This window comes from Desulfacinum hydrothermale DSM 13146 (assembly GCF_900176285.1).
Lineage (GTDB): Bacteria > Desulfobacterota > Syntrophobacteria > Syntrophobacterales > DSM-9756 > Desulfacinum > Desulfacinum hydrothermale.
This window is the reverse complement of the sequence record NZ_FWXF01000003.1, coordinates 2,501-116,457: the sequence shown is the minus strand read 5'-3', so window position 1 is coordinate 116,457 and position 113,957 is coordinate 2,501. Positions and strand designations below refer to the sequence as shown.

Annotated in this window: 99 protein-coding genes and 4 tRNA genes (1 of these 103 cut by a window edge); 41 read left to right on the top strand and 62 right to left on the bottom strand. The window is 60.8% G+C overall.

What is annotated here, in order from left to right; translation table 11 throughout:
• Together B9A12_RS04300 and hutH are read left to right on the top strand one after the other, a co-directional pair.
• Positions 1-551 carry the 3' portion of a bile acid:sodium symporter gene (locus tag B9A12_RS04300; protein ID WP_170920333.1) on the top strand. It extends 424 nt beyond the left edge of the window, so only the last 551 of its 975 coding nucleotides appear in the window; its start codon lies beyond the left edge, outside the window; the stop codon is at positions 549-551.
• An 8-nt stretch (positions 552-559) separates the two neighbouring features.
• Positions 560-2,092, top strand: a complete 1,533-nt coding sequence (hutH, locus tag B9A12_RS04295; RefSeq protein ID WP_084056639.1) for a histidine ammonia-lyase — start codon at positions 560-562, stop codon at positions 2,090-2,092.
• 306 nt (positions 2,093-2,398) lie between these two features.
• On the opposite strand, the gene B9A12_RS04290 is transcribed toward hutH, so the two are convergent.
• Entirely contained in the window at positions 2,399-3,298 is a 900-nt protein-coding gene (locus B9A12_RS04290; RefSeq protein ID WP_084056637.1) for a TIGR01777 family oxidoreductase, read from the bottom strand.
• A gap of 338 nt (positions 3,299-3,636) precedes the next feature.
• Between B9A12_RS04290 and B9A12_RS04285 the strand changes: the two genes are divergently transcribed.
• From B9A12_RS04285 to B9A12_RS04270, 4 genes are all read left to right on the top strand, one after another.
• Positions 3,637-5,295 (top strand): ABC transporter substrate-binding protein, encoded by a 1,659-nt coding sequence (locus tag B9A12_RS04285; RefSeq protein ID WP_170920332.1) that lies wholly within the window; start codon positions 3,637-3,639, stop codon positions 5,293-5,295.
• Entirely contained in the window at positions 5,295-6,593 is a 1,299-nt protein-coding gene (locus B9A12_RS04280) for an ABC transporter permease (RefSeq protein WP_084056632.1), read from the top strand. The genes B9A12_RS04285 and B9A12_RS04280 overlap by 1 nt, the downstream gene beginning before the upstream one ends.
• Positions 6,594-6,612: 19 nt before the next feature.
• The gene (locus B9A12_RS04275) at positions 6,613-7,551 is read left to right on the top strand and encodes an ABC transporter permease (protein WP_084056630.1); all 939 of its coding nucleotides are present in this window, start codon (positions 6,613-6,615) and stop codon (positions 7,549-7,551) included.
• A gap of 444 nt (positions 7,552-7,995) precedes the next feature.
• Positions 7,996-10,104 carry a dipeptide ABC transporter ATP-binding protein gene (locus B9A12_RS04270; RefSeq protein WP_084056628.1) on the top strand — a complete coding sequence of 703 codons (2,109 nt, stop codon included), beginning with the start codon at positions 7,996-7,998 and terminating at the stop codon, positions 10,102-10,104.
• Between the two features lie 300 nt (positions 10,105-10,404).
• On the opposite strand, the gene B9A12_RS04265 is transcribed toward B9A12_RS04270, so the two are convergent.
• The 4 genes from B9A12_RS04265 to B9A12_RS04250 all read right to left on the bottom strand — a co-directional run bounded on the left by B9A12_RS04265 (position 10,405) and on the right by B9A12_RS04250 (position 14,665).
• Positions 10,405-10,593: a hypothetical protein gene (locus B9A12_RS04265; RefSeq protein ID WP_139796486.1), complete on the bottom strand. Its 189-nt coding sequence runs from the start codon at positions 10,591-10,593 to the stop codon at positions 10,405-10,407.
• Between the two features lie 250 nt (positions 10,594-10,843).
• A complete protein-coding gene (locus B9A12_RS04260; protein WP_084056624.1) occupies positions 10,844-11,350 on the bottom strand; it encodes an aminoacyl-tRNA deacylase in 507 nt (168 codons plus the stop codon).
• Positions 11,340-12,791, bottom strand: coding sequence for a trimethylamine methyltransferase family protein (locus B9A12_RS04255; protein ID WP_170920331.1), 1,452 nt, complete (start codon positions 12,789-12,791; stop codon positions 11,340-11,342). Before B9A12_RS04255 ends, B9A12_RS04260 begins: the two co-directional genes overlap by 11 nt.
• Positions 12,788-14,665 (bottom strand): aldehyde ferredoxin oxidoreductase family protein, encoded by a 1,878-nt coding sequence (locus tag B9A12_RS04250; RefSeq protein ID WP_084056620.1) that lies wholly within the window; start codon positions 14,663-14,665, stop codon positions 12,788-12,790. Before B9A12_RS04250 ends, B9A12_RS04255 begins: the two co-directional genes overlap by 4 nt.
• A 563-nt stretch (positions 14,666-15,228) precedes the next feature.
• Here B9A12_RS04250 and B9A12_RS04240 point away from each other — a divergent pair.
• From B9A12_RS04240 to B9A12_RS04220, 5 genes are all read left to right on the top strand, one after another.
• The gene (locus tag B9A12_RS04240; protein ID WP_084056616.1) at positions 15,229-15,867 is read left to right on the top strand and encodes a TetR/AcrR family transcriptional regulator; all 639 of its coding nucleotides are present in this window, start codon (positions 15,229-15,231) and stop codon (positions 15,865-15,867) included.
• A gap of 123 nt (positions 15,868-15,990) precedes the next feature.
• Positions 15,991-17,337, top strand: a complete 1,347-nt coding sequence (locus B9A12_RS04235; protein WP_084056614.1) for a TolC family protein — start codon at positions 15,991-15,993, stop codon at positions 17,335-17,337.
• A gap of 239 nt (positions 17,338-17,576) precedes the next feature.
• Positions 17,577-18,713, top strand: coding sequence for an efflux RND transporter periplasmic adaptor subunit (locus B9A12_RS04230; RefSeq protein ID WP_084056612.1), 1,137 nt, complete (start codon positions 17,577-17,579; stop codon positions 18,711-18,713).
• Between the two features lie 4 nt (positions 18,714-18,717).
• Positions 18,718-21,831 (top strand): efflux RND transporter permease subunit, encoded by a 3,114-nt coding sequence (locus B9A12_RS04225; RefSeq protein ID WP_084056610.1) that lies wholly within the window; start codon positions 18,718-18,720, stop codon positions 21,829-21,831.
• A gap of 249 nt (positions 21,832-22,080) precedes the next feature.
• Positions 22,081-22,371, top strand: coding sequence for a PG0541 family transporter-associated protein (locus B9A12_RS04220; RefSeq protein ID WP_084056608.1), 291 nt, complete (start codon positions 22,081-22,083; stop codon positions 22,369-22,371).
• Between the two features lie 629 nt (positions 22,372-23,000).
• On the opposite strand, the gene B9A12_RS04215 is transcribed toward B9A12_RS04220, so the two are convergent.
• Positions 23,001-23,651, bottom strand: coding sequence for a hypothetical protein (locus B9A12_RS04215; RefSeq protein ID WP_084056606.1), 651 nt, complete (start codon positions 23,649-23,651; stop codon positions 23,001-23,003).
• Positions 23,652-23,892: 241 nt separating this feature from the next.
• On the opposite strand from B9A12_RS04215, the gene B9A12_RS04210 reads away from it, so the two are divergent.
• The 9 genes from B9A12_RS04210 to B9A12_RS04170 all read left to right on the top strand — a co-directional run bounded on the left by B9A12_RS04210 (position 23,893) and on the right by B9A12_RS04170 (position 34,262).
• Positions 23,893-24,483, top strand: coding sequence for a hypothetical protein (locus B9A12_RS04210; protein ID WP_084056604.1), 591 nt, complete (start codon positions 23,893-23,895; stop codon positions 24,481-24,483).
• A gap of 224 nt (positions 24,484-24,707) precedes the next feature.
• Positions 24,708-25,562, top strand: a complete 855-nt coding sequence (locus B9A12_RS04205) for a helix-turn-helix transcriptional regulator (protein ID WP_170920329.1) — start codon at positions 24,708-24,710, stop codon at positions 25,560-25,562.
• A gap of 21 nt (positions 25,563-25,583) precedes the next feature.
• The gene (locus B9A12_RS04200; RefSeq protein ID WP_084056600.1) at positions 25,584-26,021 is read left to right on the top strand and encodes a pyridoxamine 5'-phosphate oxidase family protein; all 438 of its coding nucleotides are present in this window, start codon (positions 25,584-25,586) and stop codon (positions 26,019-26,021) included.
• Between the two features lie 119 nt (positions 26,022-26,140).
• The gene (locus B9A12_RS04195) at positions 26,141-27,187 is read left to right on the top strand and encodes a class I SAM-dependent methyltransferase (protein WP_084056598.1); all 1,047 of its coding nucleotides are present in this window, start codon (positions 26,141-26,143) and stop codon (positions 27,185-27,187) included.
• Positions 27,188-27,273: 86 nt separating this feature from the next.
• Positions 27,274-27,966, top strand: coding sequence for an ABC transporter ATP-binding protein (locus tag B9A12_RS04190; RefSeq protein ID WP_084056759.1), 693 nt, complete (start codon positions 27,274-27,276; stop codon positions 27,964-27,966).
• Positions 27,967-28,099: 133 nt separating this feature from the next.
• Entirely contained in the window at positions 28,100-30,697 is a 2,598-nt protein-coding gene (locus B9A12_RS04185; protein ID WP_084056596.1) for an FtsX-like permease family protein, read from the top strand.
• A 58-nt stretch (positions 30,698-30,755) separates the two neighbouring features.
• The gene (locus B9A12_RS04180) at positions 30,756-31,931 is read left to right on the top strand and encodes a lipocalin-like domain-containing protein (RefSeq protein ID WP_084056758.1); all 1,176 of its coding nucleotides are present in this window, start codon (positions 30,756-30,758) and stop codon (positions 31,929-31,931) included.
• Between the two features lie 247 nt (positions 31,932-32,178).
• A complete protein-coding gene (locus B9A12_RS04175) occupies positions 32,179-33,273 on the top strand; it encodes an NAD(P)-dependent alcohol dehydrogenase (protein WP_084056594.1) in 1,095 nt (364 codons plus the stop codon).
• Between the two features lie 338 nt (positions 33,274-33,611).
• The gene (locus B9A12_RS04170; protein WP_084056592.1) at positions 33,612-34,262 is read left to right on the top strand and encodes a hypothetical protein; all 651 of its coding nucleotides are present in this window, start codon (positions 33,612-33,614) and stop codon (positions 34,260-34,262) included.
• A 57-nt stretch (positions 34,263-34,319) separates the two neighbouring features.
• On the opposite strand, the gene B9A12_RS04165 is transcribed toward B9A12_RS04170, so the two are convergent.
• The 20 genes from B9A12_RS04165 to B9A12_RS04070 all read right to left on the bottom strand — a co-directional run bounded on the left by B9A12_RS04165 (position 34,320) and on the right by B9A12_RS04070 (position 53,146).
• A tRNA-Cys gene (locus B9A12_RS04165) sits at positions 34,320-34,394 on the bottom strand.
• 39 nt (positions 34,395-34,433) lie between these two features.
• Positions 34,434-35,042 carry a CDP-diacylglycerol--glycerol-3-phosphate 3-phosphatidyltransferase gene (gene pgsA, locus B9A12_RS04160; protein ID WP_084056590.1) on the bottom strand — a complete coding sequence of 203 codons (609 nt, stop codon included), beginning with the start codon at positions 35,040-35,042 and terminating at the stop codon, positions 34,434-34,436.
• Positions 35,039-35,650 (bottom strand): lytic transglycosylase domain-containing protein, encoded by a 612-nt coding sequence (locus tag B9A12_RS04155; RefSeq protein WP_084056757.1) that lies wholly within the window; start codon positions 35,648-35,650, stop codon positions 35,039-35,041. Before B9A12_RS04155 ends, pgsA begins: the two co-directional genes overlap by 4 nt.
• Positions 35,651-35,686: 36 nt before the next feature.
• Entirely contained in the window at positions 35,687-36,346 is a 660-nt protein-coding gene (gene fsa, locus B9A12_RS04150; protein WP_084056588.1) for a fructose-6-phosphate aldolase, read from the bottom strand.
• A gap of 35 nt (positions 36,347-36,381) precedes the next feature.
• Entirely contained in the window at positions 36,382-36,654 is a 273-nt protein-coding gene (locus B9A12_RS04145; RefSeq protein ID WP_084056586.1) for a hypothetical protein, read from the bottom strand.
• Positions 36,651-37,154: a 2-amino-4-hydroxy-6-hydroxymethyldihydropteridine diphosphokinase gene (gene folK / locus B9A12_RS04140; RefSeq protein WP_084056584.1), complete on the bottom strand. Its 504-nt coding sequence runs from the start codon at positions 37,152-37,154 to the stop codon at positions 36,651-36,653. Before folK ends, B9A12_RS04145 begins: the two co-directional genes overlap by 4 nt.
• A 462-nt stretch (positions 37,155-37,616) precedes the next feature.
• Positions 37,617-38,783: an LL-diaminopimelate aminotransferase gene (locus B9A12_RS04135; protein ID WP_084056582.1), complete on the bottom strand. Its 1,167-nt coding sequence runs from the start codon at positions 38,781-38,783 to the stop codon at positions 37,617-37,619.
• Positions 38,784-38,803: 20 nt separating this feature from the next.
• Complete coding sequence (gene dapB / locus B9A12_RS04130) at positions 38,804-39,607, bottom strand: 4-hydroxy-tetrahydrodipicolinate reductase (RefSeq protein ID WP_084056580.1); 804 nt, start codon at positions 39,605-39,607, stop codon at positions 38,804-38,806.
• Positions 39,608-39,812: 205 nt separating this feature from the next.
• Complete coding sequence (gene dapA, locus B9A12_RS04125) at positions 39,813-40,688, bottom strand: 4-hydroxy-tetrahydrodipicolinate synthase (protein ID WP_084056578.1); 876 nt, start codon at positions 40,686-40,688, stop codon at positions 39,813-39,815.
• A 242-nt stretch (positions 40,689-40,930) separates the two neighbouring features.
• Positions 40,931-41,773: a diaminopimelate epimerase gene (gene dapF / locus B9A12_RS04120; protein WP_084056576.1), complete on the bottom strand. Its 843-nt coding sequence runs from the start codon at positions 41,771-41,773 to the stop codon at positions 40,931-40,933.
• Positions 41,774-41,789: 16 nt separating this feature from the next.
• Positions 41,790-43,046, bottom strand: a complete 1,257-nt coding sequence (lysA, locus tag B9A12_RS04115; RefSeq protein WP_084056574.1) for a diaminopimelate decarboxylase — start codon at positions 43,044-43,046, stop codon at positions 41,790-41,792.
• Positions 43,047-43,071: 25 nt separating this feature from the next.
• Positions 43,072-44,148 carry a fibronectin type III domain-containing protein gene (locus B9A12_RS04110; RefSeq protein ID WP_084056572.1) on the bottom strand — a complete coding sequence of 359 codons (1,077 nt, stop codon included), beginning with the start codon at positions 44,146-44,148 and terminating at the stop codon, positions 43,072-43,074.
• Between the two features lie 130 nt (positions 44,149-44,278).
• Positions 44,279-45,697 carry an argininosuccinate lyase gene (gene argH, locus B9A12_RS04105; RefSeq protein ID WP_084056570.1) on the bottom strand — a complete coding sequence of 473 codons (1,419 nt, stop codon included), beginning with the start codon at positions 45,695-45,697 and terminating at the stop codon, positions 44,279-44,281.
• 80 nt (positions 45,698-45,777) lie between these two features.
• Positions 45,778-46,989, bottom strand: coding sequence for an argininosuccinate synthase (locus tag B9A12_RS04100; RefSeq protein ID WP_084056568.1), 1,212 nt, complete (start codon positions 46,987-46,989; stop codon positions 45,778-45,780).
• A gap of 192 nt (positions 46,990-47,181) precedes the next feature.
• A complete protein-coding gene (gene argF, locus B9A12_RS04095) occupies positions 47,182-48,105 on the bottom strand; it encodes an ornithine carbamoyltransferase (RefSeq protein ID WP_084056566.1) in 924 nt (307 codons plus the stop codon).
• Positions 48,102-49,298, bottom strand: coding sequence for an aspartate aminotransferase family protein (locus B9A12_RS04090; protein WP_139796485.1), 1,197 nt, complete (start codon positions 49,296-49,298; stop codon positions 48,102-48,104). Before B9A12_RS04090 ends, argF begins: the two co-directional genes overlap by 4 nt.
• Positions 49,295-50,209 carry an acetylglutamate kinase gene (argB, locus tag B9A12_RS04085; protein ID WP_245802341.1) on the bottom strand — a complete coding sequence of 305 codons (915 nt, stop codon included), beginning with the start codon at positions 50,207-50,209 and terminating at the stop codon, positions 49,295-49,297. The genes B9A12_RS04090 and argB overlap by 4 nt, the downstream gene beginning before the upstream one ends.
• Before the next feature lie 27 nt (positions 50,210-50,236).
• A complete protein-coding gene (gene hslU, locus B9A12_RS04080) occupies positions 50,237-51,613 on the bottom strand; it encodes an ATP-dependent protease ATPase subunit HslU (RefSeq protein ID WP_084056564.1) in 1,377 nt (458 codons plus the stop codon).
• Positions 51,614-51,617: 4 nt separating this feature from the next.
• Positions 51,618-52,175, bottom strand: a complete 558-nt coding sequence (gene hslV, locus B9A12_RS04075; RefSeq protein WP_084056562.1) for an ATP-dependent protease subunit HslV — start codon at positions 52,173-52,175, stop codon at positions 51,618-51,620.
• A gap of 35 nt (positions 52,176-52,210) precedes the next feature.
• On the bottom strand, positions 52,211-53,146 hold the full coding sequence (locus tag B9A12_RS04070) for a tyrosine recombinase (protein WP_084056560.1): 936 nt from the start codon (positions 53,144-53,146) through the stop codon (positions 52,211-52,213).
• A gap of 114 nt (positions 53,147-53,260) precedes the next feature.
• Here B9A12_RS04070 and B9A12_RS04065 point away from each other — a divergent pair, with 114 nt between their 5' ends.
• Together B9A12_RS04065 and B9A12_RS04060 are read left to right on the top strand one after the other, a co-directional pair.
• A complete protein-coding gene (locus B9A12_RS04065; RefSeq protein ID WP_139796484.1) occupies positions 53,261-53,635 on the top strand; it encodes an STAS domain-containing protein in 375 nt (124 codons plus the stop codon).
• Positions 53,635-54,090 (top strand): ATP-binding protein, encoded by a 456-nt coding sequence (locus B9A12_RS04060; RefSeq protein WP_084056556.1) that lies wholly within the window; start codon positions 53,635-53,637, stop codon positions 54,088-54,090. The genes B9A12_RS04065 and B9A12_RS04060 overlap by 1 nt, the downstream gene beginning before the upstream one ends.
• On the opposite strand, the gene B9A12_RS04055 is transcribed toward B9A12_RS04060, so the two are convergent.
• Complete coding sequence (locus tag B9A12_RS04055) at positions 54,075-55,427, bottom strand: PP2C family protein-serine/threonine phosphatase (RefSeq protein ID WP_084056554.1); 1,353 nt, start codon at positions 55,425-55,427, stop codon at positions 54,075-54,077. The two genes, B9A12_RS04060 and B9A12_RS04055, sit on opposite strands and share 16 nt — an antisense overlap.
• Positions 55,428-55,979: 552 nt before the next feature.
• On the opposite strand from B9A12_RS04055, the gene B9A12_RS04045 reads away from it, so the two are divergent.
• The 4 genes from B9A12_RS04045 to pelG are packed head-to-tail and all read left to right on the top strand — an operon-like array spanning position 55,980 to position 60,984.
• Positions 55,980-57,173, top strand: coding sequence for a hypothetical protein (locus B9A12_RS04045; RefSeq protein WP_170920327.1), 1,194 nt, complete (start codon positions 55,980-55,982; stop codon positions 57,171-57,173).
• Position 57,174: 1 nt separating this feature from the next.
• Positions 57,175-58,179, top strand: a complete 1,005-nt coding sequence (locus tag B9A12_RS04040) for a hypothetical protein (RefSeq protein WP_084056548.1) — start codon at positions 57,175-57,177, stop codon at positions 58,177-58,179.
• Positions 58,146-59,612, top strand: a complete 1,467-nt coding sequence (gene pelF / locus B9A12_RS04035; protein ID WP_084056546.1) for a GT4 family glycosyltransferase PelF — start codon at positions 58,146-58,148, stop codon at positions 59,610-59,612. The genes B9A12_RS04040 and pelF overlap by 34 nt, the downstream gene beginning before the upstream one ends.
• Positions 59,602-60,984, top strand: coding sequence for an exopolysaccharide Pel transporter PelG (gene pelG, locus B9A12_RS04030; protein ID WP_084056544.1), 1,383 nt, complete (start codon positions 59,602-59,604; stop codon positions 60,982-60,984). Before pelF ends, pelG begins: the two co-directional genes overlap by 11 nt.
• A gap of 35 nt (positions 60,985-61,019) precedes the next feature.
• Here pelG and B9A12_RS04025 read toward each other — a convergent pair whose 3' ends face one another.
• Genes B9A12_RS04025 through B9A12_RS04005 form a run of 5 tightly spaced genes read right to left on the bottom strand, consistent with a single transcriptional unit; the run spans position 61,020 to position 68,714 of the window.
• Positions 61,020-62,516: a tetratricopeptide repeat protein gene (locus B9A12_RS04025; protein ID WP_084056542.1), complete on the bottom strand. Its 1,497-nt coding sequence runs from the start codon at positions 62,514-62,516 to the stop codon at positions 61,020-61,022.
• A complete protein-coding gene (locus B9A12_RS04020) occupies positions 62,513-65,131 on the bottom strand; it encodes a tetratricopeptide repeat protein (protein WP_084056540.1) in 2,619 nt (872 codons plus the stop codon). Before B9A12_RS04020 ends, B9A12_RS04025 begins: the two co-directional genes overlap by 4 nt.
• Positions 65,122-67,224 (bottom strand): polysaccharide deacetylase family protein, encoded by a 2,103-nt coding sequence (locus B9A12_RS04015; RefSeq protein WP_139796483.1) that lies wholly within the window; start codon positions 67,222-67,224, stop codon positions 65,122-65,124. The genes B9A12_RS04020 and B9A12_RS04015 overlap by 10 nt, the downstream gene beginning before the upstream one ends.
• Complete coding sequence (locus B9A12_RS04010) at positions 67,175-68,113, bottom strand: glycoside hydrolase family 191 protein (RefSeq protein WP_084056536.1); 939 nt, start codon at positions 68,111-68,113, stop codon at positions 67,175-67,177. Before B9A12_RS04010 ends, B9A12_RS04015 begins: the two co-directional genes overlap by 50 nt.
• 40 nt (positions 68,114-68,153) lie before the next feature.
• Positions 68,154-68,714 carry a GNA1162 family protein gene (locus B9A12_RS04005; RefSeq protein WP_139796482.1) on the bottom strand — a complete coding sequence of 187 codons (561 nt, stop codon included), beginning with the start codon at positions 68,712-68,714 and terminating at the stop codon, positions 68,154-68,156.
• Positions 68,715-69,581: 867 nt separating this feature from the next.
• Between B9A12_RS04005 and fusA the strand changes: the two genes are divergently transcribed.
• The 3 genes from fusA (at position 69,582) to B9A12_RS03990 (ending at position 72,823) form a co-directional block, all read left to right on the top strand.
• Complete coding sequence (fusA, locus tag B9A12_RS04000) at positions 69,582-71,660, top strand: elongation factor G (RefSeq protein WP_084056532.1); 2,079 nt, start codon at positions 69,582-69,584, stop codon at positions 71,658-71,660.
• A 151-nt stretch (positions 71,661-71,811) separates the two neighbouring features.
• Complete coding sequence (locus B9A12_RS03995; RefSeq protein ID WP_084056530.1) at positions 71,812-72,258, top strand: hypothetical protein; 447 nt, start codon at positions 71,812-71,814, stop codon at positions 72,256-72,258.
• Between the two features lie 64 nt (positions 72,259-72,322).
• Entirely contained in the window at positions 72,323-72,823 is a 501-nt protein-coding gene (locus B9A12_RS03990; RefSeq protein ID WP_084056528.1) for a MogA/MoaB family molybdenum cofactor biosynthesis protein, read from the top strand.
• Between the two features lie 150 nt (positions 72,824-72,973).
• On the opposite strand, the gene B9A12_RS03985 is transcribed toward B9A12_RS03990, so the two are convergent.
• The 4 genes from B9A12_RS03985 to B9A12_RS03970 are packed head-to-tail and all read right to left on the bottom strand — an operon-like array spanning position 72,974 to position 76,396.
• The gene (locus B9A12_RS03985; protein WP_084056526.1) at positions 72,974-73,381 is read right to left on the bottom strand and encodes a hypothetical protein; all 408 of its coding nucleotides are present in this window, start codon (positions 73,379-73,381) and stop codon (positions 72,974-72,976) included.
• Entirely contained in the window at positions 73,381-73,881 is a 501-nt protein-coding gene (locus B9A12_RS03980; RefSeq protein WP_281247897.1) for a Mut7-C RNAse domain-containing protein, read from the bottom strand. Before B9A12_RS03980 ends, B9A12_RS03985 begins: the two co-directional genes overlap by 1 nt.
• Positions 73,882-73,886: 5 nt before the next feature.
• Positions 73,887-74,699, bottom strand: coding sequence for a LolA-like protein (locus B9A12_RS03975; RefSeq protein ID WP_084056522.1), 813 nt, complete (start codon positions 74,697-74,699; stop codon positions 73,887-73,889).
• The gene (locus B9A12_RS03970) at positions 74,696-76,396 is read right to left on the bottom strand and encodes a tetratricopeptide repeat protein (protein ID WP_084056520.1); all 1,701 of its coding nucleotides are present in this window, start codon (positions 76,394-76,396) and stop codon (positions 74,696-74,698) included. The genes B9A12_RS03975 and B9A12_RS03970 overlap by 4 nt, the downstream gene beginning before the upstream one ends.
• Positions 76,397-76,500: 104 nt before the next feature.
• Here B9A12_RS03970 and amrB point away from each other — a divergent pair, with 104 nt between their 5' ends.
• A complete protein-coding gene (gene amrB / locus B9A12_RS03965; protein WP_170920325.1) occupies positions 76,501-77,730 on the top strand; it encodes an AmmeMemoRadiSam system protein B in 1,230 nt (409 codons plus the stop codon).
• 90 nt (positions 77,731-77,820) lie between these two features.
• Here amrB and epmA read toward each other — a convergent pair whose 3' ends face one another.
• Together epmA and efp are read right to left on the bottom strand one after the other, a co-directional pair.
• Positions 77,821-78,735 carry an EF-P lysine aminoacylase EpmA gene (gene epmA / locus B9A12_RS03960; RefSeq protein WP_212636823.1) on the bottom strand — a complete coding sequence of 305 codons (915 nt, stop codon included), beginning with the start codon at positions 78,733-78,735 and terminating at the stop codon, positions 77,821-77,823.
• 8 nt (positions 78,736-78,743) lie between these two features.
• Entirely contained in the window at positions 78,744-79,325 is a 582-nt protein-coding gene (gene efp, locus B9A12_RS03955; protein WP_084056514.1) for an elongation factor P, read from the bottom strand.
• 254 nt (positions 79,326-79,579) lie between these two features.
• On the opposite strand from efp, the gene B9A12_RS03950 reads away from it, so the two are divergent.
• A complete protein-coding gene (locus B9A12_RS03950; RefSeq protein WP_084056512.1) occupies positions 79,580-80,362 on the top strand; it encodes an MBL fold metallo-hydrolase in 783 nt (260 codons plus the stop codon).
• A 188-nt stretch (positions 80,363-80,550) separates the two neighbouring features.
• On the opposite strand, the gene cobO is transcribed toward B9A12_RS03950, so the two are convergent.
• The 5 genes from cobO to clpS all read right to left on the bottom strand — a co-directional run bounded on the left by cobO (position 80,551) and on the right by clpS (position 86,020).
• Positions 80,551-81,075 carry a cob(I)yrinic acid a,c-diamide adenosyltransferase gene (gene cobO, locus B9A12_RS03945; RefSeq protein WP_084056509.1) on the bottom strand — a complete coding sequence of 175 codons (525 nt, stop codon included), beginning with the start codon at positions 81,073-81,075 and terminating at the stop codon, positions 80,551-80,553.
• A 20-nt stretch (positions 81,076-81,095) separates the two neighbouring features.
• Positions 81,096-82,349, bottom strand: coding sequence for an aspartate kinase (locus tag B9A12_RS03940; protein WP_084056507.1), 1,254 nt, complete (start codon positions 82,347-82,349; stop codon positions 81,096-81,098).
• A gap of 347 nt (positions 82,350-82,696) precedes the next feature.
• Complete coding sequence (aat, locus tag B9A12_RS03935) at positions 82,697-83,371, bottom strand: leucyl/phenylalanyl-tRNA--protein transferase (RefSeq protein ID WP_084056505.1); 675 nt, start codon at positions 83,369-83,371, stop codon at positions 82,697-82,699.
• A 15-nt stretch (positions 83,372-83,386) separates the two neighbouring features.
• Entirely contained in the window at positions 83,387-85,684 is a 2,298-nt protein-coding gene (gene clpA, locus B9A12_RS03930; RefSeq protein ID WP_084056503.1) for an ATP-dependent Clp protease ATP-binding subunit ClpA, read from the bottom strand.
• Between the two features lie 21 nt (positions 85,685-85,705).
• Positions 85,706-86,020, bottom strand: a complete 315-nt coding sequence (clpS, locus tag B9A12_RS03925; protein ID WP_084056501.1) for an ATP-dependent Clp protease adapter ClpS — start codon at positions 86,018-86,020, stop codon at positions 85,706-85,708.
• Between the two features lie 233 nt (positions 86,021-86,253).
• Between clpS and aroC the strand changes: the two genes are divergently transcribed.
• Positions 86,254-87,312 carry a chorismate synthase gene (gene aroC / locus B9A12_RS03920; RefSeq protein WP_084056499.1) on the top strand — a complete coding sequence of 353 codons (1,059 nt, stop codon included), beginning with the start codon at positions 86,254-86,256 and terminating at the stop codon, positions 87,310-87,312.
• Here the strand turns inward: aroC and B9A12_RS03915 are convergent.
• Entirely contained in the window at positions 87,275-87,688 is a 414-nt protein-coding gene (locus tag B9A12_RS03915) for a DUF6508 domain-containing protein (protein ID WP_084056497.1), read from the bottom strand. The two genes, aroC and B9A12_RS03915, sit on opposite strands and share 38 nt — an antisense overlap.
• 364 nt (positions 87,689-88,052) lie before the next feature.
• Between B9A12_RS03915 and B9A12_RS03910 the strand changes: the two genes are divergently transcribed.
• Positions 88,053-88,841 carry a DUF169 domain-containing protein gene (locus B9A12_RS03910; protein WP_084056495.1) on the top strand — a complete coding sequence of 263 codons (789 nt, stop codon included), beginning with the start codon at positions 88,053-88,055 and terminating at the stop codon, positions 88,839-88,841.
• Between the two features lie 9 nt (positions 88,842-88,850).
• Here B9A12_RS03910 and B9A12_RS03905 read toward each other — a convergent pair whose 3' ends face one another.
• Entirely contained in the window at positions 88,851-90,458 is a 1,608-nt protein-coding gene (locus B9A12_RS03905; protein WP_084056493.1) for an ASKHA domain-containing protein, read from the bottom strand.
• A gap of 353 nt (positions 90,459-90,811) precedes the next feature.
• Between B9A12_RS03905 and B9A12_RS03900 the strand changes: the two genes are divergently transcribed.
• A complete protein-coding gene (locus B9A12_RS03900; RefSeq protein WP_084056491.1) occupies positions 90,812-91,612 on the top strand; it encodes a methyltetrahydrofolate cobalamin methyltransferase in 801 nt (266 codons plus the stop codon).
• Between the two features lie 417 nt (positions 91,613-92,029).
• Complete coding sequence (locus B9A12_RS03895) at positions 92,030-93,358, top strand: acetyl ornithine aminotransferase family protein (protein ID WP_084056489.1); 1,329 nt, start codon at positions 92,030-92,032, stop codon at positions 93,356-93,358.
• A gap of 183 nt (positions 93,359-93,541) precedes the next feature.
• Here B9A12_RS03895 and B9A12_RS03890 read toward each other — a convergent pair whose 3' ends face one another.
• Positions 93,542-93,862: a heavy metal-binding domain-containing protein gene (locus B9A12_RS03890; protein ID WP_139796492.1), complete on the bottom strand. Its 321-nt coding sequence runs from the start codon at positions 93,860-93,862 to the stop codon at positions 93,542-93,544.
• Between the two features lie 340 nt (positions 93,863-94,202).
• Between B9A12_RS03890 and B9A12_RS03885 the strand changes: the two genes are divergently transcribed.
• Positions 94,203-95,249 (top strand): hypothetical protein, encoded by a 1,047-nt coding sequence (locus B9A12_RS03885; RefSeq protein WP_084056485.1) that lies wholly within the window; start codon positions 94,203-94,205, stop codon positions 95,247-95,249.
• A 186-nt stretch (positions 95,250-95,435) separates the two neighbouring features.
• On the opposite strand, the gene B9A12_RS03880 is transcribed toward B9A12_RS03885, so the two are convergent.
• The 7 genes from B9A12_RS03880 to B9A12_RS03850 form a co-directional block, all read right to left on the bottom strand.
• Positions 95,436-95,512: transfer RNA gene (locus B9A12_RS03880), tRNA-Asp, on the bottom strand.
• An 11-nt stretch (positions 95,513-95,523) separates the two neighbouring features.
• A tRNA-Val gene (locus tag B9A12_RS03875) sits at positions 95,524-95,599 on the bottom strand.
• Between the two features lie 93 nt (positions 95,600-95,692).
• Complete coding sequence (gene lon / locus B9A12_RS03870) at positions 95,693-98,146, bottom strand: endopeptidase La (protein WP_084056483.1); 2,454 nt, start codon at positions 98,144-98,146, stop codon at positions 95,693-95,695.
• Positions 98,147-98,186: 40 nt separating this feature from the next.
• Complete coding sequence (gene clpX / locus B9A12_RS03865) at positions 98,187-99,443, bottom strand: ATP-dependent Clp protease ATP-binding subunit ClpX (RefSeq protein WP_084056481.1); 1,257 nt, start codon at positions 99,441-99,443, stop codon at positions 98,187-98,189.
• Between the two features lie 335 nt (positions 99,444-99,778).
• Positions 99,779-100,387, bottom strand: coding sequence for an ATP-dependent Clp endopeptidase proteolytic subunit ClpP (gene clpP / locus B9A12_RS03860; RefSeq protein WP_084056479.1), 609 nt, complete (start codon positions 100,385-100,387; stop codon positions 99,779-99,781).
• Positions 100,388-100,389: 2 nt separating this feature from the next.
• Entirely contained in the window at positions 100,390-101,706 is a 1,317-nt protein-coding gene (tig, locus tag B9A12_RS03855; protein ID WP_084056477.1) for a trigger factor, read from the bottom strand.
• Between the two features lie 192 nt (positions 101,707-101,898).
• Positions 101,899-101,980, bottom strand: a tRNA-Leu gene (locus B9A12_RS03850).
• 223 nt (positions 101,981-102,203) lie between these two features.
• Between B9A12_RS03850 and B9A12_RS03845 the strand changes: the two genes are divergently transcribed.
• Together B9A12_RS03845 and B9A12_RS03840 are read left to right on the top strand one after the other, a co-directional pair.
• Complete coding sequence (locus B9A12_RS03845) at positions 102,204-102,395, top strand: hypothetical protein (protein ID WP_084056475.1); 192 nt, start codon at positions 102,204-102,206, stop codon at positions 102,393-102,395.
• Positions 102,396-102,858: 463 nt separating this feature from the next.
• Positions 102,859-103,404, top strand: a complete 546-nt coding sequence (locus B9A12_RS03840) for a hypothetical protein (protein WP_084056474.1) — start codon at positions 102,859-102,861, stop codon at positions 103,402-103,404.
• A 173-nt stretch (positions 103,405-103,577) separates the two neighbouring features.
• Here the strand turns inward: B9A12_RS03840 and B9A12_RS03835 are convergent, their stop codons facing one another.
• Complete coding sequence (locus B9A12_RS03835) at positions 103,578-104,663, bottom strand: sensor domain-containing diguanylate cyclase (protein ID WP_170920324.1); 1,086 nt, start codon at positions 104,661-104,663, stop codon at positions 103,578-103,580.
• Positions 104,664-104,831: 168 nt separating this feature from the next.
• On the opposite strand from B9A12_RS03835, the gene B9A12_RS03830 reads away from it, so the two are divergent.
• Positions 104,832-105,470 (top strand): hypothetical protein, encoded by a 639-nt coding sequence (locus B9A12_RS03830; protein ID WP_170920323.1) that lies wholly within the window; start codon positions 104,832-104,834, stop codon positions 105,468-105,470.
• 94 nt (positions 105,471-105,564) lie between these two features.
• Positions 105,565-106,824, top strand: coding sequence for a putative hydroxymethylpyrimidine transporter CytX (gene cytX, locus B9A12_RS03825; protein ID WP_212636822.1), 1,260 nt, complete (start codon positions 105,565-105,567; stop codon positions 106,822-106,824).
• A gap of 119 nt (positions 106,825-106,943) precedes the next feature.
• Here cytX and B9A12_RS03820 read toward each other — a convergent pair whose 3' ends face one another.
• Positions 106,944-108,119, bottom strand: a complete 1,176-nt coding sequence (locus B9A12_RS03820) for a 6-phosphofructokinase (protein WP_084056468.1) — start codon at positions 108,117-108,119, stop codon at positions 106,944-106,946.
• Between the two features lie 252 nt (positions 108,120-108,371).
• Here B9A12_RS03820 and B9A12_RS03815 point away from each other — a divergent pair, with 252 nt between their 5' ends.
• Complete coding sequence (locus B9A12_RS03815; protein ID WP_084056466.1) at positions 108,372-108,794, top strand: iron-sulfur cluster assembly scaffold protein; 423 nt, start codon at positions 108,372-108,374, stop codon at positions 108,792-108,794.
• Here B9A12_RS03815 and B9A12_RS03810 read toward each other — a convergent pair.
• The 7 genes from B9A12_RS03810 to resB all read right to left on the bottom strand — a co-directional run bounded on the left by B9A12_RS03810 (position 108,782) and on the right by resB (position 113,800).
• Entirely contained in the window at positions 108,782-109,342 is a 561-nt protein-coding gene (locus B9A12_RS03810; RefSeq protein WP_139796478.1) for a cobalamin B12-binding domain-containing protein, read from the bottom strand. The genes B9A12_RS03815 and B9A12_RS03810 overlap by 13 nt on opposite strands.
• A 94-nt stretch (positions 109,343-109,436) precedes the next feature.
• Complete coding sequence (locus B9A12_RS03805; protein WP_084056462.1) at positions 109,437-110,102, bottom strand: XTP/dITP diphosphatase; 666 nt, start codon at positions 110,100-110,102, stop codon at positions 109,437-109,439.
• Positions 110,103-110,134: 32 nt separating this feature from the next.
• Positions 110,135-110,914 (bottom strand): twin-arginine translocase subunit TatC, encoded by a 780-nt coding sequence (tatC, locus tag B9A12_RS03800; RefSeq protein ID WP_084056460.1) that lies wholly within the window; start codon positions 110,912-110,914, stop codon positions 110,135-110,137.
• 8 nt (positions 110,915-110,922) lie between these two features.
• Entirely contained in the window at positions 110,923-111,294 is a 372-nt protein-coding gene (gene tatB, locus B9A12_RS03795) for a Sec-independent protein translocase protein TatB (protein ID WP_084056458.1), read from the bottom strand.
• Between the two features lie 2 nt (positions 111,295-111,296).
• The gene (locus tag B9A12_RS03790) at positions 111,297-111,521 is read right to left on the bottom strand and encodes a twin-arginine translocase TatA/TatE family subunit (RefSeq protein ID WP_084056456.1); all 225 of its coding nucleotides are present in this window, start codon (positions 111,519-111,521) and stop codon (positions 111,297-111,299) included.
• A gap of 44 nt (positions 111,522-111,565) precedes the next feature.
• The gene (gene ccsB, locus B9A12_RS03785) at positions 111,566-112,414 is read right to left on the bottom strand and encodes a c-type cytochrome biogenesis protein CcsB (RefSeq protein WP_084056453.1); all 849 of its coding nucleotides are present in this window, start codon (positions 112,412-112,414) and stop codon (positions 111,566-111,568) included.
• Between the two features lie 6 nt (positions 112,415-112,420).
• Positions 112,421-113,800 carry a cytochrome c biogenesis protein ResB gene (resB, locus tag B9A12_RS03780; protein ID WP_084056451.1) on the bottom strand — a complete coding sequence of 460 codons (1,380 nt, stop codon included), beginning with the start codon at positions 113,798-113,800 and terminating at the stop codon, positions 112,421-112,423.
• Positions 113,801-113,957 lie beyond the last annotated feature (157 nt).

Here is a 113,957-nt window from a genome sequence, read left to right as displayed (position 1 = left end):
TCTTCACGGTGCCCGTGGTCCTTACCTTGCTCGTGGGCGACGGCGCGGGAACCGCTGGAGTTCTCATCGACAAACAGGCCCTCATGATGAAGATGGCCATGCTGGTGGCCTTGCCCCTGGCGTTGGGAATCGGAGTGCGCCCCACGTTCCAGGACTTCTACAAACGGTGGGGTATCCAACCCAACGTGGTCAATGGGTGTTTCATTCTGGTGATTGTGTGGATCGCCGTCTCCAAATCCCGGCCTACCATTGTGGGTGGGTTGCAGCTGCTTCCGTGGGTGGTGGCTCTGGTGGTTGGATTTCATGCGGGCTTGCTGAGCGCGTCCGCAGGTTTGGGGCGCCTGCTGGGGCTCGGGCGTGGGCGGATGGAATCGCTCCTTTTCATGGGCAGTCAAAAAACCCTACCCCTGTCCGTCCTCATTCAGACGGCGCTCTTTCCCCAGTACGGAGAAGCCCTGGTTTTTTGCGTGTGCCACCATGTGATCCACCTCATCATGGATGGCTATCTGGTGGGACGACTTCAGAGCGGACGAACAGACGAGAAGGAGTAGAAACAAACATGTGTCACGTGGTGTTGGGTCGAGACGGCATGCGTCTGGAGGATCTGGTGGCGGTGGCCCGGGAAGGCGCCCGGGTGCGTCTCGATGACGAATCCTGGGAGAGGCTGGAAAAGGCCCGGGCTCTCATCGATCGTTGGGTGCAGGAAGAGAGGATCATCTACGGGGTCACCACGGGATTTGGAGCTCTGAGCGATGTGATCATCTCCAAAGAGCAGGCGCGGGAACTCCAGCGAAACATCCTCATGAGCCACTCGGCGGGGGTGGGGCCCGAACTGTCGGCCGACGCGGTGCGGGCCCTGATGGTACTGCGACTCAAGGATCTGGCCCGGGGACACTCCGGAATCCGACCCGAGACGGCCCGCCGTCTGATGGAGGTGCTCAACGCGGGGATCCTCCCCGTGATTCCGGAGAAGGGTTCCGTGGGAGCCAGCGGCGATCTGGCCCCCTTGGCCCACATGGGCCTGGTGCTCATCGGCCTGGGGGAAGCGGACTATGACGGGAAACGAATGTCGGGGGCGGAGGCGCTGGCTCGGGCGGGCCTGGAGCCTCTGGAACTGGAAGCCTGCGAAGGATTGGCCCTCGCCAACGGCACGCAGCTCATGACGGCCATCGGCGCCCTGGCCCTCCATGACGCGCTCCTTCTTTCCAAGGCCGCCGATATCGCCGCCTCCATGAGCCTGGAAGTGCTCATGGGCAGCCGCACGGAATTCGATCCCAGGATCCACCAGGTGCGCCCCCATCCCGGCCAAGCCAAGGCGGCGGAAAACATGCGCCGGATCACCCAAAACAGCGACATCATCTCGTCCCACAAGGACTGTTCCCGCGTCCAGGACGCCTACACCCTCCGGTGTTCCCCCCAGGTGCACGGGGCCACCAAGGACGCCTTGAACTACTGCCGGACCGTGGTGGAAACGGAGATGAATGCCTCCACCAACAACCCTCTGATCTTTGCCGACGATGAACAATTTCTTCTGGGCGGTAACTTCCACGGCCAGCCCCTGGCCCTGGCCCTGGACTTTATGGGCATGGCCGTGGCGGAACTGGCCAATATCTCCGAGCGGCGGGTAGAGCGGCTGGTGAACCCCCAACTGAGCGGCCTGCCGGCCTTTCTGGTGGATCAGGGAGGGCTCCATTCCGGGTTCATGATTGCCCAATACACGGCGGCGGCCCTGGTTTCAGAAAACAAAGCCCTGGCGCATCCGGCCTGCGTGGATTCCATTCCCACCTCGGCCAACAAGGAAGACCATGTGTCCATGGGGACCATCTCCGCTCGGAAAGTCCGCGATATTGTGTGCAACACGGAGCATGTGATTGCCATCGAGCTTCTGTGCGCGGCCCAGGCCCTGGACCTGTTCACCAATATGAAGCCGGGGGAGGGAACCTGTGCGGCCTACCAATGCATCCGGCGCGTGATTTCCCACCTGGACAGGGACCGGGTTATCTCGAAGGATATCCAGGCCATGACGGGCCTCCTTCGGGACGGATCCTTGATTGAGGCGGTGGAAAGCGCCGTCGGCCCGCTCCATCCGTAGCCAGGGCGGCGGGCCGTGCCTGGGAGGCTGTCCCAGAACGCCCAGGTTGCTCCCTTCTTGAGCGGACGGACGCTTGGGCCTACCAGACGGGCCCATGCTAGCGGCCTGGCCTTGTGGAGGCGGGTTTGGAGCCCGCCCCCGCAAGGCTCCAAAAGAGCCACAGGGCGCAGTGGAATTTCAACCAGTTGGTATCTCCCAAAAGGCTGAAAGGCCATGGTCGGACAGGCTCCTCGTGGGCCGTGAACGGCTGCACGCCCGCCGCTCAAAGGGAGGAAAGGGCGAGGGGCGGATCACGATCGGCGCTCTTCATGCCAGGACTTCCGCCAGGGCCGCTTCAATATCCGGATACCTGAAAGCGTAGCCGTGTCTCAGAAGGACTCCGGGAAAGACCCGCTGGCCCTCGAGAAGCACGGATCCGAATTCTCCCATCACGAGCCTAAGGACCAGACCGGGAGTGCGCAGAAAGCTGGGGCGACGCAACAGCTTTCCCAACACGTGGGCCAGGGTCTCGTTGCGAACCGGATTGGGGGAACAAAAGTTGGCGGCCCCTTGAATCTCCGTTCGCGCCAACACAAACTCGATGGCCCCCAGAAGATCCTCCATGTGAATCCACGAAAACCACTGCCTGCCGTGGCCCAGGGGGCCGCCCACAAACCGTTTGAAAGCGGGAATCATCTGTCCCAAGGCCCCTCCGGTCTTGCCCAGGATGATGCCAAAGCGCATGGCGACCACTCGAGCCCCTTTATCGGCCGCCTTGGCCGCTTCCGCTTCCCAGTCCACGCAGACCCGGGCCAGAAAATCCGAGCCGGGCGGATCCTCTTCCTGGAGAAAAGCATCCCCGTGCGGACCGTAATAGCCCACAGCCGATGCGTTCAGCAGATGGACGGCGCTCGTGGAGGGGAGGGCGTCCACCACGTTTCGCGTGGTGAGGATCCGGGAGTTGTAGATGAGTTCCTTGGTCTTGGCATTCCATCGGCGAAAGATGGAGGCGCCGGCGAGATTGATGACAGCATCGTGGCCGGCGATCGCTTCCTGCCACGATCCCGGCCGTGTGGTGTCCGCCGACACGTAACACACCTGGGTCGGTGTGCGGGGGTGGGGGTGTGGCGCATGGTCCACGACGGTCACCTGGTGTCCTGCCTTCAAAAGCCTTTGACTGAGCTGGGTTCCCACAAATCCGAGGCCGCCTGTGATCAAGACCTGCATAGCTCCTCCTTGCTTCATGGTACGCGTCTGGGACTACGGCGTACTGCGTGTCGGCCGGCGGCGATTACGTTGCGCCGCCGGTGGCCAGGGGTGGGTTCTGTTGCCTTGCCTGTCACGACGGAACCCCATTCTGGCATCTTTATCTAAAATAACCATGAAGAGAAGGCTTGGGGAGCCGAAACCTTTCCAACCATGGCGTGTGGGCCCCATTCGTTCCATAACGGTCCAAGGGATATGGGTTGAATGGCTGCGCGCGATCTGGTATGCTTGTTCGCGATGAAACAATTTCTTCTCTAAGAATGGAGTCGTATTGGCAACCCTTGGTTGAGGAGGGGACCATGAAAGACAAGGCCCATCATCCGCTCATCCCCGAGCTGAAGGCTGAGATGGACCGAGGCGGTCTGAGCCGTCGGGACTTTCTGCGTTATGCCACGCTGCTGGGACTTTCGGCCACGGCCGCCGGCCGCCTGGCAGGCCTGAGTGCTCCCCAAAAAGCGTGGGCGGGTTCCATTCAGCGGGGCGGAACCATGAAGATTTCCAGCCAGGTGCACAAAGTGACGCACCCGGCCCAGTTTTCGTGGATCGCTCCGGCCAATCAGCTTCGCAACGTGGCGGAGTACCTGACCCTGACCGACAGTGACAACATCACCCGCCCCTATCTGTTGGAAAAGTGGGAGGTCAGTGACGACCTCAAAACCTGGACCCTCCATGTGCGCAAGGGGGTTACCTTCAACAACGGCGATCCGTTCACGGCCGATGATGTCATCTTCACCATGAACCAGTGGCTCGACAAGGATGTGGGTTCGTCCATCCTGGGCTTGATGAGCGGGTACCTGGATCCCAACGGCATCGAAAAGGTGAACACGCATCAGATCCGGCTGCATCTGAAGCGCCCGGAGATCGCCGTTCCGGAGCATCTTTTCCATTATCCGGCACTGGTTCTCAACCACCGCACCTTCGAAGGGGACTTCATCAAGAAGCCCCACGGAACCGGTCCCTACACCCTGGTGGAATACCGCGAGGGTGAGCGCTGTGTGCTCAAGGTCCGCTCGGACTACTGGCAGAAGGGGGCGGACGGAAAGCCGTTGCCCTACCTGGAGGGCTTGGAATTTGTCGATATGGGCGGGGAAATGGCCCCCCATATCGCCGCTCTCAAGACGGGGGAAGTGGACGTGATCGATCCCGGGGACATGGGCGGCACCGATATCTTCCTGGCCCTGAAGGATGACCCCAACATCACCGTGCTGCCGGTGACCACGGGCCAGACCAGGGTGTTGCGCATGCGGGTGGACATCAAGCCGTGGAACGACAATCGGGTTCGCATGGCCTTGAAGCTGTGCCAAAACCGGGAAAAGATCCTGGCCCTTGCCTACCACAACCAGGGGCTGCTGGGGCAGGACTTCCACGTCTACCCCAAGCATCCCGAGTACTGCCCCAAGCCCGTTCCCAAATACGATCCGGAGCGGGCACGAAAGCTTCTGAAGGAAGCCGGTTATCCCAACGGGCTGGACGTGAACCTGGCCGTGGGAAGCGATTGGTCGGACGTGGTGCGTTATGCGGAAATCCTGAAAGAAGATGCGGCTCCCGCGGGATTTCGTGTCAACATTCAGACCATGCCGGCAAGCCAATACTGGGAGAAATGGACCGAGGTGGATCTGGGCATCACCCCCTGGACGCACCGACCCCTGGGAACCATGGTCCTGAACCTGGGCTATGTGGCCGACGACGAGGGCAAGCCGGTGCCCTGGAACGAAACGCGATGGGTGGACAAGGAATTTTGCGACCTGGTGACCAAGGCCAGCGGCATTCTGGACGTGGAAGAGCGCCGAAAGGTGTTCTGTGATCTGGAAGAGATCATGATGGAGCGGGGTCCCGTGGGCATCTCCTACTGGCGCAACCTCTGGACCAGTGCCCGCAAGTGGGTGCATAACCTGAAGGCCCACCCGACCAACTATCTTCTGATCAACGACGTCTGGATGAGTAAGCGCAAAGCATAATGCTGGTATTCATTCTTCGCAGGATCCTGCTCCTGTTTCTCACCATGCTGCTGGTGTCGGTGGCGGTTTTTCTCATCACCGAGGCCTCTCCGGGCAATGTGGCTCGGAATGTGCTCGGGAGCTTCGTCACCCCGGAACAGGAAGCCTCCTTCCTCAACCAGCTGGGGCTGGATGAACCGGCCCCCGTCCGTTATGTCCACTGGCTTTTGGGAAGCGATTGGCGGGGGCGGCACCTGGTGGGGTTGCCGCTTCAACGCCTGACCACAAAGCAGGGCTTTGTGGAATGGTGGGCGCGCCGTGCGGATGGCAATCTGGTGCGCTGGAAGCTGGACGGAGACAACCTGGTGGCGGAGGTGAGGCGCCCGGACGGGTCGGTGGAGGAGGTGGCCGACAACGGTCGCTGGAAGAAGCGCTCCGACGGTTCCTTCTATTTTTGGGGCGTGGACACCCACAACCGGGTGGTCCTCTGGGAGAAGGGCAAACAGAAAAAGGCTTGGGTCTTCGTGGTGGGAAGCGGCTGGAAGGAAGTGTCCGGGGGCGCCGTGGACTACCTCCCCCTCATTAAGGGGTTTCTGCGGGGGGATCCGGGTGTTTCCCTTCGCACCGGCCGTCCGGTGGCCAAGAGCCTCTTCGTCCGTCTTCGCAATTCCCTGGTGCTGGCGGGCATTGCCTTTACCGTGGTGATGCCCCTGGCGCTTGCCCTGGGCATTGTGGCCGGTCTTCGGGAAGGAAGCGTTCTGGATCGATCGCTTTCCGTGGGGGGGATGGTCTTTTCCGTCATCCCTGAATTTGCCATGGGGATCTTCCTGATTCTCATCTTTGCGCTCTGGCTGGGTTGGCTGCCCGGGGCCACGGTGTTTGGTGAGCAGGCTCCCTGGCAGCGGCCGGACATGCTGGTCCTGCCCGTGCTCACCCTCACCCTGATCGAGCTGGGCTACGTGCTGCGCATCACGCGAGCGAGCATGGTGGAAGTGATGCGCTCACCCTACATCCGGACGGCCTTCATCAAGGGTCTTTCCTACCGAAGGGTTGTCTTCAAGCACGCCGTTCGCAACGCCCTGATCGCCCCCATCACGGTGATCATGCTCCACGTCAACTGGCTGCTGGGCGGAATCGTGGTGGTGGAGGTGGTCTTTGGCTATCCGGGCTTGGGCAAGTATCTATTGAATTCGGCCCTCTACAAGGACATCAATGCCCTGGAAGCCGGCGCCATGATCATGGTGGTTGTGGCGGTGGGAACCCAGCTCATTGCGGACATCCTCTATACCTTTCTCAATCCGAGAATCCGCTATCGATAGGAACGGGCGGGACAAGGTCATGGCGCCGACTGCGGAACAAGCATCTCAAACACAATCGGGTTCACGTTCGGGTCTCCTTTTCTTTCGGGGGCTTCGACAAGTCTTTTCGCTCATCTTCTCTTCCCGGACAGCCACCGTGGGTTTTTTCATCGTGGCCTTCTGGGTGTTGGCAGCGCTCTTCGCTCCCCTTTGGACCCCCTATTCGCCCACCTACCAGGATTGGAAGGCGCCCAACCAGGGGCCCAGTGCGGCCCACCCGCTGGGAACGGACGAACTGGGACGGGATTTGTGGGCTCGGCTCGTCTATGGCGCCCGCATCGTCTTGGTGGTGCTGCCCGTGTCCCAGCAGGTGTGGCTTCCCGGCGGCACGGCCCTGTGGGGCGTGGCCGCCTCCTTGGTGATCGGAGCCTTTCTCGGACTGGTCAGCGGATACAAGGGCGGGTGGATGGATGAAGTGGTCATGCGGCTCTTGGACGCCATGATGGCGGTCCCTGTCATCCTGCTCTACTTGATCTTCGTGGCCGCCATGGGGGCGTCGGCCGTCAATGTGGTGCTGGCCATTGCCATCGTGGGTACGCCTGGAATCGCCCGACTGGTGCGGGGCCTCACCCTGGACATCCGTACCCGGGACTACGTGCGGGCGGCGGAAACGCGGGGGGAGAGCCCCTGGTACGTCATGTTCGTGGAAATTCTCCCCAATGCGAAGGGGCCCATCATCATCGACGCCATGCTCCGGGTGGGTTACGCCATCTTCGCCATGGGCACCCTGGGATTTCTGGGGCTGGGCCTGCCGCCTCCGTCTCCGGACTGGGGATCCATGGTGGCCAAGGGACGGGAGTTCATCCTGGCGGGATCTCCTTGGGCCGCCCTGTGGCCGTCCTTGTCCATCGCCTCGCTGGTCGTGGGGCTCAATCTTTTGGCCGACGGCCTGCGGGAGGAAACCATGAGGTACCAGTAACTGGAAGACCCGTACGGCGACCAGCCGCAACTGGCATCGCCAGCGAAGACGGCTGCGGGGCCGGGAGCCGGGGAAACGAGAGAGGGAGTCCTCTTTGGGCCTTTCCGCTTCAACTCGATGACCGGTGTCAACGCTCCGGTTCGCCGGACCGGGGAGAGGAGGCTGCCTGACCATGGCCTCGTGGCCTTTTGTGGCTTTCTGAGCAGTTGCAATTCCACCGGCCCCATGGTGCTTTTGAATTCTTAGACGGTCTTGTGGGGGCGGGTTCGGAACCCACCCCTCCGGCGGCCTGACCAGGCCGGAAGTACGGGCCCGCCTGGTGGCCCCAACCTTTCGTTCGCACAAGAAGGCAGGAATCTGGGCGTTCTCGGACACGCTCACAGGGGCCACCGACCGCCCATGAGGCGACACCCGCGTGATGGTACAGACTCGGAGCCGAATGCTATGAACAAAACAAACCTTTCGGGCGATCCCGTCCTGGAGGTTGAGCACCTTTCCATCAGCTACAAGACCCGCCGGGGATGGATTCCCGCCGTTCGGGATGTGTCTTTCCAGATCGGTGCCGGCGAAACCCTGGGACTGGTGGGGGAGTCGGGATGCGGAAAATCGACCGTGGCCTTCTCCCTCGTGAACTTTCTGGGATCCAACGGACGGATCGCGGGGGGAAGCATCCGGTTCGAAGGGAGCGAACTGGTGGGTCGTTCACGACGGGAGCTGAATCGCCTCCGGGGAAACCGCATCTCCATGGTGTATCAAAACCCCATGTCGGCCCTGAATCCCACTCTGCGGATCGGGGAGCAGCTGATGGAGGTGCTCACCTGCCATCAGACGGTGTCCAAAACGGAGGCCTGGGACCGGGCGGTGGCCATGCTCCGTCGTGTGTACATGCCCGATGCGGACCAGATCATGGCTCGCTATCCCCATCAGTTGTCCGGGGGGCAGCAGCAGCGCGTGGTCATCGCCATGGCCATGCTGAACCATCCCGCGCTGCTCATCATGGATGAGCCCACCACGGCGCTGGACGTGACCGTGGAGGCGGCGGTTTTGGATCTTGTGGAAGACCTGAAACAAGAATTCCAGACAAGCATTCTGTTCATCACGCACAACTTGGGGGTGGTGGCCCGGGTGAGCGACCGGCTGTGTGTGATGTATGCCGGGGAAATGGTGGAACAGGGGCAGGTGGATACCGTTTTCGCCCACCCGGCACATCCCTACACGCGGGGCCTTCTGCGCTGTGTCCCCCGACTGGGAAGCACCAAGAGGGCCCTTGCGCTCCATCCCATCCCGGGAAGGGTGCCCGCACCGTTGGAACGACCGGAGAATGCCTGTGTGTTTGCTCCCAGGTGCGCCCATGCGGGGGAGGCCTGCCTGCAGGAAAAGCCGGCTTGGATCCGATTGCCCTCGGGCCACGGTGCGCGCTGCGTGATGGCAGAGAACCTGGCCCAAAAGCCGTTGCGGCTCGAACGGCGCTCTGCCTCCCTCAAGGCGCCTGAAGCGGAAGAAACGGCGGAGGGATCTCCGCTTTTGCAGATGCGCGAAGTGAAGGTCTACTACGAACAGCGCAAACCCAGCCTGAAATCCCTTCTGGGGCTGGGGGACAAGGAATATGTGCGGGCCGTGGACGGCGTCAGTCTGCGGGTACCGCGCGGGCGCACCCTGGGCATTGTGGGGGAGTCCGGCTGTGGCAAGTCCAGTCTGCTCAAAGCCGTGATCGGTCTGGAAAGGTTGAGCGGGGGCCGGCTGGAATTCCTGGGCCTGGACATCGCCAAGACAGTGCGGCACCGGGATTTCGAGGTGATCCGGGAAATCCAGATGGTCTTCCAGAACCCGGACGCCACGCTCAATCCCTCCTATTCCGTGGGAAAGCAGATCGCCCGCCCCATTCGCCGATTCCGAACGGTTCCCAAGGGCCAGGTCCGTTCCGAAGTGATCCGGCTGCTCAAGGCCGTGCGGCTGGGCCCCGAGTACTACGATCGCTATCCCAGGCAATTGAGCGGCGGAGAAAAGCAACGGGTGGGGATCGCCCGCGCCCTTGCCAGCCGCCCCGACCTGGTTCTCTGCGACGAACCGGTTTCTGCGCTGGACGTCTCCGTCCAAGCGGCGGTGCTCAATCTCCTCATGGAAATACAGGAGGAGTTGGGAACCACCCTTCTTTTCATCGCCCACGATCTCAGCGTGGTTCGATACTTCACCGATGATGTGGCCGTGATGTACCTGGGGCAGATCATGGAGCGGGGGCCTGCCGAGGCCATCTATGCTCCGCCGTATCACCCCTACACGGAAGCGCTCCTATCGGCGGTTCCCATCCCCGACCCTTCGGCGCGCCAAAAACGCATTCGATTGGGAGGAAACGTTCCCAGTGCGTTGAATCCGCCTTCCGGCTGCCGCTTCCACACCCGCTGCCCGCGGTGCGACCTGTTGGGAGAAAAGAGCCACCTGTGTCGGGAAAAAATGCCTCCCTGGCGGCAGGTGGACGAAGACCACTTCATCGCCTGCCATATTCCCGTGGAGGATCTCAGGGGTCTGGACCCGGTCATCCATCAGGTTTCCTGACGCTTCACGGCTCTTTTCGGGCGCGGATGCCCTTTCCTGATCAGGGATTCCGGGAAATGACGAGGAAGATGATCAGAGGCGCGGGCAGTGCGCGTCCGCCCAGATCCAAGAAAGTTGGAACTTGGGGTGGCATGAAGGCTGGAGATGGTCCGGGGAATCTGGCGGGCAAGGGAGCCAACGGACCGGCGCCACTTTCCGCATCGCTTCGCCGGTGGCCCATGTCAAAAAAAGAGGCATGAAACGAAAAGACCCACCCGATGGGTGGGTCCGAAAATTTCCGATCCGCCGATCGACTGTGGATTACTCTTCATAGTATGCGCATTTGCCGCATGTGAAGCCGCTCCACATGGCCTTGGCGGCCTTGTCCAGGCAATCGTCGTAAAAGAGGCAGTCGAAGTTGCGAAGTCCTTTGCCTTCCTTGCATTTCACTGGGTTGGGGATGGTTTGAGGGGCGGCCGTTGCCACGGCTCTTTGGGGTTCCTCATGCATGGCGATCATTCCTCCTTCTCGGCCCGTATGATTTCCGCTCCGTCCAAATAAGTCCTGATGGCATGCTCCGCAAGGGGTGTCAAAGTCCTACTTCCTATCCACCGACCGGTTGCACAAACATCCCAGAAGCAACAGCCCGGCAGCGGCCAGCAGCCAGCACGCCAGTTCCATAAGAACCTCCATCGTTCTGTTGGCGATCTTTCCCGAGGGCGTCGGTAGATATCCCCATTCGTTCGGCGCGTCAAGAACTTTATGGAGTGGGGCGCACCAAAGAAAAGATCCCACCGTCCACGAACGGCACCAGGGCCCCGGAGGCCAATTGGCAGCTCAAGAGCGGGTGGCCGGAGCTGATGTTCAGCTCGTCCCATGCAAAAAGACTTTCATCGGCCACCAGGCACGCGGGGGCCGTCCGAAGGCCGAAGGGGGCCACCGCCCCCACGCTGTACCCCGTGGTTTCCAGAATCCTTTGCGGCCGCATGAGAGAAAGGCGCAGCCCGGTCTGTCGGCACACGGCCGGGATGTCCAGTCGCCGATCCCCGGGAACCAGGGCGACCACATAGGCCCCGTCCTTGGCCCCAAGAACCATGGTCTTGACCACCTGTGCCAGATGGATGCCGGCCTGTAGGGCCACGTCCTGAGCGGTGAGCGCCGGCCGGGTGTGTTGGATGCGCCGGTAGGAAACCCCATGAGCGTCGAGAAACCGCGTGACCGGTGTCTCGTGCGGGGCTGCGGCCGCAGGAGCTTCTCTATATTTCATGGCCTTTTTCCTGAAAGGTATCGATGATTTCCTGAATGGCCTGGCGAACCGGATCCGGCACGGGGACGGGAAGATGCTTCTCCAGGATTTCACGAACCCTTGCGCGGGATCGGTCGAGCAGCGTGGTCTTTCCCGCCGCCGTCCACTTTTCGTGGCTGCCGCGGTGGATGAGCCTGGGACGCCATTGTGTGTCGCGCAGGTGTTTCAAGGTGTGGGGGTGGGTCAAAAAGTGACCTCCGGGCCCCACCTGAGCGATGGCGTCCACGCCCAGGTGTTCGGGGTCGGTGGGGATTCCCAGGGCCATCCGCCGGATCTGGTCGATGAACTCATCCACCATGACGATCATTTCCAGAGCCCCCGTTCGGCCGAAATCCAGGTAGCCCACGTCGTGGTTGAGGTTGGCACCCAAAAAGGTGGACAGGAAGGTGAGCAGGCCGGCCTCGAAGGTGGCCTGACCGTCGGGGACCTGGGAATCGCTGGTGCCCGCATAGCCCCAGCTGGGTAGATCGTAAAAGTGGCTCATCTCGATCATGGCCCCGTAGGCCATGTAGTATTCCGGTGCGTTGTAGGAACATTGCCCCGTGGCCATGTCCAAAACAGCGGGGCCCATGCCCATGAGAAACGGGGCTCCGGGCCTCTTCAGCTGGTGGATGATCAGACCCGTGAGGCATTCGGCCAGTCCCTGGACCACATGTCCCGCAAGGGTCATGGGGGCCGTGGAGCCCGCGATGGGAGCCGGGGAATAGATGGCGGGAATTTCTTTTTCGGCGCATAGAAGGAGCTTGTTGAGGCTGGGGACCGGATGCTTCAAAGGACTGATGGGCTCGGCGTAGTGAATCAGGTAGGGCTTTTGCCGGAGCGCTTCGGCGCCGCCCCGCACCGCGCAGCCGATCTTCCACATGGCCTCCAGATCCCCACGGTCTTCCGCCGTGCAGACGATGGGCTTTCGGCACGAAAGCGCCATGGCCTCGAAGCTCTTGAGATAGGCGAAGTGTGGGGGGATCTCCGACGGATGGGCAAAGGACATGACGAAATCGATGTTTGGCAAGGCGTCGCAAAGCCGAGCCGCGCGGGTCACATCCTCCAGACGGCACGGGTGGCGTTCTTCGGATTGGGGGTCCAGGTTGTAGATGAGATCCGAGCCGGTCCCGAAATAAGCCCGGCGACCTCCCAGATCCATCACATGGGTGCCTTCCCGGTCGTACACGGCGATGTTGTTGGGTGCCGTCTCCAAAGCCTTGTCCACCAGGGAAGCGGGAATGTACAGGCGGTTTCCTTCCCCTTCCCGTGCTCCGGCTTGGATCAGGAGGGACCGGGCCTCCTCCTGAAGCACTTCCATGCCCACGGACTCCAGAACCTGCAGGGCCTCCTGATGGATCCTCTTCTTTTGCTCTTGGTCGAGAAACTGCAAGCGAGGTTGATACTCCCCGGACTTCATCATGAATTTCTCCATCCTTTCTGGCGGCGTGTCCACCGTGAGAGCCAAGGGCTTGGTTCGGGCAGGGCCATGCGGCGGGGAATGCCCTGCGGCGTCCAGCCCATGAATTGGAAAAACTCAAGGCGCATGCGTTCCAGTATGTCTTTCAGATCCGCCCGCATGCCATCGGGAGCCGGGCGGTGCCGGACCATCTCCGGCAGTGTGTCCTTCGTCGGATCCAGGCCGCGTCCGACATTGGCCAGCTGTTCCAAGTCCAGGATCCTTTTGCCGATGTCCAATAGGTCGTCGGCCTCCAGGGCCAGGCCGGTGAGATGGCGCACCAGTTCGGCTTCGCACTTCAGGTCGAAGCCTCCCGCAAGACTGAGGGCGGGCACCTTGCACAGGCCCAAAGCGTCCATGACGGCACTGACCATCATGGACCGGGCCACCAGGGCGGGCTTGCCCTCGGGCTGGAGCGGGTTTACGGCCAGCGGTGTGCCCACCTCCCGGGCCGCTTCTTCGGGGGACCACCGGTATTCGGGTGTGGCATACACACTTGTGAAATCCGCCCCCCGCGTGGAAACCAGGTATCCGAGAGCCGTGGCCATGGACCCTCCCGGATGGTAGGCGGGCATCTCCAGCCCGTGGACATGGGGAGCGTAGCGCTCCGCGCCGCGGCCGATGGACTGTGCTGCCCGATGGACCCCCTGTCCTAGAAGGGCTCCAAGGCCCCGTGCCTGGGCCATGTCCTCGATAAGACGTTCCATAACGGCCGGGTCACCCCACCGAAGATCTAGGCCGTCGGTATCTTGCGCGGTCAAGATGCCCCGTTCGAAGAGATCCATGGCAAAGGCGATGGCGGTTCCGGCGGATATGGCATCCAGACCCAGCCGGGAACACAGGTTGTGCAGCAACACCACCTGTTGGGGATCGCCCAGGCTGCACTTGGGTCCCAGAGCAATGGCCGTCTCGAATTCAGGGCGTGCCAGGGGCTCCGAGGCTCCCGGCAGGCGCAACTCCGCCTTGCAATGAACCGGACAGCGGTAGCAGGTCTTGCGGCGGGTGGTGAGACCGGACAGGTGTTGGGGATCGAAGGCCTGCGCGGCGGGGAAGGAGTTTTCCCTGAAATTGCGGGTGGCCAGCAGCCGGCGTTCGTGGCACCAGCCCACATAAGCTACACTCCCGTGGGTCGAAAACGTTGAGTATTCCGCCGATTGCCGGATACGTCGGACATAACGGGCGGCGGTTTCCTTCGCCGCGCTGGAATAGCGTGGCGGGCCCGGCGGCGGATCCACCACCACGGCTTTCAAGTTCTTGGATCCCATCACCGCCCCCAGGCCGGTGCGGCCGGCCGCATGGTCCGGGCCGCTCATGATGCAGGCCATGGGCACGGCCCGTTCCCCCGCTGGGCCGATGCACAGCACCTCCACGTCCGAACGGCCCTGAGCGGAGCGGAGCGCCCGGTAGGTTTCGACCGTGTCCCGCCCCCACAAATCGTGCGCGGGCTCCAGTCGCACCCCATTCGCTCCGATGCGAAGGACCACAGGCCGGGGGCTTTTCCCGCAAATCATCAGGGCCTGGATTCCGTGGCGGCGCAAATGAGCGCCGAAATGTCCGCCGATGCTGGAGCTTCCCAAAAGACCGGTCAGGGGAGAGGCGGCGCTCAGATGAAGCCGGGAGGAAGCGGGAGCCGCCGTGCCTGTGAGCAGTCCGCAGGAAAGGATCAGAACGTTTTCGGGATCCAGCGGCTCCGTGTCGGGCTCCGTGTGTTCCAGGAGCAGTCGGATGTTGATGCCGCGTCCGGCCAGATAAGCGGAACTCCAAACAGGGGAGTAGGCAAGGCTCATGATGGACGATTGGGTCAAGTCCACCTTCACAATCCGACCGGGCTTGTCCATCACAAGGAGCACCTCCCGTAGAATCTGGTTTCGCTCAAAGCGCGGCGCTTCGCTTTCCCGCCTCTTTCGGCAGCCCCCTTGCGACGATCTTCATGGGCTGGGAATTGGTTTCCGCGGCGCCTTGAAAACATTGGCTGCATAGGGGCGGATGGCACCTCTGAACGCCCGCTGAACCCAGTGTGGATCCCCGCTCGCGAGAAAGTGGATCGCAGACGCACTCGCAGCCGCCGGCGGCGAGGATGGGGCGTTTCGTTCCTTGCGCAAAGGCGCCACAGCGCAAGGGAAAACGATGTGGGCCGTGCGCGATGCAATAGGCCCGAAGAGCCTTTTAGTCGAGGACGGAGGACCAGGTCAAAGCAAAAGAGAGAGGCCCGGCATGGCCATCGTCGGCCATGGGTCCAAGGGGAGGTTTGCGATCGATCCCGGCCCCATTGGGCGGTTGTGGAAAAAGGGATTGACTTGCATTGAACGAATGTTCAAATTGTGAGGGTTTGTTCAGCGTGCGGGGGCGTTCTCACCGGGGCCGCACCACAGGAGTCCGGGACGAAGAAAGAAGGGAGCCGATGACGGAAAAGCCTTTGAGCCGGCGGCAGCGGGAGATGCTGCGATACCGACAGGAAGTGTTGCAAGCGGCCCTGCAGCTCTTTTCCGCCAGGGGCTACGACAGGGTGTCCATGCGCCAGATCGCGGAAAAGGCGGAGTTTTCCGTGGGCACCCTCTACAATCTTTTCAAAAACAAAGAAGACATCTACCGGGCCATCATCGTGGAGGTGGCCGATCGTTTTGAGACGGCGGCGCGAGGCGCTCTGCAAGGATCGGGAAATCCCCTGGAAAGAATTCGAGCCTTCATCGCGGCCTGCGCCCGCGTGGTGGAAGAAAACTCGCCCGCCATCCGGCTCTACCTCTCTCTTACCCGTGGGATGGCCTTCCACTTCAAAGCCGGCTTCGACGAGGAGGTTCAGGAACGGGATCGAAGGATCCTTCAACTGCTGGCGAGTGTCCTGGAGGAGGGGGGCCGAGCTGGACTCTTGCGCTACGACCTGCACCCGGACCACCTGGCCCTGGCCCTGGACGGCCTTTTGGGCGCGTTTTTGCTCAGGTGCATGGAAGAGGGTGCGGGGTGTCGGCCGGAGATCTACAGCGCCGTGGTGGAAGAGGTTTTTTTGAAAGGGGCTCTGGCGGTCGATCCTTCAAAGGCGTGAGACGTGTGCCGCCCGATAGCCAGGACTCACCAGGCAGGGCGGCTGTTTGGTTTGGTGATACGTCCGGGCGTGACGTGGACTCGTTTGCTTCGCGATGGGAGAAGCCGGAAAGGAGTATGCCGGATGAAGAGGCGTCTCGACACCACCAGAGCGCTGGGGGCGGCGCTACTGGCAACGACTCTGTGGTTGGGCCTTGGGGGGGCGATGTGCCGGGCGCAGACCGCCTCGGAGGTCTTGACATTGGCCGATGCGTTGCAAGAGGCCCTTTCCAACGATCATCTCATCAAGGAGGCCCGCCAACTGGAACGGGCGGCCGCCGAGGGGCTCCTGGGCGCCAAGGCGGCTCTGCTGCCCTCCCTTTCCGCCCACTACGAATACTTTCGCTTGGATGATAATCCCTATGCCATCTTCAAAACGGAGTTGGGCACGCAAAAAGTGGAGGTGGGCCACCACGACAATTTCACCTGGGATCTCACCCTGACCCAACCGATCTTTACGGGATTCGCCCTGGTGACCAAGAAGAAGATCGCCGCGCTGGATGTGGCCCGGGCCCAGGTGCAGAAGGAGCAGGCGGTTCTGGACGTGGCCAAAAGGGTGAAGACGGCCTATTTCCGAGTCCTTCTGGCGGGGCGGTTTCTTGACGTGGCCCGGGAAGAGGAGAATCAACTGGCGGCCCATCTTCGGGATGCGCAGAAGTTCTACAAACAGGGACTCATTGCCTATAACGATGTGCTGAAATCCCAGGTTGCCCTGGCTCAAGCGCGCCAGACCAAGGTCCGGCGCGCAAAGGATGTGGAAGTGGCCACAGCCGATCTCAATCGCCTCCTGGGCCGCCCGCTCACTGCCCCCACCCGGGTGGCCGACGTGGTGCGTTTTTCCCCTGGCTCCTATGAGTTGGAATCGCTCATGGAAGAGGCAGTGCGCAATCGCCCGGAACTTCGGGTGCTCCGGCTGGCCGTGAAACAGGCCCAGGAAGGCGTGCGCCTGGCGGCGAGCGAGTTCTACCCCAAGGTCTTTCTCGTGGGCCGTGTGGAACGAACCGGCAAAGATCCCCTCGGTGAGGAAAACGACTATCAAAACCCCGACACCACCACCGTGGGGGTGCGACTGGAGTGGCCCTTTTTTGAGTGGGGCCGGACGCAGGCGGCCGTTCGCCAACAGCGGGCCAAGGCCCGAAGTCTCCAGGAGCGCCTGGCGGACATCGAAGAGAGCGTGCGTTTGGAGGTGAAAGCGGCGCTATCCGATCTGGAGGTGGCCCAGGCCAATGTGGAGACGGCCAAAACGGCCCTGGAGCAGGCACGGGAAAATCTGCGCATTACCCGGCTTCAGTACCGGCAGCAGGTGACGACGGCCACCGAGGTCCTGGACGCCCGGGCCTACCTGACTCAGGCGGAAGCCAACTACTATGGGGCCCACTACGGCTGGCATCTGGCCCGAGCGGAATTGGATCGGGCCTTGGGACGCCGATAGAAATGCTGAACGGAGGGCGGCCTGTGCCTTCGTGGCCGAGGCCGGGAAGGCGGCGGGGTCTCAAGGCCCTTCCTGGGGCAAGGAAGGGAATGGAAATGTTCCGGGATCTTGGGCCGAAATGCCGTTTTCGGACGAGCACGCGGAGGCCTGACCCCATGTGAAAGGTCCGGACGGCCAGGGGGGGTGCCCATGGGTAAGATCGGGACGGGCGCCGGAGCCGAAAAAGGGTGGTAACGAAGATGAACGCAGATGCTTCCAGAAAAGCGAGAGGATGGGTCACCGTGGCGGTGGTGTGTGTCGCCGTGGGTTTCCTTGTGGTGGCCGGGGTCAATTTCTGGCGCCTCCAGACGCGGCAAGAGCGCCGGGAGGAGGCGGCGGTCAGGGTGCCCGTATCCGTTGTGGCGGCACGTTATGCCAAGGTGGAGCGGAGTCTTCGAACCACGGGAACCCTCAGGCCGCTTCGAGACGTGCGGCTCTATCCCACCGTAAGCGGCAAGGCGGTCTTGGAGATCGCGGCGGAACGGGGAGACCGGGTCCGAAAGGGTCAGGTGCTGGTGCGTCTGGACGATGCGGAAATCCGGGCTCGATTGAGCCAGGCGCGCGCTGCCGTGGCGGCGGCGGCCACCCGAGTGGCGCTTCTTGAAAAGGATCGGGCCCGCCTTGAGGCCCTCTACCGGGAAAAGGCGGTGGCCCGACAGCGCCTGGACCGGATCCGGAGCGAACACGAAGCCGCCGTGGCCCGCCTCAAGGAGGCTCGGTCGGCGCTGAAGGCCCTGCAGGTGCGGCACAGGGATTTTACCCTGAAGGCCCCCATGGACGGCCTGCTCGCGGATCGCTATCTGGATCCGGGGAACTTGACCGACACCGGAAAGCCGGTGGTCCGCATCACCACCGAAGACCGACTCAAGGTGGTCTTCCAGGTCTCCGAGCCGGATTTTCCCCTGATCCGCCGGGGGATGCGGGGGGAATGCCGCGTGGCGGCCTATCCGGACCGTATCTTCCAGGGCCGTGTTCAGGTGATCACCCCCGTGCTGGATCCCATGACGCGCACGGCGGTGGCGGAACTGCACATCCCCAATCCGGACCTGGCGCTCCGCTCGGGCATGTTCGCCCACGTGCGTATCGCCCTGGGGTCCAGGCGGGCCTTGGTTATCGAACGGGACGCCCTACTGCGCCTTCCTGGCACGGGAACGCCCTATGTTTTCGTGGTGCGTGCAGGCCGGGCGGTGCTTCGCAATGTGAAACTGGGCGTGGAGCAGGAGTCCCTGGTGGAAGTATTGGAAGGACTGCAGGACGGGGACCGGGTGGTGGTACGGGGTCAAAATCGCCTGTCCGAAGGCGTGGCAGTGGAGGTCGTGCAGGAGGAAGGGAGCTGAGCCCATGCGACTGCCGGAGTTCGCGGTTCGTCAACCCGTGGCCACGCTGATGTTTCTCTTGGCCGGCCTGCTTCTCGGGATGCTGTCCCTCTTTCGGATCAGTATCGACATGTTTCCCGACATCAGCCCGCCGGTGGTCTCCATTCTCACCACGTGGCCCGGCGCCAGCGCCTCCGATGTGGAAACGGAGGTGACCAAGGTGATTGAGGACCAGGTCAATACGGTGAGTAACCTGGACACGCTCACCTCCAAGTCCCTGGACAACCTGTCCGTGGTGGTGTGCCGTTTCGATTGGGGAACGGATCTTTCGGAGGCCACCAACGACATTCGGGATTGGCTGGAACGGGCCAAGAGGGATCTGCCCCCCGATGTGGAAACCCCCATGCTCTACAAGTTCAGCAGCGCCACGGCGCCCATCTTCTTTATGACCATCACGGCCGATGCCTCCTGGCCGAGACTCTATCAGTTGGTGGACAAGAAGATCTCCGATGAACTCAAACGGGTGTCGGGTGTGGGGGCGATCCAGCTCTACGGAGGGCTTCGGCGCCGAATCAACGTCTATTTCGACCTGGACAAGGTTGACGGCTACGGGCTGAGCCTGGAGCAGATCAACCGCGTCCTGGCGGCGGAAAACGTGAGTGTTCCTGCGGGGAGCATCAAAGCGGGGCGCAAGGAATACTTTGTGCGGGTGCCGGCCCGTTACGAAAACGCCGCTCAGATGGCTGACACCGTGGTGGGGTTTTTCCAGGGCAAGCCCGTCTATCTGAGAGATGTGGCCCAGGTCCAGGACGGCTTCAAGCCCATGGAATTGAACGGCTGGGGGGACGGAAAACCCGCCATCGTGCTCATTTTGCAAAAGCAGACGGGGGAAAACACGGTGGAAGTCTCCCGCCGTGTCCGCCGAAAGGTGGCCGAAATCCAAAAGTCGCTGCCAAGCGACGTAAAGATCCACATCGTGATGGACACCTCTGAAAACATCCTCACGTCCATCCGCAACCTGAGAAACACGCTTCTGTATGGCATTGTGCTGGTGGTTCTGGTCACGGCGATCTTTCTCCGGCAGGTGCGCTCGGCGCTCATCATCGCCCTGAGCATTCCCTTCTCCTTGGTGCTCTCCTTCATCTTTGTCTACTTTTTCGGCTACACCATCAACCTGGTCTCGCTCATGTCCTTGGCCATCGCCTCGGGCATGGTGGTGGACAACGGCATCGTGGTTCTGGAAAACATCGTGCGTTACTTGGAAAAGGGCGGGCGCCGGACCACCGCGGCCATGTTCGGGGCGAGCGAAATGGGGCTGGCCATTACGGCCTCCACCCTCACCACCGTGGTGGTCTTCGTGCCGCTCATGTTCCTCGGTGGGTTGGCGGGCATCATGTTCAAACAGCTGGGATTCGTGGTGGTCGTCACCCTGGTGGCCTCCCTGGTGACGGCGCTTACCCTCACGCCCATGCTGGCGTCCAAGTGGCTGCATCGGTTCCAGTTTGACCCGTCCCGCCACAAGGGACTGGTGGGGGCGGCTCACCGATGGAGCGAGCGAGCCTTTGAGGTGCTGGATAGGCGCTATCAGGCGATCCTGGAATGGTGTCTTTCGCATCGCAAGACCACCTTCTTTTTCGCTTTGGCGGTCTTTGTCAGCGGGCTCTCCCTGGTTCCGTTTCTTTCCACGTCTTTCATGCCGGAGGTGGATTCGGGGGACGTGAGCGTGGACTTTCGGCTGCCCGAAGGTACCCGCATTGAAGAAACCAATAGGGTGGTGGAGGCCATACAGGAGAACATCGAAAAGGTGGTGCGTCCCGAGGAGTTTCGCCATTCCTATGCCTTTGACGGCCAGTCGGAGGAGGGAATCGGTGTGGCCCTGGGTTTCGAGGAGGGGGCCAACGTGGGGGAGATCGGCTTCAAACTGGTGGATCGGGACAAGCGGAGTCGAAGCGCCAAGGAGATTGCGGCCCTGTTGCGCCAGGAGGTGCGGAAGATCCCGGGCATCAGTCGCATCATGGTGAGCGCCGTGGACCCCATCTCGTCCATCCTCAAAGGGCGCGGCAAGGCCATTTCTTTGGAAATCCAGGGCTCGGACATGGACGTGCTCATGGATGTGGCGCGCCGCGTGGAGGCCCTCTTTCTCAATATCCCGGGTTTGGTGGATGTGGAGATCAGCCAGAAGCCTCCACGCCCGGAACTGTGGGTGGAGGTGGACCGGGAAAAGGCGGCGTCCATGGGCCTGCGCGTGGCCCAGGTGGCGGCGGTTCTGCGAAACTACTTCTACGGCAAGGAGGCCAGTCTCTATCGGGACGCCGGAGACAGTTTCGAGATCTTCACCCGGCTGTCGGAAAAGGACAAGAACCGCTTGGAAAACCTGCTTCGGGTCCCGGTGTCGCTTCCGGACGGGAGGCAGGTGCCGCTCAAAAACCTGGTGCGGATCCGCGAAGGGCAGGGGCCCATCGAAATCGAGCGCAAAAACCGCCAGAAGATCGTCAAGGTGGAAGCGGACCTATGGCAAAGATCCTTGGGATCGGCCAGCGCGGAAATCCGAAAGCGTCTGGCGGAGATCAATCTTCCCGAGGGGGTGAGCGTGGGATTCGGCGGAGATGTGGAAGAACAGCAGAAGGCGTTCCGGGAGCTCACGACCCTCTTTGTCCTCGGCATCGTGCTGGTCTACATGGTCATGGCCTCCCTTTTCGGGAATCTGCGGGATCCCCTCATCATCATGTTTTCCGTGCCCTTTGCGGTCACAGGGGTCTTGTACGCCTTTTACCTCACCGGTACCACCCTGGGCATCGTGTCCTTCATGGGAGTGGTCATGCTGGTGGGGATCGTGGTGAACAACGCCATCGTGCTGCTGGACTACACGCACCTATTGGAAAAGAGGGGACGGGATCTCTTCCAGGCGGTGAGCGAGGCGGGAAGAAGCCGCCTGCGCCCGGTGCTCATGACCACGCTGACCACCTTTTTCGGCATGCTTCCCATGGCGGTGTCTCGCAGTGTGGGGGCGGAAACCTGGAACCCGTTGGGCATCACCATGCTGGGCGGCCTCTCGGTATCCAGTTTGGTCAGTCTCGTTCTGGTTCCCACGCTTTATTACCACCTGGAAAGCCGGCATCGCTCAAAACGCGGCCGCTAGAAGGCCTCCCGGGCCCTGTGATCCAGGAGCGCTTTCTGCCCCCAGGTGCTCAAAGATCTGGGTTTGCCAAGGATCTGCGGGTTCTCAGGTCCGCGGGCACACCTTTGGAAACCATCGGGGGCGCCGTGAACATCCGGCGAAGCCGTCTTCTGCACGTGCCCGCTTTCTGCCGATGCCGGGAACCGAACTGCGGATAAGGCGGCTCTCGACTCGTCACTGGGAAGGCCCGCAAAGGAAAGGTGCGGCACCATGCACATGTACTGGATCTTCTACGATGTGGCCTATGACGAAGACGTGATGGAGATGTTGGAACATTGCTGCATCACGGGCTTTACCAAGTGGGACCGTGTGCTGGGAAAGGGTCCTCATGCGGAGCCCAAGATGGACAATGCCGTCTGGCCCGGATTCAACTGCGCCGTGGCCGTCATCGCCGAAACACCCGTGGCGGAAGAGCTCCTTCGGGCCCTGCGGGAGCTCAAGGAGCGAATGGGCCGCCGGGGGATTGAGGTCTTTCGAACGCCTGTGGAACGAATCGACTGACCGCCCGCGGGGATATCTTGCAAAAGCGCCGGCCATGGGCGTCTTGCTGGGATCCCAGCCTTTTAGGGCTGCAAAAGAGCCCGCGGAGGTCGCATGGGCCGTCGGGTGCGGCCTGCCATCCATGGGGTTACAATGGGGCTTCGCCGCAGGGCTCAAGACCCCCGCCTGGGAGCTTATGCGAGAACGCCCAGGTTGCTCCCTTCTTGTGTGGACGGAAGGTTGGGACTTTCAAGAGGGCTTGTGCTGCCGGCCTGGCGTTTGAGCCGTAGGGGCGGGTTCCGAATCCGTCCCACCAGGGCTTTCTGAGGATTCAAAAAGCACCACGGACCCGGTGAAATTTCAACTGGACAGAAAGGCCCCAAAGGCCAAGGGGCCCTTGGCAGACCACCTCCTACGAAGCGAACGGAATTTTGCGCATTTCCTGGGCGTAAGAACCATTCTCGGACAAGCTCCGAAAAGGAATGGGGGCGCATGCCCCCCATTGGCGCCACAGAGTGAGCTTCAACCCCTAGCCGCGAGAGGCGACTTGTGGGGCCGGATCCGGATGGATCCGCGCTCCGACTCCCATCCATGGAGCCAGGGGCTGTAGGATCTTTTACCCGGCCAAGGTGCCTTCCTGGGCTGCCACGTTAAGGCGAGGCTTCGTGCCGGGTTCTTTCTTGTACGCCGTCCTTGTCCACGCGAAGGAAGATCAAGGGGGGAGCCACATCCTCGGATTGAGCCGCCAGACGGACCAAAAAACCCTCCACGATCTTTTCCACGTTGTCCAGATCCTTTTCTTCCGCGGACAAGCGAGCCATGCGCATCTCGAATCCCATGTGCCGAGGGATGGCCACCGCCGGCCCCACGGGCAAGGCAGTCAAGGGTTCTCCGGGTTCGTCGCATCCCAACAAGAGCACGCGAGGCTCCATGCGTCCCGGCCTTTGCACCATTGCCGCAAAGAGAAGGTAGGTGCGGTCCAGATCTTCGTGGGACTGGAAAAAGGCCCCCAGGCGGTTTCGGATGGGGAGCCAATGGGCGGTGCAGAAAGGAAGGGCTTGGTCCAGAATCCCATCCGATTCCTGGAGGCCGCTCTTTCGGACGTGGTCGGCAAAGGCCTGCGCCAGGGCCAGTCCATGACCGGCACCGGCTGCGATGAGAACACAGTGGGAAGAGAGGCGAAGCACCTTGCGGACCACGTCTCTTTGCGGTTCGTTCGTTTGAGGATCAAAGGTGAGGGCCAGGCTGTCTGTGGCCAGCACCGCACCTTCCGGAGTGTGATACCCGAAGACCTGGGTCATGGATGTCTCCTTGTCTTAGTAATTCAAGCGTGGCATACCTTGAACCATTGTGTCATAGGAAGGACCGCCGGACAATACGCCGGGGAAGATGGACCGGTGCCGGTCCGAAACTGCATGGGGCGCGCTGCGGGCCACGATGGCCCGTCAGGCGAGGGGTTTGGTGGTGAGGCTTCACGGGCCTTTGGACCCCCGCCGGGTTAGGTGTTGCACTTGCCGGGGTTTCACACCAGGGGATTGTCGCATGGAAATCCAATTGAAAGAGGGAAATCCGCTGCCCGCCTTCTTTCCAGCGTTGCAGCAGGGCGTGGAGGTGCCAGTGCCCGGCCCCCGGTCCCTGGAGTCGCTCCTTACGAAAGAGTGGGGTCTGGACAGGGAGTTTGCGGCCACCAAGATCGGGACCGTCTTTTTGAACGGCACTCCCGTGGACGACTTGGCTTCCGTCTGGGTCGGGGAAGGCGATGTGGTGGCGCTTTCCGGCCCCATGCCTGGTCTCGCCGGAGCCATCCTGAGAAGAGGAAGCCCCTTGGCGGGGTTGCGGCGCGGAGGACGTCCCGAAAGCCGGGGGATGCCTTCCGGGGAGCCCAACGGTCCCATCCACATCCACGTCAAGCTCTTTAACAGCTTGATCGGTGATATGGGGCCTCGGCTGATCCAAAAGGGCGTGATCCTGGATGGGCAGGCGGCGCTGTCGGTCGTTTCCGCCTTGGGGCAGGCAAAGCCTTGGAGTTCCCATGGCGTGCTCGTGAATGGGCAAGCCATGGACCTGGACCGGCTGCTGCGAGCCTTGCGTGAAGGGGCCCCACGACGTGTGCGGTTCGTGTGGTCGCCCTGAGGGTCCCAGCCGTTTGGATTCATTGAGAGGTTTTCCGACCCCATTCGCCCCCTTTCCCTTCGGCCGCAGGGCTTGGCTCCCCCGTAGACCCAACAAATCCGAGCTCCGAGGTCTTCTGGGATTCCGCCGGTGTGAGGATAGATGCCACCATGGTTGACGAACGACCGCGGGACTGTTTGAATAGGTTGCAACGCCGTGGCCTGTCACCTTGTGGATGGAAGCCGGTGAATCAAGCGTCCTTTCAGCTTCCCACACCGTTTCTGGATTGCCTGTCGGCCCATGTGGCCATCCTGGATGGCACCGGAACGATCCTCTGGGTCAACCGGGCCTGGAAGGAGTATGGTCAGGCCAATGGGTACCGCGGCCCCGAAGGAGCCGTGGGGCTCAACTACCTGGAAGAATGCCGTCGGGCCGTTTCGCGGGGGGATCAGACGGCCCAATCGGTCCACGACGCCCTCCAAAGCCTTCTCAAAACGGCAAGCGGGGAGGTCCGCATCCCCTATGACTGCCATTCCCCGGATCGGAAACGGTGGTTTATGCTCCGAGCGTTTCCGTTGCAAGGCTACCCACTGACCCAGGCCGTGGTGGTGGCGCACGAGGACGTAACCGAATTGATGCTCGCCCGGGAAGAGCTCCAGGGACAGCGGGCGAAGCTGGAGCAGATGAACCTGGTGCTCAGGGAACTTTTGGATCGCCGGGAACAGGATCAGAAGGTCTTGAAAGAGGCGGTGGCCGAAAATGTGAACCGGAGACTCATTCCCCTGGCCGAGTCCCTTCGAGCTCACCTCAAAACACAACCGGCCAGAACGCTTCTGGATCGGTTGGAACAGGGACTTCGGGAAATCGCCTCACCGTTTGTCCGGCGTTTGGGGCTTTCGGCCCGGGGCTTGACCGCTCGGGAGCTGGAAGTGGCCGAGCTTATCCGCAACGGACATTCCAGTAAGGAAATCGCCCAGATGCTTCACATTTCCGAAAAGGCCGTGGCCTTTCATCGCGGCAATCTGAGGCGGAAGCTGGGACTCAAGAATCGGCGCGAAAGCTTGAGAGTGCGACTGCTTGCCCTGGAACGACCTGAATAAGCCCCCGGACGGAGGAGCCCCATGGTGGAACGCATGAAGGCCATCCTGAGAAGCCAGAACCTGTGTGTGCTGGCCACGTGCCACGACAACAAGCCCCACTGCTCCCTCATGGCCTATGTGACCGATTCCAAGGTACGAACCGTTTACATGGCCACCCGTGAGGACACCACCAAGTATCTCAACCTCATGGAAAACCGGGAGGTGAGCCTGCTGGTGGATACGCGTGCGGAGGCCGACACGCAGGACCCCTCGACGCTTCGGGCCCTGACCGTCTACGGCCACTACCAGCCCCTGACCGACCCGGAAAGGGAGCGCGTCATCGGGGAGCGGCTCGAGGAGAAACACCCCCACCTGGCCACCCTGGTGCGCCATCCCAAGTGCGTCATTGTACCCATCCGCATTGTCGCTTTCCTACTCTTGGAAGGTGTGGAAACGGCTCACTACGAAGTCTTGGATTGATACCAGATTCAGACTGGTATTCCGCTTCTGAACGATTGGTATTGCCGGGAAGGCCTCCACTGCTTTGCTTACCTGTGTACCCCGACAGGACTTTAGATCCTTGCGAAAAGGAGAAACGAATGGAAGCAGTGGAGCAGCGAATCAACAACTGGGTGTACGGTCCCGATGCCTTCACGCGAGAGGACGATTCGGACGATGCCGTCTTTTATGAGAGGGATCGATTCGTGTCGCATCTGGATCGAACCGCACTGGACACGGTGGAGAGGATCGTTGGGTCCTTGGTGGTGGAACAGGCGCCGATCATCTTGGATCTCATGGCGGGATGGGATTCGCACCTTCCCGAGGGGATTCGGCCCGGCAAGGTGGTGGGGCTGGGACTCAATGAAAATGAACTCCGGTCCAACACCGCCTTGGACGAATACGTGATCCATGATCTCAACAGGGATCCCCGGCTGCCCTTTGCCGACGGCACCTTTGATGTGGTCGTCAACACGGTTTCAGTGGACTATCTCACCCGTCCTTTTGACGTCTTTCGAGACGTGGGGCGTATCCTGAAACCTGGCGGTCTTTTCCTGGTGGTCTTTTCCAACCGCATGTTTCAGCAGAAGGCGGTGAAGGTGTGGAAGGAAGCGAGCGAAGAGGAGCGGGTCATCATCGTGGAGGATTACTTCCGCAGTGTGCCTGCCTTTGGTGAGACCCAGGTGGCCATCTCCAAGGGGCTGCCCCGTCCCCAGGACGACAAGTACGCGCACCTTGGTCTTCCCAGTGACCCCATCTACGCCGTGTGGGCGGAAAAGCGGGGGGCTCCGGCCGGACGTCGCCCTCGACCCAGGCCCCAACTCGACGCCGGCGCTCCGCTCAGCCGCGACGAGTTGGCCCGGCGCAAGCTACAGGTCGCTCGGACTCTCCAGTGTCCTTACTGCGGCCAGGGCCTCAAGAAATGGAAGGTGCCTCAGACGCCCTTCACCGAATGGGACAATGAGTTCATGTACATCTGCTTCAACGATGCCTGCCCTTACCTGGTCCGCGGATGGGACGTGATGGAGACCCAGGGAAACCGAGGCTTCTCCTATCGACTGATGTATAATCCCGACCGGGATGCCCTCATGCCGGTACCGGTGCCCAACCTGAAGGCACTGCGGGAAAGCATCGTGGAAGAGGACTAGTGTGCCGCATGGCGCGCCTGCCCTGAGAGCGGAGCATAAGGGAGACGGACCTGGTGCTCCGCTCCGTCCACATCTTGGAACAGCCCATGAGCCGAAAGCCTTCGTCGATCCCACCCATGGCCGTTGCCCGGGACCTGAGTCGCATCTACCAGGCGGGGAAGAGCCGTGTGGTGGGTCTGGCCCATGTGGATCTGACGGTGGAACCGGGCGAGATGGTCCTGCTCAAGGGCGTGAGCGGATCGGGAAAAAGCACCCTGTTGGCTCTTCTGGCTGGTCTGGATCGCCCCACGGCGGGTGTCCTTCGGGTGGCCGGGCTGGATCTCACCAAGGTGCCGTCCGTGGAGCTTACCCGGTTTCGGCGCCGGAAGGTGGGCATGGTTTTTCAATCTTTCAATCTTCTTCCCACCCTGAGTGTTTTCGAAAACGTGTGCCTGCCCGGCTTGCTGGCAGGCTTTCGCGAATCGGAGGTTCGCGCAAAGGCTCAAGCATGGCTTGAAAGGATGGGGCTGGGGGCCAGACGGGATCATCTACCCGGTGAACTTTCAGGAGGCGAGATGCAACGAACGGCCATCGCCCGGGCCCTCATCAACGACCCTCCCATCATCTTGGCCGATGAGCCCACGGGAAACTTGGACAGCGACAACGGTAAGACCGTCGTGCGGCTCCTGGCCGATCTCAACAGATCCTATGGCCGCACGGTGATCATGGCCACCCACGGGCACCTGGCGGATCCGTACGCCACCCGCATCGTTCACCTCCAAGACGGCCGGATTGTGTGAAGTGGGAAGCGCTTCCAGCCCCGAACGGGCCGGAGGCGGGCGGATCGAAGGACCATGGGACCAGGGCCGCGGCGGCCGCATGGTTCGGGCGGACTGAGTGGGGCGGTCGTGGCGCCTTGGGGGCTGAGAAGACGTGAATGCGGCCTATTTGCTCAAGCTCTTTTTCTGGTTTCATGTGCGTTATGTGCGCCGGCACCCGGGCCGAGCGGCGGCCGTGGTGCTGGGCGTGGCCCTGGGAGCAGCGGTTTTTACCAGCGTGCGAATCGCCATGCATGCCTCCTTGGATTCCTTTTCCCGGAGCATGGACCGGGTGGCGGGGGCGGCCGACCTGGTGGTCACGCGGCCGGGGGATTTTGTTCCGGAAGAGTGGGTGGCGCGCCTGCAGGCCCATGAAGCGGTTTCGGCGGCGGCTCCCTTTCTCAGCGCCTATGTGCAAGACGACGCCCAAAGGGTATCCCCGTTTCTCCTGATCGGGATCGATCCCTTTCTGGATGTACCGTTTGGAAGGGGGCTTCAGGGAAGGGGCGACGGGCCCGCCGGCCGGGACCTGGTGACCCGACCGTTGACCGTGCTCATGACGGACAGGCTGGCAAGCGCCCTGGGTCTGACCGTGGGGGGGCGGGTCCGACTCCGCCATCCGCGCGGCGCCGCCACCTTTCACCTGGCCGGGATCCTTTCCGGCGGGGGGCTGGCCCAGGTGGAGGGGGGACAGGTTGCCGTCACGGACATCGCCACCTTTCAGGAGTTCAGCGGTCTGTTCGGAGTGGTGGACCGCATCGATATCAAGCTTCGAAATCCCGGGAAAACGTCCGATATCCAAGCCCTTCAAGGCGTTCTCCCGCCTGACCTGGCGCTGGATCGGCCCGGCAGGGGAAAGGCGGCGGGCCAAGGGCTGCTTCGGGCCTACGCGGCCAATCTGTCCGTTCTCAGCTTCGTGTCCCTTTTTGTGGGCATGTTCCTTGTCTACAGCCTGGTGGCGCTCAACGCCGCCTCGCGCCGGCGGGAAACGGCTATCCTTCTTTCCTTGGGCGCCACGGGGCGCACCGTCTTTGTCCTTTTCGTCATGGAAGGGGCCTTTTTCGGACTTCTGGGCTGGTTCCTTTCCCTGCCCTTGGGGCTTCCCCTGGTTGGCTGGATGGTGGAAGGGGTGGGCCGGACGGTGTCGGTCCTGTTTGTTCGCGTGGCGCCGGAGCAACTGGCGTTGAATCCGTGGGAGTTGGCGGTGTCCTTTGCGGGAACGATCCTTGTGAGCGCCTTGGCGGCGTCCCAACCGGCGGCTGAAGCCACGAAGGTTTCGGCCAAGGAAGCCCTGAACAGGCCGGCCGCGGCGGCGCCGTCCCAAGGCACCGGTCGGGGCCCGCTGGTTCCTGCCCTGGGGCTGATCGCGTCCGTGTGGGCACTGTCTCGTCTGCCGGCCGCTGGGGGAGTGGCCTACGGAGGGTACGCGGCCACATTCGCGCTTTTCGTGGGCTTTGCCCTCCTGTCTCCCTTCGTCTTGCGCCTGCTGGGCCGGAGCCTGGCGCCCGTCTTGTCGCGGTTTTTCGGCCCCCCGGCGCATCTTGCCGCCCGCTCCGTGGGCAGGAGCGGAACGCGATTGGCCGTTTCCGTGGGATCCCTTCTCACGGCGGTGGCCCTCTTTGTGGCCCTGACCATCATGATCCACAGCTTTCGAAACACCGTGAACGCCTGGGTGCATCAGAGCGTGAGCGGTGATCTTTTCGTGACGCCCCGCCTCAATGAAGTGAACCGCCACCGAAACATCTTTTCCCAGGACCAGGTGGCCGTGCTGAAAAGCCTGGCTCGCTGGGCGGATCTCGTTCCCTTCCGGCGCTTTTATCTCCTCCACGGGGATCTGCCCTACCAGTTTGAAGTCACCCAATTCGACCGTCTGCTTCGTCACGGCGGCTATCTGTGGGTCAGGGGCGATCCGGACGAGGCCCGCCGCCGTCTCCTGGATGGCTCGGGCTGCATCGTGTCCGAAGTCTTCGCCAATAAGACGGGGCGGTCCGTGGGGGATCGATTTCGGGACCGGGTGGCGGGCCTGGAAGTGGATCTTCCCATTGTCGGGGTGGTGCGGGATTATCGCTCCCAGGGTGGGGTGGTCTTCTTTTCACTGGCGCGCTTTCGGCAGATGCGTCGCACTGCGGGCCTGCTGAGCCGCCAGGAGGAATGGAGCGGCGCACGGTTTTTCGTGCCCAAGGGGGAAGAAGCCCCCGATGCGGTGCTGGACCGGATCAAGCGCACGCTGTTCGAAAAGCTGGGGGACCGGGTCTCCTTTATCGAGGGAAGGCAGCTTCGACGGCGCATCCTCCACATCTTCGATGAGACCTTTGCCGTCACCTTCGTGTTGCTCTTCATCGCCCTGGTGGTGGCCGCCCTGGGCATCGCCACCACCCTGGCCGTGTCCATCTTGGAGCGATCCGTGGAACTCAACACCCTGCATGCCCTGGGAGGCAGTGAAGGCCAGATTCGCTCCATCCTGGGCTGGGAGGCCGCCTTGCTGGTGACGACCGGCGAGGGTTTGGGGCTGCTGTGCGGCCTGATCCTTTCGGTGCTTCTCGTGTACGGGATCAATCGGCAGAGCTTCGGCTGGACCTTCGTTTATGAAGTGAACGGCGCCACGCTCCTGTGGGCCCTGCCGCTCATCTTTGTGGCGGCCCTGGCGGCGTCTTTGCCCGTGTTGAAGCTGGTACTCCGCCCTTCTCCGGCCACCCTGCTTCGGGAACCGTAGGGCGCAAATGCAAACACCCAATCTCCTGCCTCTACGGGGGCGGGGCCTCGAGGTTGTGATGGCCATCAAGGGCCGCCTTGTTCTCACGCTGATCTTGATAGTGGTTTTCTGCGCCTTCCCGGAAGCTGGGGCGGAATCGGACGGCTCTAGCGACTACCGGGCCGTCACGGGGCCCTGCGCTTTTCAGTTTCCCCGAGACCACGGCCCTCATGCCGACTATCGGACCGAATGGTGGTATTATACGGGCAATGTGACCTCCGAGGATGGCCGGGACTATGGCTTCCAGTTCACCTTCTTCCGGAACCGGCTCATTTCCGATGCGGCCAAGCGGCGGTGGCCCGGGCCCTGGTCCCGGTGGCGAAGCGATACCCTGATTTTGCTTCACATGGCGGTGTCGGACCTGACCCAGGGGCGCTTCGTGCACCATCGGGATGCGGCGCGGGCGGTTCCCGGGATGGCCGGGGCCGGCATACGGGACGGGAGGGTGCGGATTTTTCTCAAAAAGAGCGAATTGATCCTGCAAGGAGAAGAACACCGGCTCCAGGGCTCGGGCGACGACATGGAGCTGAAGCTTGTGGCCGTTCCTCAAAAGAGCCCGGTCTTTCACGGAAAGAATGGCTACAGCAAGAAGGGAAACGCCCCGGAAAGGGCCAGTTGCTACTATTCCTTCACGCGCATGGGGGTTTCCGGAATCTTGGAAGTGGCGGGACGCCGCGTGCGGGTGACGGGTTCCGCATGGATGGATCACGAGTATTCCACGTCCCCCCTGGAAAGAGGCATTGTGGGATGGGATTGGTTCAGCTTGCAGCTCTCGGACCGCACGGAGCTCATGCTCTACCAGCTGCGCCGGGCCGACGGGTCCGTCCATCCGGTGTCCCAGGGTACCTTGGTTCGCCCCGATGGAAGCAAGAAGAATCTTCAAAAGGCGGATTTTGAGGTGCGGGTCTTGGACCATTGGACCAGCCCTCGGAGCGGGGCCACCTATCCTTCGGGATGGCGCATCCGCGTGGCGGCTCAGGATCTGGACCTGACGGTGAGTCCGCGGCTCAAGGATCAGGAAATGGCCGGGGAGGGCCTGGATGGAATCGACTATTGGGAAGGAAGCGTCTCCGTGCGGGGACGTGGGGGAGTGGACGGCCGGGAGGTTTCCGGGCTGGGATACGTGGAGCTGACCGGGTATGCCGGGCCCGTTTTTGCTCTGCAACCGGAACCGATGGACGAAAGCGGGCCCTAGATGGAGCCTGTCCGAAAACGCCCCAGTTGCTCCCTTGTTGTGCGGACCGAAGGCTGGGGCTATGAGCCAGGGCCGTGCTGCCGGTCTGGCCAGGCCGCCGTAGGGGTGGGTTCCGAGCCCGCCCCCACGAGGCCGCCTGAGAATTCAAAAAGCACCACGGGGCCGGTAGAATTTCAACTGGTCAGAAAGCCACAAATGGCCGAGAGGCCAATATTAGACAGGCTCCTGGAAAGGGGAAGGGAGCGCCATGGAGATTCAGGCGGCGGTGGTCGAGCAAGCAGGCAGCCCGTTTCAAATCCAGGACCTGAGGCTGGATGAGCCCCGGGAGACGGAAGTGCTGGTCCGCGTGATGGGATCGGGCATATGCCATACGGATTTGGCCGCCGCCAAGGGACAGCTTCCGGTGGTCTTCCCCGCCGTGCTGGGGCACGAAGGAGCCGGGGTGGTGGATCGGGTGGGATCCCGGGTCACCCGCCTCAAACCGGGAGATGAGGTTGTCCTCACATGGGGGGCCTGCGGCGTCTGCGGTGCGTGTCGGATCGGGCGGCCCGCCCATTGCGATCGATTTTTCAAATACAATCTGACGGGCCGCCGACCGGACGGCACCACCCCTCTTCGTGGCCGTCGGGGGGAGATCTCCGGGGCCTTTTTCGGCCAATCCAGCTTTGCGTCCCATGTGGTGGTGGATGAAAGGAATGCCGTGCCGGTTCCGCCGGGCGCCTTGCTGGAACGACTGGGCCCGCTGGGTTGCGGTGTCATGACCGGGGCGGGAGCCGTGGTGTGCGCCTTGAAGGCGGGTCCGGGAAGTTCCCTGGCTGTGTTCGGTGCGGGGGCGGTGGGATTGAGTGCTGTGATGGCGGCGGCCCTTTCGGGGTGCGATCCGATCATCGCCGTGGACGTGCTGGCGATCCGGCTGGAGATGGCCCGAGAACTGGGAGCGACGCACACGGTCCAGGCGGGCCAGAAGGATCCCGTTGGGACGATTCGTTCCATCTGTCCAGGCGGGGTGGATTTCAGCCTGGAATGTGTGGGCGATCCGGAGGTGCTTTCCCAGGCCGTGGCATGTCTTCGCCCCATGGGAGTCTGTGGCCTGGTGGGCATGACGCCGCCCGGCACCCGCGCCTTCTTGGACATGAACACCCTGCTTGCCGGCCGAACGGTCCGCGGCATTGTGGAAGGAGACGCCGTCCCCCATCACTTCATCCCCCGGATGCTCGCCTGGCATGAAGCGGGACGCTTTCCCTTCCACAAGCTGCTCTCGTTCTATCCCTTGAGCCACATCCAGCAGGCCGTAAAAGACATGAGGGATGGCCGGGTCATCAAGCCGGTGCTCATCCCCTGAGGCGTGCGGCCCCAGTCTTCCATTCATTACCCATCATTCAGGGGGGCTTTTGTTGTCGTTCGTTATGTTTGTGTGGTGCCCCATAGAGAATGAAGGGTCAAGTTGCTTTGGGAATCCTTTTGGATATGGCCTTGCATAGCCTCTGAGCAAGGCGATACTCCAACTCTTCGCCTGACCAGGCGCCATCATCCCATCCGAAGACCTATCCAGTCGTTATGGGCCGAAAGCTCATTGTGCCTTCGGACAGGCTATTGAGGTGCGGCTAGGAAGGCGATATGTAACCCGGAGGGGCAAAGTGTTGTGGGAAACGGATTCAATATGAGCGGGGAGGAGATGCCATGAAAAGGAGAGCTGGCCAAGTGGAAAACCGAAGACTTCCTTTTGATTTTATTTGTTGGGTCATACTCGGCCTCCTGCTATTCCCGGCATCGGGAGTGTGCGGCAATCCCGTGCTAAGGACAAAGACTTTGAAACCAGGGCAGAAAGATCTGAACAGCCAAGTGCCCGCAAAACTTGGTAAGGAAGTTCAGAGATTACACCCCTGTACGGGGGGACCGGACTTGGTGCTGAAGAAAATGCGACCCGCTTCGGTGACCCTAGGAAGAAACAAGGGAATCGATATCCATGTCTTGGTTGTCAACGAAGGTGAAGTGGATTTTAGGGCCAGTTCATCCCATACGCCGACTCTCAACATTAAAGTGCATGACACGTCTTCCGGCAGGACAGAACAGATCATGTCCGAACCCATCCGGAATCTCGCCCGTGGAGCCACCTTTACGGTGATACCCAGGTATGAAATCAGAGGATTTCGAGGAATTGGGCATCGGGATCCCCGTCGAGGCGAGTGTAAGGCGGAAAAGGAAATTACTGCTTGGATCCATACCTTCCCCGCCACCTATGAGGACGAGGATATAGCCAACGATGATTGCAATCTGGCCAATAACAGGAAAAGAAAGATCGTTGAGTACATGGTGGAGTGTCCGTGGTAATTGCGCAGGAGAGGGCAAAAAAAGACCGTGCTGTGGGCACGGTCTTTTTTTGAACGATGGAGGCGGCAACCGGATTCGAACCGGTGAATAACGGTTTTGCAGACCGCTCCCTTACCACTTGGGTATGCCGCCGTCTGTGGGATTACTCATTAGCCCAAAACGGCCCGGATGTCAAGGCTGTGTTGATCCGCTCTCCCGCGCGGCCTTGAGCCCTTTGGCCTTTCGGTAGAAGTCCTGGAAATAACCGGCCGCGGACCAGTAGCCGAGGATCACGGAGATCCAGAGGAAAATCGTACCCAGGATCCACAAGGCCTTGCTGAGCACCGGGACGTGGAGCAGGAGAAGGAGAATGGCGATGGTCTGGGAGATCATCTTGTTCTTGCCCATGCGACTGGCGTCCAGGATGAGGCCCTGGCTGGCGGCGATGGAGCGGAGACCGGTGATGGTGAATTCCCGGCCGATGATGAGAAAAACCACCCAGCCGGGAACCTTGTTCAATTCGATGAGCATGATGAGCACGCCGCAGGTGAGAAGCTTGTCGGCCAAGGGGTCCAGGAGCTTGCCCACCGAGGTGACCATGTCGTAACGGCGCGCCAGGATGCCGTCCAAGTAATCGGTGACCGAGGCCATGACGTAGAGGACAAAGGCCACATTCATTCGGTATCCCGTGGTGGGCGGATTCAGCACCACGAGGATGACCGGAATGGCGATCATGCGCAGATAGGTGAGCAGGTTGGGCAGGGCCGTAAGATTTTTCTTGGAAAACTCGTCGCGTGTCATCGCCTTTTGTATCTCATATAGTGTCGAAGTACCCGCCTCAAGTAGGCGTTGGTCTCCTGGAAGGGGGGAATACCTCCGTACTTTTCCACCGCTTCCGGGCCGGCGTTGTAGGCCGCCAAGGCCAGCAAGAGGCTGTTGTTGAAACGGCGCAGCATTGCCTTGAGATAGCGTACCCCGCCGAAGATATTCTCCATGGGATCGAACGGGTTCTTGACCCCCATCTCCTTGGCCGTTTGGGGCATGAGTTGCATCAAGCCCATGGCGCCCTTGTGGGAGACGGCCGTGGGATCGAAGCCCGATTCCGCCTTGATGATGGCACGAACGAGCCGTGGGTCAACCCCGAAAGTGGAGGCGGCCTTGCGAATGGGTTGGTCGAAGGCGTCCTCCGACATGGCCCGCGGTAGGGGAAGCGTGGGCAAGGGGGGCAGATCCACCTTCCGGTAGGCGGGCGATGTGGGTACGTTGGTAAAGTGGACCACGCCCTGATCGTCCACATACTTGTAGATGGATCCGGCATGGGCCGAAGGGATGTGCGTGCCCCACCCAAGCACCACCCAGAGGGCGGCCAGGATGGCACAGAGTCCCACTGATCTCCCTTTTCCGTCCATGGCCGTCCGATCTCCCATTGAGGCGAAGGGCGTCCCCTATTGGCCCTCCACCTTTTCCCAGTCCTTCAGGAACTTTTCCATGCCGATGTCCGTCAGCGGATGCCGCACCAGCTGGTCGATCACCTTGTACGGGATGGTGGCGATGTCCGCACCCATTCGGGCGGCTTCCAGCACGTGGAGCGGATTGCGGATGCTGGCCACAATGATTTCCGTCTCAAAGAGGTAGTTGGAATAGATGTCCACGATCTGTTCCACGAGATCCATTCCCGTCGCGGCGATATCGTCCAATCGCCCCACGAAGGGGCTCACATAGGTGGCTCCCGCCTTGGCGGCCAAAAGGGCCTGCAGGGGCGAGAAGACCAGCGTCACGTTGGTCTTGATACCCTCATCGGCAAGTCGGCTCACCGCCTTGAGCCCTTCGGTGGTCATGGGGATCTTGACCACCACGTGGGGATGGATGGCGGCCAGCTCCCGGGCTTCCGCGATCATGTCCTCACCGGTGGTGCTCACCGCCTCGGCGCTCACCGGTCCCTCGACCCGTTCGCAGATCTTCTTGATGTGATCCAGGAACCCCCGGCGATCGGTAATCCCTTCCTTGGCGATCAGGGAAGGATTGGTGGTGACGCCGTCCAGTACCCCCAGGGCGTGGGCCGCTTCGATTTCCTTGAGGTTGGCCGTATCGATGAAAAACTTCATGCTTTTGTTCCACTCCTTTCCTCAACCATTGGCTGTCAGGTTCCACGGGACTTTCCGTGGGGGTTTCCTTGGCCGGCCAGGTAGGAATCCCGGCACTGGCGACTGCAAAAATAGACATCTTTTCCCCCGATGCGCGCCCGAACTCCGTGTCGCTTGAGGAAGTAGGTGCCGCACTGGGGGTCCTTGATGAGGTCGGCTTGCTGGTCCGCACGTCCCGAATCCTGTTCGGAATCTGTTTTGGACAGCTTGGGCTTGAAATATCGATAAAGAAGGTAGCCCAGCAGGGCATAGATCAGCAGGCGAATCATAGCGGCTTCCACCTTTCCACGGCCTGAGCCTGCACGGACGGTTCCTCCAGGAGCTGACTCACGGTCCGGCCAATCCGGGGATGGCACAGGTCCGGGGCGATCTCCTGGAGCGGCTCCAACACAAAGCGGCGCTCATGGGCCCGGGGGTGGGGGACGGTCAATTCCGCCGTGTCCAGAATGAGCCCCCCGTAAAAGAGAAGATCCAGGTCCAGCGTCCTGGGGCCCCAACGCACGGTGCGTTCCCGGCCGAAACGTTTTTCAATGGCCAAAAGCACCCTCAAAAGGGCGTGTGGATCCAGCCGTGTACGACAGGCCAAGGCGCCATTGAGAAACCATGCCTGATCTTCCAATCCGATGGGCCGGGTCCGGTAAAGGGAGGAGACGGCCATCAGGCGGATTGCTTCCGTACCCCCGAGGACCTCCAGCGCCTCTCGGAAGGTGGTTTCCGGATTTCCCATGTTGCCGCCGAACCCAATGTGGGCCGTTTGCCACTGATCCATCGGCCTCTCCCGCCTTCCAGTGCCCGGCTCCACCGTGGCCGGCTTCCGCGAACCGGCTGCGGGGGTCGCATCTCCGCCAAGGTGCAGGATAGACGTCTATGTGATGACTGTGGGCCTTCGCGGAAGCGCGCAGCACCAGCGCTTTCGCAAACGCCCTCAACGGTGATGAGGTCCCAGCACTTCTTCCAAAAACAGGCTTTTGGGAAGGAGCCTCGTCGGAGCACGCCGTTGGCCGGCGTTCTCCAGGGCGCCCGTACGAGGGCAAAGCCCGTTTCCTTTTATCCTGACATCTGATGCGTGCGGCTTCATGGGCGTGCCACACTGCCAAGGCGATACGAAAAGAGACCAACCCGTCTCTACACCCGCACGGCGGATCCCGCAGCACGGGCCCATCTGCCGGTCCCACACCTTTTATCTGCACAAGGCAACAAGGGAGCGATCTGGGCGCTTTCCGGCAGACTCCTACAAAGAGACTTTGCGGATACGCTCCACCGCTTCTTGAATCCTTTCCTTGCTCACCGTGAGGGCCATGCGCACAAAGCCCTCTCCGGGCGCACCGAAGCCGCTTCCCGGCGTGGTGACGATGCCCGCTTCCTTGAGCAGCAGCGAAGTGAACTGGGCCGAGCTCATGCCGTTGGGCGTCGGGCACCACACGTAGAAAGTGGCCTTGGGCGGCTCCGCACGGAGGCCCACCGCATGCAGTCCCTCGATCAGAACATCCCGGCGTTCCTGGTAGGTGGCCTGCATCTGGTGCACGCAGGACTGATCCCCTTCCAGGGCCGCAATGCCGGCCAGCTGAATGGCGTTGAAGGCTCCCGAATCCACGTTGCTCTTGATCTGAGCCAGGCCCTCCAGCACGTGGGCGTTGCCCACCGCAAATCCCAGACGCCATCCGGTCATGTTGTAGGTCTTGGAGAGGGAATGGAATTCAATGCCCACTTCCTTAGCCCCGGGCACCTCCAGGAAGCTCATGGGTTTGTATCCGTCGAAGGCCATTTCCGTGTAGGCGGCGTCGTGGCAGACGATGATGTCGTATTCTTTGGCAAAGGCAACCACCTTCTCGTAAAAGTCCGCTTCCGCCGTGGCGCCCGTGGGGTTGTTGGGATAGTTGATGAAAAGGAGCTTGGCCCGGCGGGCCACATCGGCGGGAATGGCCTCCAGGTCCGGCAGGAACCCGTTGTCCTGGACCAGGGGCATTGGGTGGGACGTGCCGCCCGCAAACATCACCGCCACACTGTAGACCGGATAAGCCGGGCTGGGAACCAGGGCCACATCCCCCGGGTTGATGAAGGCCAGCGGAAGGTGGGCGATGCCTTCCTTGGATCCGATCAGGGTGATCACTTCCGAGTTGGGATCCAGCTCCACGCCGAAGCGGCGCTGGTACCAACGGGCCACGGCGCCCTTGAAGTCGTTCATACCGCTGTAGGACGGATACTGGTGGTTGGCCGGATCCTGTGCGGCCTCGTGCAAACGGTCGATGATGTGTTGGGGAGTGGGCAGATCGGGATCGCCCACGCCCAGGTTGATCACATCCACGCCCTGGGCGATCAGTTCCGCTTTCAGTCGGTCGATTTCCTTGAAGAGATAGGGGGGGAGTTTTTTGACTCGATCTGCAAACTCAAACGCCATGCCTTCCTCCAATCAGCACCTTAACGCAGTTTCAACACGTCTTGCATGTCGTAAAGTCCAGGGGGTTGCGTCACAACCCATTTGGCCGCATGAACGGCTCCACGGGCAAAGTTGTCCCGGCTGTGAGCCCGGTGGGTCACCTCGATTCTTTCGCCCATCCCGGCAAAAAGCACCGTATGTTCCCCGACCACGTCGCCGCCGCGCAGGGTCTGAACTCCGATGGCCCCTTCCGGCCTCTCGCCGATCAGTCCATGGCGCTCAAAGACGCCCACCTCTTCCAGTCGGCGGCCGCGAGCCGCGGCGGCCGCTTCGGCAAGCCGCAGGGCCGTGCCGCTGGGAGCGTCCTTCTTGAACCGGTGGTGGGTCTCCACGATTTCCACATCGTAGGCGGGGCCCAGCAGACGGGTGAGTTCCTCCACCACCTTGAACAGCACATTGACCCCCACGCTCATATTGGGAGCCAGCACGCACGGGATGGAACGGGCGAGGGAACGGGCCTTTTCCAGCATGGGCGGGGTAAAGCCCGTGGATCCGATGACCATGGCCGGCTTTCTTTCGGCGGCTGCCTGCAGGTTGGCCAGGGAGGCATCTGCGGTGGTGAAGTCGATGACCACATCGACGGGTCCCGGCAGTTCCTGAAAGGATCCGGAGACGAGCAGTCCCGTCGGGGCTCCGCCCGTGATAGAGCTGACATCCTGGCCGACGGCCGGGTGTCCGGCGCGCTCGAAGCCCCCCACCAGCTGGATGCCGTCTTCTTCTTTGAGAATCTGGGCAATACGTGATCCCATGCGGCCCCCAATGCCTGCAACCGCTGCTCGCACCATGGCGGTATCCTCCTCTTATTGGGATCGCTTTCCCTGTGCGCTGAACCCGTAATCCATCAACCCTAACCCGTAATCCGCCGCCCGTGAACCGTCATGGAAGGTGTGGACCGTCCTGGGGCTTCCCTATGTCCGGAGAAATTGGTCATGGGTACACCATCTCCCTCAAAGGTCCTGGAAAATCCAAAGGCGGCCGGGCCGGCTGGGATCAGAGCAAGCCGTATTCTTCCAGGGCTTGTCGAACCTTGGCCGTTCCAGCGTCGCTGGTGGGCACCAGCGGCAGTCGTGCGTGGTCGCTGGCGATCCGGCCCATGAGCTTGAGGGCCGTCTTGACGGGAGCCGGATTGGTTTCCACGAACATGGCATGGCACAGGGGCAGCAACTTGTAGTAAAGCTCGTGGGCTTCCCGAAGTCGGCCTTCCAGAACATGGTTGCACAGATCCGCCATGTCCCGGGGAGCCACGTTGGAGACCACCGAGATCACTCCCTTGCCGCCCACGCACATGAGCGGGAAGGTGATGTAATCCTCACCGGAAAGGACCACGAAATCCTCGCCGCACAGGCGGATGATGTCGGTGATTTGCTTCATGGACCCCGTGGCTTCTTTCACCCCGACGATGTTCTTGATGCGGGCGAGCCGGGCGATGGTCTCCGGTTCCATGTTCACGGCACTTCGACCCGGAATGTTGTAGAGGATAATGGGAAGATCCACGGTTTCCGCCACCGTCTTGAAGTGCCGGTACAAGCCCTCCTGGGTGGGCTTGTTGTAGTAGGGCGCGATCATGAGGGCTCCATCCGCCCCGCATTCCTTGGCATGCCGGGTCAGGCGGACGGCTTCCGCCGTATTGTTGGATCCGGTGCCGGCAAGCACGGGAACCCGGCCCTTGACTTGATCCACGGTGATCTCGATAACCCGCTCGTGCTCCTCATGGGTGAGGGTGGCGGATTCGCCCGTGGTGCCGCATGGAACGATCCCGTGGGTGCCGTTCTCGATTTGAAAGTCGATGAGGTCCCTCAAAGCCGGCTCATCAACGGCCCCGTCTTGGAACGGCGTTACGATGGCCACAAAGGCTCCCCGAAACATAGCAACCTCCTCTTTGGAAAGATTCAAAACCTTTTCGCTCCATCCCTAGTGGCCGCCGGGTGCGGCCGCTCCCATGGAGAAAAGGTGTCACTCTACGTGTGTTTTTGCTGCCGGCGCCGGCACTCTTTCGCGACGGGGACAACTTGTCGTCGAGGCGGGTTCAAAACCCGCCCCTACAACGGCCTGTCCAGGCCGACCGCAGGGGCCCACAGAGAGCAACCTGAACGTGTTCAGACAGCCTTCTAGAGAGTCTCCTGCCATAGACGCCCTTCGTAGGCAACCCGGGCCTCTCCTTCGAGGAAGACGTTCCGGTACTCTCCCGGTCCCATTCGGTCGAAATGGATGGTCAGGGTTTCTCCCCCTTGGGTCACGACCCGCACGGGAACGTCGACCAGGCCGCGCTCGTGGGCGGTGAGAGCGGCAGCGATGGAACCGGTGCCGCAGGCCAGCGTTTCGTCTTCCACCCCCCGTTCATAGGTGCGGATACGAAGTCGGTCCCGGCCCAGCACGGCCACGAAGTTGGCGTTGGTCCCGGCGGGTTGGAATCGTTCATGATAGCGCACGGCACGGCCCATGCCCGCCACATCCAGTTGTTCCAGTTCCGGCTCTTGGGGGAGGAAACAGACGGCGTGGGGCACGCCCGTGTTGATGAAATCGACGGTAACGGAGCGACCGGCCGCTTCCAATGGGATGGCGCCTTGGAAATCGAAGGGATCGGTCATCTGCACCTTGACGCGTCTTCCGTCCACGTGGGCCCGGATGATGCCCGCCAGGGTTCGAAAACGAAGGTCCCGCTCTGTCACGATCCCGGTAAGAAACGCGAAACGGGCGGCGCAGCGCGCTCCGTTGCCGCACATCTCAGCCTCACTTCCGTCCGCATTGAAAAAGCGCCACCGGAAGTCACATTCCGGATCGTTCTCGATGAAGATCACACCATCGGCACCCACCGACAGCTTGCGCCGGCACACCTGGACGACGAAATCCCGACACTTGGGCGCATCGGCGCAAAAGGAACCAGAGCGGTTGTCGATCACAACAAAATCGTTTCCGGAGCCGGTCATCTTATAAAAAAGGATGGGTTCCATGTGTCTCTCTCTCGATTCAACGAAGAAACTCGGGGATTCGTTCCGCTCGCACCAGATCTTCCCACGTTTCCCGCACGCGGATCACATGAGCGGCGTCGCCGCGGACGAGCACCTCAGCCGCTTTGGGCCTGGAATTGTAGTTGGAGGCCATGGTGAAGCCGTAGGCCCCGGCGCTCATCACAGCCAGGTATTCTCCGGGTTCCACCTGGGGCAGTGCGCGTTCTCGGGCGAGAAAATCACCGCTTTCACAGATCGGGCCCACCACATCCACGGTGTCGGTGGGCCGGTCCGTGCTCACGACCGATTGAATGTGGTGGTAGGAGCCGTAGAGGCTCGGGCGGATGAGATCATTCATACCGGCGTCCACAATCACGAAGTGCTTCTTGGGTGTTTTCTTCGTATAGAGAACTTTGGTGAGCAGGATCCCGGCATTGCCCACAATCACACGGCCGGGTTCGAAGATCACCGTGCAGTGGAGGCCCTCCAATTCGTGGACGATGGCCTGGGCATACTCGGTGGGGTGGGGCGGCGTTTCGCGATCGTAGGTGATGCCCAGACCGCCGCCCAAGTCCAGGAAACGGATGTGGATGCCGATCTCGGCCAACCGGGCGACGAGGGTTCGGAGTCTTTTGAGAGCGTCCACGAAGGGCTGAACGTCCGTGAGCTGGCTGCCTATGTGGCAGTCCACGCCCACCACATCCACGGACGGAAGCCGTGCGGCCCGGCTGTAGCTTTCCACCGCTTCATCCATGGTCACCCCGAACTTGTTCTTTTCCATGCCCGTGGTGATGTAGGGATGGGTCTTGGGGTCCACATCCGGATTGACCCGCAGTGCGATTCGGGCCCGTCGCCCCAAGGCGGCGGCCCGCTGGCTGATGGCATCCAGCTCCTGGCTGGACTCGATGTTGAACATGAGGATGTCTTCCGAGAGGGCGTAATCGATTTCCTCTTGGGTCTTTCCCACCCCTGAATACACGATGCGTTCCGAGGCGATGCCGGCCTGGCGGGCCCTGAAAAGCTCTCCACCGGAAACGATGTCCACTCCGGCTCCCAGGGAAGCAAACAACCGGAGGATGGACAGGTTGGAATTGGCCTTGACGGAATAGCAGGTCAGATGGGGCAGCTGGGCGAAGGCCTGGTCGAACACAGTGAAGTGGTGGCGGAGCGTGGCATGGCTGTAGATGTAACAGGGGGTGCCCACCTCTTGCGCGATGTGCTCCACGGGTACGTCTTCACAATAAAGCCGACCGTCTCGGTATTGAAAATGGTGCATCGTTTCTCCTCAAAGGTCCTGTCTGCTACTTGAAGCGAACGTTGCGCACTTCGAACCACCTGGAAAGGAGCCCTTCCCGGTAGGGGGCATCCACGCTGACCGCAGAGACGGCGTAAAAATAGACGTGGTTGGCCTTTGCCTGGGTGTCCACATAGGGCGGTGCCGCCACGGGCTGCACCGTGAGCCGGGTGATCCCTTTGTCGTCCTTGCGATAAACGTGATAGCCCCGGACCGGCACCAGGGATTCGGTCCAGTACACCTCCAGAGCCTGCTCGGTGGGGATGGCCCAGACGGATTCGGGAGGGGGCGGTGTGATCTTGCGGGGTGCCCGTACCGGACCGGATTCGGCCCACGGTCCCCAGATGCGTGCGTCCAAGAGGGTGCGGAAGGGACGCACACGGTATTCATAGGTCTTTTCGGGAACGACCTTGGTGTCGAGAAAGCCGTTTCCGGGGCTGGTCTCTTCCGTAAGAGGTGCCCACGATCCGTCCTTCATCCGGCGTTCTATCCGGAGTGAATGGGAAGCGGCGTCGGAGGGAGCCTTCTGGGAAGAAGCGATGTCCCAATGGAGAAAAATTCCCCGAGGTTCCGTGGTCGCCTGCAACCGGCTCACTGCTGGAGGCGCATGGCCCATCAGGATGCGTACGGGCGGTGAGAGGGAAACCAATGAGTCGTTCGGACCCAGGATCCCGACCCAGTAACGAAGAGCCGGGACGTCTTCGGAAAGAGAGTCTTTCCAGGTAATGGTATGGCCTTCCACCTTCCAGGGGCCGGTGGCCGCCGGATCGATTCGAACGACCGGTACGGTGTCGACCGGGGGGCACTCGGCGCATTGGGCGTCCGTCTGCTCGGTGATCTCCCGTTGCACCACAAAGGTGTAGTCACCGGGCGTTGCTCCGCGGATCCTTTCGGGAATCTCCCACCGAAGCTGGACCGTGCGGCCTTCCACGTCCGCCTCAATTTTGGTGACGCAGGCCGGGGCTTCCGGACTCAACGGTTTGGGAGGCGTCTTCTTGCCGCACGCGCTCAGGGTCATGATCATTGCAAGGCACAGAGCCGCAAAGGTGTAGGCCTTCCGTGCTGGATGGGAAAGGCGCTTCATTGCCAAACGATTTCCTGTTGGGGTCGTCAAAAGGCCTCGATCCTTCCTCTTTATGGGAACACTGGGCGCTGCTTTCAGACGGTCGTCCCATGGAATGGGTCCGTCTCGCCGATCGTTCATCTGTCGTGCGCTATGAAATGACCGGCGCATCGCCATCCGCGGCTCTTCGTCGGGATTCCACGTCGGCCCGGGTGGCTTCAAGTGCCTCCCGAACCCGCTCGGTGGAGGTGCCCCCCAGCGAGCGGCGGCGGTCCACGGCGGATCGAATGTCCAAAATGGAAAAGATATCCTCTTCCAGGGCCTTGTGGAACTTCTTGAGCTCATCCAGGGTGCAGTCCGAAAGGTCCTTGCCCTCCCGGATGCAGTGGCTGACCAGCTGGCCCACCACATGATGGGCCTTTCGGAAGGGAACGCCCTTGAGCACCAGATAGTCGGCCACGTCCGTGGCCAGGGCGAAGCTCTGGGCAGCTGCCTGGACCATCTTTTCCTCGTGGAATTGAAGCGCGGGCAGCATCTTGTTGAGCACCGCCAGGGTGCTCAGCAGGGTGTCGGCCGTGTCGAAGGCGGGTTCCTTGTCTTCTTGAAGATCCCGGTTGTAGGTCAGGGGAAGTCCCTTGGTGAGGGTGAGCAGGGCCATGAGATTGCCGTAGATCCGGCCGGTTTTTCCGCGCATCAGTTCCGGCACGTCCGGGTTCTTCTTCTGTGGCATGATGCTGGAGCCGGTGCAGAAGGCGTCGCTGATCTCCACGAAATCGAATTCCGGGCTGGACCAGAGCACCAATTCCTCGGACAGGCGGCTGATGTGCATCATGGCCAGGGCCCCCGCCGCACAGAATTCGATGAGGTAATCCCGGTCGCTCACCGCATCCATGCTGTTTCGAATCACGCGGGGAAATCCCAGTTGGCGGGCGGTGCGTTCCATGTCGATGGGGAAGGTGGTCCCGGCCAGAGCGGCACTGCCCAAGGGCATCACGTTGGTGCGGTTGAAGCACTGGGCCATGCGCTCTTCGTCCCGCAAGAACATTTCGCAGTATGCCAGAAGATGGTGGGCCAGGAGGACCGGCTGAGCATGCTGAAGATGGGTGAAGCCGGGCAGGATGACGTGCAGATTCTTTTCCGCAAGATCGGTCAGGCCGGTGATGACATCCAGAAGCAGCCGACGGCATTGCAAAAGCACGTCGCGCATGTAGAGGCGGGTGTCCAGTGCGATCTGATCATTTCGGCTCCGTGCCGTGTGGAGCTTGCCGCCCACCTCGCCGATTTTTTGCATCAGGCGCTGTTCCACGGCCATGTGGATATCTTCTTGGGACGGATCCAGATTCAACTCCCCCCGCTCAGTCTCGCGCCGGATCTCTCCCAGCGCCTGGACGATCTGGGAGGCTTCATCGTGGGAGATGATGCCGCAGTCCGCCAACATACGGCAGTGGGCGATGCTCCCTTCGATGTCATAGCGATACAGACGGGAATCAAAATGGATGGAGGCCGTGTACTCTTCCACCATTTTGTCCGTCGGCTGATCAAAGCGGCCTTGCCACAGCTTTTCCGACATAAAGGTCAACTCCTGCGTCGTGCACGAAGGATTCAAAAATCCCAAATGCCCCGGATCGTTCTCACATCACCCAGCCCGATCTATCCTTGCTTCCGGCCCTTTCGGACCAGGGACTGGATCCGCAGCCGCAAGCCCTGCAGCCGGATGAAACCGGTGGCGTCGCTCTGTTGGTAAACGTCTTCCTCCTCGAAGGTGGCCAGTTCCGGATCGTACAGGGACAGGTCCGATTTTCGGCCGGTGACCATGCAGTGGCCCTTGAACAGCTTGACCCGAACCGTGCCGGTGACCGTCTGTTGGGAGGTATCGATGAGACTCTGCAGGGCCACACGTTCCGGCGCAAACCAGAATCCATTGTAAATCAGCTTGGCGTACTGGGGAATGAGCGAATCGCGCAGGAACATCACCTCCCGATCCATGGTGATGGATTCCATGGCGCGGTGGGCGATGCGCAAAATGGTGCCGCCGGGCGTTTCGTACACACCCCGCGACTTCATCCCCACGAAGCGGCTTTCCACCACATCGGCCCGGCCCACGCCGTGGCGGCCTCCGATTTCGTTCAGGCGGGCGAGCAGCGCGGCGGGGCTGAGCTTTTCCCCGTTCACGGCCACGGGATCACCCTTTTGGAATTCGATTTCGATGGTTTCCGGCTTGTCCGGGGCCTTTTCCGGGTCCACGGTCAAGGTGAACATGGACGGATCCGGTTCCTTCCAGGGGTCTTCCAGGATTCCTCCCTCGTAGCTGATGTGCAGCAGATTGGCATCGCAGCTGTAGGGCTTTTCCTTGGTGACCGGCACGGGAATGCCGTGGTGCCGGGCAAAGTCCATGAGGGCCTGGCGGGACTTCAGGTCCCATTCCCGCCAGGGGGCGATCACTTTGATGGAGGGATCCAGGGTCATGTAGGTGAGCTCAAAGCGCACTTGGTCGTTGCCCTTCCCGGTGGCGCCATGGCTGACCGCGTCGGCCCCCTCCTCGTGGGCGATTTCCACCTGTCGTTTGGCGATGAGCGGCCGAGCGATGGAGGTGCCCAGAAGGTATTGGCCTTCGTAGATCACGTTGGCGCGAAACGCGGGAAAGACGAAATCCCGGACGAACTCTTCCTTAAGATCTTCCACCCGGGCTTTCACCGCACCGGTCTTGAGTGCCTTTTCCTCAATGCCGCTCAGGTCCTCTCCCTGGCCCAAGTCGGCGGCGAAGGCCACCACCTGGCACTGATAGGTTTCGATGAGCCACTTGAGAATGATGGAGGTGTCCAGTCCGCCCGAATAGGCCAAAACCACTTTCTTAACGTCCATGATCTTTCGATTCTCCTCAAGATTCCCAGGTTCAGGGCGATGCACAACGGCGACCGAAAGGCGGGACTCTAACGGATTGAAGCCCCTTTTGGCAAGCGGATCCCGGCCGAACAGGGCCGTCGCCCGGGGTTCCCGTCCGGGGGCGGCCCGGGAGGCCGGGGCGGGGCGATGGATCCTTCGCCCCTCCGTGGATCATCCCGCCGCTTCCACCAAGAGCCAATAGATCAAGGCGGCCTGAGCATGCAGGCGGTTTTCCGCCTGGTCGAAGACCACCGACTGGGGTCCCTCCAGCACCTGCTCCGTGATCTCTTCTCCTCGGTGGGCGGGCAGGCAGTGCAGGACCATGGCATGGGAAGGGGCCGCCTTGAGCAGCTCCTGATTGACCTGGTAGGGCTGGAAGATGGACCGTCTCACGGCGGCTTCCGATTCCTGGCCCATGCTGGCCCAGACGTCGGTGTTGATCACATCGGTGTCTTTCACGGCTTCGCGGGGATCGTCAAAAAGACAAATCCTTGCCGCCCCTTCCGTTCGGGCCCGTTCGATCACCTTGGCGCTGGGCCAATAGCCTTCGGGGCAGGCCACATTCAGGCGGAATCCAAGACGTGCGGAGGCGTTGATCCAGGAGTGGGCCATGTTGTTGCCGTCCCCGATCCAGGCCACGACCATGTCGTCCAGGGACCCTCGCTTCTCCCGGATGGTCAAAAGATCGCTCAGGACCTGGCACGGGTGATAGAGGTCCGTCAATCCGTTGATCACCGGGATCGAGGCGTACCGGGCGAGCGTTTCCAGCTCTTGCTGGGCGTAGGTTCGAACCACCAGCGCGTCGATATAACGAGAAAGCACCCGGGCGGTGTCGGACAGGGGCTCGGCCCGAGCGATCTGGGTGTCCTGGACGCTCATGAAGGTGCAGTGACCTCCCAGCCGATGCATGGCCACCTCGAAAGAGACCCGGGTGCGCGTGGAGGGCTTGGAGAAAATGAGGCCCAGGGTTCTTTGGGGCAGGACAGGCGTCAGCTGTCCAGCGGTCCAGTCCGACTTGATCTTGGCGGCCAGATCCAACAGATGCTCACATTCTTCGGTGCTGATATCCAAAAGGCTCAAAAAATCCCGTTTCATCCTTCCAGCTCCTTCAACACGGTGTCCAGGGTATCGGCCACCCGGTCGATCTCTTGCCGGCTCACCACCAAGGGCGGCACGAAACGAAGGACGGTTTCGTGGGTGCAGTTGATGATCACCCCTTTTTCCAGGCAGCGGTCCACCACGGTCTTGCCGGGTCCAACCAGTTCCAAGGCCAGCATGAGCCCCCGGCCTCGGGCGTCGCGGATCAACCCGGAGTGCCTGTCCCGCAGGTCCTCCAATCGTTCCAGGAAGTAGCGTCCTGTATCCCGCACCTGGGACAAAAAGTCTTCGTCCGAGATGATCTCAAGGACCTTGGCGGCGGCCGCTGTCACCAGGGGTGTGCCGCCGAACGTGCTGGCATGACTTCCGGGCGTGAAGGCCTGGGCGGCTTGGGCGGTGGCCAGCATGGCCCCGATGGGAAGGCCGTTTCCCAGCGCCTTGGCCAGGGTCATCACGTCGGGGGTCACCCCCAACTGCTCATAGGCGAAGAGCGTGCCCGTCCTTCCCATGCCCGTTTGGACTTCATCGAAGATGAGCAGTATGTCCTTCGCCGTGCATAATTCCCGCAGGGCCCTAAAGTAGTCCAGGTCCCCGATCCGCACCCCGCCTTCGCCCTGGATCGGTTCCACCAGGACGGCGCAGGTCTTTTCCGTGATGGCCCGCTCCACCGCCTCCACCGAGTTGTAGGGGACGTAGTGGAATCCCTCCACCAGGGGATCGAACCCTTGGTGCACCTTTTCCTGGCCCGTGGCGGAAAGGGTCGCCAGGGTGCGTCCGTGGAAGGAGTCTTCCATGGTGATCACGTGGAATCGGCCGGGTCCGTACTTATCCCGGCTGTACTTTCGGGCCAGCTTGATGGCCGCCTCATTGGCTTCCGCGCCGCTGTTGGCAAAGAAGACCTTGTCGGCAAAGGAGCGTTCGATGAGCATTTGGGCCAAGTGCACCTGCGGGCCGGTGTAGAAAAGATTGGAGACGTGCACCAGCTTTTGGGCCTGTTCGCACACCACGCGGGCCACTTCCGGGTGGCTGTGGCCCAGATTGCAGACAGCGATCCCCGCCACAAAATCCACGTATTCCTCGCCTTCGGTATCCCACAGCCGACAGCCGGCTCCCCGCTCGAAGGTCACCGGGTACCGGGCGTAGGTGTTGCAAACCAGCCTGTCACACAGTTCCATGATAAGTTGGCTCATGCGTGTGTCCTTTCTCTGCCGCCACGACGAGTTCGTGTTCCAACGATCTCCGTTCCAATGCCCGAATCCGTAAAGAGCTCCAACAGCACGCAATGGGGGATGCGCCCGTCCACGATGGCCACCTTGTGGACTCCGGCCTGCACGGCGTCGATGGCGCACTGGACCTTGGGGATCATGCCCCCCTTGAGGGTTTCGTCCTGCATGAGATCCGCGGCTTCGGAGGCCGTCATGGTGGAGATGAGCTCACCCGAGCGGTCCAGCACGCCGGGCACATCGGTCATGAGGATCAGCTTTTCGGCGTTCAGCGCCGAGGCCACTTTGCCGGCCACCAGGTCCGCGTTGATGTTGTAGGTCTCTCCGTCGGTGCCCACCCCCACGGGGGCGATGACCGGGATCACCCGGCTCTGTTCCAGAACCTTCAGGATCTCCGCGTTGATCCGCTGCACCTCACCCACGAGCCCGATATCGATGATCTCCGGGGGCTGGTCATCGCCCTGGTACCGGTAGATGTGCATCTTGCGGGCTTCGATGAGCTGACCGTCCTTGCCGCTCAAACCGATGGCGCGTCCTCCGTGGCGGTTGATGAACGCCACGATCTCCTTGTTCACCTTGCCGGCCAGCACCATCTCCACCACGTCCATGGTGTCTTGATCGGTGACGCGCATGCCGGCCCGAAAGTCCGACTTCTTTCCCACCCGATCCAACATGCGTCCTATCTGGGGGCCGCCTCCGTGGACCACCACGGGATGGATCCCGATGTACTTCATGAGCACCACGTCTTTGGCGAAGCTTTCCTTGAGCGCTTCGTCCTTCATGGCATGACCGCCGTACTTGATGACGATGGTCTTGCCGGAAAAGTGTCGGATGTAAGGCAGCGCCTCGATCAAGAGAGAGGCCGTGTCTCGCATCATGGAAGGGCTCCTTGCGTTGAGCGGCCGTCACAGAATGTAACGGCTCAGGTCCTGGTCCTGGATGATCTCGTTCAGGGTGTCCCGCACGTACCGGCGGGTGATCCGAATCACCTGGCCCCGAAGGTCCGGCGCATTGAAAGACACGTCCGAAAGCAGCTTTTCCATGACCGTGTGGAGGCGGCGGGCGCCGATGTTTTCCGCCCGTGAATTGACCTCGTAGGCGATCTGGGCGATCTCCTCAATGGCTTCTTCCTCAAAGATCAGCTCCACCTCTTCCGTGGCCAAAAGCGCCTTGTACTGGACGACGAGCGCGTTTTCCGGCTCTTGAAGGATGCGCACGAAGTCTTCTTTGGTCAGGGAATCCAGTTCCACTCGGATGGGAAAGCGCCCTTGCAGTTCGGGGATCAGGTCCGAGGGCTTGGCCACATGGAAGGCTCCGCTGGCGATAAAGAGGATATGGTCCGTACGCACCATGCCGTATTTGGTGTTCACCGTACATCCTTCCACGATGGGCAGCAGGTCCCTTTGGACCCCTTCCCGGGACACGTCGGGGCCGTGAGCGCTCTCGCGGCCCGCGATCTTGTCGATTTCATCCAGGAAGATGATCCCGGAGTGCTCCACGCGCTCCAGGGCCTGCCGGGTCACCTTTTCCATGTCGATGAGCCGTTGGGATTCCTGCTCCACGAGCAGGTCCCAAGCCTCGGGGATCTTCACCTTGCGCCGCTTGGTGCGCTTGGGCAGCATGGAGCTGAGCATCTCCCGGAAATTGAAGTCCATCTCCTCCATGCCGGCCCCGGCGAAGATGTCGATCATGGGGACGCTTCGGTCCTCCACCTCCAACTCCACGTAACGGTCGTCCAGGGCGCCCTGGCGCAGCAGGTTACGCAGCTTCTCCCGGGTGGCGTCCGCCCGCTGGGCCTCCTCCTGCATGGTCTGGGCTTCCGGGCCTTCCAGTTGGCGGGCCTGGGAGGGGGAAGGGCGCCGCGGGGGGGGGAGCAGGATGTCCAAGAGCTTTTCTTCGGCCAGCTCTTCCGCCTTGACCCGCACCGCCTCCAGTTCTTCGGAACGCACCATGTTGACGGCCAATTCCGTCAGGTCCCGAATCATGGATTCCACGTCCCGTCCCACGTAGCCCACTTCCGTGAACTTGCTGGCTTCCACCTTGAGAAACGGGGACTGGGCCAGTCGCGCCAGGCGGCGGGCGATTTCCGTCTTGCCCACGCCGGTGGGGCCGATCATGATGATGTTTTTCGGAGCGATCTCATCGCGCAGGTGTTCCGAAACCTGCTGGCGGCGCCAGCGGTTTCTCAGCGCGATGGCCACCATGCGTTTGGCCTCCTTTTGGCCGATGATGAACTTGTCCAGTTCCCGAACGATCTCCGCCGGTGTAAGCGGTTGCTGCATGGGCTCACAACTCCTCTACGGTAAAGACATCATTGGTGTAAATGCAGATGGAAGCAGCGATGCGCATGGATTCTTCGGCCACACGCCGCGCGTCTAAGTCGGTGTGGGCCATGAGAGCCCGGGCGGCTGCCAGAGCGTAGGGGGCTCCGGACCCGACGGCCGCCGCCGCCTCGTCCGGCTCGATCACATCCCCCGTCCCGCTCAGGATGAGGGTCTGGGAGGTGTCCGCGGCGATCAACAGGGCCTCCAGGCGCCGGAGCGCCCGGTCCGTTCTCCAGTCTTTGGCCAGTTCCACCGCGGCCCGGGTCAGGTTGCCGCCGTACTGTTCCAGTTTGGATTCCAGGCGTTCAAAGAGGGTAAATGCATCGGCGGTGGCGCCGGCAAAGCCCGCCAGAATGCTGCCGTGGAACATTTTGCGCACCTTGCGGGCCTGGTGCTTCATAACCGTGTCGCCAAAGGTCACCTGACCGTCACCGGCCATGACCACCTGGTCTTCCCGTCGCACCACCAACACGGTGGTGCTCCGAATGGGAGACGATGCGGACTGAAAGGAAAAGGACATGGGGTGTTCCTCCAGTGTGGACCAATTCAGGTGTTCTAGCGCTTGCGGCTGCGGGGATGGGCCTGGTCGTACACCTTCATGAGCTGGTCCAGGTGGACCTTGGTGTAGCGCTGGGTGGTGGACAAGCTGGCGTGGCCCAGCATCTCCTGGATGCTCCGCAGGTCCGCTCCCGAACTGAGCAGGTGCGTGGCGAAGCTGTGACGCAGCCCATGGGGGCTCAAAGGGCGCCACTGACCCGCTTGATGAAGACGGGCCTTGAGGATTCGGCGGACGGAGCGATCCGTCAGGCGCCCGCCCCGGGTGTTCACGAAAAGGGCTCGATCATGGCCGGCGCCAAGGGCGCGGTCCCGAGCCGAAAGATAGTAGTGGAGAGCCTCCAGGGCTTTGGACCCGATGGGGACGATCCGCTCCTTGGCTCCTTTGCCCAGAACCCGCACCAGGCCCTGTTTGCCTTCCACCGAATCTCGGTCCAGGCTCACAAGCTCGCCGACTCGGAGCCCCGTGGAATAGAGGGTCTCCAGGATGGCCCAGTCCCGAGCTTGCATCCAGGGGGCCCCGGTACGCCGGGCCTGTTGTTCCAGGTGATCGAGAAAGCGCACCGTATCGTCCACACTGAGAAAGCCTGGGACGGTGGTGGGAAGTTTGGGGGAGCGAACCGTTCGCATGGGATCATGCGCCAGGTCCCCGCGATCCACCAGAAACCGAAAAAAGGAACGGCAGGCGGAAAGGACCCGGGCCTGGCTGGTCTTGGCCAGCCGCCCGTGGAGACTCGCCACGTATCGATGCACCACCTCGTCGGTGAGCTCGTGCACGTGAACGTCCCGATCCATGCAATGGTGCTCCTTGGCAAAGCCCAAAAGACGCTCCAGGTCCGATCGGTAGGCCCTCACGGTCTCCTTGCTCAGCCCCCGCTCGTAACGTACATGGTCCAGGAAGTCTGTCAGGGCCCGACGGGCCGATCCATTCTTCATCGGGGTTCCATTTTACCTTGTCGCAGAAGTCCAAACCTGAGAAAAGATAGAAAAGCAGAAAAGCATGCAAAGCGAAAGTCTTTTCTTTCGTGGCTTTGGGGCTGGATACCATGATTGCTGGAAGTTAGGGAGGTGAACAGTCTGGTGGAGCTGAAAGAAAGCAGAGAGCAGGGTGTGCTGGTCGTGGAAATGCATGGGAAACTGGACATCACCACCGTCCCTCATTTCAAGGAACGATCGGCATCGTGGGTTGAAGGAGACCACAGGGCTTTGGTGTTGGACTTTGCTCATGTGTCCTTCGTGGACAGCTCGGGTCTGGGAAGCCTGGTGGCTTTGTTCAAACACATCAAGAGCAAAGAGGGACGTCTTGCCCTCTGTTGTCTGTCTCAGGAGATACAGGGTGTCTTCTCCATCACCAGGCTGGACAGGGTGATACCTGTCTATGAAGATCGTTCCCGCGCCGTTGAGGAGATGAAAGGTCAGCCGTGATGGGTGCTTGTAATTGCGCTCCCCACCCACTGGGCCCGGAACCCAATCGTGCGCCGGACTTGAAATGGTCCGCCCCGGCGCTCCTGGAATATATGGATCGGGCATTGGCCGAGGCGGACCATCTCTTTGAGGCGCACCCAGGCTTGTCCGGCCGAAAAGAGGTGCTCTTTTCTTTGCGCCTGCTCATTACCGAATTGTATTCCAATGCGGTGCGTCACGCCTATGGCGGCCAACCCATCGGGCCTCTTTCCCTTAAGATCTGGTTGGATGAGCGCTCGGCGGTGATCCAAGTGGAAGATCAGGGGGTCGGATTCCGATGGCCTACGGCCCTGCGCTCCTGCGAATGCCTCGAAGAGGGAGGGTATGGCTTGGCCTTGGTTTCCCAGTATGCAAATCGCTTGGAGTTCCAAAGTTCCCCCAAAGGCACGGTGGTGCGCTGCTACAAGTCCTGGTGAACCCGTCGGGAGAGGTGCCAGGTGCCCTGGGACGTGGCATCGCCGCCATACTCCAGGCACACGATGGACACATCGTCGCGGGGCGCTTCGCTTTTGGAAAAGGCTTGAAGGTCCTCCACCAGTGCGTCCACGAGCCCTTGCGGGCTCAGTTGGGCAGATCTTTCAAGGATTCGCCGGAGGCGCGCCTCCCCGTACGGATCCCCTTCCGGGTTCGGCTGTTCGATCACACCGTCGGTATACAAGATGATGCGGTCACCTGGCAGAAGACGCATGCGTCCTTCCTCGAACGGCATCAGTCCCCCCAGACCGATGATGGGGCCGCCCTGGTCGAGACGAGCCGCGATGGTTTTCCCTCGAAGCAGAAAAGGATGGGGATGGCCAGCGTTGCAATAGCGCAGGCTTCCTGAATGGGTATCGAGCAGCACATAGACGATGGAAAAGTGCTTTCCGAACCGCTCGATGGGATATTCCTGGTCCAGGATCTTGATGACTTCTTGGGGGGAGGCCAGAGCGGGATCCCCGGCAGCGTCCTGAGGAACGGGGCCTTGCGTGTCCAGTTTTTCCATGAGCTCGCCGGGGGGAGTGAGCCGATAGTAGGGGGCGGTGGGCAGGGGCGTTTTGAGGATGGTGCCGGTAATGGGCTGCAGCATTTGGGAGATGGAAACGGCCATGAGGGCGGCCGGAACGCCGTGGCCGCTCACGTCCAAGATGTAAGCCGCTGCGTGCCTTTCGTCCAAGCGAAAGATGTTGAAGATGTCTCCTCCTACTTTGGAGCACGGGTAAAAAGCCCAGGCCGCTTGCATGCGTTCGCTTTTGAGAGCCTGCTGAGGGATCAAGGCTTTTTGGATGCCGGCTGCTGCTTCCAGGTCCATTTCCAACTGGCGGTTTCGTTCTTGCAACTGCCGGTTCATCGCCTGCAATTCGTCCAAAAGCCGCTTGACCCGAAGGTGCGTGCGCACTCGGGCCAGGACCTCGGCTTTGCTGGCCCCCTTTTCCAGATAGTCGTCTCCTCCTGCCTCCAGGCCCCGGACTTTGTCTTCCGCGTGGCTCTGGGCCGAAACGAAGATAATCGGAATGGTCCGAAGGGAGGGATGGGCCTTGATGTGCCGGCACGCCACGACCCCGTCCATCTCCGGCATGACCACGTCCATCAAGATGAGGCTGGGGCGATGCTCCAGGGCCATTTCAACCGCCTCGCGCCCGTTGCTAGCCATCATGACGTGGTAGCCCGCCGAGCTCAAGAAGCTTCGCAGCAGCTCGCGGTTTACGCGGCTGTCGTCCACCACCAGGATGGATGCGTCCCTCTTCGGGCCATGGGGATATTCTTTTGCGTGCACGGCTGATGTCCTTTTTCCATGGGGATGCCGGCTTGTCGAAGGTGCCCATTCAGTCTAGCGGCATCCCGGCTGCCCATAGGAGAAGTCTCCAATCCCCTTCATGGTAGCTCGACAAAGGAAAAGTTGAAACCCGTAATGGGCCCCGAGCGCCCACCGCCAAAACGGGCAGCCGTGCCTTGCCCTTTCTTCATTGTCCATCACGCATCACGGCTTTGGGATGAAAGGAGGCGAGGTCCCATCTGGAAGGAACCGGAAAGCGAAGAGATGCTTGACAGGATCCGGCCCTTTTCCTTTACTGCCTGCAACCATAAGTTTTTATCTTCTCGTTGGAAATGGGACGCTCTGATGGGCGCGCCGGCACGTCCGCCCATTGCAGGGGACGAATCGGCCCTCCTGCGGGGGCTGGAAGGGGGAAACATCAAGGCGGGCAGGGAAAGAATCAACTGGAGGGAATCGCAGCGCAGGGTGTGGGCAATGATTGATCAGAGCCAGCACGGACCCGGCGCGATAAGGGGTTGGTAAGGCATGACGCTCAGGCTGGAGTGGCGTCGGATGGCGTTTCTCGGAGTGGAGGTCCTCCTCTCCATGGGGATTCTGGGCGCGCTCTATCAGCGCCAGGCGCTGCCAGGTCCCATGTGTGCCATGGCGCTGGGTTTCATGGCGCTTGTGTTTTCCCTTTTTTACGGCGTTCCGGGATTGCTGGCATCGGCGGTGGGGGGCGCCTTGCTTGGACAAGAGGTGCTGAACCTCCCGTTGAGGGCTTTTCTGGCGGCGCACTTTGTCCAGCTGGGTTGGGCCTTTGCGGCGCTGGCCCTGGTGGCGGTTTCCCGCACCCAGTGGGAAAACAAGGTCGCGAGCACCGCGGTCCACAACCACATCCTGACTCGACGTCTGGAGCGGCTCAATCTGGACTTGGCCCAGAGGGACCATGCCCTTCGGGAGATCTTCGAAAAGGTTCTTGTGGAAACCGAGTCTCCCCGGCTTCTCTACCACGGGTTTCGCCGATTGCGCTTTTCGGAGGACCGGGAGACGCTGTTTCGGGATCTGTTGGAGCTCCTCTATTCCCATTGCCACGTGGAAAAATCATGTGTTTACGAGCCCATCGGTGAGAACAAGTACCGCCGGGTGGCGGTGTTCGGTGCCAGTCAATTGCCGGAGACCCTGTTGTGGAAGAGCGAGGACATGCCGGAAATCCTGCGCGTGGCAGCGCGGGAAAAGCAGGTCATCGTGCCCAAGCAACTGGGGCCCCAGTTCGTCATGGGCATCCCCATTGTGAACCGGGATGGGGGTCTGGTCTACGTGGTGCTCGTGGAAGAGATTCGTTTCGTCAACTTTTCGGAAAACATCATCACCCTGCTCAAGGTGGCCGCCCTGTGGATCCGCTCCCTCATCGAGGACCGGGTGGCTCGGGATCAGTTGATTCCTTACAGTCGGTATCGGTCGGTGGTGGTCATCGCCCCTGAACATGCCGGAAAGATGCTGAAAGAAAGGGTCCGGCACTACGATCGGCTGGGTCTTCCCTACACCCTGCTTCAGTGCCAAGGGACTCTGGACGAAGAGACCTGCCGGATTTTGGAGATGCAATTGCGGCTTTTCGATGGACTCTATCTGATGGACGACACGAACCTGGTCATCTTTCTGGCCATGGTCAGCGAGCCCCACGTGACACGCGTAGTGGATCGCATCGCGGCCCGGTTTCCCACGTTGGGAATCCGACCCGTCCGCCCCCAAGCACTGAAGGCCTGAGATGCACAACCGACTCCTTTTCTACTGGTCCCTGTCCGAGCTTGCCGGTCTGTACCTGCTCTGGGAAGGCCTGTATCGTTGGGACCAAATCGTGGGTTTCTTGGCGGCTCACGGTCTCAGCATGGCCCTGGCCTTGGCCGTGTGCATCTCCCTGGTGTCCACGGATGCGCGATTGCGCGACCGGGTGGTCAATCGCCACTTCCTTGTGATCCTGGGCGCCGTGGGTCTCGTTCCGGTGGTCGGACCGGTTACCGTGCTCATTTGGGGGACCTTCTTGCGTTCCTATCCCATCTATCCAGTTCGCAAGGAAGCCTTCGATGTGGTGGATGCCAATGTATTGGGGGAAATTCGTCAGTATTTCCAGGTCCGTGCCATTCCGGTGGCCGAAGCCTTGCTCATCGGAACCGCCTCGAGGGAGGTGGCCATGCGCATGGTTTCCGTGTTGGAAGAGATGGACTGGTCCGATCGGAAGGCCAATGTGCTCAAATATGTCGTGAAGCTGAGCCCCCACCAGAACGTGGTGTTGATGGCGATCGACGCCCTCACCCAGCGCTTGGACGGTATTTTGCGGGAGCTGGCCGCCGAAGAGGCGAAGGAGGCGCCCGACGCCTTGCGGGTGGCCAGGCTCTACCATGAAATCTGCTATCTGGACCTGTGCGATCCGGCGATGCGGCAGGAATACCTGGCCAAGGCTTGTGACTGGGCCTTGCGGGCCTACCGGGAGGAAGAGACCGAGGAAAACGCTCTGCACGCCGTCAAATACCTGCTTCGACTGAATCGGGTGGAGGAGGCCGAAGCCATCTATCACCAAACCCGGGAGCGGGGCCGCTACTTCCTGCCGCACTGGATCAGTTTTGAACTGGAACTGGCTCTCAAGAAAAGGGATTGGCAAACCTTTGAGAACCTGACTTTTCTCATCGAGCAGGGCAGTGGGGTCTTCATTTCGGAACGAATCAAGAAGGCGGCGCGAGCATGGGAGCGCGTGCGGACATCTGCGTGGTTGTAGAAGGTTGCTACCCGTATGTGACGGGGGGGGTCTCGTCCTGGCTCCACTGGCTCATGACGAACCTGCGGGACTATCGGTTCGCCGTGACCGCCCTGGTGGCGGAAAAGAAGGAGGCAGGGGAGCGCCGCTATGAGCTGCCGGAAAACGTCATTGACTATCGTGACGCGGTGCTACTGGATTTTGCGGAGCTGGAGGAAGCCCAACGGCTTCGCTTGTCCAGGAGGCAGTGGCGTGCCTTGCAAGAAGCCCTTCTTCGGATCATGGACGAATGGAAAACGGGCAGTCTCTCGCCACAATCCCTGGCCTTGATCCGCAGGATCGTGGAAACCGACGGGGCGCGGCTCCTCAAAAACTTCCTGGACGACGAGGGGGCCTTCGAAGTCCTGACCCGCCTCTACGACACCCGGCGACCGGGGGTGGGATTTGTCAACTACTACTACACCGCCCGCAACATCCATCTGGTGCTCTACAAGGCCCTGTTGCTGGTCAAACAGCTTCCGCGGGCGCGGGTCTACCATGCCCCCAGCACGGGATTCGCCGGCTTCCTGGCGTGTTTGGCGGCTCAACTCCACGGGGCCCGGTCCATGATCACCGAGCACGGTATCTACGTGCAGGAACGCGAGATGGAACTTTTGCGGGCGGGATGGCTGGACGAAGCGTACCAGAAGGAGATGTGGATCCGGACTTACCAGGCTCTGTGCACGTGGCAATACCATCAGTGCGACCGCTTGGTGACCCTCTATCATGGCAACAGACAGCTGGAGGAGGGCTACGGAGCTCCCGCGGGTAAGGCCCTGGTGGTTCCCAACGGCATCGACGTGGAAAGATTTCGACCTGCGAGACGCCCTCGATGTGTGGGCCGGGAGCGGACCATGGGATTCGTGGGGCGGGTCACGGCGGTCAAGGACGTGAAGACCTTTTTGCAGGTGGTCTCGCTGGTCCGCCGGGTGGTGGGGCAGGTCAAGGCCTATGTGGTGGGGCCCCATGACGAGGAGCCGGACTATTACCGGGAGTGTCTGGAGCTGGCTCGTATGCTCGATCTTGGAGACGCGGTGGAGTTCACGGGCCCGGGGGACGTACTTTCCTATTATAGCCGCTTCGACCTGCTGGTGCTCACCAGTATCAAGGAAGCCATGCCCCTGGCGGTCATGGAGGCCATGGCCAGCGGCGTTCCGGTGGTGACCACGGATGTGGGGGCGTGCCGGGAATTGATCGACGGCATGGAAGACAATTTCGGTCCGGCCGGTTTCGTGAGACGGATCATGGATGTGGACGCTTTGGCTTCGGCGTGCATCAAGGTATTGAGCGATCCGGAGCTGAGTCGTCAGTTGGCCCTTGCGGGTGTGCGCCGGATCGAAACCTTCTACAACGAGGCTCTGGTGCTGGACCGCTACCGTTCTTTGTACGGAGAACTGTTGCGCGATGTTGCCTGACGATGTGAGACCTGTCCAAAAAGAACGGCGGACCTTGTCCCGGTTTCTGGCCCACGAATGGGCGAAGGCCTTCGAAGCCGTGGGCGGCTGGTTCTTCACCTTCCTGGTCTTGGGCCTCATCAGCCTGGTTCTCTACTGGTCCCTGGGCCAGGCCCCCGTTCTTTTCTTGATCATGGTGACCTATGCCACGGCCATCAGCCTGGTGCTTTCCGCTCCCTTTCACACCTTGCTCTCTCGCTACCTGGCCGACGTGGTCTTTCAAGGAGATTTCAAACGGATTATCCCCAACGTTTACGGCGCTTCGTTGGCCGCTTTTTTTGCCACGTTGCTGGGAGCGGGAGTGCCGGTCTTTGCCTTTTCCCACGTTCCCTTACATCTCAAGATCTGTTTTGTGGGGTTGGCCGGACAGATGGCCCTTCTTTGGACGATCAACACGGTTCTCTATGCCCTGCTTCGCGGCCGGATGATGAGTGCCCTTTTCGCGGGAGGTTTGGCGGTGGTGGCCGTGGGTTTTCTCCTCATGCGCCCTTCGGAAGCGCACCTGCTCATGTTGCTCCTTACGGCGGGCCTGGCCGTGCCCGTGGCGGGCGGCTACGCTTACCTGACCAAAACCTATCTTCGGGATCGCGTGCAAATCCAATGGAGCTTCCTGGCCATCCGAGGCAATCTCCGGGTGGCCCTGTCCCTTTTTCTTTTCTACGCGGGCTTTTGGCTGGACAAGGTGGTCTTTTGGTGGGAGCCTCGGACGAGCGTTGCCCTGGACCCCTTCTTTCGCTACAGCCCGGCGTACGACTATCCTTTTTTCGTGGCTTTCAGCACCATGATGTTCGGTTTCGTGCTCATTTACCGGGATCTGGATGAAACCATCCTGAACCCCTACGAGAGCTTCGTGACCAAACTGGATCGGAACTTTCCTTTCAAGGAACTGGCCCTGGAAAAATTCCGGCTTTATTTGGGGATGCATGCTTCCGCCACCAATCTGACCGTCTTCTATGGGGGCCTGGCCACCATCATTTTGCTGGTACTTTGGTTCAAAGGGCTCGTCGTCCCTTGGTCCAACCCGGTGGTCTTTCACTTCCTTCTGATGGGAACGGTGGCCTACTCGGTGTACCATTTGTACTTTTTGATTTTGCAGTACCTGGACGAGTACGGCTTGCTGTTGGCAATCAACGGTGGGTTCGCCCTGCTCAACGCTTCCGTGACCTGGGTGAGCATCCGCTGGGGCTGGGCCTACTACGGGGTGGGATTCCTCACGGCTTCGAGCCTTTGTGCCGTGTTGTGCCTTGTGGCCACGGAGTGGCGGGTGGGAACCTTGGAGTTTCAAGTCTTCCGGCGTGCCCTGCGCCGATCGGAACGGCCGGAGAGCTCATGAGAGCAAGCAGATCCCGGCAAGACCTGAATGCTTCGTCAAAATATGATCCGCAGGCGAAATTCCAATGTTCGGGTGATTCCCCCCGAAGCCGTGGAAGACTCTGAAGAGTATTCGTAGGAGGCCGTGGCGGAGATGCGATTCCCAAGGCGGAGCTCCAGGGCGGGCAAGAGCATGTAGGAATCGAGGGCCCGGATCGCGTGACGCCTCACGGCGGCATCCAGGCTCAAACGAAGATAGCGGCAGGGCCGAAACTCCGCCCGGGCAAAGAGGGCATGGATGGCTTCCGAGGGGATCATGGCGATGTCCCTTTCCACGCCCTCTTCGTAGTCGAAGAGAGACCGCGTGAAGCTGTAGCCGACCGTCACGTCGGGTGTCTCCCAGAGGCGGCGCCCTCCCAGAACCGTCAGAGTCCTCTGATTTCCGTAGGCTTGAGAGTCGTCGAGGTGGAAGGCTTCGTATTCTCCCGTCAGGGAGAGGAACCAGGGGGTGTCAGGGTTCCAGTCCACCACCGCCTGCATCCGGCGGGACCACCCGCCCCGCGGGGCCGCGTCCGCGGGGTCGGTCCACGGGAGGCCGTCTTCCAGCAAAAGGGTGGAGCGAGTCCGCCAAGGTCCCGAAAAACGGAGGCCGGCTCCCCATTCCAGGCGGTCGTCCGCTCCCGTATGGTATCCCACTTGCGCCCAGAGTTCCATGTCAGCGTTCCAGCGATAGGCGATCCAGGTCCGAACTTGCCGGATGTCTTCATCGATGGCCGGCCCCGCCGGTCCCGCTGGGCGTTCCACCCAGGTGTCCATTGCTTGGATGCGCCATGTGGTTTTGTGGTCCAGGTGCCTGCGGTATTCCAAGGCAAAGGTGTCGGTCCGGGTTTCCTCCGCTTGGAAATAGCTTCGATACTTCGTTTCCAGCCGCGGGCGGTGCTCCCTGAGGATGTCATGAACGGCCTGCAAGGCGGTGACGTTTTCGGGATCCATTTCCAACACGCGGCAAAAGGCGTCCAACGCATTGGCCCAGTCGCCTGCCGCTTGCTGGATCCATGCATAGTCGGCCCACAGGCCTGGATCCCCCCGCCCGGTGCGCAGAAGCTTCTCGAGCCAAGCGGCCGCTGTGCCATAACGTTCCTGCTCCTGGTGGAGGCGCGCCATGAGGCGCACCGTCCGGGGATTCCTGGGATTCTTTTCAAATAGGGCTATCAGTTCCTTCCAGGCCCTATCATAAAGTCGCGCGTTGATGAGGGTTTCGGCATAATCGGCCCAGATGTCCTGATCTTCCGGGTAGGCCTTCCTCAAGTGCTGGTAGAGGCGCAAGGCCTCCTCAAGACGGCCCTCCCGGCTGAGGATTCGGGCCAGGATCTGATCCTGCTGCTTGGGCGTTCCCCGGTAGAGCTGGGCCGACCAAGTAAGGCCCGGCCGCATGGTCCCGGTTCCCAGAAGGCAGGCAAGCAAGAGCAGGAGAACCTGACATCGTAGGATGGAAAGGGCGCGCTTTCCCCTTCCACTGCGTGGGGCCGGTGCGACCTGTTGGCGTCCTCTCATCTTCTTTCTCCGCGGCGCACTCGCCGAATCAATCTCTCGGCCTTACGGTATTCCTGGAAAGCCGCTCCCTGGCGCCCGTTTGCATGGTAGAGCTCTCCCAGTTGATAGTGCACTTCAAAGTCCAACGGGTTGAGGCGATTGTAGTGTTCAAAACGGGCTATGGCGCGCTGGGGGTCGTTGTTCCAGGCATAAATCTGGGCGCTGCCCTTGAGGGCCACCAGGTTGTTGGGGTCCTGCCTCAAGGCACGCTCATAAAAGTCCAACGCCACTTCCATCTGATCCAACCAGAGGGCGTGATTGCCAAGGGTTGCCAGGAGATCCGGGTCGTGGGGGTGTTGGGCGGCAAGAGAGCGGTAGATGTTGAGGGCCAAGTCCGGGCTTCCAGCCAGTTCGTGGGCGGAAGCCAGAGCCAGGGATTCGTTCACCGTCAGTGCGCGCATGGAGGACAGTTCGAGGAGGAGATCGCGGGCCCTTTGCGCGGCTCCCCTGTCCAAGTAGTGAAAGGCCAGGTCCGGGTAGTCTTCTTTGGGAAGGGCCCCGAGTTTGTGGAGGACCTCAAGGTGGCGCATCCGGTCCTTCATTCGCCCCAGCCATCCATAGTAGGTGGCCAGAGAACGACGCAGCCGCACATCGCCGGGGCGCCCCCGGAGAGCCCTTTCCAAATAGACCACGGCGCGATCTACCCGATCCGCCTGAACGTACGCCTTGCCCGCTTCCATGGCCGCCTGCGGATCGGCTGGTCTTTTATCGGAAATCCTGGCAAGCAGATCCGCCGCCTTGCCCGGTTGTCCGTTCCAGCGGTATAGGCGGACGAGCGACTGAATGACCAAGGGATCTGGCCGGCGTGCTGCAAGCTCTTCATAGAGATGTATGGCTTTCTTTCCGGCACCCAACTGGGACAGAGCTTCCTCCGTTGTTTCGATCGACAGCCGGCCTGCAGAGGCCATCTGGAGGATGCGCAGCACGGCATCTTCTTTGAGCTGGGGCTTGCCGGATTGCCGGGCGGCAAAGACCAGGTTGGTGAGCAGGTCGGTATCGTTGGGAGCCGATTCCAGAAGGCGCGAAAAGAGGTCGTAAGCGCTTTCAAAGGCATTGGCTTCCATGAAAAGAAAGGCCGCGTCTCGAAGCATCTGCGGGTCTTTCTCGCCCAGCTTTTCCGCCACTTGAGCCGCTTGCAACAGCTCCTCCCTTCGACCGCTTGCCCTGGCGGCCTGGACCAGGAGCCAGAAATCGTCTTCCGTTCCAAGACCGGCGGCGAAAAGGGAGCGAAGCTTTTTGCAAGCTGTGTTGGGATCTCCTGCTCGCAAGGATACCTGGGCCGACAGGCGGATCCATTGGGGGTCCTCGGGCCTGAGTTGGTCGGCAAAGGGAAGGCTTTCGGCCAGCAGGGTCTGGTCTCCGGAGTCCTGGGCCGCTGTAAGCAATCCTTCGATCGCCTGGAGATTTTTCGGTTCTTTGGCAATCACGGACTTAAAGCGTTTCCAAGCCTCCACCGGCCGCCCCTCATCCATGAGCAAACGAGCCTGGGCGAGAGCGATCTGCGTGTCATCGGGAAAACGTTCGCGTGCCTTTTGAAGACTCAGGATGGCCAGTTCGGGGTCTGGCAATTGGCGTGCCAAAGATGCGATGGCAAGAAACTCTTCTGGATTCAATTGGGGAGCATGGACGAGCGTGCTTAGAACCTGCCGGGCCTCGTCGGCAAGGCCGGACCAGGCCAGAATGTGGGCAAAACGCAAGCGGGCCGCCGCCCCCCCTTGGCGGATGTGGTCCCACTCGGTGAAAAAATCCATCGCCTGGTCCACCAGCCCCGCTTCCAGGAAAGCCTCGGCAGCCGAATCCACCAGGGCGGTGGGATCCACCTGGTAGTCCGCTCCCCTGGCTTCAAGATTGGATTCGTAATTTGTGCGCAGATAGTACAAGGTGCGGAGCAGGAACTGGAATCGGACGTCTTCGGGGTGCGTTTCCATGGCCTGGGTGATTTCCCACAGGGTTTGGCGCAAATGCCCGACCCAGGGGTCTTTCATGAGCTTTTGCCGTACGGCTTCTCCCTCAATCCAGCCATACATTTTTGGGGGAGGTATTTTCCTTTCCAAACGGACCAGTTGGACCAGCGCCCGTGTTTCTTGTTCCCACAGTCCGTAGCGCCTGTAGTAGGCGAGAAGTCGGCGCAGGACTTTAGGATCTTCCGGGGAAAGAAGATGCAGCTGTTCCAGGGTCTCCATGGCTTTCTGCGGCTGCTGGGTCCATTCGTAGAGGGTTATCAGCCGGGAGAGGGTGGTCGTGGGGGGAGCTCCCTGCCCCAAGGCCTTCTGGAGGTGTTGGATGGCTAGATCAGGACGCCCCAACTTCACTTCCAGGTCGGCGGCCAGGAGCAAGTTTTCGCCATTGTGCGGTTGCGCCTCAAGCAAATAGCCCAGGATCTTCTGGGCGGAACGCCACTGGCCCTTTTCCACAAAAAAGAGCACCAGACTGGTTCGGCTGGGAAAAAGAAAAACCGCAGTCATGGCCAGCAGGACCAAAAGGGCGGACAAGGCCCAGAACCTGGCGCTAAAGGCCGTTCGGGTATAGCCGGATGGAAGGGCGTCCTTGTCCAATGCCGTGCGTTCTAACGCCATGAAAGCTTCAGGCTCCCTGTCTGCAAGGGGGAAAGTCGCAGATATCCCGATTCATCTGCGCTGGCCCGCATGGGACCACTGGGGAGGGCGGATCCCTCGGCCTTGACTTCAGCGCCTGGTCGAACACCCGCCCACTCGATCCACCCGCGGCGGCCGAAACCCCGATAGGCTGCCTCCAGGGATTGGGGATCTCTTTTCAACAGAGTGACCCACCCGGTGGCTTTTCGCACGTGGGGCTGACGCGGCGGAGGGGACTCGGCGGGAGCCAAGACGATACGCGCCTTGGAGCCGCCGGGTTGGAGCGAAACATAGAGGCAATGGTCCATGCGAAGATAGCCCACCACGTTTTGGCTGCGGTCCAAATCCGGGACTCGATCTGAACGATCGAAACGGACCGTGAGGCAGTGTCCGTAATTTTCCACTTCGAAGGTATCCGGGGCCGCCTGAAAAATGCGCGCTGTGGCGAACCCTTGAACCATCCGAATGTATTGGGATGTGAAGACGGGGGCGATTTCCTGTGCCAAGACCCATTGGTACACTTCTTTGAGGGCTTGTAAGGAGGCTTCGTATTGGGCGCTGTAATAGTGGTAGTAGATATCGATGGGCTTGAGACGGCGCGGCTTTTCGGTTCTTTTCATGGTTTCTATAACATTGCGATACCCGAAGTAAGGGCCGCTCCAAAGGTTGGTGAGGATGTTTTCGTTGGCCTGGCCGGTGAGAACCTGAAGGTGGTCCCCCAACCTCCAGAAAAAGGGCGACACGTAACTGACCGACGGGTGAGCTGCGTCCCAAAGGGTGTCTCCTCCGTTCATGTTCAGCAGACCCGCTTTGTCGCAGAGCGCCATGTCCTCGGGCCGGGGCCGACAGTTGCCGGTCCACAAAAAAAGACGGCAGGGCTTTCCCTCCGGGGCCAATTCCCGGGAGATGTATGCGGCAGAGCCCACGATTTCCTGTTCCGGGTCGAAGTGATACCCAGGGACCTGCAGCCCGTGCAGCCGGTGATATCGGCTTTTTCCCACGTCCTTGGGGTCCCAATAGAAGGGATGGGAAAAGCTGTGGGATGCCGGCTCCACGTTGGGCAGACGGAAGATCTCCCTGGCAAGGGCCTTGAGGGCGGGACGGCCCAAGGTCTGGGGATCCACTTCGGCGGTGATGACCGAAGCGGTTACCGGGAAGTCGAATGCTTTGAGGATTTCGTCCCGAATGACTTCCGCGCAGTTCTCGTAGCCCTTGATTTCCGTATATCCCCCGAAACCGTCTCCGTCGATGTGCGAAAAGGCCACGCGCAGCCCGTTGAGTGTGGTGGGGTCGGGGGTCGGTAATGTCTCCAGATCCAGGGCCTTGGAAAAGAAGAGAAAGGGATCCACATACCACTGCGTGTCAAAGGTTTCCGGATCCGTCCAGATAAAGGTTCCTGGAAAGGCAAAGCCACCGTTGGGGTGGGTGCCCACGAGCACCGCGGGGTCTTCGTCGCTTCCCTGGACCGAGACGACCAGGTGCGCTGTCAGGGCTGCATCCACCTTTTCCGCCCGGTAAACGGGAGGCGGAAAGGGTGGATAACGGCGTTCCCATTCCACCATCTGGGTATTCTTGAAGACATAACGGCGCTTCCACGCGGGGGTGATGTCCAGGCCGGAGTAGTGGACACCCAGTCTTTTCCAGATGTCCGCCACGAGCTTTCTTTCCGTGGATTCTCCCCTTTGGGGATCCACGCCCAGCAGTCCCAGAACCACGAGCTTGCGGCCCGAGTCCAGTTGATGCTGGAGCCATTGGAGGTAGGAGGTTCGGTTCGATTCCACGGGGTGTCGCAGAGTCACGATGACGGCGCGCACGTTTTCCATCATGGTGTCATCGGGCAGAGGGCGTCGGTTCACATCCCAGTAGTCCATCAGCAGTCCCAGGTGGTGGAGGACCCCTCCGGCGTGGGAGAAAACGGGATTGTCGCGTTCCGATTGCCCTTCGCCGTAAATCACCAGGACGCGCCGGGCCAGCGGCGTGCCTTCGGCCAGACCCGTTTGCGGTGCGGAAAGGAGGATCCACGCGCTAACGAAGAGTATGGAAATAGATCTTGTCCAGTAGGATGGGGCCCACATAGGGGATAAAACCTCTCTTCTTGGAAAAGCGAATGGCTTCCTGGATGAGCTCCGGCTGATCTTCATCGGCATAGTCCAGCGTCAAAACCAGAAGGCCGGGGTTGACCCGCCGGGCTTCGGCAATCCAACGCAACATCTGGTTCTGCCATTCCCGGGGGACGCGCGTGTAACCTTTTTCGGGCCCGGCATAGTAGCTGTATAGGTCTTCCGCAACCACGCCGTCGATCATGGAGGCCATGCGGGCAAGCAGGGGCAGCCCCCGGTTGACGGCAATGAAAGCGCGGGGATGTTCTTGGCGTAAACGGGCCATGATCTGCAACACAGCGCGGTCAGTGCCTTGGAATCGCTCCGGGTCGTCCCCCTGCAGGAGGGCCAGGCTGGAGTCGATGGTATCCACAAAGAGGCCGTCAAATCCCTTGGACAGGACGGCAGGGACCATTTTGTGGAGGAAGAGATCCTGCCAGCAAGGGTTGCGAACGTCCACCACATGCGATTGCCACTGGTCATTGTAGCCAACGATACACGCGCACTGTTTGGCCTCTTGCCACCAGGGGGAGTAGTCGCCGATTTCCCCCAGGCTCACGTAGCCCAGCAGGATGGGGGTCCCTGCCTTTGTCTTTTTGTCCGGGAGCGGCGGCGGATGGATACCGTCCAGAACGACCAGGTCGAATTGTCCGTACACATCAGGGCCCCATTGAGATCCGTAGTAGCACAGCCACGTGGAGGGAAGGGGTGTTTTGTGGAGCGTGCAGCCGCTCAAAGCCGAAAGACAGACCATAGCCATCACGAGAACTCCCTTGGTTCCCATCCAAAGGCGCCGGGTGGGGCCGTTGGGACCCCCCACCGCCCATCCGGCAAAGACTCGTTGGATCATCCCCGTATCTGTCATGGGGTGCACTCCGGCCGGTAGGCCGGATCTGGAGGACTTCTCAGCGGAGGGAACCGCCGGCCATATCCTGGACCATCTCGTGACACAACTGCTGTGCCACGCGATTGAGGGAGTCTTCACACAGCCAGAAGCATCCGCCCGTGCGGGTGCGGCTGTCGGCCCACAGGACACGACCTGTGGCCACGTCCAACAGGCGAACGTTGATGCCCACCACCGGATCTTCGTCCAGTCCCCGCTTGTAACGGTATTCGGTCACGGAACCATAGACGACGGTATCCACTCCGAGAAGACGACCCAGGGATTGGGCCGACTTGCGATCCACCACCTCTCCCACGTCTTGATCCTCGCCCTGCAGGGCTTCCATCATGTGCGATCGGTCCATGAGTGCGAAGTGGGCAACATGGTACAGTTCGGTGGACAGAATCTCGGAAACGATCCGGCCGGCATAGGGATAGGCGGTGAGATTCACCAAGGGAAGCACCGCCACAGATCGGGTCCGGGCATGGATAAGGTCCTGCTGCACGTAAGTGCGTTGGTACGAGCAGCCGCTTGATGCAAGCAACAAGAAGGCAAAGGTCCAGAAGATGGTGGATCTTCTCATGGTGGGTCCCTCCTGTCTATGGGTGGCAATCGGTATATCCAATCGGCAAAGCCAAAGAACGCCTTGAATCGGTCGAAAAAACCACGGGACCATTTCTCAGCTCCAGGGGGCCGCGGTGTCCAGCGTCAAAGACCCGTCCTGTTGATTCCCGTATCAGCGCCCTGGGCCCCGCATCCCAGGAAGGGGCGAAGAAGCGGTGGTGATCGTCAGGGCGTCTGTGTGCGGTAGGCGTGCGTGCTGCTGGAACGGTACCCTTTCGGTCATCGCCTCACAAAAGGCCTGCCGTATCCACGGCTGACTAATGACTAAAAACGCCCGTTTTTCCTGGAGCGGATCGTTCAGAAAGCTCCAGTTCATCCCGCCCATGCCCTCAAACTTTTAGCGGAACAGGGGTATCAAGGTCAAACGGGTCGCGCGGGCCTCTACAAGGGTGCCGGCTAGAAGAAACCATGGGAGGGGAAACGGCCTGGACCCGGGGAGGTTGGTCGAGAACGCCGGAGATGAACCCATTTCACCTTGCACCGTCCTTCGGGACTTTCGAAAAGCCCACGGACTTCGCGTAGGACATCGGGTACTGCCTACCACTTCACGGGGTGACGATACCCCTTTGGTGCGGAGCGAAAGCCCTGCGGCTACGAAGGAAAGGAAAGAGGCGCCTTGGCTGGAAAGACACCGTGGGCCCAGAGTGGCAGCTACGCCAATTCATGGAATTTTCTTGACTTCCTTGCTCCCCTTCATCTAAGAACCTCACTTGTGCTTTTCCTCGTAAACTCCGACGCCCGGGGTGCAATGCGGCACGCAACTTTACGGGCGTCCTCCCATAAACGCGTACGCTGAGATCAAGGGAAAAGAGAGAAAGGGAGAGACATGAAAGACGCTGTTGGGAAGGTCCGTACGTTCGCCATCATTTCCCATGGGGGTGCAGGCAAGACCTCCTTGGCCGAAGCCATGCTCTTTACCGCCGGTGTCACCACGCGTCTTGGCAAGGTGGATGACAGTACGTCCGTGATGGACTTCGAGCCCGAGGAGGTCAAACGTAAGCTCACCATCAGCACGGCCTTCAACACCCTGCCCTGGAAGAAGCATTCCTGCACCATCATCGACACACCGGGTGATTTCAATTTTGTTGCCGAGACCAAGAGTTCACTTCAAGGCGCTGATGCGGTCGTGGTGGTGGTGGATGCCATCGATGGCGTGAAGGTGCAGACGGAGAAGGTCTGCGAATTTGCCGACGAACTGGGCTTACCGCGACTGGTGTTCATCACCAAGATGGACCGCGAGCGTGCGGATTTTGTCAAGACGGTGGAAAACATCCGCCAGCAGTTCGGATCCAGATGCGTGCCTTTGTTGGTGCCGGTGGGCGCCGCGGAAGACTTCAAGGGCGTGGTGGATGTGCTCACGGGGAAGGCCTATATCTACTCGCAGGGCGAAAGCGGCAAGTTCGAGGTTCAGGATGCGCCTGCCGACGCAGCGGATCTGGCGGCCCAATACCGGGAGACCCTCATTGAAAACGTGGCCGAATCCACCGACGAACTCCTGGAAAAGTACCTGGAGGGTGAGGAGCTGACGCCGGAAGAGATCCGCGCGGGCCTGCGAAACGCCGTGATCAACGGAACGGTGGTGCCCATTGCGTGCGGGTCGGCAACGGCCAACATCGGCGTGGCCCAACTGCTGGACATCATCGTCGATCATTTCCCCAGCCCGCTGGATCGCGGGCCCAAGAAGGGCGAATTGCCGGCCGATGGGTCGGAGGTGGAGCGCGCTCCGGATCCGGAGGCACCCTTCAGTGCCTTGGTCATCAAGACCATCAGCGATCCCTACGCGGGACGCCTGTCCGTCATCCGCATCTTTTCGGGCACCATGCAAGCGGATGCCACCGTGTACAACAGCGTCAAGACGACCAAAGAGCGCTACGGGCAGCTGTTGAGGATCAAGGGCAAAAGCCAGGAGGGCCTGAAGGAAGCCGGCCCCGGCGATATTGTGGCCGTGGCCAAGCTCAAGGAGACCACCACGGGCGACTCGCTTTGCGATGAGAAGAACCCCGTGCGTTTCCCCTTCCCGGAATTGCCCATGGCCGTCTACTCGCTGGCCATCGAGCCCAAGAGCCGTGGCGACGAAGAAAAGATCTTCTCCTCCCTTGCCCGACTGATGGAAGAAGACCTGGCGCTCAAGCTGGAAAGAAACGATGAGACCAAGGAGATGATCCTTTCCGGCATGGGGGAAATCCACATCGAGGCCACCATCGAAAAGCTCAAAAGGAAGTTCGGTGTGGAAGTCAACCTCAAGCTGCCCAAGGTTCCCTACAAGGAGACCATCAAGGGCAAGGCTCGGGTGCAGGGCAAATACAAGAAGCAGACGGGTGGCCGCGGCCAGTACGGAGACTGCTGGATCGAAATGGAACCGCTGCCGCGTGGTGCCGGCTTTGAGTTCGTGGATAAGATCGTGGGCGGCGTCATTCCCCGCCAGTACATTCCCGCTGTGGAAAAAGGCATCGTGGAGGCCGCACGGGAAGGTGTGGTGGCGGGCTATCCGGTGATCGACTTCAAGGTGGAGCTGGTGGACGGCTCCTTCCATACCGTGGACTCGTCGGAAATGGCCTTCAAGATCGCCGGTTCCATGGCCTTCAAGAAGGCGGTGGTGGAGGCCAAGCCCACCTTGCTGGAGCCCATCATGGAGCTGGAGGTCATCATTCCCGACGATTGCATGGGCGATGTGATCGGCGACCTCAACTCCCGCCGGGGCAAGGTCCTGGGGATGGACAGCGAAGGCAGCAAGCAGATCGTGCGGGCCCAGGTGCCTTTGGCTGAGGTGCTCAAGTACGCGCCGGATCTTCGCTCCATGACCGCCGGCCGGGGCATGTTCACCATGAAGTTCTCCCACTACGAAGAAGTCCCGGCCCAGATCCAGGAAAAGATCATCGAGGAGGCCAAGGCGGAAAAAGAATAGATCCGTCGCTTCACGGAAGGAAACGATGAGGAGAGAGCGGATCCCCCACCGGGGGTCCGCTCTTGTCTTTTGACACCACATTGTGCTGGAATGTGCTTGAAACCCCGGATCGGTTGGTTGGAAAGCCGGGAAACCTTGGCAGGGAGTTTCCATGGAAGACAAGGATCCAAAGACAGGAAAGCGGGATCGGGCTCCCTTGTCTGTCCAGATTCAACAGATGACAGTGCCGGAGCGGATCCGGTTGGCCATGTTCGGCGCCAAGGAAGCCAGGACCCTGCTCATGCAGGATTCGAACCGGGTGGTGCAGCTCGCCGTCCTGGACAACCCCAAGGTCACCACGTCGGAGGTGGCCGCCTATGCCAATTCGCGCAGTGTGACGGAGGATGTGCTGCGAAAGATTGCCGCGAACCGTGAGTGGATCAAGCTGTATCCGATCCGGCTGGCACTGGTGAAAAATCCCAAGACGCCTGTGGGAATCGCCGTCAAGCTGGTCAACACCCTGCTGGTACAGGACTTGAAACTTCTTTCCAAAAGCAAGGCCGTATCCAGTGTGGTGGTTCAGGCCGCCAAGCGCAAACTTTCCCAGAAGCAGGCATGATGGAAATATCGGAGATTCCTGTGGAAGATCGATTCCGGACGGGTTACGGGATGGAGGGCGCCCCATGGAATGTGTGAAGACCATGGCCATCGTCACGGTCAGCGACAAGGCGAGCCAGGGGCTGCGGGAGGACGCTTCCGGAGAGGCCCTTCGCCGGCGGATGGAAGATGCCGGCTTTGAGCTGGTGTGGAGTGCCGTGGTGCCGGATGAGCCCGAGCGTATCAAGGCAGCCCTGATGGAGGCGGTGGATGGGAGGGCGGTCGCGCTGGTGCTCACCACGGGAGGGACGGGGGTGGCTCCTCGGGATGTGACGCCCGAGGCGACTCAGGAGGTGTGTGAGCGCCTGGTTCCGGGCATGGCGGAAGTCATGCGTTTGGAAAGCCTCAAGAAAACGCCACATGCCATGATCTCCCGGGCTGTGGTGGGGATCCGGGGGCGAAGCCTGCTGGTCAATCTTCCGGGAAGTCCCAAGGGGGCTGTGGAGAACGTGGAGGCCATTTTGCCGGCCCTGCCGCACGCACTGGCCAAGATCCAGGGAGATCCCAGCGACTGCGCCCAGGCATGAGCAAAGACCCCTGACCGTACGTCCGCCTTGGCGCGGCGAAGACAAGAAAAACGGCCCGGAAGGCGAAATCTTCCGGGCCGTTGTGGGGTTTTCAGTGGGGCATCCCGGTGCCTTCTCGGCGGCCACCGGATGAATCTTTACAGTAAAACCCTATTCTTCTTCTTCGGCTTCCGAGGGGGCCTGCTCCGCGGGAGTGCGCTTGGCCTGATACTTTTCCTTCAGTTCCTGGCGCTTGGCCGCGAACTCGTCGTGAATGGCCTGAATCTGGCGGTCCACTTCCTTCACTTGTTCTTCTGCTTCCTGAACGTTTTTCATTTGGGTGCCCACGGCGGGATCTTCCTGGATGGAGTCGCTGCCCTCACGGAGCATGCCGTAGACCACGGCACCCAGGCCGCTATAGGCCTTTTCCAGATGTTTTTGTGCCTTGGCGACCGAAAAGCGTTTCATCTGCACTTTGAGGAAACGCATCTTCCAGTAAAAAACCACCAGAACATACTCCATGGCCAGATAGCCAAGCCTTTTCACCAGCTGCATCACTTTGTCCATGAGTCCCCCCATCACGTCCTCCTTTGTGTCATGGTTTCAACCATCCAACCTGTCATGCGCTCCAATTGCTTGGCCATTCTTTCGGAATGGGACCCGCGCCAGTAGATGCCCGAACAGGCGGGACAGCGCGAGAAAAGATCCACTGTCTCATAAACGTAGTCCGGGACCTGGTGTGCCACGGACGCCTTGGGTACAGTCTGCAAGGGTGCATTGCAACGCAGACAACGCGAGAACAGCCGGACTTCCTCGGGCCCGATTCCCAATTCCGTCACAAGCTCACGCACCTGCTCCGGCGTTTCGTCGGCCGTAATGAAGAAGACCCCCGGCCGCTGCTTCCATCGCGTGTTGCGCGTGACCACGAGACGCCCTTGGGCTCGGTGGTGCTCCAGGTCGGCCAAGGTGTCTACCCGCCGGCAGACCGCGTCGAAGCCGAGAATTCTTAGCCATTTTGCCATCCTTCCCAGCATGCTATCAACCAAAAATAAGCGCGGTCTGCTGGATAACCCACCCATCTCATTCATCGGTGCAGGTGGACCCGCTTGGCCGTCTGGGCGGCCGGCGGAAGGCCGAAAAGGGCCGGGTCCACGGAATCCAAGGGTTTGAACGCGCGGCGGGTCAGTCGCACGTCACTCCGTGGAGCGGTGAAGGAGAGGGCATCGGGAACCAGGGGATAGGGGGCGTGGGGGTCGTGGTGGAGCGTGGCCACCGCGTTCTTTCCATCTGGACTCGAAAGGATAACCCTCTCCAATAGACCGCTCTCTTTACGGATATGGTAAGTCCTTTGAAAGGCTTTGCCTGGATCCTTAACGGTGTGGATCCATGCCCCATCGGATCGGGCGGTGGCCCCGGAAGCTTTCAGGTCACCTTCGGGCGGGCATCCGATGAGAAGGGAAGCGAGCAGATCCACCGGCACCTCCACGCCCACGAGGCGACCAAGCAACAGCGCGCTGTCGTCCGCCGTGTAGACCGTTCCATCCGATAGGATCCACAGGGACGTCATCGTTCTGGAGGCAAGGAGGACACCCTGGGTTCGGTTCATGGGCCCCAAAACCTCCAGCCGAGCCTGGTCCGGAAGATGGACGGTCACCACGGCCTTGGCATGCCAGGTGCGTCCTTGCGGCTCCACGAGACGGACCTTGTACACCGCTTGAAAGGCCTGGAACGCTGCGAGCCGATCTTGGATCTGCGCCTTCCAGGTTGAAAATTGTGACGGCCCGCGCACGGGCCCCAGGGTCGGTCGGGGGGCGCAGGCGGCTCCCAGGACCATCACCGCCAGAAGACAGGCGAAAACGTGGTGGCGCTTGCGGGGGCGTTCAGAGGCAATCTTCACAGCGCCTTCAACTTGGCCCGTATGCTCTCGGGCTTTTCGTGGCCGTGCTCCAGTGCCTTTTCGTAGGCCTTGCGGGCTTCCCGTCGATTCCCCAAGGCGGCCTGAATGTCTCCCAAATGCTCCAAAATGATGGGATCGTCCGGAACGCGGTCCAACGCCTTTTGGATGGTCCGCAGGGCTTCCTTGTAACGGCCCATGCGGTAATAGACCCATGCCAGACTGTCCAGGATGTAGCCGTCGTCGGGTTCGCTCTGCAGGGCCCGCTCAATGAGATCTTGGGCCTCTTTCAGCCGGATGCCCTGGTCCGCGTAGGTGTATCCGATGTAGTTGAGGGCGCCGGCATGGTCGGGCTCCAATTCCAGGATGGATTGCATGACCTGGATCGCTTCCTTTTTCCGGTCCAGTTTGTCCAGGACCACCCCTTTGCGGAAGAGCAGTTGTGTGTTCCGCTCGCTCACTTCCAGACCCCGGTTCAAGGCGTCCAAGGCCTTGGGGTAATCCTTGGTATCCTCGTAGAGATAGGCCAGATAGACATAAAAATCGGCCACATCCGGGTGTTCCTTGATAGCGTCTTCCAGGCATTGAATGCCGGAACGGTGATCGTCCATCTTGGAAAAGAGGATCGCCAGGCGCATCTGGGCGCTGTTCCACAAGGGGCTGGTCTTGGGGATGAGGCGGAGGTTGACCACGGCCTGTTCCAGATCCGATCGCGCGCCCTTTTCCTCGTAGGTGGTGGCCAGATAGTAGAGGGCCTGGTCGTATTCAGGCTTGTCTTTGAGAAGGGCCGTGAAGTCTTGGATGGCCTCCTGGTAACGGCGCTGCTGCAGATGGATGATCCCGATCTTGAGGCGACTCTCGATATCACCCGCATTGCGCTGGGCCAGGGCTTGGAACTGCTCCAGCGCCTTTTGATACAGCTTTTGGCGCATGTACAGGTTGCCCAACCGGGTCTGAGCCACCTTGCTCATGGGATGGAAGGAAAGGATCTGCAAATAGGTCTGTTCGGCCTTCTGAAAGCGGTCCGTATTCTCGTAAAGATAGGCCAAGTCCAGCAGCGCCCGTTCGAAGGTGGGATTGAGTCGCAAGACCTCGCGGTAGGCGGCCTCCGCTTGGTCGTAGAACTTCATATCCAGGAAAATGCGAGCCTTGTAGTAGGCCGCCAGAGGGTTGTCAGGAAGGATCGTGCGGAGGCGATCCAGGATCTGAAGCGCTTCACTGAAACGGCCCTCCTGGGCGTAAAGGGTCCCCAGGAGGAGATAGGCGTCCTGGTTGGACGGATTCAGCTCCAGCACTCGCCGGTAAGCTTCGATGGCCTTGTCTTTCTGCCCGGTTCCCGCGTACAGTCGCCCCAGGAGAACGTAGGCCGCTTCGTTGTCCGGTTCCACCCGGGCCGCCTTCTCCGCCAGATCCAGAGCCTTTTCCACCCTGCCTTGGCGCACATAGAGGGCCGCCAGGTCCACCATGAGCAGAGCTGCCTGAGGATCCAATTCCAAGGCCTTCTCGTAGGCCTCCATGGCGCGCTCAGGTTGATTGACCCGCAGGTAGTGTTGCGCTAACAGATAGGAAGCGTGGGCTTCGGCCAGCGGGGAGACGGGGGCGGGCAGTGCCTGGCCGGGCAACCTCGTGGCCCTGCCTGCGCACCCTGCCAACAGCATCATCAGGAGAAAGACAGCACACGCGCGTTGGATGTTGGACATGGACCTTCCTCTTGCTTGTAAGCCAAATGGAGAGAGCGGCTGGTGGCCATGGACGTTGTGAACTAACACATTTGCCTAGGACCGTCAACGGCGGGGCTGAATCCATGGAATATGTGAAACTGCGCTACGGACTGGAAGCTCATTATGTGCAACACCAGGGAAAACCCTACCTGCTGCTGCGCGACCGTCTGGGCTATTCGGAAAAGACCGTCTTGTTTGCGCCCGCGGTAGGTCGGGTGTTGGCGTTGCTCGATGGCAGTCGCACCCTGCGGGACGTGCAGGCGGAAATCTTCCGCGAGACGGGTGAGCTTCTCTTCAGTGAACAGCTGGAGGAGATCGTTCGGGTTCTGGACGAGAATCTTTTTCTGGAAAACCAGCGCTACATCCAGCACGTGGCGCAGACGGTGGCCCAATTTCGACAAGATCCCGTGCGACGGGCCCATCACGCGGGAAAGAGCTATCCGGAGGAACCCGGCGACCTGAAAAGACTGCTGGAGGGTTTTTTCTCCGGCATCGAGTCTTCAAAAACGCACCGGTCACAAGCCGGATCGGAAATGCCGGGCCGGCTCTGCGCCCTCGTGGCCCCGCACATCGACATACGGGCCGGAGGACCCACCTTTGCCCACGCCTACCGTTGCCTCAGGCAGAGCGAACCGCCCGCCGCCTGGGTGGTCCTGGGCACCGGCCATGAGCCGGTGGACAACTGGTTCGCCGTGACCCTCAAGGACTTCGAAACCCCCTTGGGTGTCGTGGCGTGCGACAAGCAGCTGGGCCAACGGCTGATCCAGAGCGCCCCCATGGACGTGCTGGCCGGAGAATACAACCATCGATTGGAGCACACCATCGAGTTCCAGGCTGTTTTCCTGGCCCACACCCAACCGACCGCCCGCATCGTTCCGGTGCTGTGTTCATTTGGGTTGGAGGAGTGGAAGGATAAAAGATCGGCCATCGACGACTTTTGCGACGCCTTGCGCGTCGTGATCCGACAAAGCGACTACCCGGTGGGACTCATCGCCAGCGTGGATCTGGCACACGTGGGCCCGCGTTACGGGGATTCCATAACCCCCTCGGAGGGCACTATCCGCCAACACATGGCCCGCGACCGCGCTCTGCTGGATGCCCTGAGTCGGTGTGACGCCCATGCCTTCATGGATGAGATTGTTGGCGAAAACAATGCCCGCAAGGTGTGCGGTGTGGCACCGTTGTATGTGCTATCCAGGGTGCTTGCGGGCAGAGCGACCGGAAGGATCCTGGACCACGCCCATGCCGTGGTGGATCCCCAAGGATCCTTTGTCACATACGCCGCCATGGCCTTTTTCGAGGAGTATGCCTAAATCCCGGGATCGGAGAGGTCTGAGCCGCGTCGTGGGGCGGCGCAAAGGCCGAGAGGCCCCCGGCCCTCGAAACTCCCATCGATTCACGGATCACGGTTCATGGTCCGGCGCAAAGGCCACCACGTGGTCCAGGTCGGGAGCGTCGGTGAGCACCATGACCAGGCGGTCCACACCCAGGGCAATGCCGGCGGCCTGATCGAGGTGATCCAGGCTTTCCAGAAATCGCCGGGGTAGGGGAGGGGTGGCGAGGCCCATTTTCCTGCGCTGGTGCAGGGTTTGGAGAAACCGATCTTTCTGTTCGTGCCGGTCGGTGAGTTCGGAAAAGCCGTTGGCCAATTCAATTCCCGCCCAATAGAGTTCGAAACGTTCGGCGACGCTGGGATCCGACGCCTTGATGCGTGCCAGAGCGGCCTCGCGCCGGGGATAGTCGCTGAGAAAGGTCGGAGTGGGGAAGCCCAAGTGGGGCTCTACCTGTTCCACCAGGTCCAGATCGAACCGATCCGGGTCGTCCGCTTCCACCGGATCCCAGCCCGCATAGCGGGTAAAGGCCTGGCGGACGGTGACATCCTGCCACGGGCCGTCAACCCTCAGGCGGTTTCCCCTGAAAGTAAAATGGGGAAAGAGTCCCAACTCCCGACAGAGGAATCGCAACAGATGGCGGCAGTCATCCTTGAGAGCGGTGTAGTCCGCTCCGGCCCGATACCATTCCAGAAGGGTGAATTCGGGATGATGCCTTGAGCCGCGTTCGCCTTTGCGAAAGACGGGACCCATCTGGAAGATCTTTTCGTAGCCAGCGGCCAGCAGGCGCTTCATGTAGAGCTCGGGGCTGGTGTTGAGATACCAGCCTTCGGATTCCAGCGGATCGATGTGGAGTTCGGGGGCGGGGGCCGGAGTGCGCACCGGGGTTTGCACCTCCAGGAATCCCCGGCTTGTAAAAAAGAGCCGCAATCCATGGAGGATGCGGCTCCTCATCTCCAGATAGGGGCGTTTGGCGGCCAATTCCATGGGTGCCATCATGAACCGGCGGTTTTGACCCGCTCCACATAGGTGCCGGTGCGTGTGTCGAGCTTGAGCACGTCACCTTCTTCAATGAAGAGCGGCACCTGGATCTGGTAGCCCGTTTCCAGAACGGCCGGCTTGGTGGCACCGGAGGCTGTGTCTCCCTTCACGCCCGGATCCGACCGGGTGACTTTCAATTCCACGAAATTGGGAAGAGAAATCCCGATGGGGGAGCCCTTGAAAAAGAGCATGTCCACCGTCAGGTTTTCCGTGAGGAAGTTCTTGGCATCGCCCACGGCTTCCTCGCTCAATTCCACCTGCTCATAGGTGCTGGTGTTCATGAAGTGATACTGCGTGCCGTCCTTGTAGAGATATTCCATCTCTTGCTCTTCCAGATCGGCCGCCGAGAACTTGTCGCCGGAGCGATAGGTGCGGTCGAACTGAACGCCGGTGATCATGTTCTTCAGCCGGCACCGGTAAAGCGCTTGGCCCTTGCCTGGCTTGGAGAATTCAAAGTCCACGATGATATAGGGCTCCCCGTCGATTTCCAGCTTGAGCCCCTTTCGCAGGTCGCTTGCGGTCAGAGTGGCACCCATGTTTCATCCTTTCTTTCCAATGAACGTCCGTCGTAGGTGCAAGGCGTACGGCACCGGCGCTTGCCACCCACCCCCTATTGCCCATGGCCCCTCAGTTCCTCACGGCGTTCGAACGTGGTTGTGGGGTCCTTCTGTGATGGAGGGGTCTATGCTCTTTTGCTTGCACGAAGTGCCCGCATAATACAGACTGATTCAGCAATGGGTCAAGACGCGAACCAGCGGGATAAGTCAGGTTTAATGAACGGGGGACAGCCATGAGGATCGTCTTTCTGGGGGTGGGAGAAGCCTGTGACGAGAGGCATTTCAACACGAGCCTCCTGGTGGAGGCCGCGGTGGGGCGTGACCGGAGGAAGATGCTTCTGGACTGTGGATTTTCGTCGGCTCACCGGTACTTTGCCTGGGAAACGGATCCGGATTCCCTGGATGCGGTGTGGATTTCCCACTTTCACGGCGACCACTTCCTGGGCCTGCCCCTTGTGCTTCTGCGTTTCTGGGAGGGCCGGCGCTCCAAACCGCTGGCGATCATGAGTCGCCCTGGAGGCGGGCGCATCGTTCGGGAGGCCATGGAACTGGCCTATCCCGGTTTCTGGGGGCGTCTGCAGTTTCCCGTGGAGGAGGTGACCCTGGAGCCGGGAGCGGACGTGGAATGGGGCGGACTGTGGTGGAGGACGGCCCCCAGCGAACACGGCCAGCCGAATCTGAGTCTGCGTTTGGAGGCCCCGGAGGGAAGTCTCTTTTACAGTGGTGACGGGCGCCCCACCGTAGAAACGACGCGACTGGCCCGAAGATGCGATCTGGCGGTCCATGAAGCCTTTGTGGTGGACGACGGCGAGACGGTACCGGGGCACGGCACCGTTCAGGGATGTCTGGAGTGGTCGGAATCGGCCCAGGTGCAAAGGCTGGCCCTGGTCCATATCCAGCGGGATGTGAGGCACGGTCAGTGGAAGCGGATTCAGGAGGTGGTGGGCGCCGCGGCCCGGACGCCCGTGATGATACCAGAAGACGGCGACGTGCTGGAACTGGGTGAGGAAAGCTAGGGGATGGAAAATTCCCGGCACGTTGATCCGGGGAGCCATTTCCGGGCAGGCTCTTGAGCGGCGGTGTGCCCCAGCACGGCCGGTGGGCCCGCCACAGGCGGCGATGTGTGCCATCCCAAACGTGCACTCCGCACGACGAACATCGCGCGCCCCTTGATCCCAGGGCAGGGCTTAAAGTCCCCGTGGGTTCAAAATTCGATACCCTTCTGAGCTCGCACTCCCTGGGTGTGGTAGTGATGCTTGACGGCAATCATTTCCGTGACACAATCGGCTTCCCGAACCAACTCCCGCGGGGCGCCTCGGCCGGTGGCCACCACGTGACAGGAAGGCCGACGCCGGCGGATGTCGTCCACGACCCGATGCACGTCCAAAAGGCCGTAGGCAAGCACATTGTTGAGTTCGTCCAGGATGATGAGGTCGTGACTTCCGGAAAGGAGGGCCTGGCGGGCCTTTTCCCAGCCCCTTTGGGCCAGCCGGCGGTCCTCTTCCAGGCTTTCCTTCTTCCAGGTGAATCCCCGGCCCAAGGGCTCCAGGGTTACCGTGGGAAGGCGCTTGACGGCTTCCAACTCTCCATAATGCCATGATCCCTTGATGAATTGCAGGATGAGTACCCGCATGCCGTGGCCGGCGGCCCGGAGGGCCTGGCCCAGGGCCGCCGTGGTCTTACCCTTCCCTTCGCCCGTAAAGACGAGAAAGAGGCCGTTGGGGCTCACGAGGGGTTCCTCCCTTCCCCTTAGGTTTCTTCCGCGATCCGGATGCCTCCGTTGGGGTCCTTGTGGAGCTCGAAGGCATCATGGAGGACCCGAACGGCCAGCTCCGTATATTTTTCATCGATCACGCAGGAGATCTTAATCTCCGAGGTGCTGATCATGTGAATGTTGATGTTTTCCTTGGCGAGGCAGTCGAACATGAGGCTGGCCACTCCGGTATGGCTGCGCATGCCCACGCCGATCACCGAGATCTTGGCGATGTGGGGGGTGCCATGCACGGGACCCGCGCCGATCTCCTTAGTCGCCTTTTCCGCCAGGGCCAGCGTCTGTTCGTAATCGGCCTTGGGCACCGTGAAGGAGATGTTGGCCCGACCCGGCACGCCGCTGCTTCCCTGAATGATCATGTCCACGTTGATCCCGGCGTGGGCGATGGGTTCAAAGATCTTGAAAGCCATGCCCGGCAGGTCGGGTACGTCGGTTACGGTCACGCGTGCTTCGTTCTTGCTGTAGGTGACACCAGATACCACCACTTTTTCCATATCGGGATCCTCCGCGGTTACGAGGGTTCCTGGATCGTCGGTAAAGGAAGAGCGTACCCAGATGGGCACGTTGTACTTCATGCCAAATTCCACGGACCGGATGTGAAGAACCTTGGCCCCCATACTGGCCATCTCCAGCATCTCTTCGTAGCTGATCTTTCGGAGCTTTCGGGCCTTGGAGTAGACGTTGGGATCCGTGGTGTAAACGCCTTCCACGTCCGTGTAGATTTCACAAGCATCGGCCTTCAGGGACGCCGCCAGGGCCACGGCGGTGGTGTCTGAGCCGCCCCGGCCCAGGGTGGTGATGTTGCCTTCATCGTCGTAGCCCTGGAAGCCGGCCACCACGACGATCTTACCTTCCTTGAGTTTTTCCTTCACCGGGAGGGTTTCGATCCAGCTGATGCGGGCGTGTCCGTGGTGATGATCCGTGATGATCCCGGCCTGATAGCCGGTCATGGACACGGCTTCAAAACCCAGGTCTTTGACGGCCATGCTGAAGAGCGCGATGGTGACCTGCTCGCCCGTGGCGAGCAGCACGTCCAATTCCCTGGGATCCGGTTGAGGACTCATTTGGTGCGCCAGCTCAAGGAGGTGATCCGTGTCTCCGGCGCGGGCGGACAACACCACCACCAGGTCATCACCGGCCTTGCGACGCTCGATGACCCGCTTGGCCACGTTGCGAATGCGATCCACGTCCGCCACCGACGTTCCGCCGTACTTTTGGACAACCAAAGCCATTTCCTCTTATCCTCCTGGTCCATTCCATGGGCACTTTGCGTGTGAACGAACTGCTACTTCTAGCACAGCCCATAATCGCGTGAAAGGGGCATTGTCATCTCAGGAGGCAGTCCCTGAGAGCCCAGGAGGGAGTCCGAGAACGGCCCAGGTGGCTCCCTTCCTGTGGGGACGGAAGGCGGGGCAAGCAGACGGGGCCGTGCCGTGGGCCTGGCGTTTCAGCAGTCGGGGGGGTCCGAACCCGCCCCCACAAGGCTGTCCGAAAACTCCCAAAAGGCCCCATCGCACCGTGTGAATTCAACTGGTTGGCAAATCCCCAAAACGGCCGGAAGGCCAGTGTAGAAAGCCTTCTAGGTCCAGAAGGGGGAGGCGGGTTGGGCGGTGAGACGGTCCAGGAGGCGCAGGAACCGGCTGCGGGGGATCTCCCGGGCGCCGAAGCGTTTCAGGTGCTTGGTGGTCACTTGGCAATCGATGAGCTCATAGCCGCACTGGGCCATGCGCCGGGCCAAGTGCACCAGGGCCACCTTGGAGGCGTCGGAAACGATGCTGAACATGGATTCGCCGAAAAAGACGCGGCCGATGGCCACACCGTAGAGACCGCCCACCAGGCGATCTTCCAGCCAGGTTTCCACACTATGGGCATATCCCAGCTCGTGGAGTCGGCGGTAGGCTTCGATCATTTCCGGAACCAGCCAGGTGTCTTCGCCTTGTTCGATGCGCACCCGGGCGCAGGCATCGATGACGCGCGCAAAGGCACGGTTGAAAGTGACGTGGAACCGTTTCTTTTTGAGAACCCGGCGCAGGCTGTGGGAGATGTGCAGTTCGTCCACAAAGAGGACGAGGCGCGGGTCCGGCGACCACCACAGGATGGGGGTGTCCTTGGCATACCAGGGAAAGATCCCCATGCGGTAGGCCAGCACCAGTCGTCGGGGGCTCAGATCGCCTCCCAGAGCCAGCAGCCCGTCGGGTTCTGCCAGCTCCGGAGGCGGGAAGGCGATGTCTTTGCTGAGGCTGAAGATCGGCATGGTTCCCGTCGCCGTTCACTCCCCGTCAAAGACAAAGGCCAGATTGTCCGTCTGGACGGCGGCATTCCCGGTGAGCTCTTCGGGCCGGAGGATGCGCACGTGGCCGCCGTTCTTGAGGCGGCCGAAGAGGATCTCTTCGGCCAACGGGTCCTTGATCTCGGTTTGGATGACCCGGGCCAGCGGGCGGGCGCCGAACGCCGGATCGTAGCCCTTCTCGGCGAGCCATGCCCTCGCCGCCTCACCCAGCTCCAGAGTGATCTTCTTTTCCACCAGCTGCATCTGGAGCTCGTCCAGGAACTTGTCCACCACCCGTTCCATGATGGACAAATCCAGCCCGTGAAAGGCAATGATGCCGTCCAGGCGATTTCGAAATTCCGGGCTGAAGAGCTTTTCCACCGCCTTCATGCCCTTGGCGACCCGTTCGTCGCTTCCCTTTTCCTTTCCAAAACCGATGGACGGGCTGCTCATCTCTCGGGCGCCCGCGTTGGACGTCATGAGCAGGATGACGTTTCGAAAGTCGGCCTTCTTGCCGTTGTTGTCGGTCAGGGTGGCATAGTCCATCACCTGGAGCAGGATGCTGAACAGGTCCGGATGGGCCTTTTCGATCTCGTCCATCAAGAGGACGCAGTAGGGATGCTTTCGGATGGCGTCCGTGAGAAGCCCGCCCTGGTCGAATCCAATGTAGCCCGGGGGCGCCCCGATAAGGCGCGCGACGGCGTGTTTTTCCATGTATTCGCTCATGTCGAAGCGCAGGAAGTGCACGCCCAGGGTGGCGGCCAGCTGCTTGGCCACTTCCGTCTTGCCCACACCGGTGGGGCCGATGAGAAGAAAGGAGCCGATGGGGCGTTCGGGCGCCCGGAGCCCGGCGCGGGAACGCTTGATGGCGGTGGCGAGGGCCTTGATGGCCTCGTCTTGCCCGAAGACCTTCCGGCGCACCTCGTCTTCCAGGTTTTTCAGGCGTAGCTGATCGGACGAAGAGACGGTGCGGGCGGGTATTTTGGCCATGCGGGCCACCACCTCTTCGATATCCTTGGGGTGGACCACCCGGCGCACCCGCTGGTGGCTTTTGAGCCGCAGGCTGGCCCCGGCCTCATCGATCACATCGATGGCCTTGTCGGGAAGATACCGGTCATTGATATGGCGGGCGGAAAGCTCCGCCGCCGCTTTGAGCGCCGCCGCGGTGTACTTGATCCCGTGGTGTTCTTCGTAGTAGCTGCGCAGTCCGTGCAGGATCTGCACCGTCTCCTCCACGGTGGGTTCGCTGATTTCGATCTTCTGAAACCGGCGACTGAGGGCCCGGTCCTTTTCAAAGTGGTTCTTGTACTCCTCGTAGGTGGTGGACCCGATGCAGCGCAGACCGCCCGAGGCCAGGACGGGCTTGAGGATGTTGGACGCATCCATGGAGCCGCCGCTGGTGGCGCCAGCTCCCACCACCGTGTGGATTTCGTCGATAAAGAGAATGGCGCCCGGTTTTTCCTTGAGCTCGTTGATCACGGCCTTGAGTCGAGCCTCAAAGTCGCCCCGGAACTTGGTGCCGGCCAGAAGCGCCCCCATATCGAGGGCGAAGATGGCCACGTCCTTGAATCCGTCGGGCACCTCCCCCCGGTGGATCTTCAGGGCCAGCCCTTCGGCGATGGCCGTCTTGCCCACTCCCGGGTCGCCCACGAAGATGGGGTTGTTCTTGGTGCGACGTCCCAGCACCTGCAGGGTGCGAAGGATTTCCATCTCCCTGCCGATGAGGGGGTCGATGAGACCCTGGGCCGCCTTTTCCACCAAGTTCACGGTGAATTTTTCCAGTGCAGACGCCTTCCGGGGCCCTTTCTGTGGGCGAGGGGCCAGGCCGGCGCCCGGCTCGTCAGGCCTCTCGCCCGGGTAGTCGCCCACCTTGGACACCCGGTGGCTGATGTATTCCAACACATCCAGGCGGCTGACGCCCTGGAGCTTGAGAAAATAGACCGCGTGGGAATTCTCCTCGTGGAACATGGCGGCCAGGATATCCCCCGCGTCCACCTGCTGCTTTTCGGCCCCCTGCACATGCAAAATGGCCCGCTGCAGCACGCGCTGGACCGCCAGGGTCTGAACGGGGTCCCGTTCCACGTCGTCGGGAAGCTTCTCCAGGCGCTTGTCGAAGAATTCTTCCAGTTGTTCCTTCAGCCCGTCGATGTCCGCTCCGCAGTGAAAAAGGATCTCGCTTCCGGTGCTGTCGTGGAGAAGGGCATAGAGGATGTGCTCCAGGGTGAAAAATTCGTGGCGGCGCGCTTTGGCCTCCCGCACAGCCGCCGAAAATGCCATCTCCAACTCTCTACTGATCATGCAGGCTCCTTCGTGCCTCCATTAGGCTTCCTCCATGGTGCACTTGAGGGGGAAGCCGTTTTTTCTCGCCAGATGGTGCACCATCTCCACCTTGGTCTCGGCGACCTCTTCGGGATAGACGCCGCAAACTCCGATGCCGTTTCGATGAACGTTGAGCATGATCTGGGTCGCCTCCGCGGTGGACTTGTGGAACACCTTTTCCAGGATCTCCACCACAAACTCCATGGTAGTATAGTCGTCATTGTGGAGGAGAACCTTGAATAGGGGTGGTTCCTGAAGATCCTCCTCCACATGGCTTTCCAGGTCTTCCCGTGTGTCGGGCCGATGTTCGCTCATACGTGAAGCCTCCTCCAAGTGCCTTCTTCTTTCTTCACCATATATCGCGTTTGCACTATGGTTGGAAAGGAGGGTTTGGTCATGGTCAAAGATAACGCGCCGCGCGCTGGAGTCAAGGAAGGTGGGGTGTGAGGGACCGCTGAGAAGGTAAAGCGCGCAGGGGCTGGGCTCGAGGGCGGAGTGCCGCGCGCACCCCGTCAATCAGTGTTCTCATGTGGATTGCGGAGAAGGGTATGTCTGGAAACAGCTTTGGTCGTCTCTTTCGCGTGATGACCTGGGGTGAATCCCACGGACCGGCCCTGGGAGCCGTGATCGACGGCTGTCCGCCGGGGATTCCTCTATCGGAAGAAGACATTCAAAAGGATCTGGAACGGCGCCGGCCGGGAAAGAAACTGACCACGGCCCGACGGGAACCGGACGAGGTGCGCATCCTTTCCGGCGTCTTTGAGGGAGTGACCACGGGGACGCCCATCAGCTTGGTGATTTTCAATAAAGACGTGCGAAGCCGCGATTACGAGGCCCTCAAGGACGTCTATCGGCCGGGACACGCTGATCGGACCTATGAGCAGAAATACGGCGTGCGGGACTGGCGGGGTGGCGGCCGCAGTTCAGGGCGGGAGACCGTGGCGCGGGTTGCCGCAGGGGCCGTGGCCCGAAAATTCCTCAGCCAAGAAGGCATTCGCGTCTTTGCCGGCACCGTGGCCCTAGGGGACGTGACCTGCCGGGTCCATGATTGGGAGGCGGCGGCGGAAAACCCCCTCTTCTGCCCGGACCCGGAGGCGGCCCGGGCCATGGAAAAGCAGCTCCAGGAGGTCCGAGCCCAGGGCGATACGCTGGGCGGGATCGTCCAAGTGAACGCGGTGGGCTGTCCGCCCGGCCTGGGGGAGCCGGTCTTCGACAAGCTGGATGCGCGCCTGGCCGCGGCCCTCATGTCCATTGGCGCCGTGAAAGGGGTGGAGATCGGCGCCGGGTTTGCCTCGGCGTGCATGCTCGGGAGCGAAAACAACGACACCCCCACCGCCGACGGCTACGCCTCCAACAATGCGGGCGGCGTGCTGGGCGGCATCTCTTCGGGCATGGACCTGGTGGTTCGAGCGGCCGTCAAACCCATCCCGTCCATCGCCAAGGAGCAGCGAACCGTCACCCGGGATGGGAAGGAAACGTGCCTGCGCATCGGGGGGCGGCACGACATCGCGGCCATTCCGCGAATCGTGCCCGTCTGTGAAGCCATGGTGCTCATCACCTTGGCCGACTTTATGCTCCATCCCTTCCCCGGGCGCCGTTGCCGTTAGATTGGGCCACGGCCCGCAACCGCTGCAGAAGAGAAAAGAGGACACCGTTTTGGAGGAGTTGTTCCCAGATCCCAGGACGGCCTTGCTCGCTGCGGGCGCACCAGCCAAGAAGGGAGCGAAGGGTGCCCAGATCGGCCTTGTGGAGCACCTGGGGATCATGCAAGTCCCGTTCCGCCCGGTGAGGATCCAGGGCCTCGTCGGGCGGGCACGTCCGGGCCACTCGGTAGAAGAATTCCTCCACCAAGGGATGGTAGGCAGGGGTGGCGTAATAGGGCGGATTCCACTGTTCCACATAACGGCCTTCCAGGGATTGCAGCTTGGGTAGATAGGCCACCAGCTCTTCCACGGGCGCATGCGTCTTCGGTTTCGATTCCATGAGAGCGTTCCGTCCTTTGCAGGTTATTCATCCGTCGGTTCCATGGGAGCATTCACCGCAGCCTTGGGAAAAGGCAAGCCCGCTTCTTACACAAGCTCTCCGTCCGATGCAAGGACAACGGCGAACGAATTCCCTTGAAGTTTTCTCAGTGCTTCCATGCCGCGGGGCCTCCGCCCCTTCGCTGCGCCGCATGCCATGGGCGTGTTTTGTTCGTTGGTCGTCACCGAAGGATCGTGACGGCCGCTTAGCGAATGGCTTTGGAAGAGGAGTAGGGCCTTTCTCCGTCTTTTGCTTCATCGGAGGACGGGTGGGGCGCCCCTGGTGCACAAGTGCGTGAACCCCAAGTGAAGACGCGGAGGGAAACATGACCGATTACCAACAAGCGCAGGCCAAAATCATGGAAGCCATCCGACCGCGATCTTTTCCCCTGGCCGTCTCCTTTTTGGCCGAGGGAGAGTCCTTTCCGGAAAAGACACGGCGACCTGGAACGCATCTTCACAAACGGGTGGCCATCTGCCAGGCCATCACCATGGCCAGACTGTACGGCTGGACTGTGGGGGTGACTCGGGACGATGTGGTGTGCGTGCCGGCCATGATCGCCTGGGGGTGGAGCGGGGCCCAAGACGGGGCGTCCGAGCTCCAGGGCCTTTTCGCCACGGTGGGTTTCGCCGAGGATGAAGGTACGGCGGCCGACCAGGTGGCGTCCATGGGGCTTCCTCAGGCGGGCGAAGTGGAGGGGATCCTCCTGTCGCCTTTGGCTAAGGCCCGGAAGGAACCCCAGTGCGTGGTGATCTACTGCAATCCGGCACAAGCCATGCGGCTGGTCCAAGCATTGACGTGGCGAACAGGCGGAGTCGTTCAGGGAGCCTTCGGGGGCAAGGTGGAATGTGTGCAGACCCTGTATGCGGCCCACCGGCACGATGAACCGCGGGTGTCCATCCCCGGCATGGGGGATCGGATCTTTTCCATGACCCAGGACGACGAACTGGTGGTGGCGTTGCCGGTTCGCCTCCTGGCCGACTTGGTTCAGGGATTGGATGAAGCGGGACGGCGCATCGGAGCCCGCTATCCGGTCACGTTCTACCAGAACTTCCAGCCCGTCTATCCAGAACACTATCAGGAGGTGGCCAAGCGCTTGGGGCTTTTCGATTAGGCCCTTGGGCTAGGGAAACGCCAACGACGAGACGAAAGTCTCCTGGAAGTCCGGGTGGCTCGCCAGTTCCACCACGCGGGTGGAGGCGGCTAGACGATCCAGTTCTTCCACGCTGTCCGGGTCCACCAGGGCCAGCAAGGCGCCCAGGCCTGCCGCATTGCCCGCCGCCCGCACCTTTTCGGTCCCCACCGGAGGCAGCATGCCGATGGTAATGGCGTCCTTTGGTCCCAGATGGCTTCCAAAGGTGCCCGCCAGATGGATGAGCGAAGGCGCGTGGATGCCCGCCTTGCGGCACAGGAGATCGATGCCCGTGCGCAGGGCCGCTTTGGCCAGTTGGACGGCGCGCACGTCCTTCTGCGTGAAAAGAATGGGAGTGCCCAAGGCCGTGTGGGAGCCGTCCACGAGGATCACGGAAGGGATACCCTTGTGGTCCAGAAGGATTCTGTGGGGGGCCTTGGAGATGTCAATCCGCCCGTCTTTTTGAACAATGCCGGATGAATACAAGGCGGCAACGGCGCTCAATACTCCGGAACCGCAGATGCCCAGAGGTTTGGGGTCCGGACCGTCATCACGGCGGATAACCTCCCATCTGAGCGTGGCGTCAGGGTTCATCTCCACATGACGGACGGCGCCGGAAACGGCGGGCATGCCATGGCCGATGGCCGCGCCTTCCAAAGCGGGGCCGGTGGCGCAAGAAGTGCCCAAGAGCTGCGTCCCCGCCTTCAAGAGCAGTTCTCCGTTGGTTCCCACATCCACCAGGAGGGTCCCTTCGGCCGAGTGGAGCAAATCGAGGGCCAAAGCGCAGGCCACCGTGTCGGCCCCCAGAAAGCCGGAAAGCAAGGGCAGGGTGGTTACCCGGGTTTTTGCAAAGGAATCCCAGCCCAGAAGAGAGGCCCTATCAGTGCGCAGATCCCGGAAGGCCGGTTCGTACGGATGCCGGCCCAGAGGCGTGGGATCCACCCCCCAGAAGATGTGGATCATGGTGGGGTTTCCCACCACCGTAATCTGACATAGATTGCTCGGGTCCAGTTGGACGGAAGCAGCCAGGGATGTGAGGGCCATGGCCACGGCGTCCAGGACCATCGCCTGCATTTCGCCCAGGACCGCCGGGTTTTGATCCACGGCGCTGATACGGGCCATCACGTCGTCCCCGAAAAGGAACTGGGGATTGCGCAAGCTGGTGGATGCGAGCACACGGCCTTCAACGCGATCGGACAAATAGACGGCGAGGGTGGTGGTGCCCACGTCCACGGCCGCTCCCCAGCGCTCGCGGGGTGAAACCCGCCCTGCCCGGGAGCGCAGGAGCTGTTTCGCCGCCCTTTCCAAATCGGGCTTGCGAATCACTTCCAGAGCGCGGCGGGCGGCGGATGGAATGCGCACGGACAGGTCTTCCGTCACCGTCACCTGGCAGGCGGGCATCCGCTCGCCCGTGTCGGTATCTTGCACGGTGCACTGTCGGCAAACCCCTTTGCCTCCGCAGTCCGAGCGCAAAAAAATCCCATTTCGGGCCAGGGCGAGAAGCAACGTTTCTCCAGTCCGAGCCCGTACGGACCGATGTTCCCCCTCCACGTGGATGGTACACGGCGCTCCGTTCGGTTTGGTGCTCTGGGGTCCCATGAAGGCCTCCTTCGAATGTTCTTCGCCAATTCTTCGGGTTCATACACCACTGGTTGTCCGGTAGGTCAAGTGGCAGCTGGCATCGCACACTCTATGAGTGTGGGTGCATTTAGACGGGCATCCATTCCATCGTGCCGCGAGAAGGGGCTTGGAAGGCGCCAGCCAATCCGTTGGGATCTCCCATTGCGCAGGCATCCGAAGAATGCCTCAAGGAAGGGCTGAAAAATTGTGACTTGCTCGACACCTCTCCGAAGGAGTATTGCTTTTGAAGCTCTCGCGGCGGGTCTTTTGAGAAAACGCTGCCTGTTGCAGAAAGGGCAAACCCAGGAAAACGGAACAAGGGGGAGAGGGCCATGCTCATTGTGGGGGAACTCATCAACGCCAGCCGGAAAGCCATTTCCAAACAGATCGAAACCCGGGACGAGACGGCTATTCGACAGGTGGCACGGAACCAGTTGGATGCCGGTGCCCACTACATCGATGTGAATGCTGGGGTCTTCGTGGGCCAAGAAGGGGACTACCTGAAGTGGCTTGTTTCTACTGTGCAGCAGGAAGTGGAGGCCCCTTGCTGCATCGACAGTCCGGATCCGGAAGCCATCGAACAGGCATTGTCCGTTCACCGGGGAACGCCCATGATCAATTCCATCTCCCTGGAAAAAGAACGTTACGACAAGCTGATGCCTCTCATTGCGGGAACGGACTTCAAGGTCATCGCCCTGTGCATGAGCGACGAGGGCATGCCGGAAACGGCGGGGGCACGCCTGGCCAACGCGGACAAACTGGTCAACAGGCTGCTTCAAAACAATGTGAGGCCGGAAAACATCTACGTGGATCCCTTGGTCCAACCTGTTTCGGTGAACAAGGACTTCGGCATGGAGTTCTTAAGGGCCGTGGAAGGGATCATGACCGGGACCGACGGCATCCACACCATCTGCGGGCTTTCCAATGTCTCCTTCGGACTCCCCAATCGCCCGTTTCTCAACCAAACCTTCATGGTGATGGCCATCGCTCGTGGCCTGGACGCCGCCATTCTCAATCCCTTGGATCGGCGCATGATGGCCGGCATCGTGGCCGCCGAAGCCCTGGCCGGTCGGGATGAGTACTGCATGAACTACCTGAAGGCCCACCGGGCTGGTCAATTTGATCTCAAGTGAGTGATGGCAAGACCTGCGACAGGTCATTGGGGAAACGGTTCATAGGATTTTGGGCCCAGCTTTCGGGGGAAGCGGCCTTGAGCTTCAGGGAGGGCCATTGTGGGCGGTTTCCCGGCGTTGACAAGCGGTTGAACGGCTGGTACCCGTAAAATCGGTGTGGTTATGGGCACCCGCATGGGGGCTGTGGCGAGGCGACCTGGTTCGCCCCCCCTCTGAACTTGCTGCAATAGGCCGTGACGGCATACTTGAGCCTCATGCCCGAAGGGCTCTTGAATCGAGACCAGCTGAGCCACATGTCCGGCATCCCCTGTCCCGCGCTTCATGCCATCACGGACTTGATTTGGGGAGTTGTATGGCGCTTGGCTGCCGTTCGCATGAGACGGTTGCCCCTTCACGGCGAGAAAAGGAGGACATGGCGTGGAGCGACCTTTGATCAAAACGCCACCACCGGGTCCCAAGGCTAAGGCGCACATCGAGCGGGACGCCCACGTGGTGTCGCCGTCGTACACCCGCGACTATCCCCTGGTGGTGGAGCGAGGCCAGGGTCTTTGGATCGAAGACGTGGATGGCAATGTGTACCTGGATTTCACATCCGGTATTGCCGTATGCGCCACCGGCCATTGCCATCCCAAGGTGGTGGAAGCGATCCGACGGCAGAGTGAAAAGCTCCTGCACATGTCCGGAACGGACTTCTATTACACACCCCAGATCGAGCTGGCTGAAAGGCTGGCGGCGTTGGTCTCTTCCCAGGAACCTTACCGGGTCTATTTCGGCAATTCGGGGGCCGAGGCGGTGGAGGCAGCCTTCAAGCTCGCTCGTTGGCATACACGCAGGGAGCTGAACATCGCCTTTTTCGGAGCCTTCCACGGCCGGACCATGGGAGCGTTGTCGCTGACCGCCAGCAAGACCATCCAGAAAAAGCACTACAACCCCTTCGTGCCGGGCATCACGCACATCCCCTACGCCTATTGCTACCGATGCCCGTACAATCTCACGTACCCCACGTGCGAGATCCAGTGCGTACAGTGGGTGGAAGACACGCTTTTTCGCACCACCGTGCCGCCGGAGGAGGTGGCGGCCATCTTCGTGGAGCCGATCCAAGGCGAAGGGGGCTACATCGTGCCGCCGCCGGAATTCCACAGAAAGCTTCGCGACATCGCCCACAAGTACGGCATCCTCTATGTGGCCGACGAGGTGCAGACCGGTATCGGGCGTACGGGCAAAATGTTCGCCATGGAGCACTACGGCGTGGTGCCGGACATCCTGGCTCTCGCCAAAGGAATCGCTTCGGGGTTGCCCCTGGGAGCCATGGTGGCTCGCGCGGACATCATGGACTGGGAGGCGGGTTCGCACGCGTCCACCTTCGGAGGTAACCCGGTTTCGTGCAGCGCCGCCCTGGTCACGTTGGATCTTGTGAGCAAGGAGCTCATGGAGAACGCCCGGGTGCAAGGGGAACGGCTGCTGGAGGGCTTACGAACGATGCAGCGGTCCCACGAGTGCATGGGCGATGTGCGCGGCAAGGGCCTCATGGTGGGCGTGGAACTGGTCAAGGATCGAGAAACCAAAGAGCGGGCCGGCCAGTGGCGAAACGCCCTGGTGCGGCGCGCCTTCGAAAAGGGCTTGCTGCTATTGGGCTGCGGCCTGAATACGGTCCGATTTGCTCCGCCCCTCACCGTGACCGCCGAGCAGGTGGATCTTTGCTTGCAGATCTTCGAAGAAGCCTTGCGGGAGGTGGTCTACCCCTGAAAAGATGTCCTCCAGCCCCGGTGCGTCTCGGCTGGTTCCCATCTGCATGCGCCACTTCCCCTGCGCAGGCGGGGAAGTCCTCGTAAAACCGGGGGCTTTTCGGAGGTTGCCTCGTTCACCCTGCCGAACCCAGACCACCGGCATGCAGGGAAAGGGCGCCCAGATGAGCGGACTCGGTGGCAGTCATTGGACCGTCACCGCCGTTCCGCTGACACTTACCATGAGCATGCTGCCTTGGGAGCCGACGGTCTCGTAGTCGATGTCGATGCCCACCACCGCGTTGGCTCCCAGGTCCCGTGCCCGTTCGCTCATCTCCTCCATGGCGATCCGCCGCGCCTTTTCCAGTTCCTTTTCGTAAGCGGCAGACCGGCCGCCCACGATGTCGCGGATGCTGGCAAAAAAGTCTCGGAAAACGTTGGCTCCCATGATGGCCTCGCCCGTCACGATACCGTGGTAGTGGGTGATCTTTCGTCCTTCGATGGTGGGTGTGGTGGTGAGCATGATCATGGCCGTCTCCTTTCCCGAGGGCGCTTTGCTCAAGTAGGGCACCCTGGCCGAAAAGTGGATGGGATGATGGGCGCCGGAGCTATCTCCGGCTGAGGGTTTCCGTTACCTCGATCTTCTCCGCGCGGTGCCCGCGCCGGAGGCGCCGCGGCGGGGTTTGGATCTGATCGGACCCGCCACCTTTCTATATTCCCAGCCGATTCTGTGATAATCAAGCCGATAATGACAATAGCCCACCGGATGGCAAGGGCAAGGACGGCACCAGCCGGTCCATGAAGCGAATCCGAAAGCGAGTGAGACAGAAACGACTTGGGGTGCGCCCAGAAAGGAGTGACGTGGCATGCTGCAGTGGACGTCCTGGACCGAGATTGCACGTTTTCACAGCCCCCTTCGAGAGGGTCAGTTGGACGAGCAGGTCATCGAAGTGCGCCGGGACCCGCTCACGGGACACCAAAGCATCTACAATCCGGCCCTGGAAGGAAAGGCGTCCATTCTCTTTCCTCCGACGGACATGGCCTACCTGGAAGAACGGATCGCGCAAAGCCGCGACGCGTGCTTTCTTTGCGACGGCAGATGGCGCACCCGGACGCCCGCCTACCCGGAAGATCTGGTGCCGGGCGGGCGGCTCGTTCGGGGTGAAGTCGTTCTCTTTCCCAATCTCTTTCCCCTTTCCGCCTACCATGCGGTGGTGATGGTCGGGGAACGCCATCATCGACACCTGAACCAGTTTGGTGAAAAACTCCTCACCGACGCCCTGGCGGTGGCGCTGGATTTCGTGCGTGCGTGTGCCGAAAAGACGCCGGAGGTGCGCCATTTCACCATCAACGCCAATTACCTCTTTCCAGCGGGGGCCAGCGTGGTGCACCCCCACCTGCAGATCCTGGGAAGCACGCAGCCGGGCACGCATCACCGGCTTTTGCTGGATGCCTCCCGAAGCTACCGGGAACGCACCGGCAGGTGCTACTGGGACGATCTGGTGGAGGCGGAGCGGGACGGCAAGGACCGACACATCGGCCGGATCGGCCGGATCCACTGGATCGCCGCCTATTCCCCCATGGGGGTGAACGAAATCCTGGCGGTGATTCCCGCCGTGCCCACCTTTCTGGCCTGGACGGAAGAAGACGTGCAGGCCATGGCTTGCGGTTTGGCTCACGTGCTGGACGGTTACCACTCCCTGGGCTACTCCACGTTCAATTTTTCTTGCTACAGCGGCCCGCTGGGCGAAAAAGACGGTTCCTTCGCCAGCGTCCTTCGGATCGTCAATCGTCAGAACGTGACGCCCCACTACCGCACGGACGACTACTACTTCCAAAAGCTCCTGAAGAATGAAATCATGATCATGCGCCCGGAATCCCTGGCGGAACACATGCGGCGTCATTTCCCGTGACGGGCGGCTACGCCCGTGCCTTCGGTAGGCGGGAGGGGCGCTTGGCGCACCTTTTCCCGGGGATGGACGAGCCGCCACGGCCCACGCAGCCGGCCTTCCGTCAAGGATCAGATGGGAATCAGAGCCGTGGAGAGGAAAAAGGACCAAATCAAAAGGGCCCAGCCATTGGCTGGGCCCTTTGTCTTCTGGCGGGGACGACCGGACTTGAACCGGCGGCCTCCGGCGTGACAGGCCGGCGTTATAACCATCTTAACTACGTCCCCGTGGGTAATTCTGGTGGGCGGAACAGGGCTCGAACCTGTGACCCCCGGCTTGTAAGGCCGATGCTCTCCCAACTGAGCTATCCGCCCTTCGCGCTTCCGGGGGGATCGTTTCGGCCTCGCCCCCACGCGAGGCCCGTTTGTACAGGATCCCCTCGGTCAAGTCAAGCACTTTTTTGGCTCTCAATGGGCCTGAATGTCCTCGGTAACCGAAGGCTTTTCCGAGCCGAAAAAGACCGGCTGGGCCTCGCCGGGAACCTCCCGGAAAAGGCTGTCCGGATCGTCCAGGGCCAGGGCCTTTCGGAGCACATCGTCCATGTGCTCCACCAGCTCAATGTTCACCTCTTCCAAGATCTTGGCCGGGATCTCCTTCAGATCTTTGGCGTTGTCCTTGGGTATGAGAACCGTTTTGATCAGCCCTCGATGGGCGGCCAGGATCTTCTCCTTGAGCCCGCCGATGGGAAGCACGCGTCCCCGGAGGGTGATCTCGCCCGTCATGGCCACGTCGCTGCGCACCGGTATCCGGGTCAGAGCCGATACCATGGACGTGGCCATGGTGATGCCCGCCGACGGGCCGTCCTTGGGGATGGCCCCTTCGGGCACGTGCACGTGCAGATCCAGGTGTTCATAGAAATCCTTGGGGATGCCCAGCCGTTCGGCTCGGTTGCGCACGTAACTGAAGGCGGCCTTGGCCGATTCCTGCATGACGTCGCCCAGCTTTCCGGTGATGAGAATCTTTCCCTTGCCGGGCATGGTGAGGGTTTCGATGCCCAGGATATCTCCGCCCACCTCGGTCCAGGCCAGTCCGATGGCCAAGCCCACTTCATCCTTTTCCTCGGCGCGGCCGTATCGGAACCGGGGAACGCCCAGGTAATCCTGGATGATGTCCTCCGTGAGCTCCACTCGGGTTTCCGGTCCATGGCGGACCACCTCTTTGGCCACCTTGCGGCAAATGGAGGCGATCTCACGCTCCAGGTTCCGCACCCCCGCCTCTTTGGTGTAGTGGCGGATGATGTAAAGCAGGCTCTCGTCGGAAAAGACCACATTGTCCTCGGTGATGCCGTTGGCTTCACACTGCTTGCGCACCAGGAAGCCCTTGGCAATCTCCAGCTTCTCCACTTCCGTGTAGCCCGGCAGGCGGATGATTTCCATGCGGTCCTGCAAGGGCAGGGGGATGGCGTGGAGCGTGTTGGCCGTGGTGATGAAAAAGATGGAGGACAGATCGTAGTCCAGATCCAGGTAGTGGTCGTTGAAGGCGAAGTTCTGCTCGGGGTCCAAGACCTCCAGGAGCGCCGCCGCCGGATCGCCGCGAAAATCCATGGTCATCTTGTCGATTTCGTCCAGACAGAAGACCGGATTGGCGCTCTTGACCTTGCGAAGGCTCTGGATGATCTTGCCGGGCATGGCGCCGATGTAGGTGCGCCGGTGGCCGCGGATCTCCGCCTCGTCGCGCACACCGCCCAGCGACAGCCTCACAAAGTTACGGTTCATGGCCCGGGCGATGGAACGCGCCAGGGAGGTCTTGCCCACGCCCGGAGGGCCCACAAAGCACAGGATGGGGCCCTTGATCTTCTTCACCAGGGCCTGCACGGCCAGATATTCCAGGATCCGCTCCTTGGGTTTCTCCAGGCCGTAATGGTCTTCGTCCAGGATCCGTGCCGCCGCGTCGATATCCAGCTTATCCTTGGTCTTTTCGTACCAGGGCAGGGATAAGATCCAGTCGATGTAGTTGCGGACCACGGTGGCTTCCGCACTCATGGGCGACATGAGCTTGAGCTTTTTGAATTCCTGGCGCACCTTGGCCGCCGCATCCTTGCTCAACCGCTTCCTCTTGATGCGCCGCTCCAGCTCCTGCAGCTCGGACTTGAAATCGTCCTTTTCGCCCATCTCCTTTTGGATGGCGCGCATCTGTTCGTTCAGGTAGTACTCGCGCTGGGTCTTTTCCATCTGCTTTTTGACCCGGCCCTTGATGCGCTCCTCCGTTTTGATGATCTCAATCTCTGCGCGGATGTAGCCGAAAAGCCTCTCCAGCCGTCGCACCGGATCCACGGTCTCCAGGAGCTTCTGTTTCACCTCGATCTTGAACGGCATGTAGGCGGCCACGGTGTCCGCCAGCTTGGAGGGATCGTCGATTTCGGCGACCGCTTCCAGTACCTCCTGGGTGATCTTCTTGTTGTGCTTGGAATAGGATTCGAAGGCCGACCGAACCCCGCGCCGCAGCGCCTCCATCTCCGTGGGGTCCGTCGTCGCCGCTTCATCAAGAAGGTCTACGGCCACGTGGAACGCGTCCGGTTGCGGCAAAAAGCTCAGGATCCGTCCTCTCCGTTCGCCTTCCACCAGAACCTTGACCGTGCCGTCGGGAAGACGCAGCAGTTGCAAGATGGTGGCCAGGGTCCCGACACGGTGAATGTCCTTCTCGCCCGGGTTGTCGGTCTTGGCGTTCTTTTGGGCGGCCAGGAAGATCTGCTTGTCCGTGTTCATGGCCCGCTCCAAGGCGTTGACCGACTTGTCCCGGCCCACGAAAAGCGGAACGACCATGGAAGGGAACACCACGATGTCGCGCAACGGCAACAAGGGCACGGTGATGTGGGTGTCGAGATCGCTGGGTTCGTCTCTGTGTCGGATTCTCTTAAACATAGCTCCCATCTGCTTCCTTGTTCCCGTCTGAAGGACAGGTTCAGGCCGACTCTCGGCTCTCACTGCGATAAATCACCAGAGGCGGCTCCTTGTTCACCACCGCTTCTTCGTTGATCACGCACTCCTCCACGTCCGTCTGGGACGGCAGATCGTACATGATGTCCAGCATGATGTTTTCCATGATGGACCGGAGCCCTCGAGCTCCGGATTTTCTCCGGATGGCCTCCTGGGCGATGGCCCTCAGTGCGCCCTCGGTGAAGCGGAGCTTCACGCTTTCCAGCTCGAAGAGCTTCTTGTACTGCTTGACCAGGGCGTTGCGGGGCTCGGTGAGGATCTGGATCAGCTCATCTTCCGTGAGTTCGCCCAGGGTGGCGATTACCGGAAGCCGTCCCACGAACTCGGGGATCATTCCGAACCGGATGAGATCCTCGGGCTGCACCTGACACAGGGTTTCGCCGATGTTCTTCTTCTCTTCACTCCTGATATCGGCAGCAAAGCCCAAGCCCTTGACACCCGTTCTGGATCGAATGATGGAATCCAGGTGGTTGAAGGCTCCGCCGCAGATGAACAGAATGTTGGTGGTGTCGATCTTGATGAACTCCTGTTGCGGGTGCTTGCGCCCGCCCTTGGGCGGCACATTGGCCACGGTGCCTTCCAGGATCTTCAACAGGGCCTGCTGGACCCCTTCCCCGGACACATCGCGGGTGATGGACGGGCTGTCGGACTTTTTGGCGATCTTGTCAATTTCATCGATATAGACGATGCCGCGGGAAGCACGCTCAATGTCGTAGTCGGCCGCCTGGATCAGGCTGACCAAAATGTTCTCCACGTCCTCGCCCACATAGCCCGCTTCCGTCAACGTGGTGGCGTCGGCAATGGTGAAGGGAACGTTGAGGATCTTGGCCAAGGTCTGGGCCAGCAGGGTCTTACCCGAACCCGTGGGGCCGATCATGAGGATGTTGCTCTTCTGGAGCTCCACGTCGTCCTTCTTGTCCGGGCGCAGATCGATGCGCTTGTAGTGGTTGTGCACCGCCACGGACAGGATCTTCTTGGCACGTTGTTGCCCGATCACGTACTTGTCCAGGGCGTCCTTGATCTCTGCAGGCTTGGGAATCTGAGTGGCTCGGGACGCCTCATCCCGCTCGTATTCCTCGGCGATGATGTCGTTGCAGAGCTCCACGCACTCGTCACAGATATAGACGGTCGGGCCGGCGATGAGCTTCTTCACTTCATTCTGGCTCTTGCCGCAAAATGAGCATCTGAGCTCGCCCGTTCTGTCTTCTCGCTTCTTGGCCATTGAGAGTCCTCCTGATCTTGGCTCGGACCGCCGTTGCCCCCGATGGGCGGGCTGAGGTCGGCCCGGCTCCTGGTCGTGCTTTCTAAGCGTTGCCAGCCGTTCCAGATGGAAAGCTGCTTAATCATAACGGCTGTTGTGGGCTCCATCAATGGGCAGGTGCTCCTCCGCCCGAAACGTGGTGCCGCCTTCTAGGCGTAAGCAAATTATGCACCATGTCAATGAAGGATGCGTGGAATTTTAATCTTTGCCAGAAAAAAGAAGCGGGGGACCTGCGATCCCCCGCCACGGCCTGGCGCGCCTTGTAACTTCTTGCAGGACACTGGGATCCGTGGGGCCTATTGGCTGCCTTCTGACGGTTCCTCAACCCTTTTGATGATCACCTCGTCCACAATTCCGTAGTCCTTGGCCTGATGGCCCGACATGTAAAAGTCACGGTCCGTGTCTTTTTCGATCTGTTCCAGGGGCTGCCCGGTGTGGGTGGTCAGGATCTTATTCAGCTCTTCGCGCAGACGCAAGATCTCCCGGGCCTGGATGTCCACGTCGGTGGCCTGTCCCTGGAACCCGCCCATGGGCTGGTGCAGCATGATTCGGGCGTGGGGCAGTGCATAGCGCTTTCCCTTTACGCCGGCGGCCAAGAGCACGGCGGCCATGCTGGCGGCCTGGCCCATGCACAGCGTGGACACATCCGGCTTGATGTACTGCATGGTGTCGTAGATGGCCAGCCCCGCGGTCACCAATCCACCGGGGGAGTTGATGTAAAAGTGGATGTCCTTGTCCGGGTCTTCCGATTCCAAAAAGAGCATCTGCGCGATGACCACATTGGCCACCTCGTCGGTGACGGGAGTGCCCAGAAAGATGATCCGATCCCGGAGCAGGCGGGAGTAGATATCGAACGCCCGCTCGCCCCGGCTGCTCTGTTCTATGACAATGGGTATCAAAGACATGACTATTCCTCCGCCTGTTGCGGCTCTTCCTCCTTGGATGGTGCCACCGCCACGGCGTTGTCCTCCAGGAGCTTGAGGACCTTTTCCTCCAGCTTGTGCTGGATCATTTCCTGAACCGCGGCGCTTTCCTGATAGTTTTCTCTTATATCATCGGCCGTGGTCCTGTAAAGCCGGGCCACATCCTGGTAGACGGCTTCCTTTTCTTCCTCGCTCAGCTCGATCTGTTCCTGCTTGGCGATCTGTTCCACGATGAGGCGCCACCGGATATCCCGTTCCGCCTGCGGCCGTTGCTCTTGGCGGATCTCCGGGGTGTTGAACCGAGCGGGATCCAAGTTGATGCCCTGGGCCGAGAACTGGTGCACAAACTGGTTGATACGCCGATCCACCTCCCGATCCACCACCTTTTCCGACAGCTCAAAGTCGGCCTTTGCGGTCAGCTGCTCCACGATCGACTGGCGCACCGCCATGGTGGAGGCCTGCTCGCGGGACTTTTGAAGCCTTTCCCGCACGCTCTCCTTCAACCCTTCCAGGGAATCGTGGTCTCCCCCCTTCTTGGCGAATTCATCGTCCAAGTCGGGAAGAACCTTCTCTTTCAGCTCTTTCAAGGTGACCTGGAAGTGAACGGTTTTTCCGGCCAGATCGGCGTTTTCCGCATCCTCCGGGTAGTCCAGGTCGAACTCGAAGGTCTCGCCGGCTCGATGTCCCACCACCTGGTCGTCAAACTGCGGATGCAGGCTTCCCGTTCCCAGCTCCAGGTTGAAATCGTCCGTCTTGCCCTTTTCGTAGAGCTCGCCGTCGATGAAGGGAGTGAAATCCACCACCGCCACGTCGCCGAGACGGGCCTCCCGGTCTTCCTCCACGGTTCGGATCTCGGCATGGCGATCCCGCAGGTTTTCCAGCTCCTGTTCCACCATCTCGTCGGTGACCGTGGTGTCCGGCTTCTCAACTTCCAGGCCCAGGTAGTCGTCGACCTGGAATTCAGGTTGGACTTCCACCAGAGCGGTGTAGGTAAAGGTTCCGGACTCGTCAAAGGAAAAGTCGTCCACATCCCCTTCCATCAGGGGCTTGATGTCGGCTTCCTTGAGCGCATCGGGATACGTTTCCTGAATGAGCTGATTGGAGACTTCCCCTTCGACGGTCTTGCCGTAGTAGGATTGGAGGATCTTCCGAGGTACCTTGCCCGGGCGGAAACCCTTGATGCGCACCTGCTTGGCCAATTGACGATACCGGCGATCCAGTTCCTTTTGGACCCTGTCGGCGGGAACCACCACTTGGAGCTTCTTTTGGGTTGCGCTCACGTCTGTAACAGAAACCTTCATCTCCACGGTCTAACCTTCCCTCTGCATAGTGTTGTCGTGATAGCCCGCTCGTCCACCCGAAGAGCCGAAAGCCGCTGGAGCGGCTCCCGAGGTGCGCGTGGAGGCGGCATGTACATAAAATGAAACGAAGTGAGCCGCTCGGGGGCCCGACTTCGTTTGCCGGCTTGACCAACGCCGCGTTTCCTGCACGGGTGCGAGAGGGGGGAGTCGAACCCCCAAGCCCGAGGGCGCTGGATCCTAAGTCCAGTGCGTTTGCCAATTCCGCCACTCTCGCACTGCGCCCAGCGAAGCACAGGAACTTGTAAACGCTGGTCCCCGGAGTGTCAAGGGAAAAGGGGAAGATAATCTAAAGCGTTAGCACGTCCGCACAAGCGTGGACGAAAGGGGGGTGGGGCCCACGGGTGGGCGGGCTTCATGGGAATCGTTATAATGGATGTGGATCTGGAAAGACCGCCAACGGGCATGACGCAACCCACAGGGGAAGAAGGAGAAAAGCCATGGTGGTTTATCGCCGTAAAGAGGACAGCCAAACGTGGCACTGGTGTTCCAACTGTTCCCAGTACCCTTCGGGCATGGACGTGGTCAAGCGGCAGAGTCGGCCGGAATATGGAACGCTTTGTAAAGAGTGTGAGGTGAAGGAAAAGACGGGCGATTGCAAGGTGGATTCCCTCTTTTCCGTACGGAAATGAGGGGGGCGAGCATCTTGCTGTGGTGTCACCTGTGGACCCATGGGCGTTCGGGGGCCATGCAAGCCCACCGAGAACGCATTCCGGGCCCCGTTTCAACCCCTTGGGGGCCGCTCGGGGGCGAGGTCGGGGCCACTTCAGACCCTTTGTCTCCCAACCCACAGCGCCTAAGATAACTATTATCAACGATTATGGGTATCCCACCCGGGAATCCGCTCCCAATAGAATGACCACGTGTGGAGATCTTCATGGCTTGGACGGTAACATGGCCAGGACGGCTGCGTCGGCCCGGGAGGTCTCCAAATGCCGGTCAACGATGACGGACGGCACTGACCGGGAAGAGCCCCGGAATCGATCGGAAAAACATGCCGTTTTCATTGACAGAAGCGACAAAGTACCGTAAAAGCGTTGCATATCCGGTTGATGTTGCAAAGAAACTTGGAACAACTACTGAGGAGCTCTTTTCATGAAACCGATCCTTTTCTTCGTCATTAGTTTCCTGGGAATGCTCTTTATCGCGTCACAAACGTCCAAACAAAGATCCATGAACGGCATTCCGGGATCCGCTGAAGCGGCCGAAGAGGCCAAGGTTTCGAAAGAGGAGGGGGGAGGCCAGGAGGCGGCGCCTTCGACGGAATCCGAAGCCAAGCCGCACTTGGAAGAAGAGCCGGAGGAGGTTTCCCCGCCGGAAGGCCCTCCGGTGGATCGACCGCATGGGCAAACAGCGGCAAGCGGCGAAGAATCCATGGAACAGGACTGGTTGGAAAAACTGGTCCACCTGTTTTCGCCGCACCTTCCTGCCGGTGTGGAACTGGTAGGCCGCCAGACCAAGAACTACGTGGCCCTTACCCTGGACAACAACCCGCGACGCTGGGTGTGTCGTCTGTACATGAAGCGTTCTTCTCCCGCCATTGAGATCTACGGACGGCCGAAGATGGCGCTCGGCTCAGAGGACAGTCCTGAAAAACTGGAGGAGCAGCTGATGCGGGCGCTGAAAAAGCGCCTGGGCTAGGAGCCTATCTGAGAACGCCAAATATCCATTCGGACCACCGCAATTTCCAACACTCGGCATAGCCAAAAGCTCTAAAAGCGGCATTTTCGATCACGCTCCTGGGGGCCACCCGCCGGGTTGCCCCTCCTCCTTTGTAAGTCCTTACCCATGACCCACCGTTCATCATGTGCCAATCACGGCGTCTTGCAGCCTGGCTCTTCGCGGTCTTCCGTCACGGCCGTTTGCCAGGACGATGCCTCGTTGCGGTCTCTTTTGGACTTCTTGTGCTCATAGAGGGCTTCATCGGCTTCCCGCAGCAAAGCAGCGGGGGTCTTCTTTCCGGCGCGGTCAACGGCGATGCCAAAGCTCAAGCTGCCCCATATCTGATGGTCTTCGTAGGCCAAGGGGCGCGAAGCGAGCGTTTGAGCAAGACGCTCCATGACACGCCGGGCCTCCTCCTTATGTTGATTGGGCAGGACCAGCACAAATTCATCCCCCGCGAAGCGTGCCACCATGTCCTCTTCGCGCAGTGAATTCCGCAGTGTTGCGGCCACATGTTTGAGGAAGGCATCGCCGGCGTCGTGACCATATTGGTCATTGATCCCCTTGAAATCGTCACAATCCACAAAGACCAGCGCCAGTGGTGTACCGTAGCGGGAGCTGCGCTTGCATTCGCGCTGCAAGCGCAGCTCCAGTTCGCGGCGGTTGGGCAGGCCGGTGAGGGGGTCGCGGGTGGCCAGATAGTTTAGTTTTTCCCGTGAGATGACGTTGGAAAAGCAGATGGAGACCTTTACAGCCAACTGTGATAGAAAAAAGGTATCCATATCGGGTTGAAAGCGTTGGGGATCCACGTCGGCCAGATTGAGGGTGCCGATGATGTGGCCGTCCAGGGTGAGAGGGGCCACGGCGATGGAACCGATGGCGTAGGCCTGCTGATCGGGAAAGAGCCCGTAGAAACGGCGCAACGCGTCGTTTGCCAGTACCGGGGTTCCCTCTGGATCCAGCACTTTCACAAGGTTTTCCCGGGTGGTGAGATTCAGTCGGTGCTTGAGCCGTGGGGACTGAATCGAGGGATCCAAGGCCGGAGCAAAAAGTCGACTTTTCACCAAGGAGAGCCACACATACGGGATCTGGAACTTGGTTTGAATGAGGTGGAGGAGGCGTTCCAGAAGGTCCTGGAAGTTGGTGATGGACAAGATACACACTTCCACGTCGAAGAGCTTTCGCGCGATCTCCTCGTTTCTTTTGGCGTTTTGAAGAATAAGATCGATGTCGTACATACTGTCCCCTGAAAAGTGGTGCATATCCTGCCGCGTGTGAAATCGTCCCGCTTCCGGGCAGGCCGTTGGATAAAAAAAGGAGCGCCGAAAAAAACCCGGGCTGGGCCCTTCGGGCGGAGGGGCTGGGTTCTGTCCGCCACAGTTTCTAGGTAGAGGAAATCCATGGGCATGGCAAGGCGATTTCATGTCATCCGAGGAGGCCGCGGCGGGCGCGGACAGGGCGGGGGACTCCGTCCCCTGGTGCTCTTTCGCGCCTATTCCATCGGAGAGCTTCAACGGGAAGAGCTCACCTATTACAATGTCCGATTCAACTGGTACCGTCTGGACAGAACGGAGCCGGTGGCCCCGTGGGAACATCTGGTGGCCGATTTTTATTCGCTGGACGAGCGGCTCCAAAAGAAGGCGCGCGAGGAAGTGCTTCGCTATCTGACGGAGGAGGAGGTGTGGGAACTGAGGCTGTATCTGCGGGAGCACCACGGTCTGGAGGTGATCGCCGAGGAAGTCTCGCTGCCCATCCTCTCGCCCCGTGGGCCCTTTTGGGGCGGAGAAAAGACGGTTTTTCACTTTCTGGAACTTTCAGAAAGGCCAGACTATTCGCTCCCGTTTCGCGTCTGGGGCTACTATTCGCTGGCGGGGTGCCTGTGCACGCCCACCCTGGAGGCGGGCTGTCGGTTTCTGGAAAAAGCCCTGGCCCATCTCAAGGTGAAGAAAGCCGTTGGAAGGAAGGACTTGGAAGGTGTGGTCAAGGCCATCTACCTGCAGGAGGGCTTGTATGTGAGGCGCCGGGGGCCGGAGGATGCCGACTGAGCCGGGAGGTGGTTACCCTCCGGCTGCGTGGTTGGTGCGGAGAAGATGCTGGACCGGGAAGGAACCCTAATCTGAGAGAAGAGGTGGAGCGCGGATGCAGCAGAACGGCTTGGAAAGAAGGATGGGCGGTTTGGACTATTTCATGCTCTGGGCGGGAGCCGGCTTGTCTCTTGCCGAGATCTGGGCGGGCGGCCTGTTGGTCCCCTGGGGATTGGCGGCCGGGCTGGGCGCCATTTTGCTGGGTCACGTGATCGGCAACACCTTCTTGGCCATGGGGGGAGTGATTGGAAGTCGCGAAGGGATCCCCACCATGATGAGCCTGCGACCTTCTTTCGGTGTGCGCGGTTCGTACCTTCCGTCGGTTCTCAACGTGGTTCAGCTTGTGGGATGGACGGCGGTGATGTTGCTCATCTGCGGGGAGGCGGCGCACAATCTGGTCCGGGAAAGCCTTTCCTTTTCCAGCCCGGGTTTATGGATCGGCGTCTCTGGTGTGGTCACCACCCTGTGGGCCTTGGGAGGCCAACGCCACTGGAAATGGCTCCACGCGGTGAGTGTGACCGGCCTGCTGGTGCTATGTGCGGTGATGACCTGGTTGGTGTTGGCGGAGTATACGCCGAGCAAGCTGCTGTCCATACCGGCCCGACCGTCGGACATGGGCTTCATGGTCGGGCTTGATCTGGTCATCGCCATGCCCATATCCTGGCTGCCCCTGGTGTCGGATTATTCCCGCTTTTCCACTCGGACCGGATCCTGTTTTTGGGGGACCTGGCTGGGCTACTTCGTGGTGAGTTCCTGGATGTACGGATTGGGGCTGGCTGCGGCGCTGGCCACGGGGGGCCAGGATCCCTCTGTGATCGTCTTGGAGATGATGGCGAAGATGGGCTGGGTGGCCCCGGCCCTGATCATCGTGGTCTTTTCCACCTTCACCACCACGTTTTTGGACATCTACTCCACGGCCGTCTCGGCGCTCAACTTTGCCCCGGCCCTGAAAGAAAAACGCGGAATTGTATTGGGGGGGCTTTTGGGGACTCTACTTGCCCTCATCTTTCCAGTGACCCAGTACGAAAATTTTCTCCTCTTCATCGGGTCCCTCTTCTGCCCCATCTTTGGCGTGGTGCTGGCCGACTACTTCCTTGTTCGAGGCATGCACTATGAGGGGGCGGCCCTGGAAGGGCCTGGAGTGTATTGGTATGCGGGCGGCTTCCACCCGAAAGCCATGGTGGCATGGGCCGTGGGCTTTGGCATCTACCAGTGGGCGCTGCACGGTGGGTGGGCCGTGGGATCGTCTCTTCCTGGGCTGCTGAGCGCGGCTCTCCTCTATTGGCTCCTATCCAAAGCCGCGACTCCAAGGTAACCGAGCGCACGCTGAGGCTTGGGAGATCGTGGCGGCGGGACCCCGGTGTCCCGCCCTTTTCCTTTCGTTTTTCGTTTGCAGTGGTATGGATGGCCCTTCCACGTCTCGGCTGCCGCCTCTCAGTAGAGAAACATGGGTTTGCCCATCACATGACGGACCTTGGGCCGGTATTGGTCCACGTCGTAGAGTTCGTGGACGTCCACCCGTTTCATTCCCGAAGTGAGGATGCTCACGGGCATGTCCGTGTAGGTACCCTGACTCAGCGCCACCAACCGGCCGAAATTTCGGCGCAGCGCCAGATCCACCGTCATGTGGGCGAAATTCACCGCCACCATGAGATCCAGGGAGTCCGGGGCGCCGCTTCGCATGAGATAGGAAAGTTGCTGATAGATGATGCCTTCGCCCGTGAGTTTTTTCAGGATGTCTCCCGTCCTGAGGCCGATGCCGCCGAGCTTTCGGTGCCCATAAGCATCGGCCTCGCCGTGTTCCAGCACGGCGCCGCCCGTCATGCGGGCCCCCTCGCTGATGGTGAGCATGGCATAATTGCTGGGATTGCGCCGCTTGTCCTCCATGATGAGGTCGGCCAGGCGGTGGGGATCGAAGGGGACCTCGCTGATGATGGCCCGGTCCACCCCCGACAGATAGGCACTCACCAGGGAGGTTTCCCCACAGTTGCGCCCGAAGAGTTCGATGACGGCGATGCGTTCATGGGATCCGGTGGAGGTGCGCAGGGCGTGGATGAAGTTGACGCTGCGCGTGATGGCCGTGGAGAAGCCGATGCAATAATCGGTGCCGAAGACGTCGTTGTCCATGGTCTTGGGGATGGCCAGTACGGGAAAGCCTTCCTCATGGAGGCGCACGGCATAGCTCAAGGTGTCGTCTCCGCCGATGGCCACCAGGATATCCACCCCCAATGCGTCCAGATTCTTGAGGATGTGTTCGGTAAAATCTTTCCGTTCTTCCGGGGAAGAGAAGGCGTCCTTGAGAAAGTCCGGCGCCTCCTTGTAACGCACGGCTCCCGGGTTGGTCCGGGATGTGTGCAGGTAGGTGCCGCCGGTGCGGTCGATCGTTCGAACCGTGTTCTTTTCGAGCCATTGGAGACAACGGTCGAAGCTTTGGGGTACTTCCGGTCGGTATTCCAACAGCCCGGCCCAGCCCCGTCGGATGCCCAGAACGCGATAGCCTTCGTCGATGGAGCGGTAGACCAGGGTCTTGATGCATGGGTTGAGGCCAGGTACGTCGCCGCCGCCCGTCAGAACCGCCAGCGTCTTGGTATTGGGTTTTACGGATGCCATGTCTCCGCCTCCTGCGGAAAAAAAGGGGATTTCAGGGGCCTGATGGCCCACGCCCGTTCAATCGTTCCACGTCTTTAATGATAGTCGAAAGGAAGAAGGCGGAAAAAGGGGGGAAGGGGGTTTCACCTCTTTACGGGCGGCGAGCGGGTTGGTAATAGCGTTGTTCACGTAGGGTCTTCCAAGGCCTTGGAGACCATCGGTGCGGTTCGAGTGCATGAGCCCCACGGGAAAGATAAGGAGGGTGGAACAACCATGGAGAAGTCAGAGCGCAACCTTTGGCAGGATCATTCGGTTCGGTTTTTGGAAATGGCTTTGCGCACGGATCGCATGGAGACCATGGCGTCTCCGGACGGAATCGGAAAACGCACGGGAGAGTGCGGCGATACGGTGGAGTTCTTCGTCATGATGGACGGGGACCGGGTGCGGCGCGTGTCCTTTCAGGTGAACGGGTGCCTCAATACCGTGGCCTGTGCCAACACGGTCGCCGAGATGGCCGAAGGGCGGCGTCTGGAGGAGGCCTGGGACATTCGTCCAGAGGAGGTGGCAGCCTTTCTGGAAACCTTGCCGGACGGACACTTTCACTGTGCTGAATTGGCGGTGGGGGCGCTCTATTTGGCCCTTTCCGATGTGCAGCGCCGCCGCCGTGAACCGTGGAAGAAGCTTTACGGTGCGTAGGTGAGAAGGAAGTGGAGGAAGTCTCGCGCATGGCGCGCCACCTTGTGAACGCCCGTCCGCTGTGCCAGGTCGGGGTCCAGGGAAAAGGCGGTGCCGCCGCCGAGGACGGCGGTCTGGGGAGGGATGCCCCTACAGATGCGGGCCAGTGCCGGTTCGGAATCGTTGTGAAGCACCGTCAGCCCCAGGATGTGGGGCGGTTCGGCCACGCAGGCGGCCAGGATCTGCTCCGGTGCCATCATAAGCCCCAGCCGGCGAACGGGGGCGCCAAGGCCGCGACCTGCCAGCTCGATCGCGTCCAGGCCATGGCCCCACCCGTCGTCCAAGGTGGCCAGGTACATGCGGGGCATGAACGGAAAGGGCAGGTCGTCGCCCAAAAGAGCTATCCGGGTTCGGTCGAGCTTTCGGAGCGATTGCAGAAGCGCCCAGCGGGGCGGGATTCCGTCTTGCTTCCAGCCATTGAGGAATTCCTGGGCGCACTTTCTTAAATGCGCCCAGGCGTCTTGGAACGCTTGGAGAGAAGGGCTTTCATCTGGGGGGGCGTTCGCCATGGACCCCTCGGCCGATTGGCCTCCGCCCGGCGGCGGGAGAGTGGTTTTTCCCGCTTGCACCTGCCAATCCACGTGGCGGATCACGGACCCCGGGTTACGAATGGTCGTGTTGGCAGATATCGCCCACGAGCATTCGCTTTTCTTCTTCCAGACGTTGTCTTAACCAGACCATCACCTTGTCGAATTCGTCCCGGAATTCCCGGAGCGCCTTACCACGGTGACTCACCGAGGACTTCTCCTCCAGGGTCATCTCGGCGAAGGTCTTGCCCAGGGGCGGGTAGTAAAAGACGGGGTCGTATCCAAACCCATGGGTTCCACGCAGTTCGTGGGTGATTTCTCCCTCACAGACGGCTTCATAGGTGAGCGCCGGGCCGGTGGGAACCGCCAGGGACAGGACGCACACGAAGCGGGCCCGCCTGTTGGACTTGCCTGCCATGGCCTGGAGCAGTTTCTCATTGTTTTTAACGTCATCGGCGTCGGGGCCGGCATAGCGGGCCGAATGGACACCGGGGGCGCCCCCCAGGGCCTCCACCTCCAGTCCGGAATCGTCGGCCAATGCCGGGAGTCCCAGGACCCGCGCGGTGAAGTGGGCCTTCTTGTAGGCGTTTTCATCGAAGTCTTTCCCGTCTTCCATCGGTTCCGGGATGGGGCCGAAGTCGGTCACATCCTTGATTTCCACGGGATAGTCCTTGAGCAGTTCTCGAATCTCCGCCGTTTTTCCTTTGTTGCGCGTGGCAATGACGATGGTGATGGCATTCATCAAACGGGTTCCTCCCCTCGATCGCATGTTATTTACCCGGTTGGGGCGGTCTCTTCTTCAGCTTGGGCGGTGTCATCCGCTTCTTCCTTCTTGCCGAAAAAATGCGCGATCCACACGCTCATCTCGTAGAGAATGAGCAGCGGGCCCGCCATGAGGATTTGAGTGAAGACGTCCGGTGGTGTGAAGAAGGCGGCCACCACGAAAATGAGCAAAATCGCGTACTTTCGCTGACGACGCAGAAAAGATGAGCTGATGAGCCCGAGTTTGGCCAAAAAGAAGGTAATGAGCGGGAGCTCAAAGATGATCCCGAAGGCAAAAAGAAGCCGGGTGGCAAAGGACAAGAATTCCTTGGTGCTGATCATGGGAGCGATGAGCTCCGTGGCAAAGGAGGCGAAAAACTGGAATCCGTAGGGAAAGACCACGTAGTAGCCGAAAAGCGCGCCTCCCAGGAAAAAGACGGTGGAAAGGATGACGATGGGGTACAGGTAGCGGCGTTCGTGTTCGTAAAGGCCCGGAGCCACAAAACGCCAAAATTGAAAGAGGATGACGGGCACGGCAAGGCCCACTCCGGCCAAGAAGGACACCTTCAGGTAGGTGAGAAAGGCTTCGTGGGGAGCGGTGTAGATCAGCTTGCGGCTTCCATCGGCAGGCAGGGCATCGATGAGCGGCTTCATGAGCCACGCAAAGATCTTCTCCTTGAAAAAGTAGCAGATGACAAAGCCGATCCCCACGGCGATGGCGCAAGTGATCAAGCGCTTGCGCAGCTCCTCCAGATGCTCGGTAAAGGGCATGCGATCCTGCTCGGTGCTCATGGAACCTTTCAACTCCCGGTTGAGTGGGGGGGGGTGTCGGAAGAGGGCGTGGATTGTTCCGAAGGCCCTTCTGTTTCTCCTGGAATCTCATCAGCAGCCAAAGGCCGGGCCGTCTTTTCCGTGGAGACGCTCGACGGGATCTCTTCGGGTGCCGTGAGCCGCTCCAAGCTCATGTGGGTTTGGGCGGTTCGAAATTCCTTCTTAAGCTCCTGGACGGTCTCATCCTGGTCGAAGGTCTGCTTGATCTCATTGGTGGCCTTGCGAAATTCGGCCAAGCCCCTGCCAAGGGCTCGAGCCAGATCTGGAAGCTTATTGGGACCCACCACGATGAGCGCGATGGCCAGGATGAGCAGCAATTCCGGGAATCCAATGCCGAACATGTTCACTCTCCCTTCTCGCCGTCGGGCGCGGGGTCGTCGTCTGGTGGGGTCACCTCATGAAATTCCACATCCTGCACCTGCTCAGACTCAGGCCGAAAGGCCTTTTTGAATTGGGTGACGCTCTCGCCCAATCCACGCCCCACGTCGGCGACCCGTTTGCCGCCGTAAATGAAGATGACAATGCACAGAATGACCAGAAGTTCAGGTGCTCCAAGGCCGAATACCATGGCGCTGTGTCCCTCCGTCCTTCGTAGGTCGTTGGCGGACGGCCCTATTTGGTGGCGTAGCTGTGCAGGCCGCTCAAAAGGAAGTTCACCCCGAAGTAGGTGAACAACACCGAGCAGAAGCCGGCCATGGAAAGCCACGCCACCCGCGGTCCCTGCCAGCCGCGCACGACGCGCGCGTGGAGGACGGCCGCGTAAATGAGCCAGGTGATGAGCGACCACGTCTCCTTGGGATCCCAGCTCCAATAAGATCCCCAGGCGCTGTTGGCCCAGACGGAGCCGGTGATGATCCCCACAGAAAGCCACAGAAAGCCAAAAAGGATCACCTGGTAGTTATATTCGTCCAGTTCACGGACACCGGGGATGAAGCCAAGCCGTCCCGAGGCATGGCCCGCCTCGTGTCGCCGCCGCTGCCACAGGTAAACCAGGCTGATGGCAAAAGAGATCGCAAAGGCAGCATATCCGAGGAAACAGGTGATCACATGGGCGATGAGCCAGTTGCTTTTGAGGGCGGGCAGGAGCGGCTGGATCCTGGACGACACATCGGGCGAAAAGGAGGCGTACGCCATGGCGAGAAACGCCAGCAGCGAGGGTACCACGCCCAGGGCGCGGTGCCCGGTCTTTTTTTCCATCACCAGGTAGATGCCCATGACACAGGCGGCACCGAAGACCAGCGACTCGTACAGATTGGACAGCGGAGCGTGGCCGTAGCCCAGGTCGTAGGATTCCTTCCAGCGCAACAGGATGCCTGCCACGTTGATGATAACGGCCGCCAGGGCGGTCCATGAGGCGGCACGGAGGGCCTTGGGGGATCGAAAGGTCACGCCGGCCAGGTACAAAAAGCTGGTGGCCAGGTAAGCGAAAGTGGTGTAGGCCAGAATCTGGGAACTGTTCATCTCGATCTATGACTCCTTTCGAGCGGTTGCGTCCAGCGCGCGCACGCGCTCACAAAGATGTTGGAATTCCTTTTCGAAGGCAAGGCTTTTCTTGGTGGTTCGGGCGGCCAAGATGACGGTCGTGCCCGGATTGGAGGCCTGGGCCCATACATAGATCTTGCGGTGCTGGGTGTAAAACGTGGTCACAAGGCCGATCAGGAGCAGAATAAAGCCGGTGATGACGATGGTCACGCCCGGATCCCGCTTGACCTGCAGGCCCGTGTAGTGGGCCTGGTTCAGATCCAAGACCTGAACAGCGTAGCCCGCCACACGGTTTCCATGGAAATGGGGGCGATCCACGAGAATCCAGGACCCTTTGGGCTGTTCCCCTTCCTTGTAGGTAACGATGGCCACCGCCTTCCCGAAGCCGTTGAAGTCTTCTGCAAAGTCCACCAGCTCCACAAGGCGGCCCGTGTCCCCGAAGGGGACAGGAGCGCGAAAAGACAGATCCATCGCGAAGGAGGTTCCTCCTTCCTTGTCCGTGAATTGCACCTTGGCTGTCTTAAGGATGGCGCCGTAGGAGGCCTGGTAAAAGGTAACTCCCTTATAGGTGAGGGGATCGTTGACCCGGATGGATCGGTGGAGCACCTCACGGCCGTCTTCCAAGATCGCCAGATCTGATCGAAATTCCTTGGGGGCTCCCGTGTCGTAGAAAGAGACATCGAAGTCGTCACAGCGCACCTGAAAGGGAAGCACCACCTGCTTATGTTCTCGAAAGAGGGAAACGCGGTTGTTGGTTTCTCCTTCCACCACGTTCATCATGCCTTTGAAGCCGTAGAGGGACCCCAGAAGGGCGCCGAAAAAGATGATGAGCACACTCACATGCACCACATAGACCATGTAGCGGGTCCAACGCCCCGATTCCGCCAGAAGGGCAAAGGAGTCCTGGGGCGCGTGCAAGTGACGGGGCGAACCCACGGCGTCCCGTACCACCCGTTCGGCGTGCTGGCGGACCCGAGCCAGGTCGCCGCACACGGTGAAGGATCGGCTGAGGGAGAACTTGCTCAGCTTGCGGGGATCGAGAAACTCCTCCCGGTGCTGGAGCAGAGCCACGGTCTTGGGAAAGCGCTGGATGGTGCACACAATGAGGTTGATGCTCAGTAGCCCCAACAGCGCCTGGAACCAGGGCGAATGATAGAGATCGTGGAGCTGGAGGGCCAGGATCCAGCGCACGATGCGAGGGGAAAACTGAGAAAGGAGCTCTCTTTGTCCCACTCCCTGGGGAAACAACGTGCCCACCACGCAACCGATGGTGAGAATGAAGAAGAGGAACAATGTGAGTCGAAGGCTTCCCAGCCTTCGCCATGAACTTGAAAAGAGTGATGGCAAGTTCGCGGAAGAGCTCATGGGTTCATTCACCTCGAGTGGCTTGACGTGATCGATTTCCGGCCGCTCTAGCAGCCTGTCCAAGCATGGCCTATCGGCATCTTTTGGAATTTCCGATAATATAGTTTCACTGAGTCATGCGGCCCTTTTTGAGTTCTTAGATAACCTACAGTAGGGG

Excerpts from the sequence above, each read along its gene's own strand:
- B9A12_RS04015 (WP_139796483.1), bottom strand. The coding sequence starts at position 67,224 with ATGTGGGCCCCATCCTACTGGACAAGATCTATTTCCATACTCTTCGTT.
- B9A12_RS04235 (WP_084056614.1), top strand. The coding sequence starts at position 15,991 with ATGAAGAGGCGTCTCGACACCACCAGAGCGCTGGGGGCGGCGCTACTG.
- resB (WP_084056451.1), bottom strand. The coding sequence starts at position 113,800 with ATGAGCTCTTCCGCGAACTTGCCATCACTCTTTTCAAGTTCATGGCGA.
- aroC (WP_084056499.1), top strand. The coding sequence starts at position 86,254 with ATGTCTGGAAACAGCTTTGGTCGTCTCTTTCGCGTGATGACCTGGGGT.
- dapF (WP_084056576.1), bottom strand. The coding sequence starts at position 41,773 with ATGGAACCCATCCTTTTTTATAAGATGACCGGCTCCGGAAACGATTTT.
- B9A12_RS04190 (WP_084056759.1), top strand. The coding sequence starts at position 27,274 with ATGAGCCGAAAGCCTTCGTCGATCCCACCCATGGCCGTTGCCCGGGAC.
- B9A12_RS04025 (WP_084056542.1), bottom strand. The coding sequence starts at position 62,516 with ATGAGAGGACGCCAACAGGTCGCACCGGCCCCACGCAGTGGAAGGGGA.
- B9A12_RS04265 (WP_139796486.1), bottom strand. The coding sequence starts at position 10,593 with ATGCATGAGGAACCCCAAAGAGCCGTGGCAACGGCCGCCCCTCAAACC.
- B9A12_RS03805 (WP_084056462.1), bottom strand. The coding sequence starts at position 110,102 with ATGAATGCCATCACCATCGTCATTGCCACGCGCAACAAAGGAAAAACG.
- pelF (WP_084056546.1), top strand. The coding sequence starts at position 58,146 with ATGGGAGCGCGTGCGGACATCTGCGTGGTTGTAGAAGGTTGCTACCCG.
- amrB (WP_170920325.1), top strand. The coding sequence starts at position 76,501 with ATGGAATATGTGAAACTGCGCTACGGACTGGAAGCTCATTATGTGCAA.
- B9A12_RS04040 (WP_084056548.1), top strand. The coding sequence starts at position 57,175 with ATGCACAACCGACTCCTTTTCTACTGGTCCCTGTCCGAGCTTGCCGGT.
- B9A12_RS04195 (WP_084056598.1), top strand. The coding sequence starts at position 26,141 with ATGGAAGCAGTGGAGCAGCGAATCAACAACTGGGTGTACGGTCCCGAT.
- B9A12_RS03915 (WP_084056497.1), bottom strand. The coding sequence starts at position 87,688 with ATGGAATCGAAACCGAAGACGCATGCGCCCGTGGAAGAGCTGGTGGCC.
- B9A12_RS03990 (WP_084056528.1), top strand. The coding sequence starts at position 72,323 with ATGGAATGTGTGAAGACCATGGCCATCGTCACGGTCAGCGACAAGGCG.
- B9A12_RS03810 (WP_139796478.1), bottom strand. The coding sequence starts at position 109,342 with ATGGCGAACGCCCCCCCAGATGAAAGCCCTTCTCTCCAAGCGTTCCAA.
- argH (WP_084056570.1), bottom strand. The coding sequence starts at position 45,697 with ATGTCGGAAAAGCTGTGGCAAGGCCGCTTTGATCAGCCGACGGACAAA.
- B9A12_RS03950 (WP_084056512.1), top strand. The coding sequence starts at position 79,580 with ATGAGGATCGTCTTTCTGGGGGTGGGAGAAGCCTGTGACGAGAGGCAT.
- B9A12_RS04100 (WP_084056568.1), bottom strand. The coding sequence starts at position 46,989 with ATGGACGTTAAGAAAGTGGTTTTGGCCTATTCGGGCGGACTGGACACC.
- B9A12_RS03995 (WP_084056530.1), top strand. The coding sequence starts at position 71,812 with ATGGAAGACAAGGATCCAAAGACAGGAAAGCGGGATCGGGCTCCCTTG.
- B9A12_RS04020 (WP_084056540.1), bottom strand. The coding sequence starts at position 65,131 with ATGGCGTTAGAACGCACGGCATTGGACAAGGACGCCCTTCCATCCGGC.
- clpX (WP_084056481.1), bottom strand. The coding sequence starts at position 99,443 with ATGGCCAAGAAGCGAGAAGACAGAACGGGCGAGCTCAGATGCTCATTT.
- epmA (WP_212636823.1), bottom strand. The coding sequence starts at position 78,735 with ATGGAATTGGCCGCCAAACGCCCCTATCTGGAGATGAGGAGCCGCATC.
- cytX (WP_212636822.1), top strand. The coding sequence starts at position 105,565 with ATGCAGCAGAACGGCTTGGAAAGAAGGATGGGCGGTTTGGACTATTTC.
- dapA (WP_084056578.1), bottom strand. The coding sequence starts at position 40,688 with ATGTTTCGGGGAGCCTTTGTGGCCATCGTAACGCCGTTCCAAGACGGG.
- folK (WP_084056584.1), bottom strand. The coding sequence starts at position 37,154 with ATGGATCAGTGGCAAACGGCCCACATTGGGTTCGGCGGCAACATGGGA.
- B9A12_RS03970 (WP_084056520.1), bottom strand. The coding sequence starts at position 76,396 with ATGTCCAACATCCAACGCGCGTGTGCTGTCTTTCTCCTGATGATGCTG.
- B9A12_RS04110 (WP_084056572.1), bottom strand. The coding sequence starts at position 44,148 with ATGAAGCGCCTTTCCCATCCAGCACGGAAGGCCTACACCTTTGCGGCT.
- B9A12_RS03905 (WP_084056493.1), bottom strand. The coding sequence starts at position 90,458 with ATGGGACCCCAGAGCACCAAACCGAACGGAGCGCCGTGTACCATCCAC.
- B9A12_RS03835 (WP_170920324.1), bottom strand. The coding sequence starts at position 104,663 with ATGTACGACATCGATCTTATTCTTCAAAACGCCAAAAGAAACGAGGAG.
- B9A12_RS04260 (WP_084056624.1), bottom strand. The coding sequence starts at position 11,350 with ATGAAATATAGAGAAGCTCCTGCGGCCGCAGCCCCGCACGAGACACCG.
- B9A12_RS03985 (WP_084056526.1), bottom strand. The coding sequence starts at position 73,381 with ATGGGGGGACTCATGGACAAAGTGATGCAGCTGGTGAAAAGGCTTGGC.
- B9A12_RS04225 (WP_084056610.1), top strand. The coding sequence starts at position 18,718 with ATGCGACTGCCGGAGTTCGCGGTTCGTCAACCCGTGGCCACGCTGATG.
- fsa (WP_084056588.1), bottom strand. The coding sequence starts at position 36,346 with ATGAAGTTTTTCATCGATACGGCCAACCTCAAGGAAATCGAAGCGGCC.
- B9A12_RS03830 (WP_170920323.1), top strand. The coding sequence starts at position 104,832 with ATGGCAAGGCGATTTCATGTCATCCGAGGAGGCCGCGGCGGGCGCGGA.
- fusA (WP_084056532.1), top strand. The coding sequence starts at position 69,582 with ATGAAAGACGCTGTTGGGAAGGTCCGTACGTTCGCCATCATTTCCCAT.
- hslV (WP_084056562.1), bottom strand. The coding sequence starts at position 52,175 with ATGTCCTTTTCCTTTCAGTCCGCATCGTCTCCCATTCGGAGCACCACC.
- B9A12_RS04290 (WP_084056637.1), bottom strand. The coding sequence starts at position 3,298 with ATGCAGGTCTTGATCACAGGCGGCCTCGGATTTGTGGGAACCCAGCTC.
- aat (WP_084056505.1), bottom strand. The coding sequence starts at position 83,371 with ATGCCGATCTTCAGCCTCAGCAAAGACATCGCCTTCCCGCCTCCGGAG.
- B9A12_RS04010 (WP_084056536.1), bottom strand. The coding sequence starts at position 68,113 with ATGACAGATACGGGGATGATCCAACGAGTCTTTGCCGGATGGGCGGTG.
- B9A12_RS03840 (WP_084056474.1), top strand. The coding sequence starts at position 102,859 with ATGAAACCGATCCTTTTCTTCGTCATTAGTTTCCTGGGAATGCTCTTT.
- argF (WP_084056566.1), bottom strand. The coding sequence starts at position 48,105 with ATGAAACGGGATTTTTTGAGCCTTTTGGATATCAGCACCGAAGAATGT.
- dapB (WP_084056580.1), bottom strand. The coding sequence starts at position 39,607 with ATGGTGCGAGCAGCGGTTGCAGGCATTGGGGGCCGCATGGGATCACGT.
- B9A12_RS03910 (WP_084056495.1), top strand. The coding sequence starts at position 88,053 with ATGACCGATTACCAACAAGCGCAGGCCAAAATCATGGAAGCCATCCGA.
- B9A12_RS04270 (WP_084056628.1), top strand. The coding sequence starts at position 7,996 with ATGAACAAAACAAACCTTTCGGGCGATCCCGTCCTGGAGGTTGAGCAC.
- pgsA (WP_084056590.1), bottom strand. The coding sequence starts at position 35,042 with ATGACACGCGACGAGTTTTCCAAGAAAAATCTTACGGCCCTGCCCAAC.
- B9A12_RS04175 (WP_084056594.1), top strand. The coding sequence starts at position 32,179 with ATGGAGATTCAGGCGGCGGTGGTCGAGCAAGCAGGCAGCCCGTTTCAA.
- efp (WP_084056514.1), bottom strand. The coding sequence starts at position 79,325 with ATGGGTGCCACTCTGACCGCAAGCGACCTGCGAAAGGGGCTCAAGCTG.
- B9A12_RS04200 (WP_084056600.1), top strand. The coding sequence starts at position 25,584 with ATGGTGGAACGCATGAAGGCCATCCTGAGAAGCCAGAACCTGTGTGTG.
- pelG (WP_084056544.1), top strand. The coding sequence starts at position 59,602 with ATGTTGCCTGACGATGTGAGACCTGTCCAAAAAGAACGGCGGACCTTG.
- B9A12_RS04090 (WP_139796485.1), bottom strand. The coding sequence starts at position 49,298 with ATGAGCCAACTTATCATGGAACTGTGTGACAGGCTGGTTTGCAACACC.
- clpA (WP_084056503.1), bottom strand. The coding sequence starts at position 85,684 with ATGATCAGTAGAGAGTTGGAGATGGCATTTTCGGCGGCTGTGCGGGAG.
- hslU (WP_084056564.1), bottom strand. The coding sequence starts at position 51,613 with ATGCAGCAACCGCTTACACCGGCGGAGATCGTTCGGGAACTGGACAAG.
- B9A12_RS04145 (WP_084056586.1), bottom strand. The coding sequence starts at position 36,654 with ATGATTCGCCTGCTGATCTATGCCCTGCTGGGCTACCTTCTTTATCGA.
- B9A12_RS03790 (WP_084056456.1), bottom strand. The coding sequence starts at position 111,521 with ATGGTATTCGGCCTTGGAGCACCTGAACTTCTGGTCATTCTGTGCATT.
- hutH (WP_084056639.1), top strand. The coding sequence starts at position 560 with ATGTGTCACGTGGTGTTGGGTCGAGACGGCATGCGTCTGGAGGATCTG.
- B9A12_RS04220 (WP_084056608.1), top strand. The coding sequence starts at position 22,081 with ATGCACATGTACTGGATCTTCTACGATGTGGCCTATGACGAAGACGTG.
- B9A12_RS04210 (WP_084056604.1), top strand. The coding sequence starts at position 23,893 with ATGGAAATCCAATTGAAAGAGGGAAATCCGCTGCCCGCCTTCTTTCCA.
- B9A12_RS04215 (WP_084056606.1), bottom strand. The coding sequence starts at position 23,651 with ATGACCCAGGTCTTCGGGTATCACACTCCGGAAGGTGCGGTGCTGGCC.
- B9A12_RS03885 (WP_084056485.1), top strand. The coding sequence starts at position 94,203 with ATGCTGCAGTGGACGTCCTGGACCGAGATTGCACGTTTTCACAGCCCC.
- B9A12_RS04170 (WP_084056592.1), top strand. The coding sequence starts at position 33,612 with ATGAAAAGGAGAGCTGGCCAAGTGGAAAACCGAAGACTTCCTTTTGAT.
- B9A12_RS04155 (WP_084056757.1), bottom strand. The coding sequence starts at position 35,650 with ATGGACGGAAAAGGGAGATCAGTGGGACTCTGTGCCATCCTGGCCGCC.
- B9A12_RS04250 (WP_084056620.1), bottom strand. The coding sequence starts at position 14,665 with ATGGACAAGCCCGGTCGGATTGTGAAGGTGGACTTGACCCAATCGTCC.
- tatC (WP_084056460.1), bottom strand. The coding sequence starts at position 110,914 with ATGAGCACCGAGCAGGATCGCATGCCCTTTACCGAGCATCTGGAGGAG.
- B9A12_RS04005 (WP_139796482.1), bottom strand. The coding sequence starts at position 68,714 with ATGAGAAGATCCACCATCTTCTGGACCTTTGCCTTCTTGTTGCTTGCA.
- B9A12_RS03815 (WP_084056466.1), top strand. The coding sequence starts at position 108,372 with ATGGAGAAGTCAGAGCGCAACCTTTGGCAGGATCATTCGGTTCGGTTT.
- B9A12_RS04230 (WP_084056612.1), top strand. The coding sequence starts at position 17,577 with ATGAACGCAGATGCTTCCAGAAAAGCGAGAGGATGGGTCACCGTGGCG.
- B9A12_RS04180 (WP_084056758.1), top strand. The coding sequence starts at position 30,756 with ATGGCCATCAAGGGCCGCCTTGTTCTCACGCTGATCTTGATAGTGGTT.
- B9A12_RS04285 (WP_170920332.1), top strand. The coding sequence starts at position 3,637 with ATGAAAGACAAGGCCCATCATCCGCTCATCCCCGAGCTGAAGGCTGAG.
- B9A12_RS03940 (WP_084056507.1), bottom strand. The coding sequence starts at position 82,349 with ATGGCTTTGGTTGTCCAAAAGTACGGCGGAACGTCGGTGGCGGACGTG.
- clpS (WP_084056501.1), bottom strand. The coding sequence starts at position 86,020 with ATGAGCGAACATCGGCCCGACACACGGGAAGACCTGGAAAGCCATGTG.
- B9A12_RS04070 (WP_084056560.1), bottom strand. The coding sequence starts at position 53,146 with ATGAAGAATGGATCGGCCCGTCGGGCCCTGACAGACTTCCTGGACCAT.
- B9A12_RS04060 (WP_084056556.1), top strand. The coding sequence starts at position 53,635 with ATGGGTGCTTGTAATTGCGCTCCCCACCCACTGGGCCCGGAACCCAAT.
- B9A12_RS03820 (WP_084056468.1), bottom strand. The coding sequence starts at position 108,119 with ATGGCATCCGTAAAACCCAATACCAAGACGCTGGCGGTTCTGACGGGC.
- clpP (WP_084056479.1), bottom strand. The coding sequence starts at position 100,387 with ATGTCTTTGATACCCATTGTCATAGAACAGAGCAGCCGGGGCGAGCGG.
- tig (WP_084056477.1), bottom strand. The coding sequence starts at position 101,706 with ATGAAGGTTTCTGTTACAGACGTGAGCGCAACCCAAAAGAAGCTCCAA.
- B9A12_RS03900 (WP_084056491.1), top strand. The coding sequence starts at position 90,812 with ATGCTCATTGTGGGGGAACTCATCAACGCCAGCCGGAAAGCCATTTCC.
- lysA (WP_084056574.1), bottom strand. The coding sequence starts at position 43,046 with ATGCACCATTTTCAATACCGAGACGGTCGGCTTTATTGTGAAGACGTA.
- B9A12_RS04275 (WP_084056630.1), top strand. The coding sequence starts at position 6,613 with ATGGCGCCGACTGCGGAACAAGCATCTCAAACACAATCGGGTTCACGT.
- B9A12_RS04255 (WP_170920331.1), bottom strand. The coding sequence starts at position 12,791 with ATGATGAAGTCCGGGGAGTATCAACCTCGCTTGCAGTTTCTCGACCAA.
- B9A12_RS04280 (WP_084056632.1), top strand. The coding sequence starts at position 5,295 with ATGCTGGTATTCATTCTTCGCAGGATCCTGCTCCTGTTTCTCACCATG.
- argB (WP_245802341.1), bottom strand. The coding sequence starts at position 50,209 with ATGATGCGAGACACGGCCTCTCTCTTGATCGAGGCGCTGCCTTACATC.
- tatB (WP_084056458.1), bottom strand. The coding sequence starts at position 111,294 with ATGTTCGGCATTGGATTCCCGGAATTGCTGCTCATCCTGGCCATCGCG.
- lon (WP_084056483.1), bottom strand. The coding sequence starts at position 98,146 with ATGTTTAAGAGAATCCGACACAGAGACGAACCCAGCGATCTCGACACC.
- B9A12_RS04135 (WP_084056582.1), bottom strand. The coding sequence starts at position 38,783 with ATGGCGTTTGAGTTTGCAGATCGAGTCAAAAAACTCCCCCCCTATCTC.
- B9A12_RS04045 (WP_170920327.1), top strand. The coding sequence starts at position 55,980 with ATGGCGTTTCTCGGAGTGGAGGTCCTCCTCTCCATGGGGATTCTGGGC.
- ccsB (WP_084056453.1), bottom strand. The coding sequence starts at position 112,414 with ATGAACAGTTCCCAGATTCTGGCCTACACCACTTTCGCTTACCTGGCC.
- B9A12_RS03980 (WP_281247897.1), bottom strand. The coding sequence starts at position 73,881 with ATGGGTGGGTTATCCAGCAGACCGCGCTTATTTTTGGTTGATAGCATG.
- B9A12_RS03845 (WP_084056475.1), top strand. The coding sequence starts at position 102,204 with ATGGTGGTTTATCGCCGTAAAGAGGACAGCCAAACGTGGCACTGGTGT.
- B9A12_RS04240 (WP_084056616.1), top strand. The coding sequence starts at position 15,229 with ATGACGGAAAAGCCTTTGAGCCGGCGGCAGCGGGAGATGCTGCGATAC.